The organism is Bradyrhizobium sp. CCH5-F6, from assembly GCF_001556045.1.
Classification (GTDB): domain Bacteria; phylum Pseudomonadota; class Alphaproteobacteria; order Rhizobiales; family Xanthobacteraceae; genus Bradyrhizobium.
In genome coordinates, this window is record NZ_LSIC01000122.1 from 1 (window position 1) to 115343 (window position 115343).

The following is a 115343-nucleotide window of genomic DNA, read 5'->3' on the forward strand; positions in this document are numbered from 1 at the left end:
CTCGGTGCCGGCAGCGACAAGTATATCGACCCCCGCCTCGGCGTGCTTGATGGCGTGCTCTTTGGCTCCGGTCAGTGCGCCAACGAGGATGCCCTTCGACCGTGCCCGTTCCATGATCGACTTCGGTGGCACACCGAGGGCATTGACGAAGAGCTTGATCGGATGTTGGAACGCCACGTCGAGAAGCTTTGCGGCTCCCGCCTCCCGCATGCTGTCGGCCGTGCGCTTGTCGTACTCGCCGCTCCAAAGATCCGACGTATCGATGCCGTGCCGCTCGAGGAGGCTGTTCACGAATTTTCGATGTCCGTCCGGAATCCGCGACTGCAGCTCAGCCTCTGCAAGGTCACCCTGCTTGTCCTCCATTTTGTTCGGAATCAGCAGGTCGATACCGTAGGGCCGGCCCTTGACACGCGAGTCGATCCAGTCCAGTTCGATTTTCAAGCTCTCTGGTGTGTGTCCGACAGCGCCGAGAACGCCGAAACCGCCTGCGTTCGTCACCTCTGCCACGACATCGCGGCAATGACTGAACGCAAATAACGGGAATTCGATACCCAACTTCTTGCACAACGCCGTTTTCATGGTTGCCGCCTCCTCTGTCTCTTGCGCCCACAGATCCAAGCTGTCCGCCCAGATTCGCGCGGGGGGCCGCGCAGGGCTTTCGGTGTCATGCTGGGCATCCTGTTAGACCTATATGCGATCGGAAGACGAGCCCAACGCTCCGCCCAGGCTGGCGTGCCGGTCATCCGAGCAGGAGTGGGAGCTTTCGAGGTCCCCTGACCGCACCTTCGGACCACGTGACAGCTTTGGAATCGGCGAGGTGAAACTCAGGAATCCTCTTCAAGAACTCCTCGACCGCAACGGTGAGTTCCATGCGCGCGAGGTTCGAACCGACGCAACGATGTATTCCGAGGCCGAAGGCCGCATGGCGGTTCGCCTTGCGGTCAATAATGACCTTATCGGCGTCCGGGAAAACCGCGGGATCTCGGTTGGCCGCCGGGAAGGAGAGCAGCACCATTTGCCCCTTCTCGTAAGGGCAGCCACCTACGACCGTGTCCTTGGCGACGAGCCTCGCCATGGTCACCGGAGAATAGGCCCGCAAGAATTCCTCAATGGCCGTCTGCATCAGCGCGGGCTCAGCAACTAGGCGGCGCCGATCAGCGGGCGTTTTGGCCAAATGCCATAGGCAAGCTCCGATCCCGCTCCATGTCGTATCGATACCGGCAATGAGCAGAAGGCGGAGGGTGCCGAGGATGTGGTTGTCCGTCAAAGGCGCACCATCAATCCGATCGGCGGCCAGATAACTGATGAGATCATCGGCCGGCGACCTGCGACGCTGCTCCACGTGATCCAGCAGGTAGGCGGTCATTTCCGACAGGGTACGCACCATCGTGGCATCGTCCAGGATGGCTTCCTCAACGAGCCCATGCACCCATCCACGGAACATTTCCCCATCGCTTGGCGGCAGGCCAAGCATCCCTGCAATCACACGCACCGGAATATGCTGGGCAAAATCCACCGCTGCGTCGCACGTCTCGTCGCCGATAAACCGATCGATGAGGTCATTGCAGATCATGCGCGTTGTCGGGATCAGCTTGTTGATGGCTTCGGGCGTGAACTGAGGCAGCAGGACCATACGTGCGGCGCGATGATGCGGCGGATCAGACGTGATCGGAGGCGCCGGCGATTTCACGGGGGGCGGCGTCTCGCGCACCTGAACCCGCCGTGAAGAGAAATGCTCGGTATCATACGCAATCTGACGGATATCTTCGTAACGCGTGGGAAAGTACACACCCTGGAACCGACTCGTATGAGCAACCGGACAGGATCGGCGCAGCTCGTCCCAGATTGGGAACGGGTCTTCAATCCATCGCGGGTCAAGGTGGTCGAAGTCTGTTGCCCAATCAGTGACGGGATGCCGATCTCTCATACTCGGACCTCCATTCCTAACGACGAGCCGCCACGTTTGGGCGGACGCCACTCTCATCCACAGAGTTCTTCCATCTCACGCCGATCGCGGCTGTTCGGCTCAGGCAACCCCGACCATACCGCGCCGCACAAACCGTCGACTCCTCGCCAACGAATTTCTAACGATTGTTAGGGATATCATCTAGCTCGTCTTGCCGGACGTCAAGAAGTTACGGGTTCCCCCTTCTGCAGAAATGCACGGGATATGCCAATATCCATCATTATCCCCATCCGCCATGTGACGCTTGTTGTCTGCCAACGTCTTTTGGATCGAGCCGCCGGCCTGCGGCAAGAACGCGGCTATTTGGCGTGCCGCCTGGACCCCTGCATGCTGGGGGCCGGGCTACGAACGGTTAGCCATCGGGCTTCGCCTTCGCGAGCGAAACCATTGCGGTGCCACCGCCGGCGCCTGGTGGATTCTCCACAATTACGGTAACGTCGAGAGCCTCGCTGAGCTTGGGTGCGACGGCACGAGCGAGCACATCGGTCGGCCCGCCCGCCGGGAACGGTATCAGCCACGTGATCGGCTTTGACGGATAAGCTTGCGCCGACACAAGCGACTAACGCCCAGAGATTCCAAGCCGCGCAGCGCTTCGCCGAAGGGCGTGTCGGCTTACGGCAAGAGCCTTTGCCATGTCCCGCTCGTTGGGCAGGCGGTCGCCCATTCCCAGGACGCCCGAGCGGGCCTCGTCGCGGATCTGATCCGAGATCACCTCGAACGTGTGGTGGGTTTTGATTGGTCGGATCGACATCTGGCCTGCTCAATTGATTAACGCACCGTCGACCGGCCGCAAAGTGGCTTATCGTGCGCTGCGGTATGCGTTGTCCATGCCGGGCGCGGCAACCTCAGGTTAGATTCCAGTTCTCTCCTTTGATTTCTCTCCTTTGATATCGTGAACAAGACAAACTGCCCGGCCAGGTCAGCAGGGTCGGAATGACAAGGCCGACGCCCCTGCCGCTCCGGTCGGCGCGAAACACAGGACGTGCTCTGGTCCATTATGGCGAAGGTAATGGCGGCCGAACCGCCGAGCACGACGCCATCCTGGTCCATGAGCTGCGCGGCCCGCAGTTCTGAGGCCGCCGCCCAACGCGCCGAACCAAAGGTTGCGGCCGTCTTTGCCTCGCGCGCCCGCCAGATCGACATTGCAAAGGCAACGATGCCACCCGATGGCTGTCAGTTCGTGATCCATGCGAAGGCGCTGCCCGGCAACCGCTATGACGGCCACGCGCTCGCAACCGTCATCCCCGAGATAGAGGCGCTGATCGGCAACACCATCGCGCGCATTCTCCTCGACAAGGGTTATCGGGCCACAACGCCCCGCCGGATTACAAGTTCAGGGTGTTTACGTCAGGCTAGAAGCGGCGGGTAACGCCACAGATCAAGCGCGAGATGCACAGCCGGCGTTCGTTCCGTCGTCGAGCCGGTGATCGGCCATCTCAAATCCGAACCCCGAATGGGCCGCAATTACCTTTGGTATCGCGACGGTAACGCCACCAATTCCGTCCTTGCTGCCGTCGGATAAAACTTCCGCCGCCTCATCAACCGGCTGAGCCTTCTGCTGTTCAAAATCCTAGCTCGGCCCAGCCTCGGACTGCGGCTCATGTCAGCCTGAAATCCCGGTTCTTCAGGGTCGACTAACGAGTTGAAGGCATTTGAAAACCGGCGCGCGCATGACCGAAATTTGACCCACGGGTAAATTAATGTATCCTCTCGTAAATTGCATGCCGCAACTCTGCGGCCTTAATTGCGGATGGGATGCGACCATGAACAAGCATTTCAGCGATACAGGTTCGGAGCCGTTTTTGTCAGAACAGCAGCGCATGGTTCGCAACACGGCGCGCCAACTTGGACGGGATGTCCTTGCCCCAACTGCAGCCGAGCGTGATAGCACCTCGGCGTGGCCGACCGAGGAGCTGAGAGTTCTCGGCGCCCAGGGTTTCATGGGCATGACCGTCTCCGAGGAATACGGCGGCTCGGCATCTGGCTTTCTCGCCTATTGTCTCGCCATCGAGGAACTTTCCGCCGCCGACGGCGGGGTCGGAACGATCGTCCACGTTCACAATCTCGGCGCAGCTCATGTCATTGCGAAAAACGGCACTGCCGAGCAAAAGCAGCGACTGCTTCCTGCGCTTGCCTCCGGCGACAAGATCGGCGCCTTCCTGATTACCGAGCCGCAGGCTGGTTCCGAAACATCGGCACTTCGAACCTCGGCGCGCCGCGACGGCGATGATTTCGTGATCAACGGGACCAAGCAGTTCATCTCCAACGGCAGCGAGGCCGGCGTGGCGATCATCGTCGCGCGCACCGATCCGGGTGCAGGCAAGCGCGGCTTCACCACCTTCCTGGTCGAGCCGCCTGCAAAAGGCTACATAGTCAGTCGCATTGAGGAAAAACTCGGGCAGCGGACCGCGCATACCGCCCAGATCCAGCTCGACGACCTCCGCGTTCCCAAGGAAAACATCCTCGGCACGCTCGATTGCGGCTACGGCATCATGATGTCAGGTCTTTCCGACGGCCGCATCGCCATCGCTGCGCAGGCGGTCGGAATCGCGCAGGCGGCTCTCGAAGCAGCCATACATTATGCGCGCGAACGTGAGGTCGCAGGCAAACCGATCATGGAGCTGCAGGGCGTCAGCTTCGCTCTCGCCGACATGGCGGCGCAGGTCGATATCGCCCGACAATACTATATTCATGCCGCGCGCCTGCTCGAGGCCGGCCTGCCCTGCATGAAGGAGGCTGCCATCGCGAAGCTGTTCGCCAGCGAAATGGCCGAGAAAGTGTGCTCCGAGGCGCTGCAGATTCATGGCGGATACGGTTATCTGCGGGATTTCCCGGTGGAGCGTTACTGCCGCGATGTCCGCGTCTGCAAGATCTACGAGGGCACCAGCAACATCCAGAAACTCATCATCGCCCGCAATCTTTGACTTGCGATGGGTATTCGCGTTGATAAAAGCTGACCGAATCAGCTCAATTGTGCCGGGATCAGCGCTGCTGTTCTCGCAATGAAATTCTAGGAGTGGTGGTGTCTGGCCGTGACCGTCAGCTTGCCGCGTGGAACGACACCGTTCAGACCCGCGACCAGCAATTCAATCTGAAGCGAACCGCCTTGCTGAAAGAGGCGGCGCGCGCATTCAGCTCGCAAGGATATCATGCGACGTCGCTCGACGATGTCGCCAAGACGCTTGGCGTGACCAAGCCCGCGCTCTATTATTACATCAAGAACAAGCAGGAAATCCTGTTCGAGTGCCATATGCTGTCGCAGGATCTCGGCGATCGCGCGTTCGAGCACGCGTACAAGACCGGCAGGAACGGCCGTGAAATTCTGCTTTCGTTTGCGAAGGAATTCATCGAGTCGCACAACAGCGAGATCGGCGATTGCGCCGTCCTCGTCGAATTCCAGGCGCTCGATCCCGCCAACCGCAAGATCGTCGCCGCGCGCCGTGACAAGGCGCAGCATCAGATGCAGGCGATTATCGAGAAGGGCATGGCCGACGGCAGCATACGGCAGGTCGATCCAAAATTGACCGTGTTTTTCTTCATGGGTGCGGTCAACTGGATGGCACGGTGGTTCGATAAGGACGGACCGAAAAGCGGCGCGGAGATCGCGAAGGTTTTTACAGACCTTCTCGACCACGCCGTTTCGCCCTAGCCTAAGAGCGTATCCCGCGGTTGCTGGATATTGCGTATATCCGTGGGATCGGCCCCCACCTTGAGCCGTTAAGGCAAAAGCGGACGAGAGCCGTCCCGCGAGCTATTGACTGCCGACTGAAGCGAACCTGCGCGCGGCCCGTTGCTGGCTTGCTGCGCGCGCCGCATCGTAATCATGCGTCATGCGGTCGATCACGCCCGCAGCCGGCTCGACACGCTCGACATCGCCAACGCCCTGCCCCGCGCTCCAGATATCCCGCCATGCCTTCAGCGTCTCGATCTCCTTCAGGAGATTGAAACCGTCATGCTTCGGCTCCGGCCTGAAGCCGCTGCGTTCGAGGCTTTTGCGGAGCATGTTGGCGGGAATGCCAGTGACTTCGGCCGTCAGCTGAATGTCGTCGGCGTTGCTATCGATCAGCATTTGCCGGTAATCATCCGCCGCCATGCTCTCCGTCGCCGCGATAAAGGGCGTACCGACATAGGCGAAGTCGGCGCCGAGCTCTTCCGCAACATGGATCAGGCGGCCATTCGAGATCGCCCCGGCGAGAACAAGGGGTCCGGCGAAGAATTTACGAACGGCGGTGACGAATGCGAAGGGGTTGAGCCAACCGGTGTTGCCGCCGGAGCCGCCACACAACAAAATCAGACCATCAACGCCGGTTTCCGCCGCGCGTTGGGCGTGTTTGAGCGAGGCGACGTCGGAGAAAACCAAGCCGCCGTAGCTCTTTACGGCGGCAACAACACGACCCGGATGTCCGACGCTGGCAATCACCAGCGGCGACTTGTGTTTGACGACCAGATCGACGTCTTCCGCCAGCCTGGTGTTGGTTGGATGGACGATCAGGTTCGCTGCATAGGGAGCCGCGTCCGGCTGCAACTCGGCCGTGATCCTCGCGAGCCATTGATCCAGGATTGCCGTCGACCGCGCATTAAGGGTCGGAAAAGAGCCCGCGACGCCGGCCTGCGAACAAGCGATGACAAGGTCGGGACCCGATACGAGAAACATCGGCCCAACCAGAACGGGCAATTTGAGCTGGGTGCGGAGTTGCACAGCAAGATTGGGGTCGCCCAGCATTCGTTCACGCCGTGAATTGGTCGCATGAAAAGCGTCAAAAATCTATTTGACTTGCAAGTAAGTATTATGCCTGATTGGTCATAACGCAACGAAAATAACTACGCGCGCGCTTTGAACGACTGCGCGACTACGGAGGAGACATGAGCGCCGAAGCGGCGACCCATGCGGAGCCCAACGTGAGCGGTATGCGGCCGATGCTGACCGCAGACCGTCTGCGAATGTCGTTCGGCGGCGTTGTCGCCCTGAACGAAGTCTCGATCGAGATCAGGCCCGACGAGCTCATTGCGGTTATCGGCCCCAACGGCGCCGGCAAAACCTCGCTGATGAACTGTATGAGCGGCTTCTATCGACCGCAGCAGGGCCGCATCGTGTTCGATGGTGAGCAGATGGTCGGCCGAAGCGTCCATCAAATCGCGCGATCCGGATTGGCGCGGACGTTTCAGGGAACGCACATCTTTCCCGGCATGACCGTGATCGAGAACATCCTGATCGGGCGGCACATGCATATGCGCAGTTCGATTTTGCAGGCCTTCGTGCATTTTCACTGGGCCCAAAAGGAGGAAGCGCAGCACCGCGAGGTCGTCGAGGAAATCATTGAATTGCTGGAAATCGAATCGATCCGCCATCAGCCGGTCGGAACACTTGGATATGGCTTGCGCAAGCGTGTCGACCTCGGCCGCGCGCTCGCGCAGGAACCGAAAATTCTGCTGATGGACGAGCCGATGGCCGGGATGAACAACGAGGAAAAGGAAGACCTCGCCCGGTTCATCCTCGACGTACGCGAGGCGCGCGGCATCCCCGTCGTACTCGTCGAGCACGATATGGGTGTGGTCATGGACCTCGCGGACCGCATCTACGTACTAGATTTCGGGAAAATGATCGCGACCGGAACGCCCGCCCAGATTCAGCGGGACCCGCTGGTCATGAAAGCTTACCTGGGCGAAAAATGACCTCAGCCGCCACACCAATGAAAACATTGCCGCAGGCATTCGTCGACCGGGCCACGGCGGAGCCCGAGCGGCTAATCGCGCGTCACAAGTATCGGGGCATCTGGCGTGAGTTCCGTTACGGCGACGTGCTCGAGCGCGTCCGCAACCTGGCGGTTGGATTGCAATCGATGTCGTTTGCGCGCGGCGAGACGGTCGCCATCATCGGCGAAAACGAGCCCGAGAATTTTTGGATGGAGCTTGCCGTGCTCTCGCTCGGCGGCAAGGTCGTCTCGCTCTACCCCGACCTCACAGTCGGTGAAATCGAGTACCTCCTGAACGACAGTCAGGCGGTTTACTTCGTAGGCCAGGACCAGGAGCAGATTGACAAGGGGCTCGCAGTACTCGGCAGCGTCCCGACATTGCGCAGGCTGATCTACTGGGATGATACCGGCATGTGGTCTTACCGGCAGCCGAGCCTCATGAAGCTCGAGCACATGGAAGACGAGGGACGCAAGCGGAACGCCGCCGAGCCGGGGTTGTTCGATAGCCTTGTCGCATTGGGCCAGCCTGACGACATCGCCATCCTGTCCTACACATCCGGCACGACGGGGCGTCCCAAAGGCGTCATTATCACGCACCGTTATCTGATCGACAACGCGCATCGATTGGTGAACGGCACCGACCTGACGCCGGGCATGGATTACCTCACCTACATTGCGCCTGCCTGGGTCACCGAACAATTGTTCGGTGTTACGATCGGCGTCACCTTGCCGCTGGTGGTCAACTTTCCGGAGTCGCCGGAGCAGGTTCTGGCCAATCTCCGCGAACTCGCGGTCGAGGCGATGGTGTTCGCACCCCGGCAATGGGAGAGCCTGGCCTCGACGATCCAGGCAAAGATGCTCGACGCGGGGCCAATCCGCCGCCGCATTTACGAATGGGGCGTCAAGATCGGACGCAAGGTCAACGTCGCTCGGCTCGACGGCAAGCCGGTACCATTGGCAGCCCACTTGGCATTTCCGATCGCGGAGACTTTGGTTCTGAAGCCGTTGCGCGACAAGCTCGGCCTGACGCGCGTGAAGGTCGCGCTGAGCGGCGGATCAACCATGGCGCCCGATGTGTTCCGGCTGTTTCACGCCATCGGCGTACCCTTGCGCAATATTTACGGTTCGACCGAGATCGGCATCATGACGATTCACAAGGGCGAACGCTACGACCTCGAAACCGTCGGCCACTGGCTTGAAGCCCACCCCGCAACAGCGGCGCTGGAATGGAAGGTTTCACCGGACGGCGAACTGCTCGTACGCGGTGGATCTTTCTTTCAGGGCTATTTCGGCAAGCCCGACAAGACCACCGAACGAATAGATGGCGGATGGTACCGGACCGGCGACGCTGTTTCCGTCACTACCTCCGGCGAGTTGGTTTTCCTCGAGCGGATCGAGGATCTCGCCAAGCTGAGTTCCGGTCAAAGCTATCCACCGCAATTCATCGAAACGCGGCTGCGCTTCAGTCCGTTCATCAAGGACATCATGACGCTTGGCGACGCGTCGCGGGACTACATCGGAGCGTTGATCAATATCGACATGGGTGTGGTATCGCGGTGGGCGGAGGAACGCAGGCTGGCTTATTCGACATTCGCCGACCTCTCGCAAATGACAGCCGTAGCCGATTTGATCCGCGAAGAGATCGTCCGCATCAACAAATTTCTGCCCGATCATGCACAAGTCCGGCGATTTGCGAATTTTCCCAAGGAACTCGATCCGGACGAGGGCGAATTGACCCGCACGCGCAAGCTACGACGTGAATTTCTGGTGCAACGCTATGCAGAATTGATCGACGGCCTCTACGCCGGCAAAGATCGCGTGGCGCTCTCAATCCCCGTCACCTACCAGGATGGACGCCGCGGAACGATGGCGGCCAACGTGCTGATTCATTCCGTCGACGCGGCCCCTCTGGTCGCCACGGCGGTGCAGGCGCGGCGCAAAATGGCCGGGATGTCATGATGATCGACTTTCTGAATTACCTGATCAACGGTTCGCTGGTAGGGCTCCTTTACGCCCTTATCGCGATGGGCTTCATTGTCATCTACCGCGCGTCGAAGGTGTTCAACTTTGCGCAAGGCGAGCTCGTCGTGTTCGGCGGCTTCATCGTCTGGTGGATGGTGATCCAAACCGGACTGCCACTGTTCGTGGCGCTTCCGCTGGCGATGGCGGTATCGGCGATATTCGGGCTTATCATCGAGCGCATCTTTTTTTCGCGTCTCGTCGGCGAGTCCAGTTTCGCGATGGTGATGGTGACGATCGGCCTGCTGATTCTCATCAGGGGCCTCATCCTTTTGATATTCGGACCGCAGGTCCGGCCGTTTCCGATCATCTTCGCGTTGAAGCCGGTGATCATCGGCGACATCCTGATTCCGCGGTCACTGCTGATCGGCGCCGTGATCACGGTGATTGTCGGACTGGGCCTGTCGTGGTTCTTCAACAACACCCGCGCCGGACTCAAAATGACCGCGGTCGCCGAGGATCATCAGGTCGCGTTGTCGATGGGAATCTCGGTGAAACGCTCCATCGCTTTCGCCTGGGCGCTGGGCGCCGTATTGTCGACCCTCGGCGCGATCATCTACCTCAGCGGCAAGTCGCTGAATTTCCTGGCGTCGGACATCGGGCTTTCGGCGCTGCCGGTGGCCCTGCTCGCCGGATTCGAGTCGATCGCCGGAGTCTTGTTGGCCGGTCTGATCGTCGGCGCCGTGCAGGGACTTGTGACGGCCTATGTCGACCCGGTGGTCGGCGGAGCGGTTGGCTCGGTATTCCCGTTCGTGATCATGCTTGTCATCTTGTTTATCCGCCCGACCGGAATGTTCGGGTGGAGAACGATCGAGAGGGTTTGAGCGATGGATCCGGCCGGCATTTTCGCCACCAGTTTTGCGCGCGATGCGGCGTTGGTGCGGACGCGTCCGCAGCAGATTGCCCTAGCCTTGTTTCTGATTTTCCTGCTGGCGCTGCCGATCCTGTTCGGACCGCGGCTGCTCGCCATCTCGACGCTGATATTGATCTCGTCGGTGATCGTCCTCGGCCTTCAGGTCACCACCGGTTATGCCGGCCAGATCAATCTGGGACAGGCCGCCTTTATGGGCGTCGGCGCCTACACGACCGGTTTTCTGGCCACGAAACTGGGGTTTCCGTTCTGGTTGACCATCCCGCTCGGGGGGTGTTCCGCGGCTGTGTTCGGCTTCATCTTCGGATTGTCGGCGGTGCGCATCAAGGGGTTCTACCTGGCGCTGACGACGATCGCCGCCCAGGCGCTGTTTCATTTCTTCGTTCTGAACCTGCCATGGTTTGGCGGTTCGAACGGCCTGACGCTCGACCCTGCCAGCCTGTTCGGATTCGCGTTCGCGACGGATATCTCGATCTATTATCTCTGTCTCGCCGTCGCGGCGCTCATGACCTTTGGCGCTTACGGCATGGTGCGGGGCCGGTACGGACGCGCTTTCGTAGCCGTGCGCGACGACGACGTCGCAGCCGGCATTATGGGCATTGATGTCGTGGCCATCAAGGCGACCGCGTTCTTGGTCGGCGCATTCTATGCCGGCGTCGGCGGCGGATTGTGGGCTTATTTCGTTCGCTTTGTCGCGGTCGATCAGTTCACGCTGTTCAATTCGATATGGTTTATTGCCATGATAATCGTCGGCGGAATGGGGTCGATCACGGGCGCTCTCGTCGGCGTCGTCGTCATCAAATGCATTCAGGAGGCCTTCGTGTCGCTCGGGCCATCCGTCGTCTCGCAATTCCCCTCGATCGGCGGCGATGTCGTATTTTCCCTGATGAATGTGTTTCTCGGCAGCGTCATTGCAGCATTTCTGATCTTCGAGCCGCGCGGCCTGATGCATCGCTGGAATATCCTGAAGCGGTCGTATCGGACATGGCCGTTTCCATACTGAACGTAGCGAAGCCGCCGCAGGGCGGTGTCCATGAAACATAACAGAACCGGGAGGACGTAGAGATGAAGAGCAGACGTTTTAAATGGATCGCAGGCGCCGCGGCAGTGGCGGTCGTCACACTCGCGCTGCCCGCTTCGGCGCAGACGACCTACAATATTGCCTCGATCGCCGACTTTACCGGACCCTACGCCGACATCATGAAGGACCTTGTCGGCGCCCGTCGCGCCACTGTCGATTGGTGGAACGAAGAAGTCGGCAAGGGAATGGGCATCAAGATCGGGATCAAGGACTTTGACGGGCGCTACGACGCGGCGCAGACTGCGAGCCTTTGGCCCGGCATCAAGGCCGAACTCAATCCGGTGGCCGTACTCGGCGTCGGTGGACCTGACGTCGCCGCGCTGCAAGGTCGGCTTCCGGCGGACAAGGTGCCCATGTTGATGTCGACGGCCGGTTACGGGTTCGCTTGGAAAGGCGATCCCTGGATCTTCAACCCGCGGCCAACTTATGGCCATGAGGCTGCCGGGTTCTTCGAATGGTTCCGCAGCACCCGCGGCATCAAGGGGCCGCTGAAAGTCGGCATCATTTCCTCGGAAGCCTCGCCGGCTTATGTCGATATTGCCAAGGGCGCGGAGAAGTTCGCCAAGGACAACCCGGACAAGGCTGAAATCGTCGAGACCATTTTTACCGAAGTTCAGCCGACCGATCTGACCACCCAGGTTGGCCGCCTGATCCGCAAGGGCGTGCAAGTTATCGATATCCAGACCAACACGGCCGCGGTTGTGGCGACCAAGCGTGCGCTGCAGGCGCTCGGCAAGGCCGATATTCCGATCATGATGAGTTCGCATAACGGCCTGATTGCCTCAGGTAAGGCCGTTGGCGGCATGAAGGACCTGGAAGGCGACTATGAAGTCTACGGCATGGCCGTGCCGACTGAGCAAAAGACCAAAGCCCACGACTTCCACCAGATGGTCGTCGCAAAATACAAGTCGCAGGCGACATGGTCCGTCGCGAGCGTCATGGGCTACAATCAGACGCTGGTCGCACTCCGGGCGATCGAGGCGGCTGCGCGCAAGGTCGGCGCCGACAAAGTCACTGGCGAGGCGGTTCGCACCGCGCTGCTGACGACACCGATTTCGGCCGATCAGACTTTCAGCATTCTGCCAAACCTGACTTATACGAATGAGGCGCCATTCCCGGTCAAGGGCCTGACCGTCAACGTCGCGACCATCAAGGATGGTAAATATGTTATCGCCGCTGAAAACGTGCCGGTCCCCACGATTGCGAAGTGGTAACCCGGCTGAACCAGCCGGAGCGCGACAGCGCTCCGGCCGCGGAGTTGTCGATGCTTGAGCTCAGCAATGTCGAGGTTATCTACAGCGACGTCATCCTTGCGGTGAAGGGTATTACGCTCGTCGTGCCCAAGGGGTCTTGCGTCACGCTCTTGGGCGGCAACGGAGCTGGCAAGTCGACCACGCTCAAATCGATCTCGAACCTCCTCATGACCGAGGACGGCAAGGTGACGTCGGGGACGATTTCGTTCGAGGGCTCGCGGATCGACGGCGGTGATCCGGCAAAAATCGTCCGCAACGGGATCGTCCACGTCATGGAGGGCCGCCGCGTCCTCAGTCACCTGACCGTGGAGCAGAACCTGATTGCCGGCGGTCATATGGAGCCTTCAGCGCCGGCGATGCGGCGGCGGCTCGATGGCGTCTACGACCGGATCAAGCGCCTTGCCTTGCTGAAGTCGCGCACGACCGGCTATTTGTCCGGCGGCGAACAGCAGATGGTGGTGATCGGCCGCGCGCTGATGGCCAATCCGAAGCTCATGATGATCGACGAGCCGTCGTTGGGGCTGGCGCCGATGATGGTCGATGAGGTGTTCGGCGTTCTCCGCTCATTGAAGGAAGATGGCCTGACGCTGCTCATCGTCGAACAGAATACCCGCGTCGCGCTGGACCTCGCCGATTTCGGATACGTCATGGAAGACGGACGCATCGTACTGGAAGGTAACGCGGCCGACCTTCGCGCCAACGAGGACATCCGCGAATTCTATCTCGGCCTCAACCTCGAAGGCGTGCGCAAGAGCTATCGGAACATCAAGCACTATCGGCGCCGCAAGCGATGGCTCGGATAATTGAGGCGCAGAAAGCGTTTCAGCGGCCGATGAACGACGGCTTGCGCTTTTGCTCGAATGCGGCAAGTCCCTCTTTCATATCGTGGCTATGGGCGTGGACTTCGCTTGCGAGCAATTCGAGCCTGAGAGCAACCTCCTTTGGTTGTTCGAGACCGTCGGCGACCAGCGCCTTCATGCGGCGGAGCACCAGCGAGCTCTTGGACCCGAGCTTGGCGGCCAAGCGCTCGACCGCCGCCGTCAGTTCGGCGTCATCGACGACCTCGTTGACGAGACCGCAGGCAACCAGATCGTCGGCGGGCACGAAATCGCCAGTAAACAGCAGATATTTCGCACGGGTCGGACCGATTTTTCGAGGCAGCCGCACCGAACTGCCGCCGCCCGGCAGCAGACCGAAATTGGCATGCGCGTCACCAAGCTTCGCTGACCGCGCTGCGATAACCAGATCGCAGCACAGCACCAACTCCAGGCCGCCCGCTAGGGCCAACCCATTGACTGCGGCGATGACCGGCCGCGGACAGGTCTCCAGTCGTGCCATCATGTCGAGGACGGCGTCGAGGAACCGCGTCGCGGCGGGTGCATCGCCCTGCGTCGCGCTATTGACGTATTTCAAATCGGCTCCGGCGCAAAAGGCACGCCCGGTGCCCATCAGCACCACGGCCTTGATCGCCGGATCATCGGCATGCGTTAGAGCGGCGGTAATTCCCGCCACCATGTCGGGCGTAATCGCGTTGAGCGCCGTCGGCCGATTGAGCGTGATCCATACCGCATCGGCACGAACTTCGACCAGAACGCTTTGCTCCGGCTTGATCTTTTCAGACGTCGTCACTGTTCTCACCTCGACAACAAGTATTTGACTTTTGGGTCAATTAATAATTTAGTCAGTAAAATTATAGACCAACGAATAAAATCTGCAAGCTTAGGCTCTGCATATCCGGGGAAGAGACATCGTCATGTTGCAGCTCGAGGGTATTCGTATTGTCAGCCTGGCTGAGCAATATCCCGGGCCCTACGCGACGCTTCTGATGGCCGATCTTGGGGCCGACGTCATCCTCGTCGAGCGTCCGGGCATCGGAGATCCCGCGCGGCAGTTTCCGGCGTTCCACGCCGCGCTCAATCGCAACAAGCGCTCGGTGGCGCTCGATCTCAAGGCGGACGGCGACAAGCAGCGGTTCCGGGATCTCGTCGCTTCTGCCGACGTCCTGCTGGAAGGGTTTCGGCCCGGCACCATGCAGCGGCTGGGGCTGGGTTATGAGGCGATGGCCTCGATCAATCCCCGTTTGGTCTATGCGTCGATCTCCGGCTTCGGACAGACCGGCCCCTACCGCGACCGACCCGCCCATGATCTCTCCTACCAGGCTCTCGCCGGATTCCTGCACGCCCAGGCCGCAACGCGTTCGACGCAGCTTCCGAGCGATATCGCGGTTGGCGACCTTTCATCGGGGATGTTTGCGGCGCTCGGCGTGCTTGCGGCGCTGCTGGCGCGCGCGCGCATGGGAAAGGGGGCGTATATCGACGTGTCGATGACCGACGGGCTGGTATCGTGGATGTCGGTCATGGTTGGCCCGGCGATGAACGGCGAGCCGCTCGCCGACATCGCGGCAGAGCCCGCTTATGGTCTGTTCGAATGCCAGGACGGCAAGCTGCTGTCGCTGTCGATCGCGCATGAGGACTGGTTCTGGCGGCCGCTTTGCACGCTGATCGGCATGGAGGACGTAGCTGATCTGAAACGCGCGCAACGAACCCGACGGGAAGTCGAACTGGTTGCGCGCATCGGCAAGGCCATCGCCGCCGCGCCACGCGGCCAATGGGCCGACAAGCTTGACGCCGCGGGAATCCCCTGGGGTCCCGTCAGCGCAATTGACGAAGTCGCGGCCGACCCGCACTTCATCGAACGGGGGCTGTTCGGCGAGGTGGCCGACAGCGATGGCAGGCGTCGCCGCTATGTCGCGCAACCCTTGATTATTGACGGCCACCATCCGGGACCGACGCGGGGCGTGCCTGGCCTCGGCGAACACACGGAGGAAGTGCTGTCCGAACTGTCGCTAAGGGCACAGAATATAACCTGAGAATGGGAGCCGCCGCCATGGAAGACGTATACGTCGTGGGCGTGGGCATGACGCCGTTTGGCCGCATGCTCGACAAGGACATCAAGACGATGACGAAGGAGGCGGTCAACGCAGCGCTCGCGGATGCCGGCCTCGCGACCACGGCATTGGAAGCCGCCTACTTCGCCAACGCGTCGCAAGGACACATGGAAAAGCAGCACATGGTGCGCGGTCAGATCGCGTTGCGGTCGATGGGGATCGGGCAGATCCCGGTCGTCAACATCGAGAACGCGTGCGCGAGCGGCAGCTCGGCGCTGAACCTGGCCGTCACCTTCCTGAAAGCAGGCGACGGAGACGTCGCGCTTGCGGTTGGTGCCGAGAAGATGTTCTCGAGGGATCGCGAGCTTATGTTCGGGTCATTCGACAGCGCCTGGGACATCAGCCGCAAGGACGAAATCGGCGAGCGGCTCATGAAGCTTGGCGAAGGCATCGATCCGCCGCCCGGCACAACGTCCGACAAGCCCTACAGCGTATTCATGGATGTTTATGCGGCGTTCTCCCGCTTTCACATGGCGCGTTTCGGAACGACGCAGCGCCAGATCGCCGCAGTCGCGGCGAAGAATCACCGACACTCCGTTGAAAATCCGCTGTCACAGTTTCGTACGCCCTATTCCATTGACGAGGTGCTGAGCGCGCCGCCGATCACTTATCCGTTGACGCTGCCGATGTGTTCGCCGGTATCGGACGGCGCCGCGGCGGTTGTGGTGACAACTGCAGCGGGACTGAAGCGCTATGGCATCGATCGGTCGCGCGCGATCCGGGTGCTGGCATCCGTGGTCCAGACCGGCAGCGACCGTGACCCTTCGGACGTCGAAAACCATTGCACCGCACGCGCCGCCAGGCGCGCTTACGAAAAGGCGGGCGTCGGTCCGGGCGATATCTCAGTTGCCGAAGTGCATGATGCCACCGCCATGGGCGAGATCATCCAGATCGAAAATCTCGGCCTGTGCGCCTTTGGCGACGGCGGCGCCATCAGCGAACGCGGCGAAACCGCCATCGGCGGGCGCGTCCCGGTCAATCCGTCGGGAGGGCTGGAGTCGAAGGGGCATCCGGTCGGCGCCACCGGCCTCGCGCAGGTCCACGAACTTGTCGCGCAACTGCGTCATGAGGCCGGGGCCCGCCAGGTCGACGGCGCGCGGATCGCGATCGCCGAAAATGGCGGCGGACTGCACGGTATCGAAGAAGCGGTGGCGTGCGTGACCATCCTGAGCAAATAGAAGACAACGAGGATATTTCATGGAGCTTCATGGCAAGATTGCCGTAGTGACGGGTGCCGCTTCTGGACTGGGGCTTGCGACCTGCAAGGTGCTCGCCGCGGCCGGCGTGCGTATCGCCGGTTTCGATCGCGACGAGAAAAAATTGCAGGCACTAAAGTCGAACCTCGGCGATGCGTGCCTGGCGCGCGTCGTCGATGTCGCCGAAGAGAGCAGCGTGAAAGACGGGATCGCGGCGGTCGTCGCCGCGTTCGGCGGCGTTCATGTCGCAGTGAATTGCGCGGGGGTCGCCGATGCCGCCAAGACCGTATCAAAAGGCGAGCCGTTCCCGATCGCGACGTGGAACAAGGTGATCGCGATCAACCTGACCGGTACCTTCAATGTCATCAGATTCGCTGCGCTCGCGATGACCAGGAACACCCCTGACGCCGAGGGTGGCGAGCGCGGCGTCATCGTCAACACGGCATCGGGCGCTGCATCCCAAGGGCAGGTCGGTCAAGCGGCCTACAGCGCCAGCAAGGCGGGCGTAATCGGCCTGACGCTTCCAGTTGCCCGCGACTTGGCGCCACACGGTATCCGCATAGTCTCGATCGCGCCGGGGCTGTTCGATACCGCAATGGTCGCAGGCATTCCGGACAATGTCTCTCAGTCGATCGTCGATCGCATGATCCTGTATCCGAACCGGATGGGACAACCGCGGGAATTTGCCCGGCTGGTGCAACATATCGTCGAGAACTCGTACCTGAACGCGACCACGCTCGATCTGGATGCAGGCGCCCGCATGCAGTCGCGTTGACCACGTTTCCTCTGGCAATCGGCATCCGATATGCTACCTGATCGACTGCGATGGCATCTCAAAATTCCGGTGATGGCAGCGCCGATGTTTCTCGGGACCGGATCTGGTCGTTGAGACCTGTCAAGCTGGCGTGATCGGCACCTTTCCGGTGCTCAACCAGCGCACGACGGACGGTTTCGAAGCGTGGCTGGCCGACATACGCGGCCGGCTCGCCGGGCAACATTGCGCGCCCTTTGGTGCGCAATTCGTCGTTCACTCCACCAATCCTCGGCACGCGGCAGACTTCGCCGCGGCCATCCGTCATGAAATTCCCATCGTCATCACGACCCTCGGAATTACGCGAGAACTGACCGACGCCATACATACCTATGGCGGGCTGGTGTTCCACGACGCGACCACGATGAAGCATGCCAAGAAGGCGCTCGACGCCAACGCCGACGGGATCATTGCCGTCTGTGCCGGTGCGGGTGGCCGGCGCCAGCTTTCTCGCCCAGACGCTGAACCGCCCGTACGACAACCCGAAGGACCACAGCAGCTTCAACGTCGCGCGCGAGATCAGCCCGAAACTGTGGAAGGATATCTGGACCGCGGGACAGGGAGTCGGCGGCGTCAACGACATCATTCCGGTCGCAGAACTCTGCGCGCGGCTACAGCGGGAATGGCGCGATGGTATTCGGCGCCTCTCTGCCGCGGTCGGATGAGGCAGCCCGTCGTGGCGGGTTACCTTTACCGCTACGTCTGCCGTGCGCTGATTTAACAGCAGCCCGATCGAGGTCGCCCCCGCAGTCCTCGGAAGTTTATCGACCAACACAACGTGCTTCGGCCGTTTGTAGCGAGCGATTTGTCCGTTCACGAAGTCGATGATTTCGCCGGCCGGATTCGCGCGGTCATCGCCATCGACGACCGCGATGCTGCGCCAAAACAGCGGCCGGCCCGCGGATTTCGGACGGTCGCGGTACGGCGAAAGCATCGCCAAGCCCGAGGCTTCGGATTGACCGAACGTCGCCCAGAAAGTTGCATTCGGATACTCGGTCTCGAAACGCTCTATGGTTGCGGGGGTATCCAGTCCTGTAAGAGCACGCAGCGATCCAAGCAGTTCGCGATCCGGTCCTGACTCGGAGATGCGGTGGGTTTCCATCAAGTAGCCGCGTTCCCCCCAAGAAACGCCTCGACGACACTCGGATCATTCAAGAGATCTGCGCCTGCGCCGCGCAGAGTGATCTGCCCCAGAGACAGCACGCAGGCGCGGTCTGCGATACGCAGCGCTGCTTTGGCATTTTGCTCAACCAGAAGTATCCCAAGTCCCAATTCGTGTCGCATGCGCAAGATCAGGCGGAATATTTCAGCAACGACCTGAGGTGCGAGCCCCATCGATGGCTCATCAAGCATCAGCACCCTTGGTTTAGCCGCCAGGGCCCTGCCAATGGCCAACATCTGCTGCTCGCCGCCGGACATAGTGCCCGCCGCCTGCGTCCGCCGCTCTACGAGGCGCGGAAACAGCTCGTAAATCCGGTCGATCCGATCGGCGACTTCAGCATGCGGCTGGCCATAGCCGCCGAGAGACAGGTTTTCTTCCACCGTCATCTCGGCAAAAACGCGTCGTCCTTCCGGCACATGACGTAGGCCAGCGCGCGCGATCATTGCTGGAGCGGTTCCAGCAATCGGTCGTCCGTCAAACACGATGGCGCCGGAGCGGATCGGGTTGAAGCCTGAAATCGTATTGAGAAGCGTCGATTTCCCGGCGCCGTTGGCGCCGACGATGGAGAAGATTTCACCTTTTCGAATGGCGATGGAAATGCCGTGAAGCACTTCGACCGGGCCGTAGCCAGCCTTCAAATCGGCAATAGAGAGAAGCTCGGTCATTTCAGGCCACCGCCTCATCCGCGCCGAGGTAGGCAGCAATCACGTCCTTGTTCGATGCGATGTCTTTCGGCGTACCCTCTGCAAGCTTGCGACCGAAATTCACCACAACGATATGCGAGGAAATCGACATCACCATGCCCATGTCGTGTTCGACAAGCAGGACGGCGCGGCCATCTGCGGCGATCTCAGAAAGCAGACGCGACAGGTCCGCCGTTTCGCTTGGATTGAGGCCCGCGGCGGGCTCGTCCAGCAACAGCAGCTTGGGATCTTGCGCCAATGAGCGGGCGATTTCGACGCGGCGCTGAAGCCCATAGGGCAGATCCGTCGCCAGACGCTGCCACCACTGCTCGGCGACGCCCGCACGCGTAAGACACTGCGCGGCGCGAGCAGCCATTTCGTCATTTTCTTTCATGACCACCCAGGGTCGGAACACGGAACTCAACAGGCCATGCTGGCCGAACCGGTAAGCGCCCGCCATTACGTTGGTCAGAACACTCATGCCATGCGCTATCTGCGGGGTCTGATACGTTCGCGCGATGCCGGCCGTGCCGCGCTGATGCGTCGGCCGAGCGGTGATGTCCTCTCCTTCGAGGCTGATTGTGCCACCGTCGCAGGCGAGAACACCCGTAACGAGATTGATCAGCGTGGTCTTGCCTGCGCCATTCGGACCTATCAGCGCCGTGACTTCCCCGGCGACCAGGTCGAACGACACGTCAGACACGGCCGCAATGCCGCCGAATCGCTTCGACAGGCCCTTGATCGAAGCCAGAGGCGTGCTGCTCATGCGACGCTTCTCTTGCGGGTGACAAGGCGGAACAACGTTTCTCCAAGACCCCGGGGAGCGAACATCATGATGCCTACCATGACAAGACCATAGATTAGGTGTTTGGCGTGATCGAAGCCTTCGAGTAGGTTGGGCAGGACTATGATGGCGAAGGCGCCGAAGATCGCGCCCCAGACGGTCGAAAGCGACCCGAGGATGACCATCATCAAAAGCTCGATGGAGAGCCCGACACCGAAGGCGCTGGCGTTGAATGAGCGTAGATAAAGCGCCAGAAGAGCGCCAGACAGGCCGGACAAAGCGGCGGCGATGGCGAAGACCATAGACTTGGCCCGAACCGTATCGACGCCCATGCAAGCGGCAACGAGTTCGGATGTTCTTAGCACCATCAGGCCGCGCCCGAACCGCCCGTCTACGAGTGATACGGCGACGGCGATCGCCGACAGCAACGAGATGCCCGCCAGAATGTAGAGTATACGCTCGTGGCTGAAACCCGCGATCGCCAGACTCGGCAGATCGACGATACCGGGGTCGAGGCCACCGGTAACGCTGCGCCATTGCGCCGCCACGACGAAAAACACGGCGCCGAGCGCCAATGTGCCCAGCGCGAGATTGTGGCCCGACAGGCGCAGGATCGGTCGGGCGATCAAGAAGCCGAGCAGCCCCGGCAATAGCACCGCAGCCACCAGCGCCACGGGCGCTGGCAGCGCCAGCTTCTGCAGGGCAAAGGCCGCCGCATAAGCGCCAATGCCCATGAAGGCGCCTTGGCCGAGCGAGACCTGCCCTGCGTAGCCCAGCAGCAACGTAAGGCCAATGGCCGCGATAGCGTGGATCATCGACAGGATCAGAATCGAGCGATGGAACTGGCTGGTCAGCGCTAGTTCTGCGAGCGTAAGAACCACAGCAAGGCCTGCGAGGATAACCGCGTCATGCCGGAGGTTGGAATTCGATGTCGAAGTGGTCATGGCTCAGACCCGTGTAACGATGGCGCGACCGACGAGGCCCTGCGGCCTAAGGATTAGAACGAGAATGAGAAGGATAAAACCGACGGCATCCTTGAAGCCGGAGGCGACGTATCCGGCGGACAGGCTCTCAACAACGCCGATCAACAGTCCACCGACAATAGCTCCGATGGGGTTGCCCAGCCCGCCGGCGACAGCCGCCGCGAAGCCCTTGAGACCAAGGAAGATGCCGTTTTCGTAGAACGCTGCGGATATCGGGGCGAGCATCGCGCCGGCCAAACCACCGAGCGCACCCGCCAAGGTCATGGCGATGGCGGCGGCGCGCTTCGGCTCGATGCCGCAAAGGGCGGCGGCCCTCGGTTCTTGACTCGCGGCGCGCATTGCCTTGCCGAACATGGTTTTCGAGAACATGTACCACAAAACGGTGCTGGTCAGCGCCAGGACGAAGATGATCCAGAGGCCTTGGCTCGGAATGTAGACGTTGCCTATCAACACCAGCGGCAAAAGCCCGAATTCCGGCACGAACGTGATTTCACGCCCGAAGGCGAGCGCGGCTGCCCCGCGCAAGGCGAGCGCCACGCCGATGGTCAGCATCACCAGCGTCAACGGATCGGAACTGCGCGCCATCGCCATATCGAGAATGCAGCGCTGCATCAGCCAGCCGGTAAGCGCCGCACCCGCTACAGCGAGCAGGAGCGCCAGCGACATCGGCAGTTTGGCGGCCTGCGCCGCGCAGGCAAGAAGAACGCCGCCGAGCATCAGGAATTCGCCGTTGGCGAAATTGATCAGTTTGGTAGCATTGTACACAATGGTGAAACCAAGTGCCGCCATGCCGTAAATGCAGCCGACGACGAGGCCCGTGATCAGGATTTGCAGCAGGGTATCCATTTTACCTCCAGGCTTTGCTTCGGTCGCTGACGGACGGATTGCAAGACCGCCCGCCCTGCAGGTCACTTCACGGTGACGAACTTGCCGCCTTGAACCTGCAGCATCACCATCGACTGCGACTCCCGGTCGAGGCCGTTGTGGTTGGCGTCAGTGAAGCGAAACATCCCGTTGGCGCCGGGGAAGGAAATGCCACTGCGCATGGCTTCCGCCAGCTTCTCGCGATCCGGGGACCCGCCAGCCTTTTTCAGCGCTTCCTCGATGAGCAGCATCGCGTCCGAGGGATGCCCGATGAAGGTCGTGGCGTCGGCTTTGAACTTCTCCTTGTAATCGGCCGCGAGTTTGGTCACCACTGGGCGCATCGGATCGTTTGCGGCAAGGCTCTCGGGCGCGAGCAGACGCATGGACGATACGTAAGACTTCTCCGCTGCCGCGCCGGCCTGCTCGATCAGCTGCGGCGAGGCAGCACCATAGCTGTTGTAGATCGGCTTGTTGTAGCCAATGGCCGCCGCGTTCTTGAGTATGATGGTCGGACCGGGGTTGACGCTCCAGATCAGCATCGCATCGGCGCCACTCGACCGAATCTTGAGGATCTGCGGCGTCATGTCGGTATCGCGTGGGCCGAACTCTTCCGCTGCGTTGACCTTCAGTCCGAGTTGGCTGGCTACCTCTTTGACGACTGCGGCACCGGCCTGCCCAAAACCATCGGCGGAGGACAGGATGCCGACGGAGGTGGCGCCCTTGACCTTCATGAAAGAAATCAGGTGCTCGGCAACGATGCGGTCGGTCGGTGGAGTCTTGAAGACGTAAGGGGTTGGGGGCACAACAACCGCTTCCGCGCCTGCGAAGCTGACGAGCGGCACCTTGTTTTCGTTTGCGACCGCGCGGATCGCCAGGCTTTCGCCGGTCGTCGAGGGGCCGACCACAACATGCACCTTGTCTGAATCTATTAGGCGGCGGAACTGCTGGGCCGCGATTGTGCCGTTGCCTTCGGTGTCGTAGAGGAACGGCCTGATCTTGTTACCGGCCATGCCGCCGCGCGCATTGATCTGTTCGACGAGCATCTCGAAGGCGTTCTTCTGTGATGCGCCGATGAAGGCCGTTGGCCCCGAGGCTGCGATCAACGCACCAATGCGGATTTCCTTATCCTGGGCCTGCGCTGCTCCCAATAAAGCGACGGCCATAGTCAGGCCCAGACCGGCGGAAAGCAGGTTTCTGCATGTTGTCATGATGGGTTTCCTCCCTTAGAGTTTCTCGATACTGGTCTTCAGTTGCGTTCGCTGGCCGCATGGAGGCCCGCGATGTAACCAAAGGTCATGCCCGGTCCGAGCGTGATGCCGCCGCCGGAATAATTCCCGCCAAGCACGCTCGCCATGTCATTGCCGACGGCATAAAGCCCCTTGAGCGGCGTATTGTCAGGGCCGATCACACGCGCGTGTTCGTCGGTTTTGAGGCCTGCGAAAGTGCCGATATCGCCGGGGACGACCCGCACAGCGTAGAATGGACCGGTCGCGATCGGCGCGAGGCACGGGTTCGGCTTGACCTCTGGATCGCCGTGAAAACGGTTGTAGGCGGTCGAGCCTTTGCCGAAGGCAGTATCCGTGCCAGTCGGAACGTCCGCGTTCCAGCGGGCGACCGTTTCCTCGAAAGCGTTTCGTTCAATGCCCGCCACTGATGCAAGCTCGGCAAGAGTGTTGCCGCGCATCAGGTAGCCGGAGCGGATCGAAGGTTGAAGAGGTAGCGGCGCCGGTTTCACATGGCCAAGACCGTATTTGCGGATGGTGCGGTGATCGGCGATCAGGAATGCCTCCGCCGGTTGGTCCGAAGGGCACGCACATTCCATGCCCTGCACGAAATCATGATAGCTGTTGGCTTCGTTGACGAAGCGGCGTCCGGCTCGCGAGACAGCGATGACGCCCGGCTTGCCGCGGTCGATGAAGTGGGGGAACGGGCCCTTGGTACCATCCTTGCGCGGCACAAGGCTGGTCGGAGCCCAGGCACCCGCGTTGGGATAATCCTTGACGACCTCGCCGCCAACCGACTCGCCCAGACGTACGCCGTCTCCAGTGTTTCCAGGACTCGCCGCCGACCAATGCTCGCTCTCACCGGCGCAGTGATTGTAGAGGGTCTGCCGCCTGGCAAAATCAAACGGAAAGCCGCCACAGGCCAGTACGACGCCCTTGTTCGCCAGCACACGGCGCCTGCCTTTTGGTGTCAGCACTTCCGCACCGACGACATGGCCTCTGTCGTTTCGGATGAGCGTTCTCACCGGGCTGTCGAGCCAGATCGGCACGCCGAGTTCGCACGCCGACCGAAACAGTCGCGCGGCCAGCGCATTGCCGTTGGTCAACAGCATCGACCGGCCCCGCACGGAGCGGTCGAACCCGAATTTGACCAAACGTTTGGCGACGTAGAGGAAGGATTCCAGCCGCTGCGTGGCGCGATAGAAGTGCCAAAGCTCTTTACCAGAGCCGATTGCGAGGCCATAGAGCGTTAGCTCAGGCCGCGGCGGTCGCAGCTTGTCAATATCCGATCCGAGAATTGTCGCACTGACAGGTTGCGTCAGTATCGAGCGACCGCCCGGCGTGCCACCCGGCGCATCCGGATGGTAATCCGAGAATGCGGGAGCCGCTTCGAACCGCACCTGCGTATACGCATGCATGAAGGCAACCATCTCGGGACCTGCGTCGAGAAATGCATCGACCCTCGCAGCGTCGTAGTGGTTGCCCGATTCGTGCTTCATATACGCGAGCGCCGCGTCCTTGCTGTCCTTGACCCCAGCTTCGATGCTCACCGGATTGTTCGGCACCCAGAGATAGCCGCCCGATAACGCTGTTGTGCCACCGAACACCGCTTCCTTTTCGGCAACGATAACCTTCAGCCCCTTCTTCGCGGCAACGATGGCGGCAACCATGCCGCTTGCGCCGGAGCCGGCGACCAACACATCGCAATGCTGGGTTTCATTTGGAATCGCGTGCTTGGAAGAGGCAACCATGGCAGATCATCCATAATACAAGATACAAGCGGTTATGGTGGTGGCGTTCATGAAGTAAGATACCCACCCTCGACAGGTAGCATGACACCGGTCACGTAGGAGGACATGCGTGAGGCAAGAAATAGCGTCGGCCCCACGAGCTCTTCGGGCTCGCCTACGCGCCCCATCGGCGTATGATTCAGAAACCGGGCCATCACCTCGGGATTAGCGCGCGTCCCTTCGGTCATAGGCGTGGCAATGACACCTGGTGCAATCCCGTTGACGCGTACCCCGTCCGCTGCCAGATCGGCCGCCAGCGCCTTGGTCAGCTGAATGACAGCGCCCTTGGTGGCGGCGTAGCTGGCCGAATTCCGATAGGCGACGAAGGAAGCAATCGAGCCGACATTGACGACGCGTCCCTTGGTGCGCCGCAGCTGCGGCAGCAGAGCTATCGTCATGTTGGCAGTGCCGTTCAGATTGACGGCAATCTGCGCGTCGAGGTGGTTGAGAAATTCAGGGTCGTCGGGTGCGGTGCGGCGCGTGATCCCTGCATTATTGATCAGCACAGCCACATCACCGAACACCTCCCTTGCAGTGGTTGCAAAAGCAAAGCACGCAGCACGGTCCGCAACATCGAGCCCATACCCTTCGGCGTGTCCGCCCACAGCCTTGATCGCGTTGGCCGTTGCGCAGGCACCCTCGGCGTATCGATCGACGACGATTACTGAGGCTCCGGATGTGGCAAGTCCGCGGGCGATAGCGGCTCCAATGCCCTGCGCCGCCCCCGTGACGACAGCGACATCGCCGGCCAGCAGGCCAGAAATGGATCCGTCGTGCATCTGCCTCTCTCCCCTAGCATCAACTGTTGCTGCGCACAGTTACGTCTCGTATTGTTCGTACTAGCTTCGATAGTTATACAATTCGTAATAAACTTCCTATTCTGTAATGATGCTTCCTGCGAGCCAGGCTGTCAAGCCTGTCGGATTAGGCAACTTTGCCGCTGTGAAGGACACTCATGGTAGACCGCTCAACCGAACCTCTGCCGGAAAACGCGCCTGGCGCAGACAAGCCGACACAACTCGGCATCCAATCGGTAGAGGTTGCTGGCGATCTAATTCACGCACTGATCCAGGCCGATGGGCCGCTCAAATTGGCCGATCTGGCGCAGAGGGCAGGCATGCCCTCTGCCAAAGCGCACCGATATCTCGTCAGTTTGATGCGCGTCGGATTGGCGCGGCAGGATGCGGCGACGTCTCGATACGACCTCGGACCTGTAGCTTTCCAGCTTGGGCTCAAGGGGTTCAGTCGCTTCGAGCCGTTGCAAGTGGCTGAAGCGACGCTGCACACACTTGTCGATCAGGTCGGCGAGACAGCGGCGCTAGCCGTCTGGGGCGAAAAGGGCCCTACGATGATCAAGGTCGTCGAGGCCCGGCATGACCTGGCGAGTACCATGGCGCCGTCGCACCACTGCCCGCTGACCTATTCCGCGACGGGGCTCTTGTTTTGTGCCTACGAAGACCCGGTTCGTACGGCCACCGCAATCGAGCGCGAGTTGGACCAGAACCGACGGTCGGGCCGTCTCAACGTACCGAAAGAACGGGCGTCTCTGGCTGGAATGATGCGTGAAATCAAGGAGCGCGGTTATTCTTGCCTGTCAGACGGCGGTGGTGACGGCTTCGGCGCCGTAAGTGCACCGGTGTTCGATATCACCGGCAAGTTGATCATGGCCCTGACAGTGTTTGGTCGCTCAACACGCGTCGACGCGAAACCAAATGGAGCACTTGGAAAACTCGTCGCCGATACCGCAGCCGAACTATCGGCCTCGCTCGGATACCACGGCGCGCACGGGCGTTAGATTGGCCTGCCCCACGGAGCGGTACCACGGCTCATGTTAGAGTCCGGCCGTGATCGGCCAGCATTTGGCCTGGCCGGAGCGAAGCACAGGCCAGGCCAGATGCTGGCGGGAAGATCGTTTCTGGTGCCGGCGGCCGATAGCCGAGCGAGGAGCGCGGCGTAACGTTGTCGTAGTAACGCCGCCATCGCTCGAATTATGGAGCAACGGCACCAAGTTCGGGGCTGGTCGCGGCCGGCTGATTTCGGCTTCAATGCAGCATGGCCGATCAGCTCATCATTCAAATGTTCAAGCAAAAGCGCGCCGAGATCAGCGGCATGATTGCTGCCTACCAAGCCAAGATCGAGCAGGCTCAGCACGAACTTGCGTACATCAATGCTGTGCTCCGTCTCGTCGAGGGTGGTGAGCAAGAGCGCGCTCAGTCTTCACTCGCGCGAAGACGGGGGCCTGTCCATCGTCCCCCGGGGGGAGAATTTGCGCCCATCAGCCTGACCACACTTAGAAGCCTTGCCCGACGCAGCTAGTCTAAAACGCGGCTGGTCATATCGTCAAGTACGCCCAGACGCACAACCTCATCGGACACCTGCGCCGAGGCAACGCCGCCGAAGGCGCTAACCACCGAAATTATCAGCACGCCCCAAATAGCCCTTCTCATCGCTTCTCAAGCAGCGGTACGTTGAAGATGTTTCATCCTGCGTATTTCGCAAAAATTGGACAGCAATTTTGCTAACTGACGGACAGCTGGGGTAAGGGCTTTTGGTTACCTGGTTGTTGAGGTCAACCGGGATTCGTTTCGCTGTTTTCGACGTCGGTCAAGGGGCGCGCGGATTTTTTCCTTCGCATGCTGTCGCCTTCAAGGGCGATACGGTGGGAGTTGTGTATGATCCTCAGGAAGCTGGGCACCTATCTCGGCCGCGTCATCCGCGACATTGGCCGCAAGATCGAAGGTGACGGCGGGCTCGAAGCGGCGTTCGCAAAGCTGCTATTGCTGGCGCGGCGTGTGCGCGAGCGCGCCTGTTCCGGCTAGGGAGGTTCGACGAGAGATACCACGCATTGTCCGTCCTCCTATGAGAGCATTGACTTGGCGATCACGTTGCGGAGGATTTCGCTGGTGCCTCCGCCTATCGTTCCGACCCTGGAATCGCGGAAATACATCTGCATTTCCGAACTCATCATCAGTCCCGCGCCGCCCATGATCTGGATGCCGGCATCGGCGCACTTGGAATTGCTTTCGGTGGCGAATATCTTCGTCACCGCCGCGGCCGTATTCGGCGCGACGCCCTTGTCCATGAGGGACGCGAGCCGGTACGTCATGACACGCGATATCTCTGCCATGCTGCGCATGTCGGCTATCCTGTGGCTGATGGCCTGATACTCGGTGATCGGCTTGCCGAACTGCTTCCGCTGCTGGGCGAAATCGACCGCGGATTCGATGATCCTGTAGCAATTCCCGCTCGCCGCCGCCGAAAGGCACAGCCGCTCGACGTTCAGGCCACGCATGATGTTCTTCCAGCCGCCGTTGACCTCGCCGAGGACGTGGGTCGCCGGGACCTTGACGCCGTCGAAGAACACCTCGTTGGTATGGATCATGCGCCTTCCGAGGCCCCGCAGATGGCGGATGGTCACGCCTTCGGCCTTGGCGTCAACGAGGAAGAGCGTGATGCCCTTGTGCCGCGCCGCCGGATCGGTCTTCGCCGCGACCACCAGGTGGTCGGCCACGTGGGCACAGGTGATATAGACCTTCTGGCCGTCGATGACGTAGTCGTCCCCCTTGGCCACCGCCTTGGTCTGGATGCCGCTCGCGTCCGAACCCGTGTCCGGCTCCGTGAGACAGAAGGCCAGCCGCAGCTGTCCCGCTATCAGCCGCGGTAGAAGCGACGCCCGCAATTGCTCGCTTGCGCCGAACTTCAGGTGCATGCCGCCGTAGACAACCGTCGTCAGATAGGCCGACGCCATCTGCGCGTTGTGGTAGGCGATCGCCTCGATCAGGACCGCCAGATCCATGTAGTTTCCGCCGGCCCCACCGTACTGCTCATCGTGCGGCAGACCGAGCCAACCGCTCTCCGCGAGGGCCGCGTACGCGTCGAACGGGAACTCGCTGTTGTCATCCAGTTCGGCGATCTTTGATGCGGGGAGCTTTTCGCTCAGGAGCTGGAGCACGCTTTCGCGCATCCGGACCTGGTCGTCGGTCAGTTCGAATTCTTCGTTGCTCTCGAAAAGATGCATCTTCCGTCCTTGGGATTGTCTCGTTCGCGAAGAGATTGGCGTCGGACGCCGACTATTTCGGTCGGCGGCGATACAGCAGCGTGGCCTCCATCTCCTGCACGATATGGCCGTCGTGACGCACGCATTCCCGCTTGAAGGTGACGACGCCCCGATCGGGCTTGCTGGTTTCCTTCTTGTCGACCACCTTCGATCTCAACCGGATCGTGTCGCCGTGTTTGACGGCATCCAGCAGACGCCATTTGTCTATCTGCAGCAGCGCCAGCAGCGTCCCGTCGTTGATGCCGCTCGCGTACTGCAATCCGCCCATGATCGCGTAGACCAGAGGACCGTGGGCGATGGGTTCGCCGAACTGCGTCGTCTTGCAGTATTCGAAGTTCGTGTGCACTTCGTTGAAATCGCCCGACAGGCAGGCGAAGTTGATGATGTCCGTCTGCGTCACGGTGCGCGCCGGACTCTCGAATTCCTGACCGACCTCGAAGTCATCGAAGTAGCGTCCACGTGGCTGGGCGTTGCTCATTACGTTTTTCCTTTTCAGTTCGGCTCGTTTCCGAGGATCAGTGTGCAATGCGAGGACAGGATTCCGCCCTCGTTGTGGATCAGCGCGAGTTCGGCATCCTTCACCTGGCGTGGACCAAGTCCGCCCCGGAGTTGTCGGACGCCCTCGACAATGCCGAACAGCCCGCCTGCCGCGCCCGCATGCGCGTGGGACAGCATGCCACCATGCGTGTTGACGGGCAGCTTGCCGCCGATCGACGCTCTGCCGTCCGCGAAGAAGGCGCCGCCCTCGCCTGGCTCGCAGAATCCCAACTCTTCCAGTTCGATGAGCGGCACGATGGAGAAGCAATCGTACAACTGGGCGACGTCGATGTCGGCGGGCTTCACGCCGGCCATCTGATAGGCCCGTTCACCCGACTGCTTTGCTCCGAATTCAGTGAGACTTGGCGCGCACATTAAATGCTCATGAGTGTGATGCTCGCCGATACCGAGGAGATAGCTCGGCTTCGATTTGAGATCCTTTGCCCGCTCGGCGGACGTCACGATGAACGCGCCGCCTGCGTCAGAAATCAGACAACAGTCGAGCATGCCCAGCGGATCCGCAATCGGCTTTGCCGACAGGACGTCATCCAAGGTGATCGCGCTCTTCATGTGGGCATTGGGATGCAGCAGCGCGTGCCGGCGCGTGTTGACGGCAATGTGGGCGAGATGCTCGCGCGTGGTGCCGTAGACGTGCATGTGGCGCTTCGCGATCATGGCGTAAAATCCCGGGATCGACCCTCCGTACGGTTGCTCGAAATAGGGATGTCCGACGGCCAGCAGGGCCGTGATGGCGGAATCGCGCGATTGTCCCGTCGCACGGTTCTCGCCGGCGCAGACCAGGATGGTGTCCGCGCTACCTGCTAGGATCGCCTCCGCCGCGTGCTTCAGCATCACGGCGGGCGACCCGCCTCCCACGACGACGGACGCGTTGTAGCGGGGTTTCAGTCCGAGGTATTCGCACAGGACGGATCCGAGCATGAAGTATGGCTCGGTGAACGAGTACGCCGTCAGAACGCCGTCGATGTCCGACATCTTGAGACCGGCGTCATCCAGCGCACGTTTCGCCGCCTGGGCGTTCAGGCCTAAGCCGGTCATGCCCGGCACCTTGCCGATGTCGGACTCTCCGACGCCGACGATCGCTATTTTTCCGGAAGCCAATCTGTTCATCTCAATTCCTCTTGCTGCTCAAACCGACCAACGCATCGACGGCCACCGCGCGATCTGCCGAAACCTTGATCGGATTGACGTCCAATTCCGCGACCTCTTCACGAAGGTCGCTGATCATTTCGGAGATGCGGCATACGGCTTCCGCGAGGGACCGCACGTCGGCCGGTGCTTGGTTGCGATAGCCGAACAGGAGGCCACTGCCGCGGAGCGACCGGAGCATGTCGAGTGCTTCGGTGACGCTGACCGGCGCGCGTCTGGTGTGCACATCCCCGAGTATCTCGACGGACGTTCCGCCGAATCCGCATGTGATCAACGGCCCGAACTGGGCGTCGACCGAGGCGCCAACCATCATCTCGGTCCCGCCTGAGACCATCTCCTGAACGACGATCCCGTTCACGGTGACCGGCCCGCTCAGCCGTCCCACGGCCTCCTCGATCTCCCTGTAGGCGTTGCGCACGGCATCTGCGTCCCGAAGGTTCAGCCGCAGCACACCGGCTTCGCTCTTGTGCGGGATGTCGGGAGAGTCCGCCTTGAGGACGACCGGATAGCCCAACGTCTCGGCGTGGGCGACCGCCTCGTCCGCGGTTTTGGCGAGCGCTTCGCGGTTGACGGCCACGCCATACAGTCCGAGCAGCTTCTTCGACTGCGCTTCGCTGAGGACATACCCCTCGCCGACTTTCGCGAGTTCGGCGATCGCAGCGTTCTTGACTTCGACGGTGCTGAGCCTTCCCTCACCCGACACTTGCCGCTCGGCCCTGCCATAGTAGTCGAACCATGAGCGGATCGCCTTCATGCAGCGGCCCATCGATCGGAACATCGAGATCTTCCGGCTCTTGTCGTAGATCTCGCTTCCTGGGCCCTCCAGCCATTCGTTGAACCAGACCAGACAGATTGGCTTCGAAAGCTCGGCCGCGAGGCGGTCGAGATGAATCGCCCTCTCCGTCGTGATGGGCTTCTGCGCCGACAGCATCGGGACGACCACGACCCCGTAATTCGGATCGTCGGCGAAAGCCTTGATGCACGCGCTGTAGAGATCGAAGCTCTTCAGGGTCTCCGCGGTCATGTCCGTTGGATTCGAAACGGACCCGAAATCCGGCACCAGTTTCGACAGGCATGCCACGGTGTCCGGCTGAGGCGCCGGCATCGCGACGCCGTACTCCTCGGCCTTGTCTCCGGAGATGACGGCCGCCCCTCCAGAGCTCGCCATGACGCCGGCCCCGGGCCCCTGCGGGACGCCCGCGCGCTCGAAGAAGCATGCCGTCTCCAGCACTTCCTCCCAGCTGTCCACCACGATGGCACCCATCTCCCGGAAGGCCGCGTCGTAGGCGGCATTGGAGCCCGCCAGGGTGCCGGTATGGGAAAGAGCGGCCTTCTTGCTAATCGCGCTGCGCCCCATCTTGTAGATGATGAGCGGCTTCCTGGCGGCGAAGGCTCGCCGGCCGGCCTCGATGAGGCGCTCGCCGTCCCGAATGCCTTCGAAGAGGCATGCGATCACCGAGGTGCTCTCGTCGTCGACCAGGTAGTTGATCAGGTCGCAGATATCGACGTCGCTCGAGTTTCCGGCCGACAGGAATTGCGAAAATCCAATTCCCCGCTGCAAGGCCTGAATGACGGTGTATCCGAGACCGCCGCTCTGGCTGACCAGGCCGATCCCGCCGGAGATGATCGGCATTTCGTTGAACTTCGGCATGAAATGCATGCCGACCTTCGCAGCGAAATTGATGATGCCGACGCAGTTGGGACCGATGATCCGCATACCCGTCGACTTCGCTATCTCGGCGAGTTCACGCTGCGCGGCCGTCCTGTCCACGGTGCCCAATTCCGCGAAGCCCGATGAATAGACGATGGCACCGCCGATTCCCTTGGCGGCGCATCTTCTGACGAGATTCGCCACCTGTTCCTGGGGAACCGAGATCACAACGGCGTCGGGCGCCTCCGGAAGCGCCTCGATCGTCGGGTATGCCTTGTGGCCGAAGATCTCGTCCCGCTTCGGGTTGATGGGAAACAACCGTCCGCCGAACGTCGCGAGATTCTCCATGGTCCGCGCCCCGAACGATCCGGGCGACTCGGATGCGCCGATGACCGCGATGCTCGCAGGGTTGATCAGCCTGGTGAGCTCTTTGCGGCCGAACAGTTCGGTGCGGTTCTCGATATAGCCTTTAACCTGCGTCACAGTCCAAGCTCCCGTGCGATCAAGCCTCTCTGGATTTGCGAGGTGCCACCGCCGATGGTCGCGTTGCGGGCGTCACGCCAGTACCGCTGCATGTCGTGGTCGTGGGTGTAGCCAGCACCTCCGAGTATCTGCATGCCCTGCGTCGTCACCCGCGCGAACACCTCCGAGACGAACAGCTTCGCCATGCACGCCTGCTTCACGCACGGCAGGCCCTGGTCGTATCTCCAGGCCGTCGAGGCGGTGATCCATCGAGCGGCCTCGACGTCCGTTGCCATGTCGGCCAGCATATGGGCGATGACCTGGAATTCCGCGATCGGCTTGCCAAACTGCTTTCTCTCACCCGCGTAACGAACCGCGTCGTCCAACGCCGCACGCGCGTTCCCGAGATAGTTGGCGGCGAGCAGGATCCGCTCCCGCTCCAGATGCTTGTTGATGTATTTCCAGCCGCTGTTCTCCTCGCCAATCAGCATCCGGTGCGGAAGGCGAACATCGTCGAAGAACACCTCGCACAGACCGAGGATGCGGCGACCGACCACGTCGAGCCGGTTGATCGTGATGCCCGGAAGGTCGTTGGGAACGAGAAACAGCGAGATACCGGCATGCTTCGTGACGTCAGGGTTCGTCCGGGCGGCCAGCACGATCATGTTGTTGGGTGCGTGCGCTCCAGACGAGTAGAGCTTCTGACCGGAGATCACGTAGTCGTCGCCGTCACGACGGGCTTTCGTCTGGAGCGAGGCCGCGTCCGATCCCGATCCCGGCTCGGTCAAGCTGAACGACAGCTTGATCTCGCCCTTCACAACCTTCGGAAGGACCTCGGACTTGATCTCCTCGCTCGCGAAATCGGCGAGGATCATCGCACCCCAGCCGATCAACGCGAGGCGTGTTGCGAAGTCGACGCTCGGCCTGGCGATTTCCTCCAGCGCGATGGCGCAATCGGCTATCGGCGAGCCGACGCCGCCATATTCCGCGGGCACCATCATCGCCAGAAGGCCTGCTTCCGCCATCGCCGCGTAGACCTGCTCCGGCAATTGACCGGTGCGGTCCCATTGACGGACGTCGGCCGGCTTGCAATGCCGCTTCACGAACGAAGCCGTCGTCTCGCGGACCAGTTTCTGCTCGTCGCTTTCGTCGAAATTCACGGGCGGCCCTTCTCTAGCGCGAATTGCGGAAGCTTGGACCCTTCCCGGTCCTCGAACCTGAGGGTGACGCCGTCGCCGATTTCGACCTCAAGCGCGCTCTCCCCGACGATGTTGCTCATCATGCGCGGCCCCTCAGCCAGATCGATCAGCGCGACAACGTACGGCGTGAGGCCGGCGAAGGCCGGCGAAGACGCGCGTCGGATGATCGTGAAGCTGTGGACCTTTCCCTTTCCCGCAGCATCGATCCACTCGAGTTCCGTCGACCAGCAGAAAGGACACAGGTATCGCGGCATGAAATGCACTTCGCCGCAGGATTTGCAGCGCCGGAGCACCAGCTTTCCTTCCTTCGCGGACTGCCAGTAGGTGGCGGAGTCCGCGTTTGCCACCGGAAGCGGGAGTTGTTTTTCCACTTGTTGTATCCTCTTCTATTTTTCCGAGACGTATTTCAGCCACCGGCCACCATCGACGATGAGGTTCTCCCCGGTCACGAAGCTCGCGAGATCGGATGCGAGGAAGGCCGCCGCGTTGGCGACTTCCTGCTTCTTTCCGAAGCGACCGAGCGCCACGCGACTGCGCTCCTGTTCGGCTTGTCCGCGCTCTTCGTAGATGCGCTTCGCGCCTTCGGTATCGCCGATGGGCCCGGGAGAGATGGCATTGACCCTAATGCAGTCGCCGCCCCACTCGACAGCGAGCGTGCGAGTAAGCGAGAGGATGCCCGCCTTCGCCGCCGCGGCGTGCGCTGCGCCCGGCCAACCCGAAAGTGCCTGCATGGTGATGATATTGATGATGCAGCCGCCCCATTTCGATTCCCGGAGGCGCGCGTAGGTCGCGCGACACCCGTGGAACGTGCCGTTGAGATCGATGTCGATGACGGTTCGCCACGCATTCGAGGACATCTCGGCCGTCGGACAGAAGAAATTGCCTGCCGCGTTGTTGACGAGAATGTCGACCGATCCGAAACGCTTCACGACGGCGTCCACCGCGGCCGACACCTGGTGGTAGTTCCTGACATCCGCCTGGAACGCCGCGATCTCCGTCGTCCCTTGCGAGCACAGAGACGATGCGGCGCTTTCGAGCCGCTCCGCGTTGCGGCTTACTATCGCCACCCTGGCGCCGAGCGCCAAGTACTGTTCCGCTATGCTCAGGCCGATTCCGCTTCCGCCGCCCGTGATTAGAGCAACCCGGCCTTTCAGTAGGTCCGTCGAATACATGCTAGTTCGCCTTCTTGAGTTTCATTTTCGCAGCCGCCATGGCCGCCCGGTGCCCTTCAGACGCCGTGGCCAGTCCGAATGCGTCCGCCTCATGGCGCAGCGCGCCGGGGAGATGATCCGCCCACGCCTGCGCGCACAGCGATTTGGTCAACTGGAGGGCTTCCGACGGAAGCGACGCGAGTTCCTCTGCAAGCTTCATCGTGTGCGCTTCGAGCTCGCCCGCGGGAGCAACGCGACGCGTCAGGCCCAGGGCCCGCGCCTCGTCAGCCCGTATGACGCCACCCGTAAGAAGGACATCGAGAGCCACCGCAGGGCTCGCCTTCGCCTGCAGAAGGAAGCTCGCTCCCCCGTCCGGAACAACGCCGAGCTTCACGAAAGGGAAGCCCAGACTGGCATTCTCGTCGAGGACGAGTATGTCGGCCGCAAGTGCGAGCGAGGCACCTCCACCGAACGCCGCGCCCTGGACCGACGCGATGACGATCTGCTTCATGTTGATGATCCGCAGATGCTGGGTCTGAGCCGTGACGATGCGGTCTCTCCAAGCCATGGGCGTATCCGGTATATCGCCAAGGTCTGCGCCGGCGCAAAATGCCGCACCTGCGCCCTGCAGCACGATCACGCGCACGTGTTCATCGATCTCGTCGAGACGCCGTGCAAGCATGGCCCTCATCTCGATCGATAGCGCGTTGCGCTGCTGCGGCCGATTCAAGGTGATGACCGCGATGCGATCACGAATGAGCAATTCCACAATATCTGCGGACAATGGCGCGTTTCCTGACTTGCGGCTTGCGTTAGTTCGAAGCGCAGCTTGCCTGCAGGTCAGCAAGAGACGTGCCATGGGTCTGCGTTCACGCTTCGCGCGTCTTTTTCATGTAACGCAGACGCACGGTGTCCACTCGTGACACATGCCGCCCGCGGTCTGTCCGTGACGCGTACACATTGCTTCGTCATACCGACTAGAAGACGCCCCCGGTCATACGGCATATCATTTGCACCGTGGATTGCCTTACAGAAGGGAAACATCAATGGACCCAAAGCAGATTCGACTGGACCGCGACGGCTCGGTCATGATCATCACGCTCAACAACCCGAGCACCAGAAATTCACTTACCTCGGAACTCCGGGACGAACTCGGAAACGCCATCAAGGAGGTTTCCAACGACCGTTCCGTGCGATGTGTCCTGCTCGCCGCGGCCGGACCCTCGTTCTGCGCAGGCGGAGACTTCAAGATGCTCGAAGTGGCATCCGATCCATGGTCGGTGCACCGGCGCTTTTCGAGCCTGAAGGATTGGCTGATCCCTCTCATTTCGCTCAACAAGCCAATGGTGGTGGCGGTCAATGGTCACGCCGCGGGCGGCGGAATGGGTCTGTCGCTCTGCGGCGATGTTCTCTTCGCATCGGAGAACGCAAGGTTCATGGCGGCCTTCTTCCGCCTCGGTGCCGTCCCCGACATCGGCATGATGTATCACCTTCCTCGACTGATCGGGATGGCCCGGGCGAAGTCGTTCCTCTTTGGCAATCAGACCTGGACCGCCCGGGAAGCGTTCGATCAGGGCTTGGTGACGAAGGTGTACTCGGACGAGACACTCAAAGAGGAAGCCCTCGCCGAAGCACGTAGGCTGGCCGAGGGCCCCTCAGAGGTCATGGGGCTTGCGAAGCAGCTCATGGCGCGCACCTTCGAGACCAGTTTGCACGACATGTTCGCCTTCGAAGGACTGGGTCAGGCATTGGCGATGTCGAGCGACGAATTCAAGGAAGGGTTGCGAGCCGCAGTCAACCGGCGTCCCGCAAACTTCGCTGCATCTTCCGGCAAAGAATAGGTGCTTCGTTTGTGATGTTTGCGAGAAGGGCCGGAACGAAGCGGCCCTTCTCGGTCGATCATTTTCCGGAGATCACTGGACCGACTAGGTCCCATCCCTCTCCGTTGAAGCGAGCCATCTGGAGATCCTTCATCGGAGCGTAGTCGTTCGCACCGGTCTTGAGGCGGATGCCGGGGAGAACCATCGGAAGCTGCATATCTAGGTTCTGCGCCTGCTTCATGATGTTTTCGCGCGATAGATCGTTTCCGCACTGCTTGAGCACCTGAACCAGCGTCTGCGCGTTCGAGTAGCCGAGCACGTTGAATTCATCCGTCACGTCTCCCGACGGATAGTATTTCTTCATCCAGCCGAGCCACTCCTTAAGCGCGGGATCATCCGCCAGTTTCGGGTCCGCCGGATCCTTCAGATAATGAAGCGCCAGAACACCCGAGCTTGCGTCCGTTCCAACCTGTCTCAGGACGGCCGCCGATGCGGAGACGGTCGCAAGCATCTGCATCGGCTTCCAACCGAGTTCATGAGCTTTGCGCATTGCTTGGGCCGCGAACTTGGCCGTGGAAAAATTCATGAAGACATCGGCGCCCGAGGATTGAAGTGTGACAACCTGCGAGTCGATCGTCGGATCGGAGATATTGTAGCTCAGTTCCTTCACGATCATGGCGTCGGCTTTATCGCCCAGGCGATCGCGCAGGCCCTTTATGTAGTCTTTTCCGAGATCGTCCTTTTGGTAGAGAACGGCGATCTTCGCATTCGGGCGGTTGTTCAGTAAGTAAGTGGCGAAGGCGTGGCCCTCCAACTGGTAGTTCGGTTGCCATCCCATGGTCCAGGGAAACTGCTCGGGATCGGCGAAGCGGGTCGCTCCCGACGTCGGAAACAGATGCGGCACCTTCTTGATGTTCAGATATTTCTGAATCGCAGCGTTCGTCGCCGTTCCAAGCGTATCGAAGATCAACAGGACGTCCTCCTGTTCGACGAGCCTGCGCGTCTGCTCGACGGTCTTGGGAGGACTGTAGGCATCATCCAGGCTAATAAGCGTGATCTTTCGACCATTGACGCCACCGTTCTCGTTTACCATGCGAAAGTAGGCTTCGTTGGCTCTCGCGATGGTTGAATAGTGGGATCCGGGCCCACTATACGGCATGGTTTGGCCAATCTTAATTTCCTTTTCGGTCACTCCATGGACTTCCTGCGCGTTTGCACCGCAAACAGACAGCAACAGCCCCAACAAGCATTGAGTATACGTACGCATTGCGAAATCCTCCCTTTTCGATGGCGTCGCAAGCCCTATGCCAAGTGCCTTTCGCTCAATCCGAACGGACTTTCCGCTTCTTGGCGTCTCCCGGTGTCGCCGTTTGCGACAATTGTCCGGATGACTGTGTTCGGCGCGCACACATGTGACAAGTCAGGGGCCGCGAATGCGGGCTTTGATTGGCGGCACGGGAAATGCAAATTCCTCCCATCAGAAAATCAATGAGAGGATGCTGCGCATGCGAAGGGCTTTCGAGGGGTTCAAGGTCATCGACGCGAGCCAGGGTGTGGCTGGACCGCACGCCGCGATGCTTTTGGCGCTGCACGGAGCCGACGTCATCAAGATTGAGCCGCCGGAGGGCGATTGGGGACGCATCCTTGGGAAGACGAAGGCTAACAACACTATCCATTTCGTCGCGTTCAATCGTGGCAAGCGGTCGATAGCGATTGATCTCGCGAAGGAAGAAGGACGGAGGATCGCCGGAGATTTGGTCGCATCCGCTGACGTGGTGATCGAGAGCTTTCGCCCCGGCGTTGCCTCGCGCCTCGGCCTGGGCTACTCTGAGGCGACTAAGGTCAATCCGAAAATCATCTACATGTCGGTCTCCGGATACGGCCAGCAGGGACCCAACCGCGAGCGTCCCACTGTCGACGGTGTCATTCAGGCTTTCTCCGGCATGATGGTGATGAACGGATCGATCGACAAGCCGCATCGGCAGGGCATGGTCGTCATCGACACGATCACCGGGCTGTACGGCTTCCAGGCCGTCAGCGCCGCCTTGATGCGCAAAGTGCGGTTCGGCACGGGCTCGTTCATCGACATGAGTCTGATGCAGAGCGCCGCAGCCTTCCAGGCCGCGAAATTGATGGAAGCAGCCTCCGAAGGCCCCTCTCCCGGACCGCTGTATTCTCCTTCCGGCGTATTCGAAACGGCTGACGGCCACATCCTCCTGAGCGCGATGCGGTCGCGCAACTTTGAGGTTCTTTGCGAAGTGCTTGGATGTCCCCAGCTTGCTGCCGATCCGCGCTTCGGTTCGGTCGACGACAGAAACGCGAACCGGCACGACATGAACAGAGTGCTTCACGAACGGCTGCGTACCCGCACCACCGATGAGTGGCTCGCACTTCTGCTCGAACGAGGCGTCATGGCGAGCCCGATCAACAGCTACTTGGATTGGCTCGCCGACGCCCACGTCAAGGCCGTCGATGCCTACCAGACCCTACCGTTCGCAGGCGTGGGATCGTTGCCGATCGCGTCGATACCCGGTTGTCCGGGATCCGATTTCGCCGGAAACGACTTGGTGCCCGGCCTGGGCGAACATACGTCTTAGATTCTTGCCTCGCTCGGGCGAACCGATGCTGAAATCGCATCGCTGTATTCCGCTCGGGTTCTTTCCTGAAACTGTTGAGGAATGAGTCTCGCAGCGAGGTCGCATGGGTCCGTTGCATGGCTTAAAGGTTCTCGAATTTCCCGCGATCGGACCTGTCCCGTTCTGCGCGATGCTGCTCGCCGATCTCGGGGCGACCGTTCTTCGCGTCGACAGAGAAGAGGATGCGGGGCTTGGCATCGAGCGTCCCCGGCGCTTCCAGATTTCGCATCGGGGCCGGAAGGTTCTCAAGCTGGACCTCAAGAAACCGCAGACCCTGAAATTGGCGAAGGTGTTGATCGAACGGACCGACGTCCTGATCGAGGGATTTCGACCGAGCGTGATGGAGCGATTGGGACTCGGTCCCGAGGTTTGCCTCGGCATCAACCCGCGACTGATCTACGGCCGCATGACCGGCTGGGGCCAGACGGGGCCGCTGGCGGCATCCGCTGGACATGACATCAACTACATCGCGCTCACGGGCGCTCTGGACTCGATCGGCCGGCGCGACCAGCCACCCACGCCTCCGTTGAATCTGGTCGGCGATTTCGGCGGCGGTTCGCTTTATCTCGCGCTCGGCATACTCAGTGCGTTGTGGGAACGGCATTCATCCGGACGCGGGCAGATCGTGGATGCGGCGATCATCGATGGAACGCTCTGGTTGTTGAGCGGACATATCGGCATGGTGGCGGCCGGACTTTCGAAAGGACAACGCGGCGCCAACATGCTCGACAGCGGCAGCCCGTTCTACGACGTCTACGCCTGCGCCGACGGACGCTGGTTTGCCGTAGGTGCGCTGGAAGACAAGTTCTTTGCCCAGCTCGTTGCGAAGGTGGGTCTCGATGCGGAGATCGCGCTGCAGCAGAAGCGCGACGATTGGCCTTCGTTGCGCAGCGCGCTCAAAGAAGCATTCTCCAAGAAGGATGCCGAGGCATGGCGGGCCGTGTTCGACGGCACGGACTGCTGTGCGACGATCGTCAATTCCCTGGTGGAGACGTTCGCCGATCCTCACTTGGCCGCGCGGAAGTCTTTCATCGAGCTCGACGGTGTCATCCAACCCGCCCCCGCTCTGCGGTTCAGCCGCAGCGCTCCAGGAACCCCGCGGGCCCCAAGTGCACAGAACACTGCGGACGAGGCGCTGGCCGACTGGGTCGATCCGGAAACCCTTCAGTCTTTGAAGGAAAATGGGGCCTGGAAAGCCTAGAGCCGGGCCACCTCCTATTCGGCGATGCGTTGTCCTCAATGCAGACACGCGTTCTTTTGGCATCCTTGAACCGCCCTCTCTTTATGTGGTTAGCTGTCCCCAACAAATACACATAGGGAGAGCAAGGGCTGACTATGATACCTTTTGACGGCAATCGGGATCGCCAAGGCCTTATCCTGTCGGACGGGGTCAGGATCATCCACGCGAGCGGAATCGGGACCGATACTCGACTCAAAAGCCTGGCGCTCGATCCGGGTTGGATAGGCGAAGCGCGAACCCGTCGCGTCAATCCGCTCACGCTGGATCGTCACTCCTACAACGTCCTTGTGATGTCCGTCACCGGCCACGACGTCCTGATCGTCAGCTCCCCTCCGGGCGACGCCGTCATCAGCTTTCTAACCAGCGTCGACTTCGCCTGGGACATGATGGAGCAGCTTCTGACGGATCCCTTCGAAAGCATGATCATCGTCGATGAAAAGGCGCGCATATCCTACATGTCGCCGCTCCATGAACGCTTTTTCGGCCTCAATCCGGGAGAGGCCAGAATGCGACCGGTCGAGGATGTCGTGGAGGGAACACGGCTTCATAAAGTCGTGAAAAGCGGCAAGGCGGAAGTCGGCACAATGCAGCACATGCAAGGGTCCGACAGAATAGTTTCAAGAATCCCCATCCGCCGGAAGGACAAGGTGCTCGGAGCCTATGGCCGCGTGATGTTCAAGGGACCCGAACAGCTCGCCATACTGAATGCACGGATTCGAGCTCTGGAAGGACAGGTCGAATACTACAAACGAGAGACTGAAACTCTCAAGTCGCAGAAGTACGGACTCGACAGCATCGTGGGGAACAGTCCCGCCGTGCAACGGCTTCGCGCCGAGATCGTGAAGATCGCTCCTCTGGAGATCCCCGTGCTGATCCGCGGTGAGAGCGGTACCGGCAAGGAGTTGGTCGCTCACGCGCTGCATCGTCTGAGCCCGCGAAGGGATGGCCCCATGGTGGCGGTGAACGCCGCGGCGATGCCTCAGACCCTCGTCGAGTCAGAACTGTTCGGATACGAACCGGGAGCCTTCACCGGCGCCGACAAGAAGGGGCGGAAAGGCAAATTCGAGCAGGCCACCGAGGGCATTATTTTCCTCGACGAAATCGGCGACATGCCGCTCGAAGTTCAGGCGAAGTTGCTACGCGTGCTCCAGGACCGGATCGTCGAACGCGTCGGTGGGGACAAGCCGCGTCAACTGGATTTCCGGCTAATTTCGGCGACGAACAGGGATCTCCAGTCCTTGGTCGAAGCCGGCACCTTTCGCCTTGACCTGTTCTACAGGATATCGCCGATCGTGATTACGCTGCCTCCCCTGCGGGAGCGCATCGAGGACATTCCGCTGCTGGCCTCGAAATTCCTCGAGAACATCGCCTATCGGCACGCGCGTCCAACGCCGTCCATAGACGAGGACGCCTTGACGGCGCTGATGGAGAGACCCTGGCCCGGCAACATCCGACAACTCCAACATGAGATCGAACGCGCTTTTGCTTTCTGCGACGGGACGACCATCATGGTCCACGATCTGACCGAGGCGAAGACCGAGCAACAGATCGGAGCACAGCTGACGACGTTCGATGCCATGCCCCCGACGACCAACGAAGGGCTGCGGACGATGCTTGACAAAGTCGAAACGAAAGGGATCCGGGAGGCGCTCGCTCGCCACAAGGGCAACAAGAAGCGCGCCGCCGAAAGTCTCGGAATTTCGCGATCCTACCTATATCGAAAGCTTTCCGAGATGAACGAGACGTAGGCGAGGCCGACGTCGCAAAGCCCCGGCGACCGGGGTCGGATAATGCAGCAGCCCGCTCGCTAGGCGGACGTCTCGGCGTCGGTCAACGTCGTCGGATGGGTCAGGCGATCTTGCTGTAGATCCCCTGCCCCGTCGCGACGAGTTGTCCACTCGGATGGCTTTCCGCGATAATCGAAGCGAAGTATGTCCTGCCGCCCTGTTTCGAGATCCGCCCCGTCGCACGGATCCTAGAGTCGCCGGCCTCCGATCTTCCGACGAAACTGCAATTCAGCGAGACCGTCACCGCCTTCGGCGCCACCTCGTCGTTCGGATCCGATATGGCCCACAGCCCGGCGGTGTCCAGCATCGCCATGAGGACACCTCCGTGAACGGTGCCATGACGGTTGAGATGCTCGGGACCGATCTCGATCTCGAAACATGCTTCGTCGGCGACCGCTCTGGTCTTCTGCATTCCGAGGACGTCGCCGAAGTGAAATCCTTCGGGGAAGCGGCCGCCGAGCGCGCCCTTGAGATCAGGGGAAGCCATGCTCTGTCTCCAAGGTTGTGGCCGCTCTGGACGGGATCATTTCCCAACGCCTCCTCCGTCGCGGTTCTTCGCGACGATCGCTCGTCGCGGAGGCGCGTAGGCCGGCGTCCCGTAGGTCTCGAACAACGCATGCGTCACGTCGTAGTGCCGCGCCATGCCGCCGCGGAAGATGCGTTCGAGAGGGCCGTCCGGATATCCGAGACCGAGTTTGCACGTCAGATCCATGTCCGCCTGGGTAGCCAGCCGCTCGTCGAGGAATCGCAAGGCCGCGTTGTACTTCGGGATCACCAGCCGGTTGACGATCCGGCCGATCTGATCCGCGGAGACCACGACTTCGAGACCCGCTTTCGTGAAGAGCTCGGTGGCGGCCGCGACTGCCGCGTCAGACGCGGATAAAGGCCGGACCAGTTCGACGAGCTTGGACGGCGCGTCGTCGCCGTTGCGGTAGCGCGCGAAGCCCACGACGTTCGAATGTGCGCTGTCATTGCCGATATGCTGCGCGAGGCTCTCGTTGCCGAGTTCGACGAGAATCGCTGTCTTGCTGGGATCCGCAGCGAACGGCGCTTTGCATAGGACGAGGACATCGGTGCCCTTGTCCTTCGACGCTCCAGAGAGAAACCCATCGCCTTCCGGGAAGGACCGGCTCGGGCCGTTCTGAATGATGGTGTAGGTCATCGGCTCAAGCTCCAAGCATCGCGTTGCCTTCGTAGTCGAAGAAACCCCGTCCGGACTTCCGTCCGAGCAGGCCCGCGGCGACCATGCGCTTCAGCAAGGGCGGCGTGGCCGCCCGCGGATCTAGGGTGATCGGGTAGAACGCCTCGCAAAGACGGACCTGGGTATCGAGCCCGATCAGATCGATCAGTTCGAGTGGTCCCATCTTGTAGCCGAGACCCGTCTTGATGGCCTTGTCGACGTCGGCGGCGCTCGCGACCCCGGCCTCGACGACACGGATCGCGTCGTTGTTGAATGGCACCAGGAGCGCGTTCAGGATGAAGCCCGGCTTGTCCTGCGTCTTGACCGGGATCTGGCCGCAGGCCTTCGTCCACTCCCATGCGGTATTGAAGGTCTCCTCCGACGTGAGGATGCCCGGCGACATCTCGATCAGTTTCATCAACTGCGCGGGCAGACAGAAATGCATGCCGACCACACGCGCCGGCAGCTTCGATCCTGCCGCGATTTCCGTGATCGACAGCGTCGAGGTGTTCGACGCGAAGATCGTGTCCTCGGCGCAGACCTCGTCGAGCCGCTTCAACAGGTCGCGCTTGGTCGCCAGATCCTCGAAGACCGCCTCTATGACCAGATCGCAGCCGCCGAGTTCGGCGATGTCCGTGGTGTGGGACATGGCGCCTACGATGACGTCGCGCTTGGTCGCCTTGAGCTTGCCGCGTTCGACGGACTTGTCGAGGAAGGCCGCGGACTGTTTGGTGGCGCGCTCAAGCGCATCGCTCTTCATGTCGTAGGAGATGGTGCGGAATCCTGCACGCGCCGCGACCAGCGCGATGCCCGCCCCCATCGTGCCCGCGGCGCCGCAGACGCCGACCGTCTTGATTGATTTCGTCATTTTGCCGCGAAACTCCTGCCGATGAGCTGTCGGTGCACCTGGTTGGTGCCCTCCCAAATCTGGGTGATCTTGGCGTCGCGCATCAGCCGCTCGACGCGATAGTCGCGGCAGTAGCCGTAGCCGCCGAACATCTGCACCGCTTCGGTCGAAGCGCGCATGGCGAGGTCCGACGCGCGCATCTTGGCCATCGAAGCCTCGACGCCGAAGTCCTTCGCCCCGGAATCGATCAGCCCGGCCAAGTAGTCGAGCCAACGATCCGACATGGCGAGGTCGGTCGCGAGGTCCGCCAGCATGAACTGATTGGCCTGGAAATCAACGATGCGACGTCCCGATTGCTTGCGCTCGTTCATGTAGGCCGTCATGTCGTTGAAGGCCGCCATCGCGATGCCCATCGCATGCGCGGCGATGCTTGGGCGCGAGCGGTTCAGCGACGCCAGCAGGATGCGAAGACCGTCACCAGGTTCGCCGATGAGATTGGCGCGCGGCGCGCGTACGCCATCGAAGCGCAACGCAGCCGTCGAGGAACCGCGATGCCCCATCTTGTCTTCGAGGCGGAGGACCTCGAAGCCCGGTGCGCCCTTCTCCAGCACCAGCACCGATATGGCCTTCTTGGCCTCCTCGATCCCGGCGAACTTCCCGAACAGCAGGATGCGGTCGGCGACATCGCCGTTGGTTATGAATATCTTGGAACCGTCGATGACGATGTCGTCGCCGTCGGGCGTGAAGCGTGTTTTCATGCCGGTCGCGTCGGAGCCGGCGGATTCCTCGGTGATCGCCAGCGAAGCGAGGCCACCCCCGGCGATGCACGGCAGAAGGCGCGCCTTCTGTTCGGTCGTTCCGAACTCGATCAGCGGCTTCATCGCATGGAAGTTCGTCGCGTAGATGATGCCGGTCGCAGCACAGGCCTCGGAGATGCGCTTGACGATCGCGAGGTACAGGCGGAACGACATGGGCGCGCCGCCGAAGTCCTCCGGAACGAAGACCCGATTGAGGCCGAGTTCGTTGATCGCCTTGACGTTGGCCCAGGGAAATTTGCCCGTCGCGTCGGTGTGCTCCGCATTCGGAGCGATCAAGTCGGCGCACAGCCGGTCGACCTGGGACAGGACCAGCTTATCATCCTCGCCCCAATTGCGGTTGTGGTCAAGTTGGTCGAAAATTGACATCTAGTGATTGGCTCCCTGGCCGCCGTCGATGTAGATCGTCTCGCCCGTCAGGAACGCAATGTTCTCCGCGTAGAGCGCCCCAACGAGCCGCGCCACTTCCTGGGGCGATCCCGCTCGGCCCGCCGGGACGCGGCGTTTCAGCCAGGCCTGGGTCTTCTCGCTGGCGAGGAAATCGCGGTTGAGATCGGTCTCGATGTATCCGGGGGCGACGTCGAGCACACGGATCCCGTCGCGCGCCCATTCGGCCGCGAGGCACCGCGTGATCGCGCCCACCGCGGCTTTCGACGCGCAATAGGCGAGATTGTCGATGACCGCGAGCTTGTCGAAGAAAGAACCGATGTTGACGATCAGCGCGTCGCCTGCGGCTTTCAGGTGCGGGTAGCTCTCGCGGCATGCAACCATGACCGCCGAGGCGTTCAGCCGCATTGTGGTCTCGAAATCGGCGAGCGACAGCTCGGCGCTCCGTTTGCCTTCGTGGGCGCCGGCGTTGTTGACGAGTCCGATGAGCGGCCCCTCGGCAGCGACCTTGGCGATCGCGTCCGCGATGGCCCGCTCTTCGGTCATGTCGCAGGCGTAGCCAGTGCCCACGGCGCTGACGCCGCTGCGCGACAGGCCAACGACCGCAAAGCCACGACGGTCGAGTTCGGCCGCGATGGCCTCCCCGATGCCGCGGCTCGCGCCGGTGACTATGATCTGGCCGCTACGCATCCTTGAACTCCGGTTTCCGCTTCTCGGTGAACGCCGACATGCCTTCCACGGCATCCGCCGTGCCGTAGGCCAGCGTCGAGAGATCCGCCTCGATCTTTAGTCCTTCATGGATCGGCACGTCCAACGCGCGGGACACCGCTTCGCGCACCAACTGCTGAGCGAGAAGACTGTAGGAGGAAAACTCATGCGCGAAAGCCAATGCGGCATCGACGACGTTGCCTTCCACGATCCGGTGCAGCAGACCGATACGCACGGCCTCTTCGGCGGCGACGGTGCGACCGAGCATGATCATCTCCATAGCCCGCGCCTCGCCGATCAGCCGAGGCAGACGCTGCGTGCCACCGTATCCGGGAATCAGACCAAGCTTGATCTCCGGAAGGCCGAGCTTCACGCTCGGAGTTCCGAGCCGGAACGTGCAGGCCAACGCCAATTCCAGACCGCCGCCGAAGGCGAAGCCATTGATGGCTGCGATGGAGGCGAACGGAAGCCTGTCGAGCTTCGCGAAGGCGGCCTGGCCTAGTTCGGCGCCCCGCTTGCACTCGATCAGCGGCCGACCGCCGAGCTCCTTGATGTCGGCGCCAGCGCAGAACGCCTTCTCGCCGGCACCGGTGACAATCAGCGCGCGAACCTTCCATGTCGCCACTTCGGTGAGCGCGCCCGAGATTTCCTTGAGCACGCCGAACGAAAGGGCGTTCAGCGCCTCCGGCCTGTTCAGGCGCAGCAGAGCGCAGTCGTCGAGTGTCGTGAGTTCGACAGGCATGGCTACTTTCCGAACTTGCTGGTGTCCGGCTTGCGCTTCCCCGCAAAGGATGCTGACAATTCGTGGCTTTCGTCGGTTTCGAGATATGGCCGAAGAAGAAGATCGTGCGACACGCGGGCCAGTCCGGATACGCCGCCATGCCGTGCATTGAACGCTCCTTTGATCGAAGCCAGAGCGAACGGACCGCGCTCAGCCACCTCCATCGCGAACTTGCGGGTTTCTTCCTTCAGCTTGTCGTCGGGCACCACCTTGTTGATCAGTCCGATCTCGAGCGCCTCAGCCGCGGATATCTTGGGGTTGCGAAACCACATCTCCTTGGCCTTCTTCTTACCGACCAGATCTTCGAGATACCAGGTGCCGTAACCCGCATCGAATGATCCCATCATCGGCCCCACCTGCCGGAATACCGCGCTCTCCTTGGCGATCGTGAGATCGCATACCACCTGTAGCACGTTGCCGCCGCCAACCGCAAAACCGTTGACGCTGGCGATCACCGGCTTCTGCAGGCGGTCGATAGATTCGTACATTTCTAGAGTCGGCAAAACACCGGCATAAAGCATGGTCTTCTCCATGCCTTCCTTGCGGCCGCCGATGCAGAAGAACCTGTCGCCCGCGCCGGTGATTACGATCACGCGCGTACGCGTCTCGCGGCGGATCTCGTTGATGCAATCACGGATCTCATGACACATGTCGACGGTGAACATGTTGCCATCGTCGGGGCGGTTCAGCGTGATGGTGCCGACCGGACCGTCTTCTTCGTACAGGATGGTGCTGAAGGTCATGGGTGTTTCCTTTCCACTGAGTTCTTGATTTCAGAGACCGTCGGGCAGATAGCGGAGCACGGCGTCGTTGTGTTCGCCGAAACGGGGACGCTTGGGCAGCACTTGATTTTTGCTAGACACCACCAATGCGTCCGAGAAATTGATGCCAGCCGCACGGACTCCGATGCGGATATGGCCGCCGCCGGGCGCGACGCCCGGGATTTCATTGCACCGAAGACTTGATGGCACGCCGTGCACGACAACGTGAAAAGCTCGCATCCGGATCGTCCTAGTTCGCCAGGATCTTGGCGGTATCCGCGCCGAGCCGCGGTGGTGTGGATTCGTTCGAACCACGGAATTGCTCGCTTAACGGTACCGGCAGCGCAGGGATCGAGCGCCCTTCGACCAGGATTTTGCGCGACAGCAGCCCGCGCGCGGCGACATGAGGATCCGCGACCGCATCCTTCAGACTAGCAATGATCGAGCAGCACACGTCCTTGCCCGCGAAGATCGACGTCCACTCGGCTGCGGTCTTCGTCGCGATGATCTCGCCGACCGCGTCGATTGCGTCGCCTTCGTCCGCTTCCGGAGCACGCATTTCGGGAGCGAGGCCGATAGTCGAGCAGAAGTTCTCCCAAAACCTGTCTTCGATCGGCGCGACGGCGAGATGGCGGTTGTCCGACGTGCGGTAGATCTGGTATCGCGGGCTGCCGCCGGTCACCAGCGCGTCGCTGCCGCCTGGCCATTCGTCCGCCGCGAAGCCGCTGCCGAGTCCCCAATAGGCCAGCGTCAGCAGGTTCTCGCCCATCGAGACGTCGAGATAGGCCCCCACGCCGCTCTTGTCGCGCCGGCGTAACGCCAGCAAGATATTGGTCACCGCGGGATAAGCGCCACCGGCGATATCGGCGATCAACACCGGCGGGATCACCGGTGCCCCATCGGCGCCTACGCTCAAGCCGAGAATTCCTGACTCGGCGAGGTAGTTGAGGTCGTGCGCCGCGACCATCGCCTTCGGACCATTCTGTCCCCAACCGCTGATGGCGCAATAGATTAGGCGAGAGTTGATCTCCCTGAGAGCCGCATATCCCAGACCTAACCGGTCCATTACCCCGGGCCGAAACTGCTCGATCACGATGTCGGCTTCCGCAATCAGAGGGCTCAGCCGTTCCACGGCATCACGCGCCTTGAGGTCGATGGCGATGCTCTGCTTGCCGGCGTTGAGCAGCGCGAAATTGACGCTGTCTTCGCCGAATTTCGGCACGTAGCTCCGCATCTCGTCGCCGCGGCCGGGCCGCTCGATCTTCACGACTTGGGCGCCGGCCTCCGCCAGCATCAGACTCGCGAAGGGGCCGGGCAACAGCGTGCTGAAATCAAGGACGCGGATGTCTTCCAGTGGACGCATCTGATTCAGCTTTTCCTGTTCGTTCTGGGTCACGCGCTGCGTGACGACGGCGTCGTCCGGATCTGCTGCGGATGAAGTTGATTGCGCTGCACCTGAAGAACCAGTTCGCGCTTGAGGATCTTCCCGCTCGCCGTCAGAGGAAACTCGCCGACGCGCAGGAAGTATTCAGGCATGTCGTATTTGGACAGTCCTTCGCTGCGGAGATGATCCATCAGGTCGGCCGCCTCGACCGTGCCCGACACCGCGATGCACACGCGCTCGCCGAGCCGATCGTCTGCCACTGGGAAAGCCGCGACGCGTCCAGCCGCGGGATGGCGGACGGCCATCGCCTCGATGTGCGACGGATAGATATTGTGGCCGCCCCGGATTATCAGGTCCTTGAGACGCCCCTCGATGCGGAGATTGCCTTTGGCGTCCATGACGCCAAGATCTCCAGATAGAAACCAGCCGTCGCTGTTGAAGCTTCCTTCGGTTGCCGTCTGGTTGCCCAGATATCCGAGCATCAATGCAGCGCCCCTCCCACCGATATGACCGACCTCGCCGGGAGCGACTTCCTTGTCCGGATCGCCCGTATCGAACAACTTCACTTCGTAGGATCGCCCCCCCCGTCCGCATGTATTGACGATGGTCTCGGCATCGTCGTCCGGATGCGTGTACTGATGCGAGGAGTTCTCCGTCATGCCGTAGACGTTCTGCGGCTTGATGCCCTGGCTGACGAACGCGGCCGCCACGCTCGGCGGGATCGGCGACCCGGCCATGTAGAACGTCTCGACGGAGCCGAGCCTCTCGATACCGGCTTCCTGCTGCTCTCCGAGGACGTCCATCGCATGGGTCGGTACGCCGAGGACGTAGTTTGCGCCCGTCGTCTCAATCCAGTCGACCCGACTCATGCCTTCCGGCGGATCGGCCGTAACGAACCGGCCGCCGGTGAGCAGCCATTGCGCCACGCCTACCCAAGCGATGTGATGCGACAACGGAGAGAGCGACAGGATCACAGTCTCAGGACCGCGCTTCCAGTCGGCGACGAGATCGCGTGCATTTGCGAGCAGCGTGTTGTCGGAATGCATGACGCACTTCGGCGTGCCCGTCGTCCCTGAAGTGAAAGCGAGATACGCGACCTTGTCGGGGTCCGTGCAAGGCGGAGTGTTGTTGCGCGCAGGCGCAGGAAAGGCCTTCGGCGTGTAAACGACCTTGAGGCTTTTGATCCGGACAAGCGCGGCATCGAAGTCGACGGTCGCACGATCGGTTCCCCAACCGTCTTCGGTCAGAAGCGCACGCGCCGAAAGTGTCGTGAGTAGTTCTCCGACCTCGGCGCATGTATAGGTCTTGTGGACGGACGGATTGCAGGCGACCCCTTCGCGGACGCAAGCCAGGAACATGACGACTGCCTCCGCGCGGTTCGAGAGCCACATCATCACACGGTCGCCACCGCCCAAACCGTATTCGCGCAGATCGGCCGCGACACCGTCCGTCCAACGCTTGAGCTCGCTCCACGTCAACGCCCGGCGCGCATCCTGCAACGCTACGGCATCAGGTTGCTCCGTCGCATGACGGGTCAACAAACTATAGAAAGTGTCCTCGCGCCACATCCGCTCGCTGTAGTAGCGCTGCGCACTCGCAGGGTGATGGAGGGTTAAGTACGGTTTCATCCCTATCTCGCAATGCAACACGGTGCTTCAAGTTCTCTTTGTGAAAGCCTGAGCAATAAAAGTACCAGCGTCGTTAGTTTCGGGAGTGCGAGCACATTTGGGGTTGGACGCGCAAGAAGTCCTACCGGCTCGTCAGTCGACTTTGGCGCCAGACATCTCAATGATTGGCTTCCAACGACTGATTTCACTCTTGATGAACTCGCCAAGCTCGCCGGGTGTGGTGGGGGCAGTAATCGCTCCGGCTTGATCGAGAAGCTTCTTCGTCCCAGGAGACTCCATGGCCTTGCGAGAAGCGGCATTCAGCTTCTCAACTATTTGCTGTGGAGTACCGGCAGGCGCGAGCAGCGCGTACCAAGCTGTTGCAACATACCCTGGCAGGGCAGCTTCAGCCACCGTCGGAATGTTAGCGAGAGCCGGAATGCGATCCTTCGAAGTCACCGCCAGCGCGATGAGGTGACCCGACTGCACGATGGGGATGCCGGTCGCAAGACTCAAAAAGATGATCGGGACATGACCCGCAATAACGTCATTAAGCGCGGGCCCTTCGCCACGATAAGCCACACCGCTCATCTGCAGCTGCGCCATCGATTTGAACAGCTCTCCGCCGAGATGCTGTGTAGTGCCTGAGCCTCCGTGCGCGAAATTGTGCTTGTTGGGCTCTCTTCGAATCAACTCAATCAGTTCGCTCAACGTTTTCACACCCAGAGCAGGATGCACTGCGATTAAGTTCGATACGAACGCGATGCGGGTGATTGGGGCGAATGCCGTGGTCGGATCATAAGGCAGCGACTTGAAGAGCGTGACATTGCCTGCGAGCGGTCCATTCGTGCCGAAGCCGATCGTGTAGCCGTCTGGAGGGGACTTGGCGACGGCGTCCGTTCCAATGTTTCCGCCCGCGCCAGTTCTGTTCTCGACGACGACTGTTTGTCCAAGTACTTCCCCGAGTTCCTTAGCGAACGTTCGCCCAAGCGCGTCTGTCGGGCCACCCGCAGCAAATGGGATAATCAACCGTATCGGCTTTGACGGGTACGTATCAGCCAACACAGCCATAGGTAGCGAGCTTAGGATCAGAGCGCCAACGATTGCCGACCAACTCTTCATGTAACCCTCCCGAAGTCATTATTTTTTGGTAGTCAGCAAAGCGTGTGCCACGCACGTTGGCTGTCCGCATGGCCGCGATAAGTAAGAAAGAAGCCAGTGCGACGGATAGATGTTGTGGCCGCCCCGGATTATCAGGTCCTTGAGGCGCCCCTCGATGCGGAGATTGCCTTTGGCGTCCATGACGCCAAGATCTCCGGATAGAAACCAGCCGTAGTCGACGGTCGCACGGTCGGTCCCCCAACCGTCTTCAGTCAGAAGCGCCCGCGCCGACAGCGTGTTGAGAAGGTCGCCGACCTCGGCGCATGTGTAGGTCTTGTGGACCGAGGGGTTGCAGGCGATCCCTTCACGCGCGCAGGCGAGGAACATGACGACCGCCTCGATGCGGTTGGACAACCACATCATCACGCGGTCGCTGCCGACCAGCCCGTATTCGCGCAGATCTGCCGCGACACCGTCCGTCCAACGCTTGAGCTCACCCCACGTCAGCGTTTGGCGAGCATCCTGCAGCGCCACGGCATCAGGCCGCTCGGTCGCATGACTGGTGAGCAGACTGTAGAAGGTGTCTTCGCGCCACATCCGTTCGCTGTAGTAGCGCTGCGCGCTCGCAGGGTGATGGAGAGTTAAGTACGGTTTCATCCTATCTCGCAATGCAGCATTCGAGAACTGCCTTCATGGGCGTTGCTGCTATCCAGACATCAGCAACACCCGTGCCATTTCGCCGCTGCTGCTCCTGGGTCGTGGAACTCCTTGTTTTGCAGGGGTAGCCTTTGGAGCCTCTTAAATTTGTGTCCTCAGGAGCGGCAAAGTTTCTTGAGCGGCGTCCTCACTGTGCTCACGTGTCCTCAACAAGGACACTGAGGAAATGCCTAATCCGATTACCGCCACGATTGCCGGTGTGCTTCTCTTCGACGCTGCGGCTCGTGTAATCGCTTCGGTCGGCGTGGGCTCCGATCCACGTCTGAATTCGTTGACCGCAGATCAGGCATGGATGGCCGAGGCCCGCGAGCGGCGCATCACGACGCTGAATCTCGATCGCAAGATCTACATGGTGCTGGTCACTCCGGCCGGGTCCAGAGAGATGCTCGTTCTCAGCGAAACGCCGGGCGACGCACTTCTCAGCTTCATCGGCAGCGTCGATTTCTCCTGAGACATCCTGCAGCACCTGCTGACGGATCCGTTCGACGCCATGACGATCGTCGATGACAAGGCCAAGATCGTCTACATTTCTCCGATCCACGAAGCGTTTTTCGGGCTGAAGGCCGGCGAAGGAAACGGACGCCCGGTCGAGACCGTCATCGACAACACGCGACTGCATGAGATCGTGGCCACGGGCAAGGCCGAGGTCGGGAAAATTCAGCGCATGCGCGGCGGAGACAGAGTCGTTTCCCGCATTCCCATCAAGAGGGACGGGAAGGTGCTCGGCGCCATTGGGCGGGTCCGCGAGCGACCGATACGCTACCTCAGCCGGAATGGTCGCGGCGGCGTTCATCAGGTCCCACTCGCCCTTCGATTCCGACGGCTTCTTGGTCTGCAAAAGGTACATGTCGCGCATCATGCGGCCGTCGTCGCGGATGCTTCCGTTCTTGGTCATGAAGTCGTTGACGGGGCATCCGCGTCAGCCGGTCCTTAGCTTGCTCTGCAGCGCGTCGGGCGTCCTCACGCTCCAGCATTTCCATCGCGAATGATACGTTGTCAGCAAGCCGCCCCAGCAGCTTCATAAATTCTGGGGTAAACACATCCGTTTCGCTCGACAGGAAGAGCAGGACGCCAACCGCTTCTCCATTTCTCAATAGGGGTAGGCCGGCTCCAGATCTGATGGGAATTGGGCTATCGTGCCAATGTCTTGTCCGCTTGGCCGTCTCGAAGGAGAGGCAGCACGGCACTCGCCGTCAGGCCCGCGCTCGCGGCCAGTTCCTTCCACGGTTGGGTTCTGGGATCGTTGAGAACATCGCTGCTAATGCACGGTCTGGCCGTGCGAAACGCCTCGCCACCGAGTCCCTGACCGTGCGGAATGGTGGCATCAGAAGAAAAACGAAGTTGCTCGATCAAATGAACGAAGGGACCGGCCCCAGCGGCCATCCGGAACCACGAAGAGTCGTCCTCGATCAGGAAAATGGCCGTGCCCAGAAATTTGCCGCCATCAACCGCAGCATTACAAACATCTTGATAGAGATCTTGTTCGGAAGTGCTCCGTAAGATCGCTTCGTTGGTCGCGCTCAGTACCGCGAACATTCTTGCCCGGTTGTGTTGCGCCGCCATTTCGATCTCGAAAGTTCCATCGGGTTGCTGTCACGATGATGCTTCCCGGCTAAGTTGCCGCTACGGATTGAGGTTAACGCTTTGTAAATGAGGCGATGTAAGTCGGGGAATATTGGGGAGACGCAGTCCAGATCTGGCTCGATTTGAGGGCGTGTAGTATCTTTAGTCAGTGTCGAATGGCCTCAAGACTTCTGCACCCTTGGCCTACGCCGCCGAGGAACGGTTCACAGAGCTGGCTTTGGTCTTCCCGTCACCACGTCCCGTCGATGACCCATGCTCATGCGGGTCGACTATGACCTTTGCGAATTTCTAAGAATTTTCGGCTATGGTCCGCCTATGGACAACAAACGTACCGCGCCTCGACATCGCGTGCTGAAAGCCGGGACGATAGAATTCGGTGGGGGTGGTATTAGCTGTACCGTGCGGAACTTGTCGGCGAGCGGCGCCGCCCTGGACGTCGAAAGTCCGCTAGGCATTCCTCACGAGTTCAGACTGGTTATAGAGGCAGATCAGCTAAGCCGACCGTGTCATGTCAAATGGCGAAAAGAGAAACGGATTGGCGTCGCATTTGACTGAGACGACAATCACACCTCCCCCAGGGTTGCCGTCCCCGCTTCTGTTCCAGCATTTTGGTATTTGAGTGATCCAAATCCACGTGGCCGCGCGGTTACGGCTTTATCCATCCATGCGTCGACCAAAGTGTAGGTCAGGCGGATCACGTCGCGCAGGCGTGGAGCATTCTCCAGGCGCGACAGCGTCGGTTGAGAACACAGATCGCGACCGCTGTCCGGCAGCCGTCCGCAGGCCAGCTTGAACGCCGGATCGGACCGCAGATGGTCGAGATCGTCGGCGTCCTCGTAGCCGCAGCAGATCGCAAACATGCGAGCGCGGAACATATCGACAAGGCTGTGCACGACCCGCGTCGGGTCGCGCCGATCCGGGAACATCCGGGCCAACTTGTCGGCCAAACCGAGACGCCGCTCGGCCATCGCCAGAAGCATCACGCCCCCATTCGAGGTCAGGCGACCGCCATCGAAGGCAGCTGTAATTTTCTTGGTGTGAACGGCTGGAAATGAGAAGGGCAGAATCGTATCATCGGTCATGGCGGGCGTGGCGTTCGCGGTTGAAGGTGATGGGGTTGGCTTCGCAACCGAATCCTACGCCGCATCAGCGCTTTACACCACGCTCGCCAGCCTCTCCGGTGCCATCTGGCGAATAAGACGGGCTAGATCATAGCGGCCTGAAAGATTTGTGAGTGTCCACACATCGTCAACCGGCTTTAATACTTCCTTTCGTAACGACAGCCTAATATTAGCCAACGGCTGGCAATGTCTGTAACGAGTAAAATGCACCTTAATCTTCGGCAAACTGTTCTTGGATCCGTGGCGCTCCTCTGCGTACTTGGACCGCTTCTCGGGGCGGTAGCTGTCACTAACCTTATCCTCACGCGAAACGACATTCGGTCGAGCTTCCTGGAACTTGCGTCCAAACCTGAGCCGGACGGCATCATGGCGCTGTCCGATCGTCACTTGGCCGCCATTGACTTAACTCTCGTTCTCGGTTCCTGCGCCGTGATGGCGGCGTTGATGATCGGGCTTGCCATCGGGTACTTCGTCGATAGGAGCATGTTGAGGCCAATCGAATTGCTCACCGCTGCCATGGAACGGTTACGCACCGGCGAAACGCCGCTTGCCCGGACTTCCTCGGCTATCGAGCGGCCCGAAACATCTGCTGACGCATATCCGGGGATGGAGTTTTTGCCCGAGTATGAAGGCCGCAAACATGAGATCGGAGCGTTGGCCCGAACGCTCCGCCAGTTCCATGAGCGTGGCCTGGACGTCCAGTTTAAATCAAATCTACTGAATTCGGCCATGGCGAACATGTCGCAGGGGCTTTGCATGTACGACGCCGATGACCGGCTTGTCGTCTGCAACAGCCGCTTTCAGGATATTTACGGTCTCCCCGCCGAGGCCATCGAGCCCGGAACTCCCATCCACCGCGTTGCCGAGCCGGAATGCGTGGGCCACGATTGGGAATGCGACCTTGTGGAAGCTTACGCGACGATAAAGGCTGCTCTCGCGAGGGATGAGCGTCTGCTACCTGAGCAGCGGCTCGCGGATGGCCGCACGATCTCGATCTCGGCCGTACCAACGGAGAATGGTGGCTGGGTCGCGACCTTCGAGGACATCAGCGAACGTCGCGCGGCGGATGCGAGGATCGCGCATATGGCGCATCACGACGCGCTCACGGGCTTGCCCAACCGGGTGCTGTTCCGTCTAGAGGCCGAGCAGGCGCTCAAGCGAGCGCGCCGGGGCGAACAGCTCGCCGTTATCTACCTTGACCTGGATGGTTTCAAGGCCGTGAACGATATGCTTGGCCACGCGATCGGGGACCGGTTGCTGGTCGCTGTCGCGGATCGGTTGCGCGCGAGCATGCGTGACGACGCCTTTGTCGCCCGCCTTGGGGGAGACGAGTTTGCAGTTGTGTTGGCCGTGGGTCAGCCGGACGACTTGGCCGTGCTGGCGCAACGAATCATCGAGACGCTCAGCACGCCCTACGACATCGGCGACCATCAGCTCATGATCGGAGCGAGCGTCGGCATCGCCGTGGCGCCCACCGATGGTCACGACCCAGACCAGCTTCTGAAGAAGGCCGATATGGCTCTTTATCGAGCCAAGGCGGATGGCCGGGGCAAGTACTTCTTTTTCGAAGCCTGGATGGACGAGAGAATGCAAGCTCGTCGAGCGCTTGAGGTCGATCTCCGCAAGGCTCTGGCGCGGGAGGAGTTCGAGGTGTTCTATCAGCCTCTCGTCAACCTTCAGACGAACGAGGTCAGCAGCTTCGAGGCGCTGCTGCGCTGGCGACACCCCGTGCGCGGCATGGTTGGGCCCGACAATTTCATACCGCTTGCGGAAGAGATCGGATTGATCAACGAAATCGGAGCCTGGGTGCTGAAACAGGCGTGTTCGGACGCCATGGGATGGCCCGATCACCTGAAACTCGCCGTTAACGTATCTTCTCTTCAATTTAGGAGTAACAGGTTATCCCTCGATGTCGTGGCAGCCTTGGGTCATTCGGGACTGCCTGCAAGCCGGCTTGAAATTGAGATCACCGAGACCGCGTTGTTGCAGGATACGGAGGCGACCATCGCGGTCCTGTATGAGCTTCGACAACTCGGACTCAGCATCGCCATGGATGATTTCGGGACAGGCTACTCTTCGTTGGGCTACCTGCGGAAATTCCCGTTCGACAAGATCAAGATCGACAAGTCTTTCACTCTAGGTTTGCCGGATCGGGCCGATTCCTTGGCGATCGTGCGGGCTATGATGGGGCTCGGGGTGAACCTTGGCATGATCACGACCGCCGAGGGCGTCGAGACGGAGGAGCAGCTTGCTGCGCTACGAGCCGAAGGCTGCACCGAGGTGCAGGGCTATCTGTTCAGCCCAGCGCGACCGGCCGGGGAGATCGCTGCCCTGCTTTCCAGAATGCGGGGACAGACCAGAGTCGTTGCGTGATGACGACCAGAATGTCCAAGCCACATTTACCGTTATTCGGCCCTTTAATTGCGGGTCCGTGTCAAGTTCCTTTCTGATGTCATCGCTGGGGTCATGGTCCTTTCCAAGGTCGTCGAGCATCTCATGATGATGTCCGGGTCGTGCGGCGCGACAATCAAGATGGGAATCCCGCGACAATCAGGATGAGAATGCGCCGCTGCTGGGGTGACGAAGGGAGGGCGTAGCCCGACCGGAGTTACCCCAGCAGCGGCGTGGGCGCCCGAAGGGCCTCATTTGGCGGTAACGGCGGCTGGTCAAGGATCGGTTTTCTCTTTCGAGAGGACCCCAATTCCTTGGCTGACCGACACGTCACCGATCAACAAATGAGGCTTTTCATGAACTTGCGCCGCAACCATTCGCCAGCCATTGCCGCTGCGAAGGCCGGATTCAGCACCTCCGCCGCCTACCGGTTCGAGAAGGATCCCCGACTTCCAACCCAAAAACAGGCGCCCCGCGAACGTCGCCGCGCCGATCCATTCGTCGACGTCTGGGAGAACGACGTCCTCCCCATGCTGAAGGCCGCCCCGGATTGCGGCCGATCGCCGTGTTCGAGGAACTATGCCGTCGGCACCCGGAACTGGGCTCCGGGAAGCGGCGGACGCTTGAACGGCGGATCAGGGCGTGGCGCGCGGTGAACGGCCCGGACCGGGAGGTGATCTTCCGCCAGGAGCATCCGCCGGGTCGCATGGGCTTGTCAGACTTCACCGAGGTCGCGGATCACCGTCGCCGGCCAGTTGCTGGACTGCCGGTTCTATCACTTCCGTCTGCCGTTTTCCGGCTTCGAACACGCCCATGTCGTGCTCGGTGGCGAGAGCTTTGTCGCGCTGGCGGAAGGGTTGCAGAACGCCCTGTGGTCGCTGGGCGGGGTTCCCGAGCAGCACCGAAGCGACAGCCTTTCGGCGGCGTTCCGCAATCTCGGCGCCGACGCCAAGGAGGATTTGACGACACGCTACGAGGCATTCTGCGGCTATTACGGCATGACACCGACCCGCAACAATCGCGGAGTGTCGCATGAGAATGGTTCGATCGAGAGCGCGCATGGCCATCTCAAGAGGGCGCTCGCCGACGCCCTGTTGCTGCGCGCGTCGCGCGACTTCGACGATCTTGCGGCATGGCGAGGCTTCGTCGACGAGAGCGTCGGACGTAGGCTTTTCATCCGAACTCGGTTGGAGTCACACCCGCCGGATCGGCATATTTCACACGGATTGACAGCTTTGCTGGAAATATTCTGCGACACAGCCTAAATATGGATCTTCCCCAAAATCATGTCAGCAGCATTTTCCGCGATCATGATGGTCGGCGCATTGGTGTTGCCCGCCACCAGCGTCGGCATGATCGAGGCGTCGATCACCCGCAGCCCCTCGATACCGCGCACCCGAAGCTGCGGATCGACCACCGACGCCGGATCGGCGCCCATCCGGCAGGTTCCGACCGGGTGATAGATCGTCTCGGCCCGCTTGCGGATATCGGCGGCGATTTCGTCATCGCTCTGAACCGCGGGACCGGGCAAAACCTCGCGCCGGGAATGAACAGCCATGGCAGGCGCGTCGAAGATGCGCCTGCCGATCTTGACCCCCGCGATCATGGTTTTCATATCCTCCGGGTCATCGAGGTATTTCGGGTCGATCAGCGGATCATCCAGGGGATCGGGGCTTTTCAGACCGATCCTGCCCCGGCTTTTCGGCAGCAGGTCGCAGATGTGCAGGGTAAAGCCATAACCGTAGGTGATCTTGCGTCCATGGTCGTTCAGATAGGTCGGGAGGAAGTGGAATTGCAGGTTCGGCCGGTCGCGCTCGGGCGTGCTTTTAACGAAGCCGCCCGATTCCGCGACGTTGCTGGTCAGAAACCCCTTGCGGCGGAAGATATAGGAAAACAGCCCCGCCACCGCGCGCGGCGGGAAGCTGAGTGCCACTCCGATCGGTTGACGCGAACTGGCCGCGTTCATCAGCGTGATGTCCAGATGGTCCTGCAGGTTCTTGCCCACGGCGGGCAGGTCATGCAGCACCGGAATGCCGTGTTCCTTCAGCTCCTCCGCTGCGCCGACGCCCGAGAGCATCAATATCTGCGGCGAATTCACCGCGCCGCCAGACAGCAGAACCTCACCCGCAGGGTTCAGCCGCGCCTGCTTGTATTTGTTGTTCCGCCTGTAGGACACGCCGATCGCGCGCCGCCCGTCCATCACCACGCGGGTCACCCGCGCATCGGTGATGACCTCCAGATTCGGCCGGTCCAGCGCGCTTTCCAGAAACGCCTTTGCCGAACTCCAGCGCCGCCCGCGGTTCTGGGTAACCTGATAAAGGCCGACCCCTTCCTGACGCTCGCCGTTGAAATCATCATTATGCTGGATCTGCAGTTCGCGCCCCGCCTTGACGAAGGATCGGCTGAGCGGGTTGACCGTCTGCAATTCGCTGACAAACAGTTCACCACCCGTCCCGTGGTATTCTGAATTACCGAATCGTTGATTGTTTTCCAGTCGCTTGAACAGGGCGCGGACACGGTCCCAGCCCCAGACCGAGGTGCCAGAGGCGACTTCCCAACCGTCGTAATCCGCCTTGTGGCCGCGCATATAGACCATCGCGTTGATCGAGCTGGACCCGCCCAGCGTCTTGCCGCGCGGCCAAAACAGGCGGCGGGCGTTCAGATGCTGCTGGGGTTCGGTATTGAAGGCCCAATTCAGTTTCTTGCTGTTGGCCAGCAGCGCGATGCCGATCGGCGTATGGATCAGCGCGCTCTTGTCTCGCGGTCCCGCCTCCAGCAAGAGGATGCGCTTCGCGGGATCTGCGGACAGCCTATTTGCAAGCACGCAGCCTGCCGAGCCGGCTCCCACGATGATGTAGTCGTACGTTCCGTGACTTTCAGATCGTTGTTCCATCGAACCAGTTACCCCAGCACCTTGACGACAAGCCTGATGAGCCGCTTCACAAAACCTGTATAGGGCGGGAACAGCATGTGGACGATCGAGTAGCGGTCCTGCAGGACGGCCTTCTCATGCGAAAATGCCCGAAAGCCAAAGACTCCGTGGGCCGCACCGATGCCCGAGTTGTTCACCCCGCCAAAGGGCAAATTGGGATGCAGGAAATGCACGACGGTAAGGTTGATCCCCACCGCGCCGGAACTGGTGCGCGTGATGATGTCCTCGGCAAAAGCCCGGCTATTGTCGAAGACATAAAGCGCCAGCGGTTTCGGATTGGCGTTAATCTGATCAATCACCTTGTCGATATCGTCATATTCGATGATCGGCAGGATCGGGCCGAACAGTTCCTCGCGCGAAATCGCCATCTCGGGGGTGATCTGGCTGATCAGCGTGGGCGCCACGAATTTCTGCACCGCATCCGTCTGCCCGCCCAGCAGTATCCGCGCGCTTTTGGCACGGGCATCCTCGATCAGGCCGGCGACCCGGTTGAAATGCCGGTCATTCACGATACGGCAATAGTCGGGCGTCATCTTCTGCACCTCGGGCGTCTTGCCATAGACGCGACCGATTTCCGCCATCACCGTCTCGTTGAACTCTTGCGCAATGTCGCGATGCACGAACACGTGGTCGGGCGCAATGCAGGTCTGGCCGTTGTTGGCAAACTTGCCCCAGACAATATTACGCGCGGCCTTTTTCAGGTTGGCAGTGGGGCCAACGATGGTGGGCGACTTGCCTCCCAGTTCCAAGGTAACCGAGGCCAGTGATTTCGCCGCCGCTTCCATCACCAGCTTGCCCACCTGCGGGCTGCCGGTGAAGAAGATGTGGTCGAACGGTAGTGCCAGCAACTCCTGCGCGACCGCTGCATCGCCCTCGACCACCGCCACCAGATCGGGCGAAAACGTTTCGGCCACTATATCCGCAATCAGGGTGGAGGTAGCAGGCGTCAGTTCCGACGGCTTGATGATCGCGCTGTTGCCGGCCGCCAATGCCGAGACCAGCGGCCCGAAGGCTAGATTCAACGGATAATTCCACGGCGCAATAATCAGACAGATCCCTTTCGGCTCGGGTCGGATCCTGGCCCTGGTGCCGAAAACACCCAGCGTGGCCGCTGCCCGGCGCGATCGCATCCAGCCCTTCAAGTGGCGTTTGGTGTGCGCGATCTCCTGCAGCACCGGCAGGATTTCGGTCAGCCTCACCTCGCTCTCGGGCTTACGGAAATCCGCATAAAGAGCCGCGATGATGTCCGTCTCGCGCCGCTGCAGGACTTCCCTCAGCCGGTTCAGCGCCGCGATGCGTGCCTTGCGGTCGAAATCCGAGCGACGCGCCCAGCCCGCCTCCCGTTGCTTCGCAAAAACATCCGCAACGGTAGATCTGGTATCCACCAATGGAATGTCGTTCGGATCGGCGTGAATATTCACAATGACCTCCATGGCGGGCCTGATCGGCCCGATACCCTTTGCCAACACGAGTTGACTAGGTTTCCTGGCAAAGCGCGTAATCTTTCTTGGTGGCGCCGCACTCCGGGCAACACCAATCCTCGGGAATCTCTTCGAACCGGGTTCCTGCAGCGATGCCCCCGGAAGGGTCGCCGAGTGCCTCGTCGTAGATATGCCCGCAGGTGATGCAGACCCATTTCACAAAGGGCTTGTTTTCGGCAAAGCCGGGCTCGCTTTGCAGGCTGAACAATTGGGGGGGCAAAGCCTCCGCGGCCTGCGGTACGGCGGCCATCCGCGCCGCCGGTTTCGACATCGGGCTGGCGGGCTTTTCGATAACGGCCGTGTCGGTGACCGGGACCGCGCTACGTGCCGTCCCGGCAAACTCGACGGCCTGAGTGGCCGGCGTCGTAGCGGCCGGCGCTTCGCCGATCAATTCGAAGTCGACCTTGTCGCGCACTGCGCAATCGGGGCAAGCCCATTCGTCGGGCACGTTGGCCCAAGCAGTGCCTGCGGGAAATCCTTCATGCGGATGGCCCAGCGTTTCGTCATAGGTGTATTTACAACCAGGACACTGGTACTTGGCCATGTTCCTTTTTCCTCCTTTTCCGCCGATCTGACATTGCTGGGCCGAATGGCAGCTATCCCTGGTTTTTTCCGTAATCGGCGCGCAACCTCTGCCCTATCGCACGGCCTGACCGCCCCACATGGCCAGCCGCTGGCCGCCCGACGATTGAAACGAGTCGAGTGGCTCAGGGCTGTGGTGTCGGGTGTCCGCATCGTTTGGCAAGCGAGAGCGGTGCGGAAGTTGGCGGTTTACTCGGCAGCAACCAAGCCGGGCTTTGCGTCGGTGCCGACCGTACCAAACTTGCGTTCGTAAAGCGCGTGCTTGCCATCCTCGATCTGGATCTTGCTCAGATCGCCATGGGCCCAATCTACCACGCGCGAGTCCATGGCCGACCTGAACCAACTTGGGATCAACGCGATGAAGAACATGCCCGGATAGCCCGAGGGCAGCGTCGGCAGATCCTTGAAGTCGCGCAGCGATTGGTAGGACCGCGTCGGATGCGCGTGGTGATCCGAGTGGCGCTGCAAATGGAACAAGATCAGGTTCGACACGATGTGGTTCGAGTTCCACGAGTGGTGCGGTTTCTGGTGCTCGTAGCGGCCATTGGGCAGTTTTTCACGCAGCAGGCCATAATGCTCAATGTAGTTGGCGCTAGTCAGCTGCCACCACCCGAACGCCATTTGGATCGGAAGGAAGACCAGCATCAGGGGGCCGAAGAAGGCAAGCAGACCCGCATAGAGCGCGAAGGTAATCAGCATCGGCTGCAGAATTTCGTTCTCTATGCTCCAAACGCTCTTGCCCCGGCGCGACAGACGTTCTTCTTCAAGGGCCCATGCGCGGCGGAAGGCACCGGGTATCTCGCGGGTGGAGAATTTGTAGATGCTTTCGCCCATACGTGAGGTCGCGGGATCCATCGGGGTGGCAACGTCGCGGTGATGGCCCTTGTTGTGCTCGATGAAGAAATGGCCGTAACCCGCAACCGCAAGCACCAGCTTGGCCAGCCAGCGGTCAAAAGTCTCCTTCTTGTGCCCAAGCTCATGCCCAGTGTTCAGCGCGAGGCCGTTCACGATTCCTAGCGAGAGCGCCAAGGTTATGATTTCGAGCCAAGACATCGCATGGGTACTGACCCACCAGGCCGCTACAATCAGGGCTGCGTAATGGATCGGCACGGTCAGATAGGTCAGGACGCGGTAGTATCGGTCCTTCTCAAGCATCTCGACGGCCTCTTCCGGCGGGTTGTTGAAATCCTCGCCGAACATGGCGTCCAGAAGCGGCACCATCGCGTACCAGACGATCAGGACCAAGGCGTACCAGATGCTCCATCCGGTCTGCGCTACCAGCCAGAGCCCGATCATTGGCGTCGCCGGCCACAGGGTGGACAGCATCCAAAGATAGCGCTTACGGTCGATGTAGCCTAAGATTGAAACAGACTGATCTGGCGTATTGATCATTCGGCATGTCCTCCCCTTGACCCCACCATTCGTCGCGCGGCAGGTGACACCAGTACGCCCATCCCGATTCCGAGCGAGCGGAGGAAGCGGAGATCATTGGGCCGGGACTCACAACTACACTTAAGTGTAGTTCCCGATTGGGGTATCCTATAGCTATCTGCGCTGCCTTGAGACGCCCATGATCAGGGGTACCTGCGACGAGCCGACATATCCGGGACGGCTGCGTGCCGTCCGCATTTCCGCGCGTCTGGGGACAATCGCCAGGCGCTGTATCGCGCGGCCCCGATTTACGTTTTCAGGCCAACCGGAGACCCGGACACTGATCTTGCGCGCAACGCAGGGTTATGGAAAATCGGTCGTTCTGGCGCAGAACTGGTTGGCCTTCAGGGCTGCTGGAAACAACGCAGCCTGGGTGTCTTTGCGCGACGGATACGAAACGGAAGGCGCGCTGGCGGAGGCCATCTACGGCCAACTGCTCGACGCAGCGTCCCGCGAAGGCCGAGCGGTCCCGGCGGATCTGGCCGAGTTAGTGGCCACGCTATGGGAAGAATTCGGCGCTGAGCGACCGGCCAATGTAATCTGCATCGACGACATCGAACACGCACCCGCCCTGCTGCACGCACTGGAAACCTTCGTGCTGGAAACCCCGCCGAATGTCCGATTCGCTATCGCCGGGGATACCCGGCGCGGTTTTGCCCGGCTGGGGCTGGAAAGCGGAGTGCGGGAGGTCCATGCCCGCGATCTGGCCTTCACCTTGGACGATGCCGAAACGTTTTTGCGGGCGCACCCGGTCGCCAACGTAACAGCACAGCAGATGATCGCCGAGACGCAGGGCTGGCCCGCGCTCTGCCACATCATGTGCCGGACCGAATTGCCGGTCCGGCCCGCGGTAAACTGGCCCGAAACGGTGACCTTCCTCCATGAGGAGATCGAGAGACGCCTGTCGCGTCGGCAGCTTGAGTTCGTTGAAAACGCAGCGATGATCGACCCGATTTCGGCGGAAAGCTACAATTACGCCTACAAGTCCACCAACGCCGACGCGCTGATCAGGGAGATCGACCTCGATCACCTGCTGTTTCGCCCCGCCGAAAATGACTCAACGCTGTTCTCGCTGCACCCGGTTCTCCGCGATTACCTTCAGCATCGGTTTCTGGTGCGCAGTGCTGAGCGAAAATCCTATGTCCTGAAACGTGCGGCCTTCTGGCACTGGCGGAGGCGCGAGTTCCAGAAGGCGGTAAACCTTGCGCTGCGGGCGGGCGACCACCGCTGGGCGCTGGGGCTGAGTGAGGACATCATGCTCGATCTCGCCCTGCGCCAAGGCGAGATCGAGGCGTTGCGCGAATGGCTGGGCCGGTTCCCAACCCGCGAGTTGCGCAAGCATCCGATCATCTGCCTCAGCTACGCTTGGACGATGTATTTCAGCCAACAGGCCGACAAGGCCGAAAGGCTGCTGGGCTATCTGCCCGCCCCGCGCGCGTCGTCCGGTGCGCATCCTGACCGCGGCTGGCTGCAACTGGTCCGCGCGATCGGTGCTGCGACCCATGACGAACTGGAGTTGAGCGAGCGGCTGTGCAACGATTGGATCAGTAACTTTGGCGACGATAATGCCGTCGGCAAGGGTGCGGCACTCACCTGTCTGGCCTTCATGCTAGCGAGTGAATACCGGTTTGACGAACTGAAGCAGGCGCTAGTCATGGCCCATTCAGTCAACAGCGCCGCGCACCAACACTATGCCTTTGGCTGGCTTTATGCGGCCGAGATTCAGGCAGCCCTCGCCAGGGGCGACATGCGCACGGCGCTGCAACTTATCGATACCGCCCGCAATGACAGCGACGTTCAGGTGACGCGCACATCCTTCTCGTCAAAGCTGCTGATCGCCCTGGAACTTGACGTGCTGTTCGAACTGGGGCGGCTGGATATCGCCGAGCACTCTGTCGCCGGGTTGCTTGACTTTGTCGCCAACTACGGCGTTACCGACGTGTTCTACGGGGTCAGCCGCGTCATCGCGACCTGGCATCGGGCCAATGGCAATCTCAGGGGCGCCGCGGCATTGCTGGAACGGGCACGCGCCCTTGCGGGGGAAAGGGCACTGCCGCGACTGGGAATGCTGATCGAGTTGGAACTTGCCGAATTGGCCCTGTTAAGCGGCGCGCGGGATATCGACTACCTGCTGCCGCGTGACTCTAGTGAGGTCCTGACCGGGCCCCATGCAAGACCCCTGCGTGCCCAAATATCGCTGTTGCGCGCGATGGAAGCCATCCCCAAGGGGCAGCACAGCCTCGCCCTCCGCAACGCCGAGGCGGCTGCCAAGATCGCGCGGTCGATCGGTGCTGGTCGATTGGAAGTGCGCGCGCTGATGTGCGAAGCTGGGGCCCACGCCGCCGCCGGGGCGCTGACGCCCGCGCGACGAAAGGCGGTCAATGCCTTCGAACTCATCAAGCAGTTGGGATGCTACCGGACCGGGCTAGACACGCGGGATCTGTTGCTCGCCTTGGCCCCGGTATCCGCCGATGCCTTTGTCACGTTCGATTTCGACGGGATCGCCAAGCCAAGGCCAAGGACTGAGCGGCCCTCGTTCCCCCTCGAGCTTACCACGCTGTCCGTCCGGCAGATCAGCGTCCTGCGGCTTGCCCGCGATGGACTTTCGAACAAGCGGATCGCTGACCAACTCCTGGTCAGCGAAGACACGGTGAAATGGCATATGCGCAGGATTTTCGCTGACCTGAAAGCACGCAACCGCGTGCAGGCCATCAGCGAGGCCGAGCGTCGCAATCTGATCTGACGGGGTATTTCCGGCTTTAGCCTGAAAAGAAAAGATGAGTGGCTCGCCCTTGATACGCCCTGGTCGGCTCCCTCGATGTTTAGCAGCCGGAGAACACGACAGCGTACAATCGCTCGTGAGATGAGTTTGCCTTATAACTAAAGTCGCTTCGCCCGCAGCCCCTGGTCTCGACACGGAAGATGGTTACATGAGCGCAATCGGCTTTCAGCTTCCCGAAGACGTGGTTGCGGTGCGCGATGGGGTCATGCGGTTTGTCGAAGCCGAGGTTCTCCCGCGCCTGGAGCGCAACCACGCGTTGTTCAATGATCCGCGCCTCACCTATGCTGCCGACGGGCGTTATGCGCCGGAGGTGCGCGCGCTAATCCGCGAGGTGCGCATGGCGTCCGCCGCGGCAGGTTACTACGCGATGTGTGCGCCAGCCGCGATTGGCGGCGGCGGGCTCGGACATCTTGCCTATTACGTCGCCTGGGAGGCCGTCTACCGACGAATCGGCGGCCATTCGATCCTGACGCCCTGGGTGATCGCTCATTGGGCCTTTGGGCCGAGCGCAATGCTGACGCAAGCGACACCGGAGGCGCAGGCGCGCTGTCTCGACGCAATGATCACGGGACGCACCTCGATGTGTTTCGGACTGTCGGAACCAGGAGCGGGCTCGGACGCCAGCATGATAAAGACCCGCGCGGTGGGCGATGGAGACGGCTGGCGCATCACCGGACGGAAACTCTGGACCACGAACTCGCCCACCGCGGAATGGTGCATCGTGTTTGCCGTCACCGATCCGGGTAAGGCGCAGCGAAAAGCCGGCGGGATCAGCGGCTTTCTGGTGCCGACCGACACCGAGGGGTTTGAAGTTGAAAGCGTGGTGCGGCTCTTCGGTCATCCCGGCGGTCATGAAGGCGCGCTGGTGCTTGAGAACATCAGGGTTGAGCCGTGGCAACTCGTCGGCGCGCTCGACGACGGCTTCAAGCTCGCGCTCTATGGCGTTTCGCTCGGGCGGATCTACAATTCGGCACGTGCGGTTGGTCAGGGCCGCTGGGCGATCGAGAAGGCGCTCGGCTATGTAAAGCAGCGTGAGGCGTTCGGCGCCAAGATCGCCGAGTATCAGGGCGTCTCGTTCCCGCTCGCGCGCGCCGCCACTGAACTTCACGCCGCGCATCTGATGGGACTCAACGCCGCGATGCTGCTCGATAGTGGCGAGCGGGCCGTGAAGGAGTTGTCGATGGCGAAAGCCTACGCCGTACAGGTGGGCTATCGAGCCGTCGATCAAGCGATACAGGCCCACGGCGCCATGGGCCTTACCAACGAGGTCGGCCTCGTCCATGCCTTGCAGGATTTGCGAATCATCAACATTGCCGACGGCACCAACGAGATCCTGGCACGCACCATCGCGCAGCGGCTGCTGGCCGGCGATATCGAGTTGTAGCCGGCCAGACCAATGGGGACAAGGCCCGGCTCCCTTGCAAGAGGCCGATCCGTCTATTACGGTCGGATCGTGATGATGTATCGTCCGAGGCTTGAGTCGTTCGCTGGCCGCCCATTGAAAGTAGTTTCAGCGCTTCGCAATGTTGCCCGAACAGCCTTGTTGGTCTATTACACGGCATTACTCATCTGGTGCAAGAGCTGGGCTTTGTACGGTGATGCCATTCGGGTTTGAGCGAGCAAGATTTGAAATCTTCATCGAGAATGAAGCGGGTTGCCAAGCGCGAGCCCAAGCGTAAAAATGTCGCACTTTCCGTGCCGCCGAAATCGCACGTTTCACGAGACCTTATCCTTCGGGTCGCGGCACAGCTTTTTCGACAGCAGGGCTATTCCGCCACTACGCTTCGACAGATCGCTGACAAGGCGGGAATGAAGGCAGGCAGCATCTACTACCACTTCGATTCGAAAACCGCGATATTGGACGAAATCCTCGAACTTGGATTGCAACGTATATTCGATGCGGTAAAGGCAAGTGTGAACGAACTTGGCAAGGGGTCGCACCGGAACAAGATCAGCGCCGCGATCAAAGCTCATCTTGTCACCCTGCTGCAAGAAAGCGACTACACCTCCGCCAACATGCGCGTCTACGGTCAGTTGCCGGAGCGCATCAAGAAGCGCCATCGTCCACTGCGCCGCGCCTATGGCAAATATTGGGATGACATGCTGGCGGATGCGCAGCGTGCCGGCGAAATCCGCCCGGAGATACTAATCGTTCCGCTACGCAGGTTTATTCTTGGTGCCTTGAATTGGACGGTCGAGTGGTTCGATGCGCGAAAAAGCAGCTCGGTACAGGAATTGGCGAGCCGGACCACGTTGCTGATCTTCAACGGCATCTTGCCGCGTTAGTGTTTCCAGTTTGTGCGTTGGTTATCGCATACGCTTGGCGACCTCTTCCAGCATTACTTCAGTAGTGCCGCCGCCAATTGATTGAACGCGAGCATCTCGCGACATTCGTTCAATCGTACTCTCTCGCATGTAACCCATGCCGCCGTGAAATTGCAGGCACGTGTACATCACCTCGTTGACGAGCTCGCCGCAATAAGCCTTGACCATCGATACTTCCTTGGTGGCATCGATCCCCTGCGTTACCAGCCATGCCGCGCAATAAACAAGTTGCCGCCCTGCCTCAACCTTGGCCGCCAGCATCGCCAACCGATGACGGATAGCCTGTCTCGACCACAGCGGCGCGCCGAAGGTCTGCCGCTGCGTGACCCAGTCCAGCGTGATCTCTATCGCAGCTAGCGCCTCACCCATCGCCATTGCACCGAGCACGATCCGCTCGTTCTGGAAGTTTTGCATGATCCCGTAGAAACCGCGTCCCTCCTCGCCGAGCAGGTTCGTTGCGGGGATCCGGCAATCCTCGAACAGCAACTCCGCCGTGTCTGATGACCTCCAGCCCTGCTTGTCGAGATCGCGACCAACCCGGAAACCGGGCGTACCTTTCTCCACGAGGAACATCGACAAGCGCTGGGACGGACGTGCATCCGGACTGCTCACGGCGGCGATGCAATAAAGGTCCGCATGTACACCGTTGGTGATGAACATCTTGGTGCCATTGAGCACATAGCCGTCGCCCTCGCGGCGCGCGGTGGTGCGAATGCCTTTCACGTCAGAGCCCGCGCCAGGTTCGGTGACGCCGACAGCGACGATCTTCTTCCCTGCAATGACATCCGGCATGAAGTGGTCCTTCAAGGCCTGCGAGCCGGCGTTGTAGAGATGCACCGACGCCATGTCGGTATGAACCAGAACCGTGATCGCCACTCCCGAGAACGTCGACCGTCCCAGTTCCTCGGCCAAAACAACGGTGGCCAACGTATCCATGTTCGAGCCGCCATATTCTGCTGAATAGCGGATGCCCAGAAAGCCAAGCTCACCCATGCGCCGCAGCACGTCGCGCGGCACCATGCCGTCCTGCTCCCATTGCAGCGCATACGGCTTGATCTCCTCCTCGACGAATCGCCGTATCTGGGCTTTCAGCAGTTCATGCTCTTCTCTGAAATAAGCCGAGCGTTTCGGGGTGCCGACGTGGTGCGTGCTCATCGTTGACCCTGCGGGTAAGGAAAAATTGTCGGAAAGGATTGGTATCCGCTATCAACTCGAAAGCATGAAAGCGGACATCGTTCGGCACAATCCTCATCTGCCTTGCCCTATTTACCTTGCCACACCGGCTTACGCTTCTCTGCAAAGGCTCTCGGGCCTTCAATGGCATCGAGGCTTGCGTAGGCTTCGACATGAAGCCTGTTGGCCTCAACGAGCCCCTTCTCGCAGCCGAGGTCCATCGCGGCCAACACGCTGGCCTTGGCCGCCCTCACCGACAATGGTGCGCCTTCTACAATCTTGCGCGCAAGTTGCAATGCACGCGCACGAACAGCGTCGGGTGTTTCTTCCAGATAATTGACGAAACCATACTCCGCGAGCCGCTCGATCGGCAGGGTCTCGCCGGTCAAGACGAGTTCCATCACCACGGGTTGCGGCAACATCCAGAGCAGCGGTACTGCCCACGGCGATCCCCGCCCCATCTTGACCTCGGTAATCCCGGCGCGTGTACCGCGTAAGCCGATCCTCAGGTCGCACTTCAGCGCCAGCAGCATCCCGCCCGCCATCAGCGACCCAGTCATCGCCGCGATGATCGGCTTTGAAACGGTTCGCATGGCCGTTTGCATCGGATCGCGCATCAGGGTCAGTATGTCGACGCCGTCACGCGCCCTGATCTCGGCTGCCTGCCTGAGGTCCAGACCGGCGGAGAATACGCCGCAGTCAGCCGAGGTCAGGATCACCACCCTCGCCTGGGAATCCCGTTCGACACGCTCCCAGGCATTGGTCAAACCGTTCATCGCCTCAACCGACAGGGCGTTCTTACGCGCGGGCCGATCGATGGTAATCGTGGCAATGCCATCCTCGAGCGAATAACGTATAGGTTCATTGTCTGACATCGATCTGCCTTTTTATGTATTCTAACATATGTTAGAATATATTAAACTCGACCGAACGCAAAAGTATTTTCAGGCATGGGATTGGTGATGCACGAGAGTCCTTCAAAAACGCGCTTCGCGCCGGAACTTCTCAAGGGCCAGGTCGCACTCGTCACCGGCGGCGGCACAGGAATGGGCCGCGCCACGGCCATTGAGATGGCGCGCTGCGGGGCCCGCATCGCCGTTCTCGGCCGCCGCATCGATCCGATAGAGAGCACCGCAAAGGTAATCCGCGACGCGGGTGGCGAGGCATTTGCCGTGTCGGCGGACATTCGCGAACCCGACTTGATCGAACGCGCGATGGAGAAGATCAAAGCCGAGTTCGGCGGGCTCAATATCCTCGTCAATAATGCCGGCGGACAATTCGTCACGCCAGCCCGCGAACTCAGCAACAAGGGCTTTGAAACCGTGATCCGCAACAACCTGATCGGCTCGTGGCAGGTAACCAAGGCTGCCGCGGACCATTTCATGTTGGCGAATGGCGGATCGATTGTGTTCGTAACCGCCTGTATCCGCAGCGGCCTTGGCGGCTTCGTGCATACCGCGGCAGCGCGCGGCGGCGTTACCGCGATGATGCGAACGCTCGCCTACGAGTGGGCCGAGTTCGGTATTCGCCTAAACTGCGTCGCACCCGGAACCATCAAGACCGAGGCGCTTGGCCGCTATCCGATACCGCCGGACGACTGGGTCAGGCTCAACCGCAACGTGCTGGGGCGCATGGGCAGCGTCGAGGATATTTCTGCAGCAATCATTTTTCTGTCCTCGCCGCTCGGTCAATTCGTCACCGGCGAGGACTGGTACATCGACGGCGGCGAGACGCTACATCTGGCCCACGACGCCCGCGATATGATCGACGCCGTTAAATTTGCCAAACGCGAACGCGGCGATGCAGGATTGTCGTAGCGGTCAAAATCGTTAACGCTGCGGCGGCATATCGGATATTCGATTTCGGGAGCTTGTTTACGTCTGACCAATGCGAAAATATTTCGGACGTCCGGCAGGCCACGGATCGCCCCACATTTGCTGCCCGCCGTCTACCGAAAGCGTTTCGCCCGTGATGAATTTCCCTGACGGCGCGGCGAGATAAACGCAGGCCTCGGCGATATCCCATGCATCGCCGTGCCGTTTCATGGGATTCGCTTCCTTGTAGGTCGCGGAGCCTTCCGGAACATAGCGGTCGAATGCCGTGGTTTCATTGACGCCAGGGGCAACACAATTCACCCGGATGCCGTGCGGCGCCCATTCGACCGCGACGGTCTTGGACGCGTAGATCACCCCGGCCCGCGCCGCGGCGGTGTGCGCCATCCCCGGCAGGCCTCGCCAGATCAATGCCACGATATTGACGATATTGCCGGTCTTGCCGCGCTCGATCCACTCGCGAGCCGCCGCTTGCATCATCCACCACGATCCGTTCAGGTTGGTATCGATCACTGCGTTCCAGCCCTTTGGCTTGAAGTCGATGGCCATCTGGGCGAACTGCCCACCGGCATTATTGATCATCACATCGACACGACCAAAATGATCCCAGACGTCTTTGACGAATTCGTTGACTTGATCGGGGTCGCGGATGGTGAGACTTCTACTGAAGACGCGGGCGCCGAGACTCTCTAGATCCGGAACGACGTGTGCGAGCTTCTCGGCGTCGCGCCCGCAGATTGCCAGATTGGCGCCAAGCCTCGCAAACAGGAATGCGATCGCCTTCCCGAGTCCGCTCCCCGCGCCGCTGACGATGATGGTCTGGCCGGTGAACAGATCAGGTCGGTACACTGTCGGGATCGTGGAGAGTTCGTCGTCGGTGAACCCGTAACTCGGCTGGCTGCTTTGCGAACTCATCTCAGGCTCCTCCCCCCTTTAAAGCGCGTGCGCGACCCGCACGCCCTCCTCGACCGCACGCATCGCGTCGAGTTCGGAAGCCTCCTTGGCGCCGCCGATGACATGCGTCTCGATTCCGGTCTTGAGCAGTTCGGTGAGCATATCGCGGTTAGATACTTGGCCGGCGCAAACTACGATCGTATCGACCGCGAGCGTACTTGGCTCACCCTCGGCCACGAAATGCAAACCTTGATCGTCGATCCGCTGATAGATAACCCCTCCGACAATCTTGACCCCGCGCTTTTCAAGACTGCTACGCAGGATCCAACCAGTCGAGACGCCGAGACCGAGGCCAGGCCGCGTCTTCTTGCGCTGCAGCATGGTAATTTCGCGCGAACTTGGCTTTGGTGCCAGCGGATCGCCCGATAGCCCTCCAGCTTTCGTAAGGCTGGCATCGACATTCCACTCCTGCTGAAACTCACGAATATCCATTGCCCGTGATTTTGGCGGTTCATCAGGCTGCGAATGGCAGAGGTATTCGGCGACATCGAAACCGATGCCTCCCGCGCCGATGATGGCGACTCGCCGTCCCGCGTGGCTTTTGCCACTCAACAAATCGTTGTAGAACACCACCTTGGGATGTTTGATGCCGGGAATCTCCGGCACACGGGGATGGACGCCGCAGGCGACAACGACAGCATCGAACCGCGCGTCTTTCAGGTCACTAACCGATGGAGCAGAATTCAGCCTGAGATCGACGCCGCCATCGGCGATTTGGCCGCTGTAATAACTCAGCATTTCGTCGAACTCGACCTTGCCCGGGACTGCTCGGGCAAGGTTGAGTTGCCCGCCTATGCGATCAGCGGCCTCAAACAGGGTTACCTTGTGCCCGCGTCGGCTGGCTTCCGCGGCAGCTGCGAGACCGCCCGCGCCTGCGCCAATCACTGCGATCCTGCGCGAGGTCTGAGCCGGGCCGTCCTCAAACTCAGTCTCGCGGCAGGCACGCGGATTAACCAGGCAACTCGCGGTCCGCTCGGAAAAGATCAGGTCGAGGCAGGCCTGATTGCAGGCAATGCAGATGTTGATTTTGCCGGCGTTGCCCTCCCGCACCTTCCTGGCGAAGTGCGGATCGGCCAGCATCGGGCGGGCCATCGATATTAGATCGCTATCCCCCGCCGCCAGAATCTCTTCTGCGGTATCCGGCGTATTAATGCGATTTGATGCCACTACCGGAATCCTGACCGCTTTCTTCAGACGCGATGCCGCAAAACGCCATGCGCCGCGCGGAATGACGTAAGCGATCGTGGGAACGCGCGCTTCATGCCAGCCGATACCGGTGTTGAGAATGTCGGCGCCCGCGGCCTCGACCCGTTGGGCAAGCCGATCAATCTCCTCGCCGGTTGCACCTCCTTCGACGAGGTCCAGCGCCGAGATTCGGTAGACAATGATGAAGTCGTCGCCGGTGGCGCTTCGCGAGCGTTTGACGAGTTCCACCGCGAGCCGATGGCGGTTCTGCTCCGATCCGCCCCACTCATCGGTACGGTTGTTGGTTCGCACCACCGTGAACTGATTAATGAGGTAACCTTCCGATCCCATGATCTCAATGCCATCGAACCCGGCCTCCTTTGCGAGCAGCGCGCAGCGCACGTAATCCGAGATCGTCTGTTCAATCTCTGCCCCAGTCATTGCACGCGGGGGAAACCGATTGATGCGGGTGGGGATGTCAGAAGGACCGACGCAGTCCCTTTGCTTGGAATAGCGGCCCGAATGCAACACTTGCATGCAGACTTTACCACCGTGCTGATGGACAGCATCAGTGATGCGACGAAGTTCGCGAGCTTGCGCACGTTCGGTCAAAATCGGCCCCCCAGGCTCAATCAGACCCGCGCTGTTGGGCGCATAACCGCCGGTAATGATGAGTCCTATCTCCCCCTTGGCGCGCTCGGCAAGGAAAACCGCCATCTTGTGCACGCCGTTGTCCTCCATATCGAGACGGGTGTGCATCGACCCCATGATCATGCGGTTACGCAACGTGGTCCGCCCTACCTTTAGCGAAGATAGCAAATGAGGGTAAAGCGATGTTCCGGGGCTGGTCGGCGTCAGCATGGACTTGCCTCCGTGGCTGGTTGTTAAATTTCTAACAGTTGTTAGACTGAATGCAAGAACTGAAGATCACCTAGATGGGAGGAATCGCGATGGATTACGCGCTTAGCGAGCAGCAGCAGGCTTTTCAGGAAACCGCGAAGCGTTTCGCGAAGGACAAGCTGGGCCCCCACTATCAGAGGCGGGCAAGGGAACACCGCATCGATCGTGCCATGCTGAAACAAATGGGGTCACTCGGCCTGATTGGCGCCGATCTGCCGGAAAAATACGGCGGCCTTGGCGAGAGCAGCGTGACGGCAGGCATTATTGTCGAGCAGATCGCTTATGGAGACTTCAACGCCAGCTACGTCCAACTTCTGGCGTCACTGCTCGGCGGAATGCTCGCAGAGCACGCCTCGCCCGAAATCGCTCAGGAGTGGCTACCGCAAGTGGCCCGGGGTGAGAAGATCATCGGCCTCGGCCTGACCGAGCCGCGGGGCGGTTCGGACGCTGCCAACCTCATTTTGCGAGCTGAAAAATCGGGAAATGGCTATCGCCTCAACGGTGAAAAGACTTCCATGAGTTTTTCAGATCAATGCGACGCAGCAGTCATCTTTGCCCGAACCGGGAAGGTCGAAGACGGCGCACGTGGCGTCAGCGCATTCTTTGTCGATCTGGCGCAGAGCGGAATCACGCGGACGCATTTTGATGACATCGGTACCAAACCTGTCGGACGCGGCTCGGTGTTCTTCGACGACGTCTTCATTCCGGCCGAGTGCCTGATGGCAGAGGAGAACAAGGGATTCTCCAAGATCATGTCAGGCTTCGACTATAGCCGTGCCTTGATCGGCCTTGAGTGCATCGGACCTGCCCAGGCTTCGGTCGATGAAGCATGGCAATACTCAACCGAAAGGCTCGCCTTCGAGCGGCCGATCGCGCAGTTTCAGGGCGTGAGCTTTCCGCTCGCGGAAGCCGAGACCCAGCTCACCATGATGCGGCAGCTTTGCTACTATACGCTTTCGCTCAGAGATCGCGGGCTTGCACATACCGCGGAAGCTGCGATGTGCAAATGGTATGTGCCGAAAGTGACCTGCGAGATCATCCACCAGTGCCTCCTCACTCACGGCCACTACGGTTACACCACCGATCTGCCGTTTCATCAGCGTTACCTCGACGTGATGGGCCTGCAAATCGGCGACGGAACCGCACAAATTCAGAAACTTGTCATCGCACGTGAAAAGGTCGGTCGTGTCGCGGTTCAATACGCCAAGCAGCCTTCCGAATTGCGGCAGATCTCAAAATGAGCGTACCTATCGCCCCCATTGCCATCTCTCGGCGAGACGCGTGCCGCCGTGCGTAGATTTTCGGGCTGGGGCCAATCGGACGATTCCGATCGCGCCATCGATAAACTGCGCGCCCAAGTGTCGTGTTCAGCTCGCACCTGGATTCGGCTAGTCAAATCCCGCGGTTTCGTTCGCTCCGGCCTACTCCCCTGATTGAGGCGCTCCGAAGGCAGCGTCATCTATTAAGACGCCACCAGTATTCAATGTCACCAGCGCGGGATATGCAACGCGAAAGTCCTCAAGCATCTTGCCTATCGGAGCGTCGGCGAACCAACCTCGGTCATTGACATATTCCATATGGCGATGATCGCTCGTGTCGAACTCGTGAAACAACGCGTCGGCCGTACCGTCGAAGATAAGAGGTCGGACTCCAAATCGTTCACATAGCTCCATGTTGAACGCGGGCGTCACTTTGAACATCTTCCTATCGAGCCAAAGCGCGACGTAGCCGTGATAAATGAAGAGATCAGTCCCCATTAACTCCGTCAGCTTGGGGGAATTCAGATGGTTGCGAACGTCTGCAAAGCCGATCGCGGCGGGGATTCCCGCTGCGCGCATGGCGGCCGTCAACAATATTGCCTTCGGAACACAAAACGCCGAAGGCGTTTTGAGAATCTCGCTGGCGCGATAATCGGCTTCGGACAAACTCACCGCGTAGGGGTCGTATCTGATCTGGTCTCGTACCGCGTTAAATAGGAGGATTGCCTTCTCGGCCGTCGACCGGTCCTGTTTGTCGCCAGCCACACGCGAGACAAACTCTCTAATCGCAGGTGAGTCGCAATCCACGTAATGCGTTGGAGCGAGAAATTCCGCGAGGTCCGGGTTGACTTTCACTTGTGCCTCGATTGGTACCTGCACTAACCTAACAGACGTTAGAAATTGAGGCAAGTCAAATCGGGTTGCGACCGGCGTCCAAAAGATGGATACCTCATTTGTTGTTCCATACGAATAGATTTATCAAACGATTGTTAGAATCGATTGAACTCGCAAAGACGAGAGCGTTAGCATTAGGCGTCCAGGCTGGACACATGCTTATCGGGCGGGCCTGTCCACCGTCTCGTGTTCGATCGGGCATGCGTTCCTATCGGCCGGTAAGTCAATCTCGAATTGAACTTGACTGCAAATCAGGGAACGTAGTCGATGAATAATCCAACGTCCTATGCATGGACACCTCCGCCGGAGCTAATTGCAACAAGCAATCTGACCGCTTTCCTGCGCGCAACCGGATATGACGATTACGATCACCTCGCGTCGAAGGCTGAGGCCGATCCGGCATGGCTAATGGAGGAAGTCTTTAAGTTCTGCGATGTTCGATTCTATCGCAGTTACGACCAAATGTTGGATCTGTCGCGCGGGCAGCCATGGGCACGCTGGTGCGTCGGCGGGACCACCAACATCGTGCTGAACTGCATTGACAAGCATCGCAGCACGCCCGTATGGGACCAGACATTTTTGGTCTGGGAGGGTGAAGACAAGCGCGAACAGCGCGCGCTTACCTATCGTGAATTGGACCGCGGCGTCGGACGGCTTGCGCAGGGACTGCGTGATCTCGGCGTCGGTAAGGGCGATGTGGTCGCTCTCTATTTGCCGAACCTGCCGGAAACCTTTATCGCGTTTTTCGCTGTGCTGAAATTGGGCGCGATCCTGATGCCGCTGTTCTCCGGCTTCGGTCCGGCTCCCATGCAAACCCGGCTCAACCATGGCGGCGCCAAGGCCGTCATCACCGCGAGCGGGACCTGGCGGCGGGGCGCTGCGGCACCGCTCAAATCCGTCCTCGACGTCGCGCTCGAATCCTCACCGACAGTGCAGCACGTGATCGTCGTCGATCGTGAAGGCCTTAAGATCGAAACCCCGATGCGAAAGGGCCGCGATCACTGGTGGCACGATATCGTCATCGGCAAGGACGGCGCTATCGCGACCGCCGAAATGAATGCGGAAGATGCCGCGATTCTGCTGTACACCTCGGGAACCACCGGCGAACCGAAGGGTTGCGTTTGGACCCATATCAGCTTCATCGGTTCTATGGTCACACGCGACATGATCATTTGCGCCGATTTCAAATCATCGGACCGTTTTTTCTTTCTCAGTGACATGGGCTGGATGGTCGGCGCGATGTGCGCATGTATTCCCAGTTTCGCCGGCGCGAGCCTTCTGATCGCCGAAGGCACGCCGGATTTTCCGGACACCGGACGATTCTGGCGGCTGATCCAGGATCATCGCGTCAGCTATCTCGGAGTATCCCCCACCATAGTCCGTAGTTTGATGCGCTATGGAACGCAGGACGTCGAGCGCCACGATCTGTCGAGCCTGCGTATGACCGCGTCGGGCGGCGAGGCATGGACCAACGCGCCGTGGCAATGGTTCTTCGAGCATGTCTGCAAGAGAAAGCTTCCAATCATCAACATTTCCGGCGGCACCGAGGTTGGAGGTTGCATCTTCACGGGGACGCCGAACCATCCGATGAACCCCGGTTCGTTCTCCCGTCCGGCGCTCGGTGTCGGCGCGGACATCGTGGACATGTCCGGCAAGAGCTTGCCGCCCGGCGAAGTCGGCGAACTGGTGCTCCGCCAGGCGTCGATCGGATTGACCAAGAGCTTGTGGAAGGCCGATGCGCGCTATGTCGAAAGCTACTGGAGCACGCTTCCCGGCCTTTGGGTGCATGGCGATTTTGCGATGCGCGGCCATGATGGGCTTTACTATATTCTCGGGCGCTCCGACGACACCATCAAGATTTCAGGCAAGCGGACCGGGCCGTCCGAGCTCGAAGGCATTTTGATCGACACCGGCAAGGTCTCCGAGGCGGCGGTGTTCGGTATTCCGCACCCGGTAAAGGGTTCGGCGATCGTTTGTGCCTGCGTGCTCATGCCAGGTACGAACGTCGAGAGTGAAATTGTCAACGAGCTCTCATCCGCTATCGTGAGCGGCATGGGAGCATCGTACCGGCCGGAGAAGATAATTTTTGTAGATGATCTGCCTCGAACCCGCAACATGAAGATCATGCGCCGGGTGCTGCGAGCAGTGTTCGAAAGCAAGGATCCCGGCGATCTTTCCGCACTCGCCAATCCCGAAGCAGTTGACAGGCTTCGCGAGAAACTTGGCGCCGCATAAACCACGGAGAAAATGGCGAGCTGTCGGGCTGGGTGGAAGCGGACTTTTTACCGGGCCCCGACCCCGGTACTCCAAGGATTTCATAAGGAGAGGCGTACAATGGGGATGGATCCGATCTTGTCAGATCAGCGCAAGCAAGCGATGCGGGCCGCTGGATTCTGGAGCGATCAAACCTTGCTCGAGTTTTTTTCGAGGCATGCCAGAAACGATCCAGGGCGGCTCGCGGTTGTTGGCTACGAAGCTGCGTCCAACCGACGTACGGCGCTGACATACGGCGAACTGCAGCAAGCTGCCGAGCGAACCGCGGCTAATTTGTTGCGGCTTGGTGTCAAGCCTGGCGAAGTGGTGTCGTATCAGTTGCCGAATTGGTGGCAATTCATGGCTCTTCACCTCGCACTGCTGCGGATCGGCGCGGTCACAAATCCCATCATGCCGATTTTCCGCGATCGCGAAATGGAATTCATGCTGACCTTGGCCGAGACGCGCGTGCTGATCGTTCCACAGCGATTTCGCGATTTCGATCACGCCGCAATGGCGGACCGCCTCAAGGCCAAGGTGCCCACACTTGAGCACGTCGTCATTATCGGTTCGGGCGACAATCAAGACTTCGAGACCGTGCTGAATTCGCCGGGAAAGCGGGTTGAGGCAGCGACCGCTGCCTCGGCCGATGATGTCGTGCAATTGCTTTATACGTCGGGCACAACAGGTGAGCCCAAGGGGGTGATGCATACAGGCAATACGTTGCTGAACAGCGTGCGATATTTTGAGGATCGCGTCCGTCTCACAGCCAACGATGTCGTGCTGATGGCCTCGCCGATGGCCCATCAGACCGGTTTTCTCGTCGGCCTGCTGCTGCCGCTGTATCTGGGAGGACGGGTCATTCTTCAGGATATCTGGAATCCAGCCAAGGCGGTCGATATTGTCGAGACAGAGCGCGTGACGATGACCATGGCATCGACGCCGTTTCTGGCGGATTTGACTGCGGAGGCGGAGCGGCGGCCTGAAGCGCTGCGTTCACTGCGCACTTTCGTATCGGCAGGCGCCCCAATTCCCCGTGTTTTAGTGCGCCAGGCCACACAGAATCTTGGTGCGCACATCGTCTCGGGATGGGGGATGACGGAAAACGGGCTGGTGACGACCACCAAGCTCGACGATCCACCGGAAAAAGTCTTCGAGACCGACGGTTGCCCAAGCCAGGGTATGGAAGTCAGGATCGTCGATGGCGGGGGCAAAGTCCTGCCTCACGATGAAGAAGGGCGCCTACAAGCGAGGGGCCCCGGCACCTTTGTGGGCTACCTCAAGCGGCCGCATCTCTATGCCGTCGATCAGGATGGCTGGTTTGAGACCGGCGACCTCGCCCGCAAGGACAAGGACGGCTACATTCGTATCACGGGGCGCACCAAGGACATCGTCATCCGCGGCGGCGAGAACGTTCCGGTGATCGAGATTGAACAACTGATGTATCGCCATCCAGCCGTCCGGGAAGTCGCAATCGTCGGAGTGCCAGATGAACGCTTGGGCGAGCGGGCCTGTGCCTGTGTCGTGCTGCGCGAGGGAGCATTACTGACGTTAGCTGACGTGATGGCGTATATGGCGGAGAACGCTGTAGCCAAGAACTACTGGCCGGAGCGCATTGAGGTGCTCGAAGCCTTGCCGAAAACGCCGAGCGGCAAAGTGCAGAAATTCAGGCTTCGCGAGATCGTCAGTTCGATGAAATAATTCTCGGCTAACGGCTGCCGCAAGAAGAAGGCCGGGTGAAATTCCGGCCCCCTTCTGAGATGACCGCCGCGCGCGAAAATCAGAGCGGGCAATCCTGCGGAAACACCGGCTTGCGTTTTTCGAGATGGGACGCCAATCCCTCGCGCGCCTCGGCGCCGGTGAAACCCAAAATCTCAAGCGCGGTCGAGGTATCGAACAGCGGACCATTGACGCGCAGCCAGTTGTTAAGAGCGTACTTGGTCCAACGGATCGCGCTTTGCGCGCCGCTAGAAAGCTCCTCGGCCGTCTCGATCGCTATCCTCTGCAAGTCCGCGTCTTCGACGCATAGCGACACCAGACCGATCCGCTCAGCTTCTTCGCCGGACAGTGGCTTGCAGGTCAGCAGGTAATATTTTGCTTTTGCAAGGCCGCACAATAACGGCCAGATGATGCAAGCGACATCGCCCGCCGCGACGCCAAGCCGCGTATGACCATCGACGATGCGCGCGGACTTTCCACAAATCGAGATATCGGCCAGGATTCCGACGACGAGACCTGCACCGACGGCGACGCCGTTGATCGCCGAGATGATCGGCTTGTTGCAATTGATAACGTTATAAACGAGATCCTTGGCCTCCTTCCAGGTCGACATCCGTGCGACCGGGTTGTCTAGAATACTCTTGATCAGCTCGAAATCGCCCCCCGCCGAAAAGGCTTTGCCAGCTCCGGTCACGATGACCGCGTTGACATCTGGATCGTCGTTGATGTCACGCCAGATATTGGTGAGCTGAGTGTGGGTCTCGGCGTCGACCGAATTGTAGGTCTCGGGCCGGTCGAATGTGAGCCGGAGAACCCGCTTGGACGGATAGTCGAGCTTCAATTTGGTATAAGCAGCATAACGATTGGACATCGGCTTCCCTTCTGGACACTTGATTTGCTTGGTCGGGTTAAATCTTACAGGGGATGACGATGCATATCGCAGTCGGCAGATTTCTCCTGCCTTCCGATACGTCCTCGCCACGAACCTGCTATGAATTCATTCGAACAGATGTTAGAATTTAAAACCGATCGGGAAAGGCTGCAAGCTTATACTTTTCAATTGAGGCCGTCGTCGGGGGCGGCGAGAGCAAGATTCGGAGGATTTGCCGTGACAGACGGGCACGAAAAAGCTCTGACAACGAGGGCGGGCGCCAGTCCCACGATTGGCGAGCTGTTTCGCGCGAGAGCGCTGATCCACAAATCTTCGGTCGCGATCGAGTATCAGGGCAGACAGATCAGCTATGGGCAGCTCCTTGACCGTGTACATCGGGCAACCTCGATGCTGGCGAGCCAAGATCTTCGACGAGGCGACCGCGTAGCATTGCTCTCGCGTAACAGACCGGAGTATCTCGAAGTGGAGCTGGCGGCCGCCAATCTCGGGGTCATCACCGCTTGCCTGAACTGGCGATTGTCGCAGCGGGAACTCGCCTATTGTATCGATCTGGTCTCACCGAAGCTCTTGATTGTTGAAGAAGAACTGGCCGGAAATCTCGAACTTTCTCCCATAGGGGACCGCAAGGTTATCAAGATCGGCCCGCAATACGAGCATATATTGCAAGAACAAAACGGTCATGCGCTGCCCATTGCGGCGGAATCCGAAGACGGCCTGGTTATCCTTTACACCAGTGGGACCACCGGCCAACCCAAAGGGGCCGTCATTTCGCATCGGGCGATGATCATGCGGGCGCTGGTGTTCAGTTCCGAGCTGAACATTTCGCATCACGATACCTTTGTGGCCTGGGCGCCGCTGTTTCACATGGCATCCACGGACCACAGTCTCGCGACACTGTTGCGCGGGGGAACGGTCGTCGTGGTCGATGGCTTCCAGATCGAGCCGTTATTGTCTGCTTTGGAGCGCCATCGGATCGGCTGGTTTGTCTTGATTCCGGGCATGATTGAAGCATTCATCGCCGGCTTCAAGGAGCAAAAAACGACCGTAAAAGGCGTTGGCCTTTGCGGCGCGATGGCCGACCTGGTCCCTCCGCATGTCATCGCCGAGGTCACTGACCTGCTGCGAGCTCCCTACGTCAACAGTTTTGGTTCGACCGAGACTGGCTTGCCGCCGGCAACCAGATCGTTGATCCCGGTAGGCGAAATACCTGCCAGCCTGGCGAAGCAACAAAGCGCGTTCTGCGACATCAAGCTTGTCGATTCTGCCGACAAGGAGGTTCCGATTGGCGCACCGGGAGAGTTGGCTATTCGCAGCCCAACTTTATTCTCCGGCTATTGGAAAGCTGATGATACCAACGTGCGCGATTTTCGCGGCGGGTGGTTTCACATGGGCGACGTGTTTCGGCGCAATGATGACGGCTCGCTCGATTTCGTCGATCGCGCCAAGTACATGATCAAGACTGGCGGCGAAAACGTTTATCCAGCCGAGATCGAGCGCGTTTTGATGAGTGATGCAGGGATCACCGAGGCCGCGGTTGTGCGTGTCCCCGATGTGAAATGGGGTGAAGTTCCCGTGGCATTCGTGTCGCGCCGCGACACCACGGTCACCGAGGCGGACCTGTTTGCTCTGTGCCGGCGCGATCTTGCCGGATACAAATGTCCCCGGCAGTTCCGGTTCATCGATTTTTCGGAATTTCCGCGGTCCACCAGCGGCAAGGTTCAGCGCCACGAGCTCGAAGCCAGGCTGGCGGGCGAAAGGCAACGGGTAAACAGCTAATACGGACACGCCCATTAGCTCTTCGCGTCGCAATTTTCGTCGAACGAAAACTGCTCGCGGCAAGGCACCGCAATCGGAGACGGAAACATGAATGTCGAAGAAGCCATTTTGACGCGGCGCTCGGTCAGGCGATTTCTTCCCAAGCCGGTTCCAGAACCGGTCGTGCGAAAAATCATCGAGGTCTCGGCGCGTGCGCCAAGTGGCCACAACATCCAGCCGTGGAAGGTCTACGCGATCGCGGGCGAGGTGAAGGATCGGCTCTGCGCGGACATCCTGAAAGCTGCCGAAACTGAACCGGACAAGCATCGGCCGGAATATGAGTATTATCCGACCGAATGGCACGAGCCCTATATCGGGCGTCGGCGCGAGCTCGGCTACGACCTTTACGCAAAGCTTGGCATTGCTCGCGACGACGTTGCCGCACGCACATCGCAGATGAACCGCAACTATCTTTTTTTCGACGCCCCGGTCGGACTTTTCGTGACGATGGACCGCCGCTTGAACACCGGCAGCTATATCGACATGGGTATGTTCTTGCAGAACATCCTGCTCGCCGCGCGCGGTCATGGCCTGCACACCTGTGGCCAGGCCGCGTTCACCTGGTACCACGACATCATCCGCAAGCATCTTTCGTTTGACGACACCGAAATCCTGATTTGTGGCGTGGCGCTGGGTTACGAGGACACGACTGCGCCCGAAAACAAGCTCGTCACCAGGCGGGTGCCAGTCGATACCTACGCCAAGTTCTTGGGATTTTCCGGCGGCAGCACGGGCGTCGCCTCGGCACGCACGACGGCCGGAAACTGACCTTCACGCATCACGCCGGGCGGAGACCAAATGCTTTCCATTCGTAAACAAACGCTACGCGGCAAGGTCGCGGTAATCGGTATCGGAATGTCGCCGGTTGGTAAGGTGCCGGGAAAGAGCCCGTTATGGCTCGCCGCCGACGCCGCGAAGAAGGCGCTGGCCGATGCCGGCATCGGGAAAAACGAGATCGACGGCGTGCTGTCGAGCCATGCCTTCGCTTCTCCCTTCCATCGCTTCAGCGTTGCGTTCAGCGAGTATTTAGGTATTCAGCCGACCTTTTCGAACACGCTTCAGGTATCCGGCGCGACGGCGGCGACGATGTTCAATATTGGCGCCGCTGCCATTCATGGCGGCCTCGCCGAGGTCGTACTCGTGGTCGGCGGCGACAGCCTGCTGACCGGCCTGACGCCGGATCTGGCGCTGCGCTCGATGACGGAAAGCCGTGATCAGCAATACGAGATGCCGTTCGGCATTCCTGTCGCGAATACCTTTGCCATGACGGCACACCGGCATATGAAGGATTTCGGCACCACACCGGAACAGTTGGCGGAAGTCGCCGTGGTCCAGCGGCGTCATGCTATGCGCACGCCCGGTGCGCAGCAGACCAGCCCGATCACGGTGGACGACGTGCTAAGCTCAGCTATGGTGACGACGCCCTACCACAAGCTCGATTGCTCGCTGATATCGGATGGCGGCGCGGCATTCATTCTGACATCGGCCGAACATGCCAAGGCGCTCGGCATCAAAAGCCCGATCTACATTCTGGGCGGCGGCGAATGCTACACCCACGAACATATTTTCCTGATGCCCTCGCTGACCGAAACCGGCGCGGTCGCGTCGAGCCGAAAGGCTTACGAAATGGCCGGCTATGGCCCCAAGGACATGGACGTCGCCGGCGTCTATGACTGCTTCACCGGCACCGTCATCATGATGCTGGAAGATCTCGGTTTTTGCCCGAAGGGCGAAGGCGGCCGTTTCGTCGCGGACGGCCATATGACCTATGGCGGCCAGATTCCATCGAACACCCATGGCGGATTGTTGTCGTTCGCCCATTCGGGAATGCCGGGATCGCTGTTCCATTTTCATGAGGTCATCGCGCAGTTGCGCGGCCAATGCGGCGAACGCCAGGTGCCGGGCGCGGAACTCGGGCTGGTGCACAGCCTCGGCGCGGGTTTCGCAACCAATGCCACCACCATTCTGGGCACGGAGAACACGCTGTGATCTCGTCCGAAGACGCCATGAAGAAGCCGGTGCCGACGCCCGACGCGGATTCCGCCGCCCTCTGGCGCGGCCTGCACGACGGCGTGCTGCTGCTGCAGCACTGCGCCGATTGCGGCCACGTGCAATATTACCAGCAGGCGATGTGCCGGCAGTGCGGCGGCGAAAATCTTGCCCATCGACCGGCAAGCGGGCGCGGCAAGGTACATTCCTTCAGCGTGGTACAGCGCGCACCGGGACCCGCTTTCAAAACCGATCTGCCCTACGCTGTTTTGTTGATCGATCTGGAGGAGGGCCCGCGGATGATCAGCACCTATACCGGCGGCAAGCCCGAAGAGGTCACGTTCGACATGGACGTCATGCTCGTCTGCGAAAAAATCAGCGAGGAAGTGACGCTGCCGCGCTTCCGGCGGGCTTAGCCTGACAGGCGAGCAGCTACATCCGGAACACCCCGAATCTCGTCGGCTTGGCAGGCGTCCGGCCGGCGAGGTCGAGCAGCAGCGCCATCACCTCGCGGGTCTCCGCAGGTTCGATCACCATATCGCACCACAAATGGCGGGCGTAGTTATAGGGATCGGCGAACGCCTCGAAGTCCCTCAGGATCGGCCGCTTGAACTCTTCACGTTCTTCGTCGGTCCAAGAACTGCCTTCGCGCTGATGGATATTGTCGCGCACCATCGTTAGCGTTGTCGCCGCCTGCTCCGGTCCCATCAAGGCGGCGTGGGCGCTTGGCCACATCAGGGTAGCGTTTGGTTTGAACGCGCGGCCTAGCATTGCGAAATAAGCCGCGGCATAAGAGCCGCCGGTAATGATAGTGTATTTCGGCACATCGGCGCAGGCCATCGCGGTCATGAACTTGGCTCCATGCTTGGCAATGCCCTGACGCTCGACTGCGGACCCGACCATAAAGCCGGAGACATCGACCAGGAACAGCAACGGAATGTCGCGCTTGCAGCAAAGTTCGATGAAGTGCGCCCCCTTGACCGCGCTTTCCGAAAACAGCACGCCGTTATTGGCCAGGATGCCGACCTCGAAACCGTGGATGCGGGCAAATCCGCATAGCATGGTTTCGCCGTGAAGATGCTTGAAGTCTTGAAAGCGGCTGCCGTCGATGAGGCGCGCCAGGATCTCCCGGTTGTCCGTTGGGATGCGCCGGTTAGCGCTGACGATTCCATAGATTTCCTCGACCGCATGGCAAGGCGGTTCGCCCTGCTCGACCGTCCAGCGCAATCGCGGCGGCTCTCCCAGGTTGGCGACGATATTACGCACGATCGCCAGCGCGTGGCTGTCATTCTCGGCGATATGGTCGGTGACGCCGCTGATCCGGCTGTGCATCTCCGCGCCGCCGAGCGGTTCGATCTCGATGGTCTCGCCGGTCGCGGCAAATACCAGTTGCGGGCTGCCGAGAAACATCGCGCCCTGGTCGCGTACGATCACCACCTCGTCGCACAGCGCCGGAATGTAAGCGCCGCCCGCGGTCGAAGGGCCGTGAACGACGGCGATCTGCGCGATATTCTCGGCCGACATCTTTACCTGATTGTACATGATCGATCCGGCCTGCCCTTCGTCCGGAAAGATATTGGCGATGTCCGGCAGGAAGCCGCCACCTGATTGCACCAAGGTGATGCAGGGCAGCCGGTGTTGCCACGCAAACAACTGGGCGCGGGTATGCTTCTTCGTTGTCATGCCGAACAGCGTCCCGCCCTTCACTGTGGCATCGTTGGCGATAAGCATGCAACCGCGCCCGCAGACCTGTCCGACGCCCGTGATAATTGTCGCGCCCGGCGGCACGCCGTCGTACATCCCCTCGCCCGCCAGGTGGCCGAACTCGAGAAACGGCGAACCGGGATCGATCAGCGCCGCGATGCGTTCGCGCGGCAGCAGCTGGCCGCGCGATTTATGCAAGGCGCGAGCCTTGGCGGAGCCGCCCTGATTGGCCTCGGCCCGACGCCTTTGGAGATCGGCGATCCGCGCCAGATAATGAGCGCGATTGAGCTTGAACTCGTCCGACCCGGTCGCGACAGCGGATTTCATCGCGGTCAATTGGCTATTCCCCAAAACTGATCACAAGCCAGGAAATGCGGGCTCGACGGTCTTCATTATTTTCTAACATTCGTTCGTTTTCGAACGATTGTTAGGTTGAAATCCTAGCCGCTTCTGCCTAAAGATAGCAAGCAATTGATGCTGCCGACCGACAGCCGGCCGCCTCGCAAACAATAAACTCGACGGTGTTCCCGAGAGGGTTTCGAATTCTCAACTTAGAACAACGCGGTTTCGGCCGGCGGCGGAGTTCCCACATGGACTTTGATCTTACGCACGAGCAGCGGCAAATCTACGAATACGGCGATATGGTTGCGAAGCAATTCGATCGCAAATACTGGATGGAATGCGCCGACAAGCACGTATTCCCCCAAGCCCTTTACAGCAAGGTTGCGGAGGATGGCTTCGTCGGAACGATGGTGCCTGAGGAATACGGCGGCTCGGGACAAGGCATGGTCGAGATGCACCTGTTCCTTGAGGGCTTGTCAAACAATGGCATTCCACTGCTAAACCTCGTCGTCGGCGCGGCAATGAGCTTGGGATTCATAGCCAAATACGGCAGCGAAGCGCAGAAATTGCGCTATCTGCCCGATGCGTGTGGCGGCAAGACGCGCTTTTGCTTCGCGATCACCGAGCCTGACGCGGGAACCAACACGATTCGTACTTCCACGATAGCAAAGAAGCGTGGCAATCGCTTCGCGCTGAGCGGTCAGAAGACATTTATCACCGACGCCGATGGCGCGGACTACGCGCTGGTGGTGACGCGAACGACAGCGCATACCGAGGTTCAGAAGAAAACCGATGGCTTCACCCTGTTTGTGGTCGACCTGAAAGCCAAGGGCGTGCAGAAGCAATACATTCCAGTGAGCATTCCGGCCCCGGAAACACAATGGCAGCTGTTTTTCGACGAAGTCGATCTTGGGCCGGAGGACATTGTTGGCGAAGTCGACAAGGGATTCGGCATTTTGTTCAAAAGCCTTAATCCCGAACGCATTCTTGTCGGTTCGATTTCCTGCGGTCTCGGCCGCTATGCCCTGAACCGGGCAGTCGAATACGCCAAGGAGCGGCGGGTTTTCAACAACGTGCCGATCGGATCTTATCAGGGCTTGCAGCATCCCCTGGCCAGCGCCCGCACCGATGTCGAATTGGCATCGCTGATGACACTAAAAGCCGCCTGGATCTTCGATCAGGGCCGCGAAGCCGGCGAATTCTCCAACATGGCAAAACTTGCCGCAGCCGACGCCGGCATCAAGGCGGTGGACACCGCGCTGCAATGCTTCGGCGGCAACGGGTTCACCAAGGAGTACGGCATCTTCGATATCTATCCGCTGGTGCGGCTGTTGAAGACCGCGCCGCTCAATCGCGAAATGATTCTCAACTACATCGGCGAGCACGTGATGGGCTTGCCTCGCAGTTATTAGAGCAAGACCCGGAACGGTGAGGCGCGATTCTACCGGCGATTCGTCTTCAATTGTTCAGAGATCCCCCCAAAGAACGAGGTTGTCTGCAATGGCTCTCATGAAGTCCGATGTGTCCGCTGCGAGCGAAGAGTATCGCCGTAACCGGGACGCTTACGGCTTGAGAATCGCCGATCTGCATGAGCGCCGGGCAGCTGCAATGGTCGGCGGTCCGGAACGGGCGCGGCTGCTGCACAAGGAGCGCAAGCAATTACTGCCTCGCGAACGGATCGCTGCGCTAATTGATCCCGGCTCGCCGTTCCTCGAATTTTGCCAGTTCGCGGGCGAAGGCATGTATGACGGCGTGCCGCCCGGCGGCAGCATCGTCACCGGCGTTGGAATGGTGTCGGGCCGCGCCTGCATGCTGATCGCCAACGACGCCACGGTCAAAGGCGGCACCTACTACGGGATCACCTGCAAGAAGCACGTCCGCGCACAGAAATTCGCCTGGCAACACCGCCTCCCCTGCGTCACCATGGTGCAATCCGGCGGCGCCAACCTGCCGGACCAGCCCAACATTTTTCCCGACGACGGACAGTTCGGATCGATCTTTTACAACCAGATCCGGATGTCGAGCGAGGGTATCGCGCAGATCGCAATCGTCCATGGGCCCTCGACCGCCGGCGGCGCTTACATGCCGGCGCTCTGCGACGAGACCGTCATCATCCGCAATCAGGGCGCCATGTTCCTGGGCGGACCACAACTGGTCTATGCCGCGACCAAGGAAGAAGTCGGCGTCGAAGCGCTCGGCGGCGGTGAAATGCATAGCCGCGTCAGCGGCGTCACCGACCATCTGGCGGAAAGCGACAGCCACGCGATCGCGATTACCCGCGATATCGTCGCCAATCTCGGTGACATTCCCATGCAACGGTGGAACGTGGCGCCACCGCGAGAGCCGCGCTTCGACCCCAAGGATATTTATGGGCTGATCAGCACGGACCCGCGTATCCCCACCAACAATCGAGAGATTGTTGCGCGGTTGGTCGATGGCAGTGAGTTTCACGAATTCAAGCCGCTATATGGCGAGACGCTGATCACCGGCTTTGGCCGCATAATGGGCTTCGAGATCGGGATTCTCTGTAACAACGGGGTGCTGTTTTCCGAATGCGCGCTGAAGGCGACTCACTTCATCGACCTCTGCTGCAAGCGCAATATCCCGCTGCTGTTCATGGCCGACGTCACCGGCTTTATGGTCGGGCGCGAGGCGGAAGAAGGCGGCATCGCCAAGCACGGCGCAAAGATGATCACCGCAATGGCCAGCGCCAACGTGCCGAAATACACGCTGATCATCGGGAATTCCTACGGAGCCGGCTATCTGGCGATGTGCGGCCGTGCCTTCAAACCTCATGCGATGATGATGTGGCCGCACGGGCGCTCCGCGATCATGGGGCCGGATCAGGCCGCCAACACGCTCGCGATGGTCAAGGACGATATCCACAAGCGCGATGGCACGAGCTGGACCGACGAAGAGCGCGAGGCTTATCGCGCTCCGGTTCGCAAGACTTTTGAGGATTTTGCGAACGCCTACAACTTCGCGCGCAACACCTGGTGTGACATGGTGATCGATCCGCTCGAGACCCGCCACGTGATGGCCCTCTTGCTTGATCTCGCCGGCCGTCTGCCACAGCAGGAAACAGACTTCGGCGTGTTCAGGATGTGATGACAGAGGATATCGTTCCGTGTTCAAGAAAATCCTGATTGCCAATCGCGGCGAGATCGCCTGCCGGATCGCGCGAACCTGCCATCGGCTCGGGGTCGCGGTTGCCGGCATTCACTCCACAGCCGACGCCGACGCCTTGCATGTGAAGATGATCGGCGAATCCATAGAGATTGGAGGCGCCGCCGCGTCCGACAGCTACCTGCGGATCGATGCGGTGATTGCCGCAGCGAAAGCGACCGGCGCCCAGGCCATCCATCCCGGCTTCGGATTTCTGGCCGAGAACGCCACGTTCGCCCGCGCCGTCGAGGCGGCAGGTCTGGTTTTTATCGGGCCGACGCCGGACGTGATCGAACGGCTCGGCGACAAGGCCTCTGCCAAGAAAGAGGCTGAGGCGGCCGACGTGCCTATCGTCCCCGGCAGCAAGAAGCCCAGTGAGGATGCTGCCGAGATCGCCCGGATCGTCCAGGAAGTCGGGCTTCCGGTGATGCTGAAGGCAGCGGCCGGCGGCGGCGGCAAGGGTATGCGTGCCGTTTCCGATCTCGATGGCCTTGCCAATGAGATCGAATCGGCCATGCGTGAGGCGAAGAATTCGTTCGGCTATCCCGGACTGATCGTCGAAAAACTGGTCGAACGCGGGCGCCATATCGAAGTGCAGATCGCCGGCGATGGCAAAGGCAACGTGCTTCACCTGCTCGAGCGTGAATGTTCCCTGCAGCGCCGTCACCAGAAGCTCATCGAGGAAGCCCCTGCCGTCAATCTCGCCGCAACGCTTCGCGACAAAATGGCCGCCGACGCGGTGCGGCTCGGCAAGCGCCTGAACTATCGCGGGGTCGGCACTGTCGAATTCATCCTGAGCGGAGACACCTACTATTTTCTGGAAGTAAACCCGCGTCTCCAGGTCGAGCACCCCGTGACCGAGATGGTCACCGGCATCGATATTGTCGAGGTGATGCTCCGCATCGCCGCCGGAGAAGGGCTGCCGTTTACACAAAATGCGGTGACATGTAGCGGGCATGCCGTCGAGGTGCGCATTTGTGCGGAGGATCCGGCAGATAATTTTCTCCCTTGCACGGGAGACCTCGCTTACGTCAAATTTCCCGCCGACGGCGTTCGCGTCGAGACGGGCGTCGAAAGCGGGTCGGTAGTCACGCCGTATTACGACTCGATGCTGGCAAAACTCATTGCCCACGCCGAAACGCGCAATGAGGCGCTCGATAAACTCGAGCGGGCTCTCGACGCGACCTCGATTTTCGGAATTACGACCAATCAAGGATTTCTCAAGCGCTTGCTCGGCCTGCCAGCGACGCGCAGTGCCACCTTTTACACACGCCTGATCGACGAGCAAATCGACCAGTTGGTCGACAAGGCAAAGAATCTGGACGCCGGGGCGTTGGCGCTGGGCGCCTACTTCTGGATGATCCGGCAACGACAGCCCCTCGCAAGGGGGCCGTGGCAGTCGCGCGAAATGACTGGATGGCACATGGCCGCGGGTGGCGACGGATTGTCACCGATTCCGATCCTGCACCTCGAAACCGCGGGCGCAAGCGCGGAGATCCGATTCGCACCGCTCAAGGCCGACGGCTCGATGATTGTCGGCGTCAACGACGAGAAGCTACCGGTCAGACTCATCCCGCTCAAAGACGACTGCTTCACGGCGATTGTCGGCGCGCGGCGTGAGACGGTGCGCATTTATCAGGAAAACCAAACCATCTTTGTCCACCATCGCCGCGGCGTCCACACGCTGACGGCAATCCCCTATCTTACCTACATCAGCGCTGTCGCCGAAACCAGCGGCGAGCTGCGTGCGCCTATGATGGGCATGATCCTGAAGGTCAACGTCGCAGTCGGCGATACGATCAAGGCGGGCGATGTCGCAGCCGTACTGGAATCGATGAAGATGGAGTTGCGGATCAATTGCGAAACCGATGGCGTGGTCACGGCAGTCAATTGCCGGCCGGGCGAGACCGTCGAGCGCAACGCGGTTGTCGTGGTCGTGGAGCCAGAGCAGCAACCGTAATTCAATGACAGAACCGGGAGTGGCAAGTATGGATTTTAATCTGAAGGGCAAATCGGTCGTCGTCACTGGCGGCGGCTCCAACATCGGCCGAGCCATTGTGCTCGGGTTTGCAGCCGAGGGCGCCAACATTACGGTTGGCGATCTCGACCAGGCGCAGGCGGAGAAAGTTGCCGAACTTGCGCGGAAGAACGGCGCTGCCAGCATTCAGGTAATCAAGACCGACGTGACCGATTTCGATCAGGTAAACGCCATGTTCAAGGCCGCTACCGATAAGCATGGCACGGTCGATGTGCTCGTCAATAACGTAGGCTGGGATCAGCTGATGTTCTTTACGCAAACAACGCCCGAGTTCTGGGACAAGATTATCAAGATCAACTACGTCGGCGTGCTTAACTGCACCAAATGTGCGCTCGATATCATGATTCCGAAGGGTGCCGGCGCTATCGTGTCGATCAGTTCCGACGCAAGCCGCTCGGGCGAGCCGCGCGAGGCGGTCTATGGTGGCGTCAAGGCCGCCGTTAATTCTTTCATGAAGACCATTGCCAAAGAGAACGGCCGCTATGGCATCCGCTGCAACGTCGTTTGTCCTGGCGTCACTGTTCCCGTGGATACGGAAGAAGTCGGCGCCAACAGCATGTGGACAAAGCCAGACTCAATGTTCACGGCGGAGCAATTCGAGAAAGTCGCCAAGGCGCTGCCGCTGCGCAAGCTGGGTCGCCCAAACGATATTGCCAATGCCGTAGTGTTCCTCTCGTCCGCCGCCGCAGGTCATGTCACCGGCCAGGTCCTGTCGGTGTCAGGCGGATACACCATGATCGGCTGACGTCGGCCGTTAATTTCGCCAGAACAAAATGGAGTTCCATCGTGTCCGAAAAAGAGATCTTGTACGACGTCAAGGACTACGTCGCGACCATCACCATCAATCGGCCAAAGACCCTCAACGCCTTTACCGGCGATAACATCGTAGAGATGGAGCGGCTGATCCTCGAGGCAACCGCAGACAAAACAGTTGGCGTCATCGTCCTCACCGGCTCCGGCGAGCGCGCGTTCTGCGTCGGCGGCGACGTCAACTGGGAGAAGGACGCCGGCGGCAAGAGCGGGCTCGAAGGACTGAAATTCAACTTTAACCGCCACATCGTCGAATGCCCGAAACCGGTGATCGCGCGTGTCAACGGTTACGCGATTGGCGGCGGACACCACATCGCCTATTTCTGCGATTTCACCATCGCCGCGGAGCATGCGATCTTTGGCCAGAATGGTCCACGTGTCGGCTCCCCGGCCGGAGGCTACATCGTCTCGCACAGCGCCAATGTGCTTGGCCACAAGCGCGCGCGAGAGCTCTGGATGCTGGCGCGACGCTACACCGCCAAACAAGCGCTCGACTGGGGACTGGCCAATTCCGTCGTTCCGATGGCCGAACTTGACGTCGAGGTGCGGAAGTATTGCGACGAACTCCTGGCTTTGAGCCCCACTTGCCTGAAGATTCTGAAGCGCTCATTCTACTATCACATGGCGCCGATCATGGAGCGCGACATGGATGACCTCGTCCGCGAGGTCGCACCCGCCTATTTTACGACACAAGAACAGCAGGAAGGCGCCAATGCATTCCTCGAGAAGCGCAAGCCGGATTTCAGCGCGTTTCGCTAAAGACAGGGCGCTATAACGTAAGGGAGACTGCGATGAGACTAGGCAGCGTCAACTATGAAACTAAAGGGAAGATCGCCATCCTTACGCTGGACGAGCCGGGCAAGCTTAACGCACTCAGCACAGGCATCCGTGAGGGTATTCTGGATGGCCTGAAGAAAGTGGATGCAGACGACAACGTCCGCGTCGCCATCATCACCGGCAACGGGGACAAGGCATTTTGCGCGGGCGCCGATATTAGCGGCTTCAACTTTGATCCGGACAAAGTACGCAAGTTTATGATCGAGGCTTTGGCGGTATTAGCGGCACCGGAAAATTGCCGCAAACCCGTAATCTCCGCCGTCAATGGTATTGCGTTCGGCGGTGGCTTTGAACTCGCGATCGCTTCAGACTTTATCATCGCATCGGATCGCGCACGCTTCGCGGTACCGGAGATCAAGCTCGGACTACTGCCCGGTTTTGCGATTGTACGCCTGCACGATATGGTCGGCCGCGCCAAGGCCAAAGAAATGAGTATCCTCGGCGATCCAATCAGCGCGGATGAGGCATTCAGACTAGGCCTCGTACTACGTGTGGTTCCTCACGGCGATCTGCTCACGGACGCCCTGGCATTTGCCGAACGAATTGCATCAAAACCAAAGCTTGCGGTGCAGATGGCCAAATCGTTTTACAACCGCGGCCTCGGTGGAGATGAGATACGGCACGCCATCGATGGTTTTCCGCTCCTATTCATGCATCGAGACGCACAGGAAGGTATCGCTGCCTTTCTCGAAAAACGTGAGCCAAAATTCGAGAGTTGACAAAGCGCGCTGCGAGCGACGGCTTCGAAGACCTTCTTCGAGTGGAGCACTTTGCGGTAGATAGATCGTGCATAACATCGAGGACTCGATGCCCCTGAAAGAATTTACTTTCCTCGACGTGTACCGCCGCAATGCGGAATTTTTTCCCGACCGCACCGCGTTCGTTTTTGAAGGCCAGCGCATCACCCATCGTGAATATCTGAAAAGGGTCGAGCGGCTGGCGGCGGGCCTAGCACGCGAGGGCGTAAAATCCGGTGACCGCGTCGCCATCCTTTCGCAAAACTCGCTCGAAATGATCGATGTGATCGGAGCGGTCGCACGGCTCGGCGCGATCCTGCTGCCGGTTAATTTCCGGCTCAACGCCGAAGAAATCGGCTACGTCCTCGCCGACGGTGCGCCGGTGCTGGTTGTGGCGGGGGCAGAATACCAGGAGATTATCGCGGCTCTAAAACCGTCGCTACCTTCGGTCCGGAGCTATTTTGGCATCGGCAAGCACACTGCGCCGTTTGCGCCGCTCGCAAATCTTGCGGCTTCGGACGCGTCGATGTCTGACGTGAACTTCAGCGCCGATGATGGCTTCGTAATCATTCACACCGCCGCCGTCGGCGGGCGGCCGCGCGGCGCGCTGTTGTCGCAAGCCAACCTTCTAACGGCGCACAGCTCGCTGGTGCAGGCCTGGAGCCTGACCGAGCGCGACGTCAATCTTGGTGTGCTGCCGCTGTTCCACGTCGCCGGCCTTGGCCTGATGCTGACGGTACAGCAGGCTGGCGGCGCCAGCGTCATCGCTTCGAAATTCGACCCGCAACAGGCGGTTTGCGACATTGCCGCCGAGAGGGTGACCGTCATGTCGGAGTTCGCGCCGATGCTGGCGGGCCTGATGGATCAGGCCAAGGGCGACGAATTGAAGACGTTGCGTGCTGTGACCGGACTGGATACCCCGGCGACGATTGAACGCTTCGAGAAAGCGTGCCCCCACGCGGTATTCTGGGCAGCCTTCGGACAGTCCGAGACATCGGGCCTCGCAACGCTGTCGCCCTACCGCAACCGGCCAGGATCAGCTGGGCGCCCCCTGTTCTGGCGCACCATTACGGTCGTCGACAGCGCCGACAAACCAAGGCCCACCGGACAAACCGGCGAGATCGTGGTGCGTGGTCCCACCGTTTTTAAAGGCTACTGGAATAACGACGCCGATACTGCCCACACCTTCCGTAATGGCTGGCATCACACCGGCGACATCGGCTATTTCGATGCCGATGGCTATCTCTGGTATGCCGGCCGTGCTCCCGAGAAAGAGCTGATCAAGACGGGTGGGGAGAACGTCTACCCGGCGGAGGTCGAAAACGCGATTCTCCAACATCCAGATATCGCCGACGTCGTGGTCATCGGCGTGCCTGATCCCCAGTGGAGCGAAGCCATCAAAGCGATCTGCGTGCGCCGAACTGGCGCGAATGTCACCGCCGACGAGCTCATCGACTTCGTCGCCGGAAAGATCGCACGCTACAAGAAGCCAAAGCACATTGTTTTCGTCGATCAACTGCCGAGGACCGCCAAGGGCGAAATCGATCGCGCCGCAGTCAAATTCGACAACTCTTAGAGAGGACTTGGCGATTGCCAGGTGTTGCGCGTTATTTCGAGGTGCCGTTTCAATAAGGAACAACTTGAGCGCGGTGTGACGATAGTTGAGGACGCAAGTGAAAAAACAGAAGATTTTTTGCGGGGCTCAGGGACACGCGATTGTAGCCGACGTGTTTGGTGAGGGTTCGCCGATTTTGCTGGCGCACGGAGGGGGCCAGACCCGCTTGGCGTGGACTCGAACTGCACGGGCCTTGATGCAGGCAGGATATAGTGCAATTGCGATGGATTTGCGTGGCCACGGGGAAAGTGCATGGTCGCCATCGGGCTCTTACCAACTCGACGACTTTGCGATGGATCTCCTTGCGATGTCTGATCAACTAGACGAGAAACCAGCTCTCGTCGGCGCTTCCCTCGGCGGCCTGGCGGGCTTGATAGCCGAAGGTGAACTTCGCTCAGGATCCTTCACTTCGCTTACGCTTGTAGATATTACACCAAATATGGAGCCGGTCGGCGTTGCGCACGTCCTGGATTTCATGAGGGCACATTTGGCGGACGGCTTTGCTTCGCCCGATGAAGCCGCCGAGGCGATCGCCAACTATTTGCCAAATCGACGGCGACGGAAAGGCTCGGAGAGCCTCGACCGCTATTTGAGACGATGCGATGACGGACGTCTTCGCTGGCACTGGGATCCGCGCTTCATAACTTCTGTGACAAATGGCAAAGTGGGCCAGTCCGAAAACCGACTGACCGACGCTGCCAAAAACCTTAAGCTGCCGATTCACCTGATACGTGGAGGATCAAGCAATTTGGTAAGCGTGGATGCTGCGCAAGAGTTTCTTCGACTTGCTCCCCACTCTGCGTACACCGATATTGCCGGCGCGGGTCATATGGTCGTTGGCGATCGAAATGATGCATTTACTGAGGCCGTCGTCAGTTTCTTTCGAGGACCGCAGATATCACAACGTAATGGCGATACACGCGACGATTAGCCCCGCAATCGAAGTCGACCCATTTTGTGAGAGCTTTGTCGAAGGAATGAACCAGTGATAGCCGGTGGTGGCATGTCAGTGCTTGATTGCTGAAAGAAAATACATAGGAGCGAACGAGTGAATGAGACTGGCCCCCCCAACGAAGAGACTATTGCTGAATTTCAAAAGGCGTTGATGATTTCGCCGTTCCACCGGTGGCTGGGATTGAAAGCCATCATGGTCGCTCGTGAACAAATCGAAATTTCTCTACCTTGGCGCGAGGAATTTGTTGCCAATACTGCAATCGAAGCAACTCACGGTGGAATCCTGGCAGCCCTGATCGATTTAACGGGCCTTTACGCCGTTCGCGCAGCCGGGGGTATTGTAAGTGCTACGGCAGATCTTCGGGTCGATTATCATCGGCCGGCCACCCGCGGGACAGTTCTCGCTCGCGGCATGGTGGTCAAACTGGGGCGCCGGATAAGCACTGCCGACGTACGCGTGACCGATACCAGCCGAGTTCTCTTAGCCAGTGGGCGGGGCGCATATCTCGCACAATGAGGCGTGTACGGTCGTTTGGCCAATTGCAACGCACCATTCTTCAGTTGCCCAAATGCCTAACAGACGTTAGATTTGGAAACTGAAAGTGTTCTTAACAGATTGACCTTCAAACGGGATTCAAGTTGACCCTCAAGGATCGCGGCGGCGACGCCCCAGTACTCGAATGCCGGTCTGTCGAGCGACGCTTTAGCGGCATTGTCGCGCTGAACGGAATCGATATGCGGATCGAGCGCGGCGAGATATTCGGCCTTGTCGGCCCCAACGGATGCGGCAAGACCACCCTCACCAACGCAATCACCGGATTTTATCCGCCACAGCGTGGACATATTCTGCTGAACGGCCGGGACATCACGGGCCTGGCGCCACACTATGTCGCGACGTTGGGAGTTGCCCGCACCTTCCAGAACCTGGCGCTCTTCAATGGTATGAGCGTACTCGATAACATCCTTCTGGGCCGTCACATTCACATGAAACCCAGTGTAGGACGTACGGCGCTCTATTGGTGGCTTGCCCGCAGCGACGAGACGTTGAACCGCGCCGCGGTCGAAGACGTGATCGATTTTCTGCAGCTTGAAGGCGTACGCGACGAACTGGTCGACGGGATTCCGATCGGCCTGAAGAAGCGGGTCGAATTGGCGCGCGCTTTGGCCGCCGAGCCCAGCTTCCTTATCCTCGACGAGCCGATGGCGGGGATGAACCAGGAAGAAAAGGAATACATGGCGCGCTTCATCCTGGATGCACGCGATGAACGCAATGTCACCGTGCTGCTGATCGAGCACCACATGGACGTCATCACGGGCATTTGCGATCGCATGCTGGCGTTGAACTATGGCGAAATGATCGGCAGCGGCGTGCCGGCCGACGTCGTCGCCGACCCAAGGGTGATCGAGGCATACATCGGGGGTGCGCATGTCGCGCGCTGAACCGGCCTTGGCCTGGAATTTCGAAACCGATACCACGCTGATCCGCGTTCTGGCGCAGAATGCCGAAGTCTTTCCCGATCGTGTCGCGATGCGCGAGAAAGACAAGGGCATCTGGAATCAGACGACGTGGCAGCAGCTGCTCGAGATCGTGCTTTGCTGCGCCGCTGGTCTCGAAGAACTGGATTTCAAGGCGGGCGACGTCATGCTGGTGCTGGGCGACAACCGCCCTCGGCTCTACGCGGGGATGCTGGCCGCTGGCGCCCTCGGTGGGTACGCGATGCCGGCCTTCCCCGATGCAACCCTCGATGAAATTCGCCACTTCGTTCATGAGGCGGGCGCGCGTTTCGCGCTGGCCGAAGACCAGGAACAAGTGGACAAAATACTCGATCTGCGCGAGCAAGGCGCGACGATCGAGCATATTATCTACGACGATCCGCGTGGACTGGCCGCTTACGCCAATCCAGGCCTGATCTCATGGGACACGCTTCAGGCAAAGGGCGCGGAGCTAGTCATCCGCAACCCCAATCTCCGAAACGAGCTGATCGCCCGCGCGCAGCCCGAGGGCCCGGCCGTGTTCGTGCATTCCTCCGGGAGCACCGGCAAGCCCAAGGGGGTGGTGCTGTCGCATCGTAACCTGTTGGCCGGCGTTCGAAATGCCTATCGAGGCGGAGCGTTCCAGTTCGGCGAGAGCATTCTGGCCTATCTGCCGATGGCCTGGGTTGGCGACTTCGCGGTGACGATGGGCGCCGGAATCGCCCTGCACTTCACGATCAATATTCCAGAGCGGCAGGAGACCGTGCTGCAAAACCTGCGCGAGATTGCGCCGACTTTCTATCTGGCCGCACCGCGCAGCTGGGACAATCTATTGACCACCATCCAGGTGCGCATGGAAGATTCCTCGTGGCTGAAGAGGCTGGTCTACAAGTTTTTTATGGCGTTGGCCATTTCAGCCGAAAAACGCAAGCTCGAAGGCGGTCAGCCGACACTCAAGCAGTGGTTGTTGAGCCCAATAGGCGAGTGGCTGGTCTATGGACCGATCAAGGACCAATTCGGCCTGACCCGGCTGCGTGGCGCCTTCACCGGCGGTGAAGCGATGGGCGAGGATACGTTCGTCTTTTACCGCGCGCTCGGCATCAAATTGCGCCAACTCTATGGCCAGACTGAAACCAGTGCCTACAATGCCATCCAGGATCTCAACGAGGTAAGGCTCCACACCGTCGGACGTCCCCTGCCGGGCGTCGATATCCGGATAAGCGACGCCGGCGAAATCCTGGTCCGCTCGGGCAGCGTGTTCAGCGGATACTTCAAGCAGGACGAGGCCACGCGCGAAAGCCTCGAAGACGGCTGGTTACACACCGGAGATGCAGGTTACCTCGAACCTGACGGGCACCTCGTGGTGCTGGGGCGCCTGTCGGACATCGTGCACACCGCGAAGGGCGAGCGCTATATTCCCAACTATATTGAGAACCGGCTCAAGTTCAGTCCGTACATTAAGGATGCTGCGGTACTCGGAAGCGGCCGCGATACGCTGTCAGCCATTATTTGCATCGACAAGGAAGCTGTCGGCCTTTGGGCCGAACTGCGCGGCATTTCCTACATCTCCTATGCCGACCTGTCGCAGAAGCCGCAGGTCATCGCCCTGATCGCCGCCGCGGTGAAGCACGTTAACAGTGCACTGCCGCACGGCTTGCAGTTGCGGAAATTCGTCTGCCTGCACAAGGAATTCGATGCCGACGACGGCGAAATCACCAGAACCCGAAAGATTCGACGTAACGTCGTGGAGGAGCGCTACAAACCGATCATCGACGCCATCTACGGGCATCAAAACACAGTGCTGATGAAGGCAAAGGTCAGCTACGAGTCAGGCGAAGTCGGCGTCATCGAACGCACACTGTCGGTACAGGAGGCCTGAAGAATGGACGCGATATCGTTGATGGAATCTGCTGCCAACGGCGCGCTTATTGGCTTGATGTATTCACTTGTCGCGATGGGAATCGTCCTGATCTACAAATCGTCATCGGTGCCTAATCTTGCACAGGGCTCGATGACGATGCTGGCCGCTTATGTCCTGCTCGCGTTCGCCAACAGCGCGGGCGCACCGATCTGGGCCGCGATTTCGCTGGCGATCATAACAATGTTCATCATCGGAATGGCCATCGAACGGGTGGCGCTGCGGCGCCTCGCCGGCCGCCCCATCATCATGATCCTGATGATGACGCTTGGCCTGGAGATTTTCCTGCGAGCCGGCTCGATGACCATTTGGGGCGGTACCACGCGACCCATGAATCTGGGCATCAGCGATGCCCCGCTTTTTCTCGGTCCATTATTGATCAATCGTGCTTACGCTTTTGGAGCGGTGGTCACAATTGCGATGTTCGGTTTTTTCGTGCTGTTCTTCCGGAGCCGGATGGGTGTGGTTTTGCGTGCGATTTCCGATGATTATACGGCGGCCTGGTCGGTCGGCATTTCGGTCGAGCGCGGCGTCGCGCTGTCTTGGGCCATGTCGGCGGTGGTCGCGACGATTGCCGGTGTGCTCTGGAGTTCGGTACAGGGCGTCGATCAATCGCTCGCGCAACTGCTGCTCAAGGGCGTGACCGTAGCCGTTTTGGGCGGACTGGACAGTATAGGAGGCGCGTTGCTCGCCGGCGTCCTGCTCGGCGTCGTCGAGGGAATTGCATCCAGCGTTCTCGATCCCCTGTTGGGTGGCGCGAGTCGCGATCTTGTCGATGCGGCAATGCTGATCCTGACCATCTTGATCCGACCGCACGGACTTTTCGGTCGCCACGACATCGAGAGGGTCTAGGATCATGCTATTCCGTCAAGCCGGGATTTTTCATACGGATTACAGCGCCGACCGCGCACTGTTTCCGATCCCCGCCGATCGATGGATGATTGGTATTCTGCTATTGCTGGCGCTGGCCGCGCCGATCTACATGAACACGCTTTATCTCAGCAGTTACTTGCTGCCTTGGCTTGTCTGGACTGCGGGCGCGCTCGGTCTCAATTTGATCCTCGGATGGGCGGGGCAATTTCATTTGGGCTACGCAGCGGTGATGGGAATCGGCGCCTACGCCGCGGTTCATGCCACAAGGGCGGGCATACCGTGGGAGATTGCCATCGTCCTCGCGGGAATAACAGCAGCGGTTATCGGAAGTGTGTTCGCTTTTGCCGCACTGCGCGTGAAAGGCCTGTATCTGGCGCTCAGCACGCTCGCCTTGCAGTTCGTGATGGACTGGACGATTTCGCACGTACCCGCGATCAGCGGCGGCACACAGGCCACGTTGCAGGCACCTGACATCCGCCTGCTGGGCTGGGCTGTCACCTCCGATGCAGGACTCTATTACGTCGCCCTCGTCTGGTGCGTGCTGGTTACGTCCTTCATGCTCAATCTGCGGCGCACCGCGCTCGGCCGCGCTCTGGTCGCTGTTCGGGAGAAAGATTACGCAGCCGCGGTCATCGGCGTGAACAGCTTCTACTTCAAACTGGTGGCGTTCGCGACATCCTCGTTCATCGGTGGCGTGAGCGGAGCCATCCTGATCGGTACATTTTACCATGCCGTAACCCCCGAGCAGTTTTCCGTCGACGTCTCAATTCAGGCGTTGGCGATGGTCATCGTGGGCGGGCTGGGCAGCATCATCGGCAGTTATTTCGGCGCCGCGTTCATTCTGCTGATGCCGGGCGTTATGAACAGTTTCATCTCCTGGGCGGCAACCAAGTTCGGGTTCTCGCTGGGTATCGAAACTCTGGCTCATCTACCCCAAGCTTTCTATGGCGCGCTTATTATCGGGTTTCTCCTGATTGAACCGCTGGGGCTTGGGAAGATCTACAACAACATTCGGGACTATCTTCTGGTATGGCCTTTCGGCTACACGAAGAAATAGCGGGAAGCACGAACGCCATGAATGCACCCATTGCCGCTAAGATACTGTCCCTCAACAATATTGAGGTCGTCTACGACCACGTTTCGCTTGCGATCAAAGGTGTTTCGATCGATGTGCCCGAGGGCGGAATGGTGGCCCTGCTCGGCGCCAATGGCGCGGGAAAGAGTACGACGCTGAAATCGATCAGCGGTTTGCTCACGGCCGAGCGGGGCGAGGTGCGGCGGGGCGAATTGCAGTTCCGCGGCCAAAGCCTTGGCGGCCTGATGCCGCAGGACCGCGTCAAGCTGGGGATCGCCCACGTGCTCGAAGGGCGTCGGGTGTTCGAACATCTCACGCCCGACGAAAACTTGATCGCGGCTTCGGCGTTGCATAGCCGCCAGGACATGAACCGCAACAAGGACCGGGTTTACAGTTATTTCCCACGTCTGCACGAGCGCCGGACCGTCGCGTCGGGTTATCTCTCCGGCGGCGAACAGCAAATGCTCGCAATCGGCCGTGCTCTGATGACCCAGCCAAAACTATTGATGCTCGACGAACCCAGCCTGGGACTGGCTCCTTTTCTCGTGGCTGAGATCTTCCAGATCCTCGGCCGCATCAACCGCGATGAAGGACTTTCGATATTGCTGGTTGAGCAGAACGCCATTGCCGCGCTCGAAATTGTCTCCCACGGCTATCTGATCGAAAGCGGTCGCATCGTGATGCACGACAGTGCGGCTGCATTGAAGAAAAATCCCGACATTCAGGAATTTTACCTGGGAGGCGCGCAAAACAAGAATTTTCGTGACATCAAACATTATAGCCGGCGGAAACGTTGGCTGACCTGACGATCACCAGATGTGCGTCGTTCGATAAAGCTGGGATGATTAAGAATTTCCTGAGTTCGCTCAGTCAACCAAGGAAGGATCGCTAAAATGAGATTACTATCTATACTAGGCGGACTAGCGTTGGCGCTGCTCAACGTCGTGCCGGCAGCCGCGGCCGATCCTGTGCGCTTCGCGCTGTGCTATGACCTGAGCAAGGCCTATACGTTCGTCACGCCGCAGATTGCCCAAGCTGTGCGCGACTATGCCGACCTTCTCAATGCGAAGGGAGGTCTCGAAGGCCATCCGATCGAAATTATCGTGCAGGACCACGGCAACGAGCCGCAGCGCGGCATCGAATGCTACGAACGCTTGAAGCGCGAAGGCGTGATGGTGTTCGACATGTTGTCGACGCCGGTATCGCGCGCGGTCCTTCCGCGCATTATGAAGGATGGCAACATCCTGATCCAGTCACTGGTCGGTCGAGGGGATGCGGTCGATGGCAACGTGTTCAAATGGGTATTTCCGATCGGGCCGACCTACTGGGGTCAGGCCGCCAATGACATTGAATACATCAAACAAAAGTCCGGCGGAAATCTGAAGGGCGTCAAGGTCGCGTTCTTTTATATCGATTATCCGTTCGGACAGGAACCGATCGGTATTCTGAAGACGCTGGCGCAGAAGGAGGGTTTCGAGTTGCAGCTCGTGCCGTATCCGCTGCCGGGCAACGATCAGGCCTCGGCATGGACGCAGATCCGTCGTCTTAACCCCGACTGGATTGTGAGCTGGAGCCTGTCGAATATGCATGTGATCGCATCGCGCGAGATGAAGCGCAATGGGATCTCGATTGAAAAGTATATCGCTGTTAATTGGCTCAACGAGGTCGATATCAAGAATATTGGACCCGATGTCGCTAAGGGATTGAAACGCGGCACCAACGTCGCCGGCGGCTCATATCAGCCGTTGGTTCAGCAGATTATCAAGGAGCTTTACGACAGGGGCAAAGGCAACGGTGATCGCAAATTTACCGAGGACGTCTATTACAACACTGGTCTTGCGATCTACTCGATCGCATTCGAAGGCGCACGGCTTGCGATCAAGAATGGCGGCTGGCCGCTAACACCCGATAAAATTAAGACTGGTCTTGAGAGTCTGAAAAATTACGATGCTAACGGGCTGATTGCACCTATTACAGTCACGGCACAGGATCATGGCGGCGGCGGCAAGACACGCATTGAAATGTGGGATGGAGAGAAATGGGTTGCACAAACCGATTGGATCGCTGGCTTTCAAGACGAGGTTTGGAGCGTAGTGAAGGAACAGTCGGCGGACTTCGCCAAATCTGAGACGCAAAAATGAACTGTCTCTGGCCGGCGAAGTCGATTTACCGACGTTGCCGGCCAAGTTGGCGCTGATTCCATTCCATTGCAAATATCTCCGATGCCGTCCGCCTGCGGCATATAGCTAGCCAGCTCTGCGTTTCGATCCGCCATGTACCAGCTTCGGCCACTGGTGGATTGCCCTGCCCGCCTACCAAAATATAAGACTCAGGACTTAATAGGCGAGCCGGGGTACGAGATGCATTTCTCGGGCTTTATTTGCGAACCCTCTGGCGCCTGCGGAGAACGAACTTATCTCGATTAGCTTAGTCGACCTGCAAAGGAGACGACACGAGTCATGATTGCCGACAACACAACGCGACAAGAGCGCCCAGGCGAAATGGGAGCGGTTTTCGACGCTGTTATCGTGGGTGCGGGCTTTGCCGGGATGTACATGCTGCATCGCCTGCGCGGGCTTAGCTTCTCGGCACGGGTCTTCGAGGCCGGCAGTGGCGTGGGTGGCACCTGGTATTGGAACCGCTATCCAGGTGCACGCTGCGACGTCGAGAGTATGCAGTACTCATTCTCCTTCTCCGAGGAGCTGGACCAGGAGTGGAACTGGTCGGAGAAATACGCGCCGCAGGCCGAGATCCTTTCCTACGCCAACCACGTTGCCGATCGTTTCGACCTGCGCCGGGATATCGTGTTCGACACGCGTGTCACCGCGGCGACGTTCGACGAAGACGCCGGGTGCTGGCTGATCGAGACCAACCGCGGCGACAGGGTTTTGGCCAGATTCTGCATCATGGCGGTCGGCTGCCTGTCGGCACCGAACCGGCCAAACTTCAGGGGCATGAAGAACTTTCGCGGTCCGATCTACCACACCGGCGAATGGCCGCATGAAGGCGTCGACTTTACAGGATTGCGGGTCGGCGTGATCGGCACCGGCTCCTCGGCGATTCAGTCGATCCCAATCATCGCGCAGCAGGCGGCGCACCTCACGGTATTCCAGCGCACGGCGACGTGGTCCGTGCCGGCGCGCAACGAGAGCCTGACGTCTGAATATTTGCAGGCGGCCAAGGCGGATTATCCGGCGTTGCGGGCCAAGGCACGCGGACGCCCGACCGGCTTCTATTTTCCTTTCAACATGAAGCCGGCGCTGGAGGCTGCACCCGAAGAGCGCGAACGGCAATACGAGGAAGCCTGGACCCGCGGCGGCCTGCCCTTCCTCGGCGCCTTCGGCGATCTGCTGTTCGAGAAGGCCGCCAACGACACCATCGCCGACTTCGCCCGCCGCAAGATTCGCGGCATCGTGAAGGACCCGGCGACGGCCGACCTGCTGTGTCCGGACAACGTGTTCGGCTGCAAGCGGCTCTGCGTCGATACTTCCTACTTCGAGACCTACAATCTGGAGCACGTCAAACTGGTCGACGTGTCCAAGACGCCGATCGAACGCTTCACGCCTGACGGCATCGAGGTCGACGGGGTCGCGTATCCACTGGACACCGCCGTCTGCGCCACCGGCTTTGCCGCGATGACGGGTTCGTTCGACAAGATTGCGATCACCGGCCGCAAAGGTTTGACGCTGGCCGAGAAGTGGCGCGCCGGCCCGCGCGCCTACCTCGGGATCGCCTCCGCCGGCTTCCCCAATTTGTTCACGATCACCGGTCCCGGTAGTCCCTCAGTGCTCGCCAGCATGATCCAGGCGATTGAGCAGCATGTCGACTGGCTGGCCGACTGCATGGCCCACATGCGCGACGTCGGGGCCGCGACCATCGAGCCGAAGCGCGAGGACGAGGACGCCTGGGTCGAGCACGTCACTGACGTATCGACTGTTTCGCTGCGATCGACCTGCAGCTCCTGGTATGTCGGCACCAACATCCCCGGCCGGCCGCGCGTCTTCATGCCGTATATCGGCGGCTTCCCGGTCTATGTGCAGAAATGCAACGAGGTGATGAGTGCCGGCTTCGATGGCTTTGTGCTGGAAGGCGCACCGGCCAGCAACGCGGCGCCCCAGGTGCGCTACACCGAGCGCTGGCGGGTGCCGATCGACATCGACGTCATTTCACCGGCCGCCGTCGCCGCCAAACGTGTCCCAGTAGTCTGAAGAGTGATCAACACATGGCTGTTATGTGGGTTGGAAGCAGTTATCGTCAATGTCCACTTTTCCGCGATTGATTCCCGGGTCGTCTCCGTGATTTCCAATGGAATGGCGCCGCATGTTTTCCGCTGAACAACCGATGCTTGGCGCCACGATCCAGTCGCGCGCAATCACGTTGGGCGGCCTCATGGCAATCGTCGCGCCGGCGCAACAGTAAAATCGCTCAATCGATCCGCGGCGATAGCCACGCTAGGAATTATCAAACTCACTCATAATCAGCCGAGATAGTGCTTCTGGCCGTTCCATTGGAAGAAAATGGCTATTCTCCGGAAAATTGAATACGCGAGTTTGAGGTGCAAGTTCGACAATCTTCTTCGCATCGACATCACTTACAGTGCTAAATCGCGAGCCGTAGGCCAACAGTAACTTGCCTTTGTAACGTGGAAGAATGTCCCAAAAATCGGTCGTCGCGGCCTGGAAGGTTGCAGCTTCCCAGGATGGATTACACGCCAGCCGGATTTGATCGTTAGCTAGGAATACCAACCCACCCTCAAGATAATCTTCAAGAAATCCGTCTTGCCAAGTGGCGAACATTGCTTTCTTTGCATAAGACTCGCGGATCTCCGGCAGGGACGCCCATGTCGATCGGCGCTTGCGCGCCTGGATTGCAATATCGAAGTCCACGATGCGCCCCTCCCGCCGCTCGCTCGCAACTCGATACGCCCTCTCGAACGGGACAAATGACGGCTCGAGCAAGCCCACCCCGAGCACCAAGTCTGGCCGTCGGGCCGCCAGCATCACACTGACGGTTGCACCGATCGAATGACCCACGAGGAAGGCAGGCTCCTTGTAAACGCCAAGAAGCTCCTCAAGATCCAATTCATAGGTCTCCCAACTTGTTAGCCTTTCCGGAATTGCTGGCAATGTGGTGCGTCCATGTCCACGCGCGTCGGACGCGACGACACGGAAGCTTGCTGATAGCTGCTCCAGAAAGCGTCGATACGTTTCCGCATTGAAGCCGGTCGCATGTGCGAAATGCAGAAGCGGAGCGCAGCTATTCACGTTGTCCGACGTCAACGTCGCAATTTTGCCAACCCTAGAAGCGATCATTCTCAAATTGCCCGTCCTGCGCTCTTTTGATCCCACTCGTCGGCCGCACGATCTACACTCGCGGGTTGCGCCATGAGCAGCCGTAGCTGAGCCTGAAGGATCGCCAGATCGTCTATCGTGAAGTCAACCCACATGGCTGCTTAAACATCATCAGCTTTGCGGCGGAGCTTCTTTAAGCTGACGCGCGCTTCGGGGCATAACTGCTTACACAGAAGCGATGATTGGCCACAATCATTGATATCCGTCAAAACAACTTTTTCATTAACCATTGTTCTCACGCGTATCGTATTGTGACTTCCATGGCGATGGTTCCCTCCGGTGTGAGGGCCCACAGCTCCGCTCCTTTTTCGCCGTCAACGGCGCGGCCAACGACGCTGAAAGGCGCCGTGTCGAACAGTGGTGCACGGGCGCGCTGCGAAAACGATTTTAGCGTTTTTTCCGGAGCGTGATCGCGCGCAAGGTCGATCAGGCACTGCTGCGAGTAGGGTCCATGCACGACAAGGCCGGGATAACCTTCGACGCGCATCGCATAGTCCCGGTCGTAATGAATGCGGTGCGGGTTGAAAGTCAGCGCGGAATAGCGGAACAAGGAAACCGGGTCCGTCGTAATCGTTCGGCGCCACGGTGTATCGGCTGGCGGCTTGTTCCTTTTCGGTGTGACGCTCTTCTCTCCAGGCTTCACTTCTTCGCGGAACACTGTGTGATTTTGTTCTACAATCGAAAGGCCGCGAGGCGTGAAAATGCGACGGGTCTGCGTCGCGAATATCAACGCTCCGGTACCGCCCGACCGTAGCGAGACATCGGTGAACTCCGTCTCGCGCTTGAGCGCATCGCCGAGGCGGATCGGATCGTGGAAGGTCAGTTCGGTTCCCGCATACATCCGCCGTGGAAACGGCATCGGCGGCAGAACGCCGCCAGAGATCGGCAACCCATCGTCACCGAGAGTAGCCTTGGGCGACAGCGGCATGAAATACACCAGATGCCACCCCGGCTGGATCGGATCCCCGGGCCCTGGAATCTGGTCCTGCCGATCGAAGGTCACCGCAAGTCCGCGCAGCGGCGCCTGGGTGGCGACATCGTGCTCGACGATTTTCGTCCCGATGTGCTTGCGCAGTGCGTCAATGTCCACGTTCATCTTGATGCCGCTCCGGGTGGTGATGGTCACGACGCGGTTACACAGGCGGGAGTCACCAGATCGGGCTTGGCCTGTTCGAAAATGACACGAACCGGCAGCCCAAGTTTGACGTCCGTCTCCCTGGCGCCGCGAAGAGGGACTTGCATCCGTACGCCCTCCTCGAGGTCGATAGTGGCCAGAATGTAAGGTAAATCGAGCTTGAACCCGGGATTGAAGGCGTGATGGGTGATGGTCCAGCTGTGGACCGTTCCCCGGCCCGAGGCCTCGATCCATTTCACTTCAAACGAATAACAGACGTCACAAACCGGCCTTGGATAGTGACGGATTTTTCCGCATTGCCCGCATTTCTGAAGGAGCAGCCGTCCATTTTGGAGGCCATCCCAATAGGGCTTCGACTCATGGGTCGGCTCAGGAACGGGCTTGAGGTAGGTCTCCGCAGTCATTGCGATCATCCTTTGCGCATGATCGCGACGGATCCGTCGCCCATATCGCCGTATCCAGTCACAAGGCCGATCTCGGCTCCCCTAACTTGTGCCTTGCCGGCCTCGCCTCTGAGTTGACGCACAAGTTCAACAATGTGGTTCATGCCGACCATATGCGCCTGAGAAAGCAGTCCGCCGTGGGTGTTGATCGGCAATTTTCCTCCAAGCCGAATCGCTCCGCTCGCAACAAACGGACCGCCCTCGCCTTTCTTGCAAAAGCCGAGGTCTTCAAGTTGACACAGCACGATGTAGGTGAAGCAGTCGTAAATCTCGGCAACGTCAATATCTCCAGGCGAAACACCGGCCATGGCAAACGCCTTCGGCGCAGCCTTCGCGATCCCGAGGCGCGTCATATCCGGGCGTTGCGTGATGACGCTCGGTGAATCCGGATGGCCTTCGGCGACCCCCATGACGTAGACCGGTGGTTTGCGAAGATCATTTGCCCGGTCCGCGCCACTGACCACGATCGCCGCGCCGCCGTCGCTTTCCAGGCTGCAATCATAAAGTCTCAAAGGATCGGAGATCATGCGTGACGTCTGGTGATCCTCAAGGGTCAGCGGCTTCGTCATCATCCCATGGCCATTGAGAATTGCGTTGTGACGGGTAGACACGGCGATTTCGCCAAGCTGCGAGCTCGTCGTGCCGAACAGTTCCATATGGCGACGGGCCATCGGCGCATATAGCTGTGCCGGGGCGATCGCGCCGACCGGCATCTCATGCTCACCAACGACCTTGAACTGGGGCATTTGCTGAACGCGCGTGCCGATGCGACCCGCAGACGAGCCGTTACGACCGATCGGGATCAGCACGTTGCTGCACACGCCGCCGCTGATCGCGAGCAGCGCACATTGTATGGCCGCGACGCAGCTGGCTCCGCCGAGCGGCGCAGTGGCCGAAAAGCGCAGGTCGGATATACCGAAATTCGTGACAAAGTCTTCGGCTACGACCGGCGAATTCGAGTATGGAATAATGCCGTCGATTTCCTTGGGACTGAGCCCCGCATCCGCAATCGCATTCAACGAAGCCTCGAGCTGAAGCGCAAGTATGCTCTTGCCCGACATGCGCGTGTACTCGGTCTCTCCCACGCCAGTGATGGCGGCCTTTTCTTTCAGTGACATAGGCAAAGCTCCCACGGAGGCTCGCAACCCCTGAACGATTTCCGTGACGACGGAACAATCATTCAAGCTTTCTACTTGACGCCGGCCGCCCAAGGCACGACTATTTCGAACAGATGTTAGATTTAATCCGTAGCGCGGTCAATCGACCGTGGCTAGTCCTTTCCGTGTAGAGTAACAGGCACAAACCGCGCCTGGGAAAGAGCGTCTCTATGGACCTCCGCTACAGCGCCCGACATCGCGCCCTCCAGGAGGAAGCGCGCGGCTTCGTAAAGAAATACGGCCACCTTTCGCCGAAAACGGGGGGCGGACGGAAGCGGCCTGACGCGCGAGCCCTGGATTGGCAGAAGCTTCTGCTGGAGCGCGGTTATTTTGCCCGCAACATTCCCCGCGAATATGGCGGCTTCGGCCTGCCGGTCGACATCCTGGAATTGGCGATCATCGCCGAAGAATTCTCGAACGCGGGCGTGTCTCCGGGCATCATGAACCAGGGCATTTCCATGCTGGTGCCGACATTGCTCGAGGTCGGAACGAAGGAGCAGTGCATTCAATGGATCGGGCCTACCATCCGCGGTGACATCATTTGGTGCCAGGGCTATTCGGAGCCCGGTTCGGGCTCCGACCTTGCCGCCGCCAAAACCAGCGCCCGTGTCGAGGATAGCCAATTCATCGTCAATGGCCAGAAAATCTGGACGAGTTCTGCCCACTACGCCGACATGATGTTCCTCCTCTGCCGTACTGAGCTCGACAAGAGCAAGCACGATGGGCTGTCCTACCTTCTTGTCCCCATGAATGCGCCTGGCATTGAGGTGCGCCCATTGGTCACGATGACCGGCCGCGCCGAGTTCAACGAGACGTTCTTCACGGATGTCCGCGTGCCAACCGACCAGATTGTGATGGGACGCGGCGACGGCTGGCATGTCGCCAATGTCACCTTGAAGTACGAACGGATGCTGCTCGGCGACGCCAACAAGCTGACCTACCGTCTGGCGAGGGCTGTCGAATTGATGAAAAAAACGACGCTCGATGGCTGCCGATTCATCGACATCCCCGAGTATCGCGAGCGATTGCTCAAACTCCAGGGCGAGGTGATGGCCTCGAAATACCACGGTCTTCGATTAATGACCGAGCAGGCGAAGGGAGAGGATTCGGGGGTCAAACGCCTGATCGTCAAACTGAACGGGACGATGATTGCGTATCGGCTGTCATCGCTGGTCGTTGACGTGCTCGGCGCGGCGGGGCTCGCTTACGAACCGGTCGGCGAAGCGGCGGAAGACGACGAAGCCACCACCTGGCAGATAGATAACATGTACGACATCGGCCTCATCATCGGTGGCGGCTCATCGAATATCCAGAAAAACATCATCGGCGAGCGCGGACTGGGTCTGCCGCGCGAGCCGAAATCCGCCCCGCCAACCGTCAGAGGATAAGCATGGAGTTCGGCCTCAGCGAAGAGCAATTGATGCTAGCGGATTCCTTGCGCGGATTTCTGGACCAAAGACTGCCCATGAGCAAGTTGCGCAAGATCGCGGAGGGCGGCTTGGGCTTCGATGGTGAACTATGGTCGGGCCTCACGGAACAGGGCATCATGGGCATCATGGTCCCCGAGGACTTTGGGGGTCTGGGCCTCTCGCTGCTTGATGCGGCTGTTGCCGCGGAGGCGCTTGGATATCACGCGACACCGACGCCATTCGCGGCTGCGCTGGTCATGGCCCCCCTCGCCCTGATTGCCAGTGGCGACCGCGCCCAGCAGAAAGCATGGCTGCCGCGGATCGCAAGCGGCGAAGTCCGGATCGGGGTCGGGTTCGCCGGCATGTCGGGGCAGACCGGCGAGGCGGCTGTCCGCCTCGCCGGAAATATGCTGTCCGGATGCGTAACGGGTGTGCTCGATGGCGGAAACGCGACGCATTTCATTGTCTACCTTGATGACGGCCGTGCCGGCCTGTTCGCCGCGGTCGGGGAACCCGGTGTCAGCGTAAGCACGCATCGCAGTCTTGATCGCACACGACCGTTGACGGCTTTGGTACTGCATGATGCGGGGGTTGAGATCCTTGGCGCCGCCAACGATCCGAAGGCAGCGGCGACCGCCGTGCTCGACGCTGGCCGCGTCATGCTCGCGGCCGACACGCTAGGGGCGGCGCAGTCCATGTTTGACAAGGCGCTGCTCTATTCCAAGGAGCGGGTGCAATTCGACCGCGTGATCGGCTCGTTTCAAGCCGTCAAGCATACGCTCGCCGACATCATCACCATGCTCGAGCCGTGCCGCTCGCTGGTGTGGTACGCGGCTCACGCTCAGGATGGGTCTCCTGAGGAAGCTCGCGTTGCCGCGCTGCAGGCAAAGGCGCATCTAGGTGATGCCGGCCGCGAAATCTCCCGTCTGGCGACCGAGATTCACGGCGGCATCGGATTTACGGACCTGCTCGGCCTTCATTACTGGTTCAAGCGCATTGCGTTCAACCGGCAGCTTCTCGGGGCTCCCGAGCGCTGCAGACACCAGGCCGCCGTAGCGCAAGAGTGGGTGAGTTGAAGCGTCCTCTAATGGCACGAATGTTCAGTAGCGGCAAGAATGGTCAGCGAATATTATCCCACAGAAAACCTAGTCCTAGTCAAACGTCCGACGTTGATCTGCAGAGTATTCGATACGCTGTGGCAGCAGCGGGTCACGGTAGCTTTCGGCGCGTGTCCGAAGTCTTGATGCTTCGGCAATCCGCGCTTAGCCGTTGCATTAGCCAGCTCGAACATTCACTCGGTATGACCGACTTCGAGCGATCCAGCGGCGGGGTGCAAGCAACGACGGTTGGACGAGATTTTCTCCGAACTGTCTGCGGGTAACGCTCGTGGATTTCTAGACTCGGTCGCTTCACAATTCGCCGATTCGAGCAATACTCTGCCTTGCTTGGAGCGTCGTGGCTCGGTTGTTCACGGAGCAAGCCGCGTCATCTT

At 60.1% G+C, this 115343-nt stretch carries 103 protein-coding genes and 5 pseudogenes; 53 read left to right on the forward strand and 55 right to left on the reverse strand.

Features of this window, described 5'->3' with window-relative positions; all coding sequences use genetic code 11:
• The 5 genes and pseudogenes from AX729_RS22210 to AX729_RS41185 form a co-directional block, all read right to left on the reverse strand.
• Positions 1 to 579, reverse strand: a 579-nt coding sequence (locus AX729_RS22210) for a nitronate monooxygenase (RefSeq protein ID WP_197433648.1), incomplete at its 3' end; no start/stop codon positions are given.
• Positions 580 to 739: 160 nt separating this feature from the next.
• On the reverse strand, positions 740 to 1927 hold the full coding sequence (locus AX729_RS22215) for a cytochrome P450 (RefSeq protein WP_021075814.1): 1188 nt from the start codon (positions 1925 to 1927) through the stop codon (positions 740 to 742).
• Positions 1928 to 2318: 391 nt separating this feature from the next.
• On the reverse strand, positions 2319 to 2519 hold the full coding sequence (locus AX729_RS41805) for a tripartite tricarboxylate transporter substrate-binding protein (RefSeq protein ID WP_035649311.1): 201 nt from the start codon (positions 2517 to 2519) through the stop codon (positions 2319 to 2321).
• Between the two features lie 6 nt (positions 2520 to 2525).
• Positions 2526 to 2717, reverse strand: coding sequence for a GntR family transcriptional regulator (locus AX729_RS41810; protein ID WP_035649309.1), 192 nt, complete (start codon positions 2715 to 2717; stop codon positions 2526 to 2528).
• Between the two features lie 97 nt (positions 2718 to 2814).
• Positions 2815 to 3133 (reverse strand): annotated as a pseudogene (locus AX729_RS41185) (type IV secretory system conjugative DNA transfer family protein); the annotation flags it as partial.
• A 1-nt stretch (position 3134) separates the two neighbouring features.
• Here AX729_RS41185 and AX729_RS38805 point away from each other — a divergent pair.
• From AX729_RS38805 to AX729_RS22240, 3 genes and pseudogenes are all read left to right on the forward strand, one after another.
• Positions 3135 to 3485: pseudogene (locus AX729_RS38805) on the forward strand (IS5/IS1182 family transposase); the annotation flags it as partial.
• A gap of 244 nt (positions 3486 to 3729) precedes the next feature.
• On the forward strand, positions 3730 to 4890 hold the full coding sequence (locus AX729_RS22235) for an acyl-CoA dehydrogenase family protein (protein WP_021075812.1): 1161 nt from the start codon (positions 3730 to 3732) through the stop codon (positions 4888 to 4890).
• A gap of 98 nt (positions 4891 to 4988) precedes the next feature.
• The gene (locus tag AX729_RS22240) at positions 4989 to 5615 is read left to right on the forward strand and encodes a TetR/AcrR family transcriptional regulator (RefSeq protein WP_021075811.1); all 627 of its coding nucleotides are present in this window, start codon (positions 4989 to 4991) and stop codon (positions 5613 to 5615) included.
• A 102-nt stretch (positions 5616 to 5717) separates the two neighbouring features.
• Here AX729_RS22240 and AX729_RS22245 read toward each other — a convergent pair whose 3' ends face one another.
• Positions 5718 to 6689 carry an NAD(P)H-dependent flavin oxidoreductase gene (locus tag AX729_RS22245; RefSeq protein WP_061026512.1) on the reverse strand — a complete coding sequence of 324 codons (972 nt, stop codon included), beginning with the start codon at positions 6687 to 6689 and terminating at the stop codon, positions 5718 to 5720.
• A gap of 140 nt (positions 6690 to 6829) precedes the next feature.
• On the opposite strand from AX729_RS22245, the gene AX729_RS22250 reads away from it, so the two are divergent.
• The 6 genes from AX729_RS22250 (at position 6830) to AX729_RS22275 (ending at position 13686) form a co-directional block, all read left to right on the forward strand.
• A complete protein-coding gene (locus AX729_RS22250) occupies positions 6830 to 7639 on the forward strand; it encodes an ABC transporter ATP-binding protein (RefSeq protein WP_021075809.1) in 810 nt (269 codons plus the stop codon).
• Positions 7636 to 9618 carry an AMP-dependent synthetase/ligase gene (locus tag AX729_RS22255; protein ID WP_021075808.1) on the forward strand — a complete coding sequence of 661 codons (1983 nt, stop codon included), beginning with the start codon at positions 7636 to 7638 and terminating at the stop codon, positions 9616 to 9618. The genes AX729_RS22250 and AX729_RS22255 overlap by 4 nt, the downstream gene beginning before the upstream one ends.
• Positions 9618 to 10502, forward strand: coding sequence for a branched-chain amino acid ABC transporter permease (locus tag AX729_RS22260; RefSeq protein WP_021075807.1), 885 nt, complete (start codon positions 9618 to 9620; stop codon positions 10500 to 10502). The genes AX729_RS22255 and AX729_RS22260 overlap by 1 nt, the downstream gene beginning before the upstream one ends.
• Before the next feature lie 3 nt (positions 10503 to 10505).
• On the forward strand, positions 10506 to 11552 hold the full coding sequence (locus AX729_RS22265) for a branched-chain amino acid ABC transporter permease (RefSeq protein ID WP_021075806.1): 1047 nt from the start codon (positions 10506 to 10508) through the stop codon (positions 11550 to 11552).
• A 62-nt stretch (positions 11553 to 11614) separates the two neighbouring features.
• Positions 11615 to 12844 carry an ABC transporter substrate-binding protein gene (locus AX729_RS22270; RefSeq protein ID WP_021075805.1) on the forward strand — a complete coding sequence of 410 codons (1230 nt, stop codon included), beginning with the start codon at positions 11615 to 11617 and terminating at the stop codon, positions 12842 to 12844.
• A 50-nt stretch (positions 12845 to 12894) separates the two neighbouring features.
• On the forward strand, positions 12895 to 13686 hold the full coding sequence (locus AX729_RS22275; protein ID WP_021075804.1) for an ABC transporter ATP-binding protein: 792 nt from the start codon (positions 12895 to 12897) through the stop codon (positions 13684 to 13686).
• A 19-nt stretch (positions 13687 to 13705) separates the two neighbouring features.
• On the opposite strand, the gene AX729_RS22280 is transcribed toward AX729_RS22275, so the two are convergent.
• Positions 13706 to 14512, reverse strand: coding sequence for an enoyl-CoA hydratase/isomerase family protein (locus AX729_RS22280; RefSeq protein ID WP_021075803.1), 807 nt, complete (start codon positions 14510 to 14512; stop codon positions 13706 to 13708).
• A 124-nt stretch (positions 14513 to 14636) separates the two neighbouring features.
• Here AX729_RS22280 and AX729_RS22285 point away from each other — a divergent pair, with 124 nt between their 5' ends.
• The 3 genes from AX729_RS22285 to AX729_RS22295 are packed head-to-tail and all read left to right on the forward strand — an operon-like array spanning position 14637 to position 17801.
• Positions 14637 to 15752, forward strand: coding sequence for a CaiB/BaiF CoA transferase family protein (locus AX729_RS22285; protein WP_021075802.1), 1116 nt, complete (start codon positions 14637 to 14639; stop codon positions 15750 to 15752).
• Between the two features lie 2 nt (positions 15753 to 15754).
• On the forward strand, positions 15755 to 17008 hold the full coding sequence (locus AX729_RS22290; protein ID WP_245325322.1) for a thiolase family protein: 1254 nt from the start codon (positions 15755 to 15757) through the stop codon (positions 17006 to 17008).
• A 19-nt stretch (positions 17009 to 17027) separates the two neighbouring features.
• Complete coding sequence (locus AX729_RS22295) at positions 17028 to 17801, forward strand: SDR family NAD(P)-dependent oxidoreductase (RefSeq protein WP_021075800.1); 774 nt, start codon at positions 17028 to 17030, stop codon at positions 17799 to 17801.
• A 58-nt stretch (positions 17802 to 17859) separates the two neighbouring features.
• On the opposite strand, the gene AX729_RS41665 is transcribed toward AX729_RS22295, so the two are convergent.
• The 8 genes from AX729_RS41665 to AX729_RS22335 all read right to left on the reverse strand — a co-directional run bounded on the left by AX729_RS41665 (position 17860) and on the right by AX729_RS22335 (position 26105).
• The gene (locus tag AX729_RS41665; RefSeq protein WP_315588522.1) at positions 17860 to 18942 is read right to left on the reverse strand and encodes an acyl-CoA synthetase family protein; all 1083 of its coding nucleotides are present in this window, start codon (positions 18940 to 18942) and stop codon (positions 17860 to 17862) included.
• A complete protein-coding gene (locus tag AX729_RS22305) occupies positions 18939 to 19664 on the reverse strand; it encodes an ABC transporter ATP-binding protein (protein ID WP_021075798.1) in 726 nt (241 codons plus the stop codon). Before AX729_RS22305 ends, AX729_RS41665 begins: the two co-directional genes overlap by 4 nt.
• A gap of 1 nt (position 19665) precedes the next feature.
• Positions 19666 to 20448: an ABC transporter ATP-binding protein gene (locus AX729_RS22310; protein WP_021075797.1), complete on the reverse strand. Its 783-nt coding sequence runs from the start codon at positions 20446 to 20448 to the stop codon at positions 19666 to 19668.
• Entirely contained in the window at positions 20445 to 21410 is a 966-nt protein-coding gene (locus AX729_RS22315) for a branched-chain amino acid ABC transporter permease (RefSeq protein ID WP_021075796.1), read from the reverse strand. The genes AX729_RS22310 and AX729_RS22315 overlap by 4 nt, the downstream gene beginning before the upstream one ends.
• 3 nt (positions 21411 to 21413) lie before the next feature.
• Positions 21414 to 22295, reverse strand: a complete 882-nt coding sequence (locus tag AX729_RS22320) for a branched-chain amino acid ABC transporter permease (protein ID WP_021075795.1) — start codon at positions 22293 to 22295, stop codon at positions 21414 to 21416.
• A gap of 62 nt (positions 22296 to 22357) precedes the next feature.
• Positions 22358 to 23521, reverse strand: coding sequence for an ABC transporter substrate-binding protein (locus tag AX729_RS22325; RefSeq protein WP_021075794.1), 1164 nt, complete (start codon positions 23519 to 23521; stop codon positions 22358 to 22360).
• A gap of 38 nt (positions 23522 to 23559) precedes the next feature.
• On the reverse strand, positions 23560 to 25287 hold the full coding sequence (locus AX729_RS22330; RefSeq protein WP_021075793.1) for an FAD-dependent oxidoreductase: 1728 nt from the start codon (positions 25285 to 25287) through the stop codon (positions 23560 to 23562).
• A 47-nt stretch (positions 25288 to 25334) separates the two neighbouring features.
• Positions 25335 to 26105 carry an SDR family NAD(P)-dependent oxidoreductase gene (locus AX729_RS22335; RefSeq protein WP_021075792.1) on the reverse strand — a complete coding sequence of 257 codons (771 nt, stop codon included), beginning with the start codon at positions 26103 to 26105 and terminating at the stop codon, positions 25335 to 25337.
• Between the two features lie 176 nt (positions 26106 to 26281).
• Between AX729_RS22335 and AX729_RS22340 the strand changes: the two genes are divergently transcribed.
• Positions 26282 to 27121 (forward strand): IclR family transcriptional regulator, encoded by an 840-nt coding sequence (locus AX729_RS22340; protein WP_021075791.1) that lies wholly within the window; start codon positions 26282 to 26284, stop codon positions 27119 to 27121.
• Here AX729_RS22340 and AX729_RS41535 read toward each other — a convergent pair.
• A complete protein-coding gene (locus AX729_RS41535; protein ID WP_156457148.1) occupies positions 27118 to 27528 on the reverse strand; it encodes a hypothetical protein in 411 nt (136 codons plus the stop codon). The two genes, AX729_RS22340 and AX729_RS41535, sit on opposite strands and share 4 nt — an antisense overlap.
• A 470-nt stretch (positions 27529 to 27998) precedes the next feature.
• On the opposite strand from AX729_RS41535, the gene AX729_RS39860 reads away from it, so the two are divergent.
• The gene (locus AX729_RS39860; RefSeq protein WP_021075790.1) at positions 27999 to 28145 is read left to right on the forward strand and encodes a hypothetical protein; all 147 of its coding nucleotides are present in this window, start codon (positions 27999 to 28001) and stop codon (positions 28143 to 28145) included.
• A gap of 38 nt (positions 28146 to 28183) precedes the next feature.
• Here the strand turns inward: AX729_RS39860 and AX729_RS22350 are convergent, their stop codons facing one another.
• From AX729_RS22350 to AX729_RS22385, 8 genes are read right to left on the reverse strand one after another with little or no spacing between them, the layout of a single operon-like run.
• Positions 28184 to 29344: an acyl-CoA dehydrogenase family protein gene (locus AX729_RS22350; RefSeq protein ID WP_061026514.1), complete on the reverse strand. Its 1161-nt coding sequence runs from the start codon at positions 29342 to 29344 to the stop codon at positions 28184 to 28186.
• A gap of 52 nt (positions 29345 to 29396) precedes the next feature.
• The gene (locus tag AX729_RS22355) at positions 29397 to 29861 is read right to left on the reverse strand and encodes a MaoC/PaaZ C-terminal domain-containing protein (RefSeq protein WP_061026515.1); all 465 of its coding nucleotides are present in this window, start codon (positions 29859 to 29861) and stop codon (positions 29397 to 29399) included.
• A 14-nt stretch (positions 29862 to 29875) separates the two neighbouring features.
• Positions 29876 to 31048 (reverse strand): thiolase C-terminal domain-containing protein, encoded by a 1173-nt coding sequence (locus AX729_RS22360; RefSeq protein ID WP_061026516.1) that lies wholly within the window; start codon positions 31046 to 31048, stop codon positions 29876 to 29878.
• Position 31049: 1 nt separating this feature from the next.
• Positions 31050 to 33221 carry an acetate--CoA ligase family protein gene (locus tag AX729_RS22365; RefSeq protein WP_061026517.1) on the reverse strand — a complete coding sequence of 724 codons (2172 nt, stop codon included), beginning with the start codon at positions 33219 to 33221 and terminating at the stop codon, positions 31050 to 31052.
• On the reverse strand, positions 33218 to 34360 hold the full coding sequence (locus AX729_RS22370) for an acyl-CoA dehydrogenase family protein (RefSeq protein ID WP_061026518.1): 1143 nt from the start codon (positions 34358 to 34360) through the stop codon (positions 33218 to 33220). Before AX729_RS22370 ends, AX729_RS22365 begins: the two co-directional genes overlap by 4 nt.
• Complete coding sequence (locus AX729_RS22375; protein WP_061026519.1) at positions 34357 to 34770, reverse strand: Zn-ribbon domain-containing OB-fold protein; 414 nt, start codon at positions 34768 to 34770, stop codon at positions 34357 to 34359. The genes AX729_RS22370 and AX729_RS22375 overlap by 4 nt, the downstream gene beginning before the upstream one ends.
• Positions 34771 to 34785: 15 nt before the next feature.
• Entirely contained in the window at positions 34786 to 35571 is a 786-nt protein-coding gene (locus AX729_RS22380; protein ID WP_061026520.1) for a glucose 1-dehydrogenase, read from the reverse strand.
• Between the two features lies 1 nt (position 35572).
• A complete protein-coding gene (locus tag AX729_RS22385) occupies positions 35573 to 36334 on the reverse strand; it encodes an enoyl-CoA hydratase/isomerase family protein (RefSeq protein WP_061026521.1) in 762 nt (253 codons plus the stop codon).
• A 262-nt stretch (positions 36335 to 36596) separates the two neighbouring features.
• Between AX729_RS22385 and AX729_RS22390 the strand changes: the two genes are divergently transcribed.
• The gene (locus AX729_RS22390) at positions 36597 to 37391 is read left to right on the forward strand and encodes an enoyl-CoA hydratase/isomerase family protein (RefSeq protein ID WP_061026522.1); all 795 of its coding nucleotides are present in this window, start codon (positions 36597 to 36599) and stop codon (positions 37389 to 37391) included.
• 58 nt (positions 37392 to 37449) lie between these two features.
• Here AX729_RS22390 and AX729_RS22395 read toward each other — a convergent pair whose 3' ends face one another.
• Positions 37450 to 38637, reverse strand: a complete 1188-nt coding sequence (locus tag AX729_RS22395) for an ABC transporter substrate-binding protein (RefSeq protein ID WP_061026523.1) — start codon at positions 38635 to 38637, stop codon at positions 37450 to 37452.
• 166 nt (positions 38638 to 38803) lie between these two features.
• Between AX729_RS22395 and AX729_RS22400 the strand changes: the two genes are divergently transcribed.
• The 3 genes from AX729_RS22400 (at position 38804) to AX729_RS22410 (ending at position 42994) form a co-directional block, all read left to right on the forward strand.
• Positions 38804 to 39967 carry a CaiB/BaiF CoA transferase family protein gene (locus tag AX729_RS22400; RefSeq protein WP_082770506.1) on the forward strand — a complete coding sequence of 388 codons (1164 nt, stop codon included), beginning with the start codon at positions 38804 to 38806 and terminating at the stop codon, positions 39965 to 39967.
• Between the two features lie 103 nt (positions 39968 to 40070).
• Positions 40071 to 41207 (forward strand): CaiB/BaiF CoA transferase family protein, encoded by a 1137-nt coding sequence (locus AX729_RS22405; protein WP_061026525.1) that lies wholly within the window; start codon positions 40071 to 40073, stop codon positions 41205 to 41207.
• A gap of 134 nt (positions 41208 to 41341) precedes the next feature.
• On the forward strand, positions 41342 to 42994 hold the full coding sequence (locus tag AX729_RS22410) for a sigma-54 interaction domain-containing protein (protein ID WP_061026526.1): 1653 nt from the start codon (positions 41342 to 41344) through the stop codon (positions 42992 to 42994).
• Positions 42995 to 43094: 100 nt separating this feature from the next.
• Here AX729_RS22410 and AX729_RS22415 read toward each other — a convergent pair whose 3' ends face one another.
• The 12 genes from AX729_RS22415 to AX729_RS40580 form a co-directional block, all read right to left on the reverse strand.
• Positions 43095 to 43520, reverse strand: a complete 426-nt coding sequence (locus AX729_RS22415; protein ID WP_061026527.1) for a PaaI family thioesterase — start codon at positions 43518 to 43520, stop codon at positions 43095 to 43097.
• A gap of 36 nt (positions 43521 to 43556) precedes the next feature.
• Positions 43557 to 44195: a 3-hydroxyacyl-CoA dehydrogenase family protein gene (locus AX729_RS22420; protein WP_061026556.1), complete on the reverse strand. Its 639-nt coding sequence runs from the start codon at positions 44193 to 44195 to the stop codon at positions 43557 to 43559.
• A gap of 4 nt (positions 44196 to 44199) precedes the next feature.
• Positions 44200 to 45081, reverse strand: a complete 882-nt coding sequence (locus tag AX729_RS22425) for a 3-hydroxyacyl-CoA dehydrogenase family protein (protein ID WP_061026528.1) — start codon at positions 45079 to 45081, stop codon at positions 44200 to 44202.
• Positions 45078 to 46244, reverse strand: a complete 1167-nt coding sequence (locus AX729_RS22430; RefSeq protein ID WP_061026529.1) for an acyl-CoA dehydrogenase family protein — start codon at positions 46242 to 46244, stop codon at positions 45078 to 45080. The genes AX729_RS22425 and AX729_RS22430 overlap by 4 nt, the downstream gene beginning before the upstream one ends.
• Positions 46245 to 46952, reverse strand: coding sequence for an SDR family NAD(P)-dependent oxidoreductase (locus AX729_RS22435; RefSeq protein WP_061026530.1), 708 nt, complete (start codon positions 46950 to 46952; stop codon positions 46245 to 46247). It abuts the gene before it with no gap.
• Entirely contained in the window at positions 46945 to 47712 is a 768-nt protein-coding gene (locus AX729_RS22440) for an enoyl-CoA hydratase/isomerase family protein (RefSeq protein ID WP_061026531.1), read from the reverse strand. Before AX729_RS22440 ends, AX729_RS22435 begins: the two co-directional genes overlap by 8 nt.
• A gap of 2 nt (positions 47713 to 47714) precedes the next feature.
• On the reverse strand, positions 47715 to 48494 hold the full coding sequence (locus AX729_RS22445; protein WP_061026532.1) for an enoyl-CoA hydratase-related protein: 780 nt from the start codon (positions 48492 to 48494) through the stop codon (positions 47715 to 47717).
• A gap of 30 nt (positions 48495 to 48524) precedes the next feature.
• Positions 48525 to 48752, reverse strand: coding sequence for a hypothetical protein (locus tag AX729_RS39865; protein WP_156457149.1), 228 nt, complete (start codon positions 48750 to 48752; stop codon positions 48525 to 48527).
• A gap of 10 nt (positions 48753 to 48762) precedes the next feature.
• Positions 48763 to 49875 carry a CaiB/BaiF CoA transferase family protein gene (locus AX729_RS22455; RefSeq protein WP_061026557.1) on the reverse strand — a complete coding sequence of 371 codons (1113 nt, stop codon included), beginning with the start codon at positions 49873 to 49875 and terminating at the stop codon, positions 48763 to 48765.
• 29 nt (positions 49876 to 49904) lie between these two features.
• A complete protein-coding gene (locus AX729_RS22460) occupies positions 49905 to 51524 on the reverse strand; it encodes a class I adenylate-forming enzyme family protein (RefSeq protein WP_061026534.1) in 1620 nt (539 codons plus the stop codon).
• A gap of 132 nt (positions 51525 to 51656) precedes the next feature.
• Positions 51657 to 52625, reverse strand: coding sequence for a Bug family tripartite tricarboxylate transporter substrate binding protein (locus AX729_RS22465; protein WP_021075788.1), 969 nt, complete (start codon positions 52623 to 52625; stop codon positions 51657 to 51659).
• A gap of 18 nt (positions 52626 to 52643) precedes the next feature.
• Positions 52644 to 53261 (reverse strand): AMP-binding protein, encoded by a 618-nt coding sequence (locus AX729_RS40580; protein ID WP_021075787.1) that lies wholly within the window; start codon positions 53259 to 53261, stop codon positions 52644 to 52646.
• A 226-nt stretch (positions 53262 to 53487) separates the two neighbouring features.
• On the opposite strand from AX729_RS40580, the gene AX729_RS22475 reads away from it, so the two are divergent.
• A complete protein-coding gene (locus tag AX729_RS22475) occupies positions 53488 to 53772 on the forward strand; it encodes a hypothetical protein (RefSeq protein WP_021075786.1) in 285 nt (94 codons plus the stop codon).
• Positions 53773 to 53811: 39 nt separating this feature from the next.
• Positions 53812 to 54255: an anthranilate phosphoribosyltransferase gene (locus tag AX729_RS41815; RefSeq protein ID WP_021075785.1), complete on the forward strand. Its 444-nt coding sequence runs from the start codon at positions 53812 to 53814 to the stop codon at positions 54253 to 54255.
• A 52-nt stretch (positions 54256 to 54307) separates the two neighbouring features.
• On the opposite strand, the pseudogene AX729_RS41820 reads toward AX729_RS41815, so the two are convergent.
• Both AX729_RS41820 and AX729_RS22485 read right to left on the reverse strand, forming a co-directional pair.
• Positions 54308 to 54508, reverse strand: a pseudogene (locus tag AX729_RS41820) (GAF domain-containing protein); the annotation flags it as partial.
• On the reverse strand, positions 54453 to 54884 hold the full coding sequence (locus AX729_RS22485; RefSeq protein ID WP_035649294.1) for a GAF domain-containing protein: 432 nt from the start codon (positions 54882 to 54884) through the stop codon (positions 54453 to 54455). The gene AX729_RS22485 and the pseudogene AX729_RS41820, both read right to left, overlap by 56 nt.
• Before the next feature lie 336 nt (positions 54885 to 55220).
• Here AX729_RS22485 and AX729_RS38825 point away from each other — a divergent pair, with 336 nt between their 5' ends.
• Positions 55221 to 55460, forward strand: a complete 240-nt coding sequence (locus AX729_RS38825) for a PilZ domain-containing protein (RefSeq protein ID WP_082770518.1) — start codon at positions 55221 to 55223, stop codon at positions 55458 to 55460.
• 101 nt (positions 55461 to 55561) lie between these two features.
• On the opposite strand, the pseudogene AX729_RS22490 reads toward AX729_RS38825, so the two are convergent.
• Positions 55562 to 55987: pseudogene (locus AX729_RS22490) on the reverse strand (transposase); the annotation flags it as partial.
• A gap of 405 nt (positions 55988 to 56392) precedes the next feature.
• Between AX729_RS22490 and AX729_RS22495 the strand changes: the two are divergent.
• The gene (locus AX729_RS22495; RefSeq protein WP_021075783.1) at positions 56393 to 58399 is read left to right on the forward strand and encodes a putative bifunctional diguanylate cyclase/phosphodiesterase; all 2007 of its coding nucleotides are present in this window, start codon (positions 56393 to 56395) and stop codon (positions 58397 to 58399) included.
• Between the two features lie 332 nt (positions 58400 to 58731).
• Positions 58732 to 59604, forward strand: a pseudogene (istA, locus tag AX729_RS22500) (IS21 family transposase); the annotation flags it as partial.
• Between the two features lie 74 nt (positions 59605 to 59678).
• Here istA and AX729_RS22505 read toward each other — a convergent pair.
• The 4 genes from AX729_RS22505 to AX729_RS22520 form a co-directional block, all read right to left on the reverse strand.
• Positions 59679 to 61310: a GMC family oxidoreductase gene (locus AX729_RS22505; RefSeq protein WP_061026538.1), complete on the reverse strand. Its 1632-nt coding sequence runs from the start codon at positions 61308 to 61310 to the stop codon at positions 59679 to 59681.
• 8 nt (positions 61311 to 61318) lie between these two features.
• Positions 61319 to 62782 carry an aldehyde dehydrogenase family protein gene (locus AX729_RS22510; RefSeq protein WP_021075779.1) on the reverse strand — a complete coding sequence of 488 codons (1464 nt, stop codon included), beginning with the start codon at positions 62780 to 62782 and terminating at the stop codon, positions 61319 to 61321.
• A gap of 43 nt (positions 62783 to 62825) precedes the next feature.
• Entirely contained in the window at positions 62826 to 63374 is a 549-nt protein-coding gene (locus tag AX729_RS41825; protein ID WP_021075778.1) for a rubredoxin, read from the reverse strand.
• 227 nt (positions 63375 to 63601) lie between these two features.
• Positions 63602 to 64804 carry an alkane 1-monooxygenase gene (locus tag AX729_RS22520; RefSeq protein ID WP_061026539.1) on the reverse strand — a complete coding sequence of 401 codons (1203 nt, stop codon included), beginning with the start codon at positions 64802 to 64804 and terminating at the stop codon, positions 63602 to 63604.
• Positions 64805 to 65129: 325 nt separating this feature from the next.
• Here AX729_RS22520 and AX729_RS22525 point away from each other — a divergent pair, with 325 nt between their 5' ends.
• The 3 genes from AX729_RS22525 to AX729_RS22535 all read left to right on the forward strand — a co-directional run bounded on the left by AX729_RS22525 (position 65130) and on the right by AX729_RS22535 (position 69911).
• Positions 65130 to 67586 (forward strand): LuxR C-terminal-related transcriptional regulator, encoded by a 2457-nt coding sequence (locus AX729_RS22525; RefSeq protein WP_061026540.1) that lies wholly within the window; start codon positions 65130 to 65132, stop codon positions 67584 to 67586.
• A gap of 187 nt (positions 67587 to 67773) precedes the next feature.
• Entirely contained in the window at positions 67774 to 69009 is a 1236-nt protein-coding gene (locus tag AX729_RS22530) for an acyl-CoA dehydrogenase family protein (protein WP_021075775.1), read from the forward strand.
• Between the two features lie 260 nt (positions 69010 to 69269).
• On the forward strand, positions 69270 to 69911 hold the full coding sequence (locus tag AX729_RS22535) for a TetR/AcrR family transcriptional regulator (protein WP_063817274.1): 642 nt from the start codon (positions 69270 to 69272) through the stop codon (positions 69909 to 69911).
• Between the two features lie 21 nt (positions 69912 to 69932).
• Here the strand turns inward: AX729_RS22535 and AX729_RS22540 are convergent, their stop codons facing one another.
• The gene (locus tag AX729_RS22540) at positions 69933 to 71105 is read right to left on the reverse strand and encodes an acyl-CoA dehydrogenase family protein (protein ID WP_021075773.1); all 1173 of its coding nucleotides are present in this window, start codon (positions 71103 to 71105) and stop codon (positions 69933 to 69935) included.
• Between the two features lie 107 nt (positions 71106 to 71212).
• Positions 71213 to 71998, reverse strand: a complete 786-nt coding sequence (locus tag AX729_RS22545; RefSeq protein ID WP_021075772.1) for an enoyl-CoA hydratase/isomerase family protein — start codon at positions 71996 to 71998, stop codon at positions 71213 to 71215.
• Positions 71999 to 72085: 87 nt separating this feature from the next.
• Here AX729_RS22545 and AX729_RS22550 point away from each other — a divergent pair, with 87 nt between their 5' ends.
• Positions 72086 to 72940, forward strand: coding sequence for an SDR family oxidoreductase (locus tag AX729_RS22550; RefSeq protein ID WP_021075771.1), 855 nt, complete (start codon positions 72086 to 72088; stop codon positions 72938 to 72940).
• A 57-nt stretch (positions 72941 to 72997) separates the two neighbouring features.
• On the opposite strand, the gene AX729_RS22555 is transcribed toward AX729_RS22550, so the two are convergent.
• Together AX729_RS22555 and AX729_RS22560 are read right to left on the reverse strand one after the other, a co-directional pair.
• Positions 72998 to 73870: an SDR family oxidoreductase gene (locus AX729_RS22555; protein ID WP_021075770.1), complete on the reverse strand. Its 873-nt coding sequence runs from the start codon at positions 73868 to 73870 to the stop codon at positions 72998 to 73000.
• Between the two features lie 18 nt (positions 73871 to 73888).
• Positions 73889 to 75955: an NADPH-dependent 2,4-dienoyl-CoA reductase gene (locus AX729_RS22560; protein WP_021075769.1), complete on the reverse strand. Its 2067-nt coding sequence runs from the start codon at positions 75953 to 75955 to the stop codon at positions 73889 to 73891.
• An 89-nt stretch (positions 75956 to 76044) separates the two neighbouring features.
• Between AX729_RS22560 and AX729_RS22565 the strand changes: the two genes are divergently transcribed.
• Positions 76045 to 77235: an acyl-CoA dehydrogenase family protein gene (locus AX729_RS22565; RefSeq protein WP_021075768.1), complete on the forward strand. Its 1191-nt coding sequence runs from the start codon at positions 76045 to 76047 to the stop codon at positions 77233 to 77235.
• 180 nt (positions 77236 to 77415) lie between these two features.
• Here the strand turns inward: AX729_RS22565 and AX729_RS22570 are convergent, their stop codons facing one another.
• Complete coding sequence (locus AX729_RS22570; protein WP_021075767.1) at positions 77416 to 78108, reverse strand: transglutaminase-like domain-containing protein; 693 nt, start codon at positions 78106 to 78108, stop codon at positions 77416 to 77418.
• 306 nt (positions 78109 to 78414) lie between these two features.
• Here AX729_RS22570 and AX729_RS22575 point away from each other — a divergent pair, with 306 nt between their 5' ends.
• Positions 78415 to 80382, forward strand: coding sequence for an AMP-binding protein (locus AX729_RS22575; RefSeq protein ID WP_021075766.1), 1968 nt, complete (start codon positions 78415 to 78417; stop codon positions 80380 to 80382).
• Between the two features lie 105 nt (positions 80383 to 80487).
• Positions 80488 to 82101: an AMP-binding protein gene (locus AX729_RS22580; protein ID WP_245325330.1), complete on the forward strand. Its 1614-nt coding sequence runs from the start codon at positions 80488 to 80490 to the stop codon at positions 82099 to 82101.
• 79 nt (positions 82102 to 82180) lie between these two features.
• Here AX729_RS22580 and AX729_RS22585 read toward each other — a convergent pair whose 3' ends face one another.
• On the reverse strand, positions 82181 to 82990 hold the full coding sequence (locus tag AX729_RS22585; RefSeq protein WP_021075764.1) for an enoyl-CoA hydratase/isomerase family protein: 810 nt from the start codon (positions 82988 to 82990) through the stop codon (positions 82181 to 82183).
• A gap of 120 nt (positions 82991 to 83110) precedes the next feature.
• Between AX729_RS22585 and AX729_RS22590 the strand changes: the two genes are divergently transcribed.
• The 4 genes from AX729_RS22590 (at position 83111) to AX729_RS22605 (ending at position 87231) form a co-directional block, all read left to right on the forward strand.
• Positions 83111 to 84787 (forward strand): class I adenylate-forming enzyme family protein, encoded by a 1677-nt coding sequence (locus AX729_RS22590; RefSeq protein WP_245325334.1) that lies wholly within the window; start codon positions 83111 to 83113, stop codon positions 84785 to 84787.
• Positions 84788 to 84874: 87 nt separating this feature from the next.
• Positions 84875 to 85594: a nitroreductase gene (locus tag AX729_RS22595; protein ID WP_021075762.1), complete on the forward strand. Its 720-nt coding sequence runs from the start codon at positions 84875 to 84877 to the stop codon at positions 85592 to 85594.
• Between the two features lie 30 nt (positions 85595 to 85624).
• Entirely contained in the window at positions 85625 to 86815 is a 1191-nt protein-coding gene (locus AX729_RS22600) for a thiolase C-terminal domain-containing protein (protein WP_021075761.1), read from the forward strand.
• A gap of 17 nt (positions 86816 to 86832) precedes the next feature.
• Complete coding sequence (locus AX729_RS22605) at positions 86833 to 87231, forward strand: Zn-ribbon domain-containing OB-fold protein (RefSeq protein WP_244646212.1); 399 nt, start codon at positions 86833 to 86835, stop codon at positions 87229 to 87231.
• Between the two features lie 16 nt (positions 87232 to 87247).
• Here AX729_RS22605 and AX729_RS22610 read toward each other — a convergent pair whose 3' ends face one another.
• Positions 87248 to 88855 (reverse strand): acyl-CoA carboxylase subunit beta, encoded by a 1608-nt coding sequence (locus tag AX729_RS22610; RefSeq protein WP_156457150.1) that lies wholly within the window; start codon positions 88853 to 88855, stop codon positions 87248 to 87250.
• A 254-nt stretch (positions 88856 to 89109) separates the two neighbouring features.
• Here AX729_RS22610 and AX729_RS22615 point away from each other — a divergent pair, with 254 nt between their 5' ends.
• The 16 genes from AX729_RS22615 (at position 89110) to AX729_RS22685 (ending at position 108564) form a co-directional block, all read left to right on the forward strand.
• Positions 89110 to 90273 (forward strand): acyl-CoA dehydrogenase family protein, encoded by a 1164-nt coding sequence (locus AX729_RS22615; protein ID WP_021075758.1) that lies wholly within the window; start codon positions 89110 to 89112, stop codon positions 90271 to 90273.
• Positions 90274 to 90361: 88 nt separating this feature from the next.
• The gene (locus AX729_RS22620) at positions 90362 to 91969 is read left to right on the forward strand and encodes a carboxyl transferase domain-containing protein (protein ID WP_021075757.1); all 1608 of its coding nucleotides are present in this window, start codon (positions 90362 to 90364) and stop codon (positions 91967 to 91969) included.
• Between the two features lie 19 nt (positions 91970 to 91988).
• Positions 91989 to 93986, forward strand: coding sequence for an ATP-binding protein (locus tag AX729_RS22625; protein ID WP_021075756.1), 1998 nt, complete (start codon positions 91989 to 91991; stop codon positions 93984 to 93986).
• A 28-nt stretch (positions 93987 to 94014) separates the two neighbouring features.
• Complete coding sequence (locus tag AX729_RS22630) at positions 94015 to 94809, forward strand: SDR family NAD(P)-dependent oxidoreductase (protein WP_021075755.1); 795 nt, start codon at positions 94015 to 94017, stop codon at positions 94807 to 94809.
• A gap of 41 nt (positions 94810 to 94850) precedes the next feature.
• Positions 94851 to 95633: an enoyl-CoA hydratase-related protein gene (locus AX729_RS22635; protein WP_021075754.1), complete on the forward strand. Its 783-nt coding sequence runs from the start codon at positions 94851 to 94853 to the stop codon at positions 95631 to 95633.
• Positions 95634 to 95665: 32 nt separating this feature from the next.
• Positions 95666 to 96430 (forward strand): enoyl-CoA hydratase/isomerase family protein, encoded by a 765-nt coding sequence (locus tag AX729_RS22640; RefSeq protein ID WP_021075753.1) that lies wholly within the window; start codon positions 95666 to 95668, stop codon positions 96428 to 96430.
• A gap of 88 nt (positions 96431 to 96518) precedes the next feature.
• Positions 96519 to 98024, forward strand: a complete 1506-nt coding sequence (locus AX729_RS22645; protein WP_021075752.1) for an AMP-binding protein — start codon at positions 96519 to 96521, stop codon at positions 98022 to 98024.
• 97 nt (positions 98025 to 98121) lie between these two features.
• Entirely contained in the window at positions 98122 to 98994 is an 873-nt protein-coding gene (locus AX729_RS38830; RefSeq protein WP_021075751.1) for an alpha/beta fold hydrolase, read from the forward strand.
• Between the two features lie 117 nt (positions 98995 to 99111).
• Positions 99112 to 99534: a PaaI family thioesterase gene (locus AX729_RS38835; protein WP_245325336.1), complete on the forward strand. Its 423-nt coding sequence runs from the start codon at positions 99112 to 99114 to the stop codon at positions 99532 to 99534.
• 122 nt (positions 99535 to 99656) lie between these two features.
• Positions 99657 to 100457, forward strand: coding sequence for an ABC transporter ATP-binding protein (locus tag AX729_RS22655; RefSeq protein ID WP_035649285.1), 801 nt, complete (start codon positions 99657 to 99659; stop codon positions 100455 to 100457).
• Complete coding sequence (locus AX729_RS22660; protein ID WP_021075749.1) at positions 100444 to 102369, forward strand: AMP-dependent synthetase/ligase; 1926 nt, start codon at positions 100444 to 100446, stop codon at positions 102367 to 102369. The genes AX729_RS22655 and AX729_RS22660 overlap by 14 nt, the downstream gene beginning before the upstream one ends.
• A 3-nt stretch (positions 102370 to 102372) precedes the next feature.
• Positions 102373 to 103260, forward strand: a complete 888-nt coding sequence (locus AX729_RS22665; RefSeq protein WP_021075748.1) for a branched-chain amino acid ABC transporter permease — start codon at positions 102373 to 102375, stop codon at positions 103258 to 103260.
• Positions 103261 to 103264: 4 nt separating this feature from the next.
• On the forward strand, positions 103265 to 104338 hold the full coding sequence (locus tag AX729_RS22670; protein ID WP_021075747.1) for a branched-chain amino acid ABC transporter permease: 1074 nt from the start codon (positions 103265 to 103267) through the stop codon (positions 104336 to 104338).
• A 17-nt stretch (positions 104339 to 104355) separates the two neighbouring features.
• The gene (locus AX729_RS22675; protein WP_021075746.1) at positions 104356 to 105162 is read left to right on the forward strand and encodes an ABC transporter ATP-binding protein; all 807 of its coding nucleotides are present in this window, start codon (positions 104356 to 104358) and stop codon (positions 105160 to 105162) included.
• 120 nt (positions 105163 to 105282) lie between these two features.
• Positions 105283 to 106497 (forward strand): ABC transporter substrate-binding protein, encoded by a 1215-nt coding sequence (locus AX729_RS22680; RefSeq protein WP_245325337.1) that lies wholly within the window; start codon positions 105283 to 105285, stop codon positions 106495 to 106497.
• A gap of 360 nt (positions 106498 to 106857) precedes the next feature.
• Positions 106858 to 108564: a flavin-containing monooxygenase gene (locus tag AX729_RS22685; RefSeq protein WP_245325338.1), complete on the forward strand. Its 1707-nt coding sequence runs from the start codon at positions 106858 to 106860 to the stop codon at positions 108562 to 108564.
• A gap of 243 nt (positions 108565 to 108807) precedes the next feature.
• Here the strand turns inward: AX729_RS22685 and AX729_RS22690 are convergent, their stop codons facing one another.
• The 4 genes from AX729_RS22690 to AX729_RS22705 form a co-directional block, all read right to left on the reverse strand.
• Positions 108808 to 109668 (reverse strand): alpha/beta fold hydrolase, encoded by an 861-nt coding sequence (locus tag AX729_RS22690; RefSeq protein WP_021075743.1) that lies wholly within the window; start codon positions 109666 to 109668, stop codon positions 108808 to 108810.
• Between the two features lie 274 nt (positions 109669 to 109942).
• The gene (locus AX729_RS22695; RefSeq protein WP_061026541.1) at positions 109943 to 110833 is read right to left on the reverse strand and encodes an HTD2 family dehydratase; all 891 of its coding nucleotides are present in this window, start codon (positions 110831 to 110833) and stop codon (positions 109943 to 109945) included.
• Entirely contained in the window at positions 110830 to 111246 is a 417-nt protein-coding gene (locus AX729_RS22700) for a Zn-ribbon domain-containing OB-fold protein (protein ID WP_021075741.1), read from the reverse strand. The genes AX729_RS22695 and AX729_RS22700 overlap by 4 nt, the downstream gene beginning before the upstream one ends.
• 5 nt (positions 111247 to 111251) lie before the next feature.
• Positions 111252 to 112403, reverse strand: a complete 1152-nt coding sequence (locus AX729_RS22705) for a thiolase C-terminal domain-containing protein (RefSeq protein ID WP_021075740.1) — start codon at positions 112401 to 112403, stop codon at positions 111252 to 111254.
• Between the two features lie 209 nt (positions 112404 to 112612).
• Between AX729_RS22705 and AX729_RS22710 the strand changes: the two genes are divergently transcribed.
• From AX729_RS22710 to AX729_RS38840, 3 genes are read left to right on the forward strand one after another with little or no spacing between them, the layout of a single operon-like run.
• Positions 112613 to 113830: an acyl-CoA dehydrogenase family protein gene (locus tag AX729_RS22710; protein ID WP_021075739.1), complete on the forward strand. Its 1218-nt coding sequence runs from the start codon at positions 112613 to 112615 to the stop codon at positions 113828 to 113830.
• A gap of 2 nt (positions 113831 to 113832) precedes the next feature.
• The gene (locus AX729_RS22715) at positions 113833 to 114927 is read left to right on the forward strand and encodes an acyl-CoA dehydrogenase family protein (protein ID WP_021075738.1); all 1095 of its coding nucleotides are present in this window, start codon (positions 113833 to 113835) and stop codon (positions 114925 to 114927) included.
• A 20-nt stretch (positions 114928 to 114947) separates the two neighbouring features.
• The gene (locus tag AX729_RS38840) at positions 114948 to 115232 is read left to right on the forward strand and encodes a LysR family transcriptional regulator (RefSeq protein ID WP_156457153.1); all 285 of its coding nucleotides are present in this window, start codon (positions 114948 to 114950) and stop codon (positions 115230 to 115232) included.
• Positions 115233 to 115343: the final 111 nt, after the last annotated feature.

What these genes read in the sequence shown, in the direction of transcription:
- AX729_RS22215 (WP_021075814.1), bottom strand. Translation starts at nt 1,927, where the DNA reads ATGAGAGATCGGCATCCCGTCACTGATTGGGCAACAGACTTCGACCAC.
- AX729_RS41810 (WP_035649309.1), bottom strand. Translation starts at nt 2,717, where the DNA reads ATGTCGATCCGACCAATCAAAACCCACCACACGTTCGAGGTGATCTCG.
- AX729_RS22235 (WP_021075812.1), top strand. Translation starts at nt 3,730, where the DNA reads ATGAACAAGCATTTCAGCGATACAGGTTCGGAGCCGTTTTTGTCAGAA.
- AX729_RS22245 (WP_061026512.1), bottom strand. Translation starts at nt 6,689, where the DNA reads ATGCTGGGCGACCCCAATCTTGCTGTGCAACTCCGCACCCAGCTCAAA.
- AX729_RS22250 (WP_021075809.1), top strand. Translation starts at nt 6,830, where the DNA reads ATGAGCGCCGAAGCGGCGACCCATGCGGAGCCCAACGTGAGCGGTATG.
- AX729_RS22255 (WP_021075808.1), top strand. Translation starts at nt 7,636, where the DNA reads ATGACCTCAGCCGCCACACCAATGAAAACATTGCCGCAGGCATTCGTC.
- AX729_RS22260 (WP_021075807.1), top strand. Translation starts at nt 9,618, where the DNA reads ATGATCGACTTTCTGAATTACCTGATCAACGGTTCGCTGGTAGGGCTC.
- AX729_RS22265 (WP_021075806.1), top strand. Translation starts at nt 10,506, where the DNA reads ATGGATCCGGCCGGCATTTTCGCCACCAGTTTTGCGCGCGATGCGGCG.
- AX729_RS22270 (WP_021075805.1), top strand. Translation starts at nt 11,615, where the DNA reads ATGAAGAGCAGACGTTTTAAATGGATCGCAGGCGCCGCGGCAGTGGCG.
- AX729_RS22275 (WP_021075804.1), top strand. Translation starts at nt 12,895, where the DNA reads ATGCTTGAGCTCAGCAATGTCGAGGTTATCTACAGCGACGTCATCCTT.
- AX729_RS22285 (WP_021075802.1), top strand. Translation starts at nt 14,637, where the DNA reads ATGTTGCAGCTCGAGGGTATTCGTATTGTCAGCCTGGCTGAGCAATAT.
- AX729_RS22290 (WP_245325322.1), top strand. Translation starts at nt 15,755, where the DNA reads ATGGGAGCCGCCGCCATGGAAGACGTATACGTCGTGGGCGTGGGCATG.
- AX729_RS22295 (WP_021075800.1), top strand. Translation starts at nt 17,028, where the DNA reads ATGGAGCTTCATGGCAAGATTGCCGTAGTGACGGGTGCCGCTTCTGGA.
- AX729_RS22305 (WP_021075798.1), bottom strand. Translation starts at nt 19,664, where the DNA reads ATGACCGAGCTTCTCTCTATTGCCGATTTGAAGGCTGGCTACGGCCCG.
- AX729_RS22310 (WP_021075797.1), bottom strand. Translation starts at nt 20,448, where the DNA reads ATGAGCAGCACGCCTCTGGCTTCGATCAAGGGCCTGTCGAAGCGATTC.
- AX729_RS22315 (WP_021075796.1), bottom strand. Translation starts at nt 21,410, where the DNA reads ATGACCACTTCGACATCGAATTCCAACCTCCGGCATGACGCGGTTATC.
- AX729_RS22320 (WP_021075795.1), bottom strand. Translation starts at nt 22,295, where the DNA reads ATGGATACCCTGCTGCAAATCCTGATCACGGGCCTCGTCGTCGGCTGC.
- AX729_RS22325 (WP_021075794.1), bottom strand. Translation starts at nt 23,521, where the DNA reads ATGACAACATGCAGAAACCTGCTTTCCGCCGGTCTGGGCCTGACTATG.
- AX729_RS22330 (WP_021075793.1), bottom strand. Translation starts at nt 25,287, where the DNA reads ATGGTTGCCTCTTCCAAGCACGCGATTCCAAATGAAACCCAGCATTGC.
- AX729_RS22335 (WP_021075792.1), bottom strand. Translation starts at nt 26,105, where the DNA reads ATGCACGACGGATCCATTTCTGGCCTGCTGGCCGGCGATGTCGCTGTC.
- AX729_RS22340 (WP_021075791.1), top strand. Translation starts at nt 26,282, where the DNA reads ATGGTAGACCGCTCAACCGAACCTCTGCCGGAAAACGCGCCTGGCGCA.
- AX729_RS39860 (WP_021075790.1), top strand. Translation starts at nt 27,999, where the DNA reads ATGATCCTCAGGAAGCTGGGCACCTATCTCGGCCGCGTCATCCGCGAC.
- AX729_RS22350 (WP_061026514.1), bottom strand. Translation starts at nt 29,344, where the DNA reads ATGCATCTTTTCGAGAGCAACGAAGAATTCGAACTGACCGACGACCAG.
- AX729_RS22355 (WP_061026515.1), bottom strand. Translation starts at nt 29,861, where the DNA reads ATGAGCAACGCCCAGCCACGTGGACGCTACTTCGATGACTTCGAGGTC.
- AX729_RS22360 (WP_061026516.1), bottom strand. Translation starts at nt 31,048, where the DNA reads ATGAACAGATTGGCTTCCGGAAAAATAGCGATCGTCGGCGTCGGAGAG.
- AX729_RS22380 (WP_061026520.1), bottom strand. Translation starts at nt 35,571, where the DNA reads ATGTATTCGACGGACCTACTGAAAGGCCGGGTTGCTCTAATCACGGGC.
- AX729_RS22390 (WP_061026522.1), top strand. Translation starts at nt 36,597, where the DNA reads ATGGACCCAAAGCAGATTCGACTGGACCGCGACGGCTCGGTCATGATC.
- AX729_RS22395 (WP_061026523.1), bottom strand. Translation starts at nt 38,637, where the DNA reads ATGCGTACGTATACTCAATGCTTGTTGGGGCTGTTGCTGTCTGTTTGC.
- AX729_RS22400 (WP_082770506.1), top strand. Translation starts at nt 38,804, where the DNA reads ATGCGGGCTTTGATTGGCGGCACGGGAAATGCAAATTCCTCCCATCAG.
- AX729_RS22405 (WP_061026525.1), top strand. Translation starts at nt 40,071, where the DNA reads ATGGGTCCGTTGCATGGCTTAAAGGTTCTCGAATTTCCCGCGATCGGA.
- AX729_RS22410 (WP_061026526.1), top strand. Translation starts at nt 41,342, where the DNA reads ATGATACCTTTTGACGGCAATCGGGATCGCCAAGGCCTTATCCTGTCG.
- AX729_RS22415 (WP_061026527.1), bottom strand. Translation starts at nt 43,520, where the DNA reads ATGGCTTCCCCTGATCTCAAGGGCGCGCTCGGCGGCCGCTTCCCCGAA.
- AX729_RS22420 (WP_061026556.1), bottom strand. Translation starts at nt 44,195, where the DNA reads ATGACCTACACCATCATTCAGAACGGCCCGAGCCGGTCCTTCCCGGAA.
- AX729_RS22425 (WP_061026528.1), bottom strand. Translation starts at nt 45,081, where the DNA reads ATGACGAAATCAATCAAGACGGTCGGCGTCTGCGGCGCCGCGGGCACG.
- AX729_RS22430 (WP_061026529.1), bottom strand. Translation starts at nt 46,244, where the DNA reads ATGTCAATTTTCGACCAACTTGACCACAACCGCAATTGGGGCGAGGAT.
- AX729_RS22435 (WP_061026530.1), bottom strand. Translation starts at nt 46,952, where the DNA reads ATGCGTAGCGGCCAGATCATAGTCACCGGCGCGAGCCGCGGCATCGGG.
- AX729_RS22440 (WP_061026531.1), bottom strand. Translation starts at nt 47,712, where the DNA reads ATGCCTGTCGAACTCACGACACTCGACGACTGCGCTCTGCTGCGCCTG.
- AX729_RS22445 (WP_061026532.1), bottom strand. Translation starts at nt 48,494, where the DNA reads ATGACCTTCAGCACCATCCTGTACGAAGAAGACGGTCCGGTCGGCACC.
- AX729_RS39865 (WP_156457149.1), bottom strand. Translation starts at nt 48,752, where the DNA reads ATGCGAGCTTTTCACGTTGTCGTGCACGGCGTGCCATCAAGTCTTCGG.
- AX729_RS22455 (WP_061026557.1), bottom strand. Translation starts at nt 49,875, where the DNA reads ATGCGTCCACTGGAAGACATCCGCGTCCTTGATTTCAGCACGCTGTTG.
- AX729_RS22460 (WP_061026534.1), bottom strand. Translation starts at nt 51,524, where the DNA reads ATGAAACCGTACTTAACCCTCCATCACCCTGCGAGTGCGCAGCGCTAC.
- AX729_RS22465 (WP_021075788.1), bottom strand. Translation starts at nt 52,625, where the DNA reads ATGAAGAGTTGGTCGGCAATCGTTGGCGCTCTGATCCTAAGCTCGCTA.
- AX729_RS40580 (WP_021075787.1), bottom strand. Translation starts at nt 53,261, where the DNA reads ATGAAACCGTACTTAACTCTCCATCACCCTGCGAGCGCGCAGCGCTAC.
- AX729_RS22475 (WP_021075786.1), top strand. Translation starts at nt 53,488, where the DNA reads ATGCCTAATCCGATTACCGCCACGATTGCCGGTGTGCTTCTCTTCGAC.
- AX729_RS41815 (WP_021075785.1), top strand. Translation starts at nt 53,812, where the DNA reads ATGACGATCGTCGATGACAAGGCCAAGATCGTCTACATTTCTCCGATC.
- AX729_RS22485 (WP_035649294.1), bottom strand. Translation starts at nt 54,884, where the DNA reads ATGGCGGCGCAACACAACCGGGCAAGAATGTTCGCGGTACTGAGCGCG.
- AX729_RS38825 (WP_082770518.1), top strand. Translation starts at nt 55,221, where the DNA reads ATGGACAACAAACGTACCGCGCCTCGACATCGCGTGCTGAAAGCCGGG.
- AX729_RS22495 (WP_021075783.1), top strand. Translation starts at nt 56,393, where the DNA reads ATGGCGCTGTCCGATCGTCACTTGGCCGCCATTGACTTAACTCTCGTT.
- AX729_RS22505 (WP_061026538.1), bottom strand. Translation starts at nt 61,310, where the DNA reads ATGGAACAACGATCTGAAAGTCACGGAACGTACGACTACATCATCGTG.
- AX729_RS22510 (WP_021075779.1), bottom strand. Translation starts at nt 62,782, where the DNA reads ATGGAGGTCATTGTGAATATTCACGCCGATCCGAACGACATTCCATTG.
- AX729_RS41825 (WP_021075778.1), bottom strand. Translation starts at nt 63,374, where the DNA reads ATGGCCAAGTACCAGTGTCCTGGTTGTAAATACACCTATGACGAAACG.
- AX729_RS22520 (WP_061026539.1), bottom strand. Translation starts at nt 64,804, where the DNA reads ATGATCAATACGCCAGATCAGTCTGTTTCAATCTTAGGCTACATCGAC.
- AX729_RS22530 (WP_021075775.1), top strand. Translation starts at nt 67,774, where the DNA reads ATGAGCGCAATCGGCTTTCAGCTTCCCGAAGACGTGGTTGCGGTGCGC.
- AX729_RS22535 (WP_063817274.1), top strand. Translation starts at nt 69,270, where the DNA reads ATGAAGCGGGTTGCCAAGCGCGAGCCCAAGCGTAAAAATGTCGCACTT.
- AX729_RS22540 (WP_021075773.1), bottom strand. Translation starts at nt 71,105, where the DNA reads ATGAGCACGCACCACGTCGGCACCCCGAAACGCTCGGCTTATTTCAGA.
- AX729_RS22545 (WP_021075772.1), bottom strand. Translation starts at nt 71,998, where the DNA reads ATGTCAGACAATGAACCTATACGTTATTCGCTCGAGGATGGCATTGCC.
- AX729_RS22550 (WP_021075771.1), top strand. Translation starts at nt 72,086, where the DNA reads ATGCACGAGAGTCCTTCAAAAACGCGCTTCGCGCCGGAACTTCTCAAG.
- AX729_RS22555 (WP_021075770.1), bottom strand. Translation starts at nt 73,870, where the DNA reads ATGAGTTCGCAAAGCAGCCAGCCGAGTTACGGGTTCACCGACGACGAA.
- AX729_RS22560 (WP_021075769.1), bottom strand. Translation starts at nt 75,955, where the DNA reads ATGCTGACGCCGACCAGCCCCGGAACATCGCTTTACCCTCATTTGCTA.
- AX729_RS22565 (WP_021075768.1), top strand. Translation starts at nt 76,045, where the DNA reads ATGGATTACGCGCTTAGCGAGCAGCAGCAGGCTTTTCAGGAAACCGCG.
- AX729_RS22575 (WP_021075766.1), top strand. Translation starts at nt 78,415, where the DNA reads ATGAATAATCCAACGTCCTATGCATGGACACCTCCGCCGGAGCTAATT.
- AX729_RS22580 (WP_245325330.1), top strand. Translation starts at nt 80,488, where the DNA reads ATGGATCCGATCTTGTCAGATCAGCGCAAGCAAGCGATGCGGGCCGCT.
- AX729_RS22585 (WP_021075764.1), bottom strand. Translation starts at nt 82,990, where the DNA reads ATGTCCAATCGTTATGCTGCTTATACCAAATTGAAGCTCGACTATCCG.
- AX729_RS22590 (WP_245325334.1), top strand. Translation starts at nt 83,111, where the DNA reads ATGAATTCATTCGAACAGATGTTAGAATTTAAAACCGATCGGGAAAGG.
- AX729_RS22595 (WP_021075762.1), top strand. Translation starts at nt 84,875, where the DNA reads ATGAATGTCGAAGAAGCCATTTTGACGCGGCGCTCGGTCAGGCGATTT.
- AX729_RS22600 (WP_021075761.1), top strand. Translation starts at nt 85,625, where the DNA reads ATGCTTTCCATTCGTAAACAAACGCTACGCGGCAAGGTCGCGGTAATC.
- AX729_RS22605 (WP_244646212.1), top strand. Translation starts at nt 86,833, where the DNA reads ATGAAGAAGCCGGTGCCGACGCCCGACGCGGATTCCGCCGCCCTCTGG.
- AX729_RS22615 (WP_021075758.1), top strand. Translation starts at nt 89,110, where the DNA reads ATGGACTTTGATCTTACGCACGAGCAGCGGCAAATCTACGAATACGGC.
- AX729_RS22620 (WP_021075757.1), top strand. Translation starts at nt 90,362, where the DNA reads ATGGCTCTCATGAAGTCCGATGTGTCCGCTGCGAGCGAAGAGTATCGC.
- AX729_RS22630 (WP_021075755.1), top strand. Translation starts at nt 94,015, where the DNA reads ATGGATTTTAATCTGAAGGGCAAATCGGTCGTCGTCACTGGCGGCGGC.
- AX729_RS22640 (WP_021075753.1), top strand. Translation starts at nt 95,666, where the DNA reads ATGAGACTAGGCAGCGTCAACTATGAAACTAAAGGGAAGATCGCCATC.
- AX729_RS22645 (WP_021075752.1), top strand. Translation starts at nt 96,519, where the DNA reads ATGCCCCTGAAAGAATTTACTTTCCTCGACGTGTACCGCCGCAATGCG.
- AX729_RS22660 (WP_021075749.1), top strand. Translation starts at nt 100,444, where the DNA reads ATGTCGCGCGCTGAACCGGCCTTGGCCTGGAATTTCGAAACCGATACC.
- AX729_RS22665 (WP_021075748.1), top strand. Translation starts at nt 102,373, where the DNA reads ATGGACGCGATATCGTTGATGGAATCTGCTGCCAACGGCGCGCTTATT.
- AX729_RS22670 (WP_021075747.1), top strand. Translation starts at nt 103,265, where the DNA reads ATGCTATTCCGTCAAGCCGGGATTTTTCATACGGATTACAGCGCCGAC.
- AX729_RS22675 (WP_021075746.1), top strand. Translation starts at nt 104,356, where the DNA reads ATGAATGCACCCATTGCCGCTAAGATACTGTCCCTCAACAATATTGAG.
- AX729_RS22685 (WP_245325338.1), top strand. Translation starts at nt 106,858, where the DNA reads ATGGGAGCGGTTTTCGACGCTGTTATCGTGGGTGCGGGCTTTGCCGGG.
- AX729_RS22690 (WP_021075743.1), bottom strand. Translation starts at nt 109,668, where the DNA reads ATGATCGCTTCTAGGGTTGGCAAAATTGCGACGTTGACGTCGGACAAC.
- AX729_RS22700 (WP_021075741.1), bottom strand. Translation starts at nt 111,246, where the DNA reads ATGACTGCGGAGACCTACCTCAAGCCCGTTCCTGAGCCGACCCATGAG.
- AX729_RS22705 (WP_021075740.1), bottom strand. Translation starts at nt 112,403, where the DNA reads ATGTCACTGAAAGAAAAGGCCGCCATCACTGGCGTGGGAGAGACCGAG.
- AX729_RS22710 (WP_021075739.1), top strand. Translation starts at nt 112,613, where the DNA reads ATGGACCTCCGCTACAGCGCCCGACATCGCGCCCTCCAGGAGGAAGCG.
- AX729_RS22715 (WP_021075738.1), top strand. Translation starts at nt 113,833, where the DNA reads ATGGAGTTCGGCCTCAGCGAAGAGCAATTGATGCTAGCGGATTCCTTG.
- AX729_RS38840 (WP_156457153.1), top strand. Translation starts at nt 114,948, where the DNA reads ATGTTCAGTAGCGGCAAGAATGGTCAGCGAATATTATCCCACAGAAAA.